Origin of the sequence: Streptomyces rectiverticillatus (assembly GCF_013394065.1) — a bacterium.
Taxonomy (GTDB): domain Bacteria; phylum Actinomycetota; class Actinomycetes; order Streptomycetales; family Streptomycetaceae; genus Streptomyces; species Streptomyces rectiverticillatus.
This window is the reverse complement of record NZ_CP040752.1, coordinates 5,359,420-5,474,762: the sequence shown is the minus strand read 5'-3', so window position 1 is coordinate 5,474,762 and position 115,343 is coordinate 5,359,420. Positions and strand designations below refer to the sequence as shown.

At 71.6% G+C, this 115,343-nt stretch carries 85 protein-coding genes, 1 tRNA gene and 3 rRNA genes (1 of these 89 running past the window's edge); 26 read left to right on the top strand and 63 right to left on the bottom strand.

The window, feature by feature from the left end; all coding sequences use genetic code 11:
- On the bottom strand, positions 1 to 516 hold the 5' portion of the coding sequence (locus FGW37_RS24035; RefSeq protein WP_179082937.1) for a response regulator transcription factor. The gene continues 192 nt to the left of window position 1, outside the view; the window shows 516 of its 708 coding nt (coding positions 1-516); the start codon lies at positions 514 to 516; the stop codon falls past the left edge of the window.
- Between the two features lie 269 nt (positions 517 to 785).
- Here FGW37_RS24035 and FGW37_RS24030 point away from each other — a divergent pair, with 269 nt between their 5' ends.
- From FGW37_RS24030 to FGW37_RS24000, 8 genes are all read left to right on the top strand, one after another.
- The gene (locus FGW37_RS24030; RefSeq protein WP_058047253.1) at positions 786 to 1,562 is read left to right on the top strand and encodes an amino acid ABC transporter ATP-binding protein; all 777 of its coding nucleotides are present in this window, start codon (positions 786 to 788) and stop codon (positions 1,560 to 1,562) included.
- Positions 1,563 to 1,660: 98 nt separating this feature from the next.
- A complete protein-coding gene (locus FGW37_RS24025) occupies positions 1,661 to 2,584 on the top strand; it encodes a glutamate ABC transporter substrate-binding protein (RefSeq protein ID WP_179082936.1) in 924 nt (307 codons plus the stop codon).
- Between the two features lie 40 nt (positions 2,585 to 2,624).
- Positions 2,625 to 3,275: an amino acid ABC transporter permease gene (locus FGW37_RS24020; RefSeq protein WP_179082935.1), complete on the top strand. Its 651-nt coding sequence runs from the start codon at positions 2,625 to 2,627 to the stop codon at positions 3,273 to 3,275.
- Positions 3,272 to 4,180: an amino acid ABC transporter permease gene (locus FGW37_RS24015; RefSeq protein WP_179082934.1), complete on the top strand. Its 909-nt coding sequence runs from the start codon at positions 3,272 to 3,274 to the stop codon at positions 4,178 to 4,180. Before FGW37_RS24020 ends, FGW37_RS24015 begins: the two co-directional genes overlap by 4 nt.
- A 232-nt stretch (positions 4,181 to 4,412) precedes the next feature.
- Positions 4,413 to 6,179 (top strand): FAD-dependent monooxygenase, encoded by a 1,767-nt coding sequence (locus FGW37_RS24010; RefSeq protein WP_179082933.1) that lies wholly within the window; start codon positions 4,413 to 4,415, stop codon positions 6,177 to 6,179.
- A 32-nt stretch (positions 6,180 to 6,211) separates the two neighbouring features.
- Positions 6,212 to 6,298 (top strand): putative leader peptide, encoded by an 87-nt coding sequence (locus FGW37_RS34195; RefSeq protein WP_356287137.1) that lies wholly within the window; start codon positions 6,212 to 6,214, stop codon positions 6,296 to 6,298.
- An 84-nt stretch (positions 6,299 to 6,382) separates the two neighbouring features.
- Positions 6,383 to 6,937: a cupin domain-containing protein gene (locus tag FGW37_RS24005; RefSeq protein ID WP_425506585.1), complete on the top strand. Its 555-nt coding sequence runs from the start codon at positions 6,383 to 6,385 to the stop codon at positions 6,935 to 6,937.
- Positions 6,934 to 7,332 carry a rhodanese-like domain-containing protein gene (locus FGW37_RS24000; protein WP_179082931.1) on the top strand — a complete coding sequence of 133 codons (399 nt, stop codon included), beginning with the start codon at positions 6,934 to 6,936 and terminating at the stop codon, positions 7,330 to 7,332. The genes FGW37_RS24005 and FGW37_RS24000 overlap by 4 nt, the downstream gene beginning before the upstream one ends.
- Before the next feature lie 71 nt (positions 7,333 to 7,403).
- Here FGW37_RS24000 and recX read toward each other — a convergent pair whose 3' ends face one another.
- From recX to FGW37_RS23980, 4 genes are all read right to left on the bottom strand, one after another.
- Positions 7,404 to 8,033, bottom strand: a complete 630-nt coding sequence (gene recX / locus FGW37_RS23995; protein ID WP_179082930.1) for a recombination regulator RecX — start codon at positions 8,031 to 8,033, stop codon at positions 7,404 to 7,406.
- 3 nt (positions 8,034 to 8,036) lie between these two features.
- Entirely contained in the window at positions 8,037 to 9,164 is a 1,128-nt protein-coding gene (gene recA, locus FGW37_RS23990) for a recombinase RecA (RefSeq protein WP_179082929.1), read from the bottom strand.
- A 186-nt stretch (positions 9,165 to 9,350) separates the two neighbouring features.
- Complete coding sequence (locus FGW37_RS23985) at positions 9,351 to 10,400, bottom strand: AI-2E family transporter (protein ID WP_179084879.1); 1,050 nt, start codon at positions 10,398 to 10,400, stop codon at positions 9,351 to 9,353.
- 115 nt (positions 10,401 to 10,515) lie between these two features.
- Positions 10,516 to 10,710, bottom strand: a complete 195-nt coding sequence (locus tag FGW37_RS23980; protein WP_058047245.1) for a DUF3046 domain-containing protein — start codon at positions 10,708 to 10,710, stop codon at positions 10,516 to 10,518.
- A gap of 80 nt (positions 10,711 to 10,790) precedes the next feature.
- On the opposite strand from FGW37_RS23980, the gene FGW37_RS23975 reads away from it, so the two are divergent.
- From FGW37_RS23975 to FGW37_RS23965, 3 genes are all read left to right on the top strand, one after another.
- A complete protein-coding gene (locus tag FGW37_RS23975) occupies positions 10,791 to 11,711 on the top strand; it encodes a hypothetical protein (RefSeq protein WP_179082928.1) in 921 nt (306 codons plus the stop codon).
- Positions 11,712 to 11,849: 138 nt separating this feature from the next.
- Positions 11,850 to 16,601 (top strand): ATP-dependent helicase, encoded by a 4,752-nt coding sequence (locus FGW37_RS23970; protein ID WP_218650598.1) that lies wholly within the window; start codon positions 11,850 to 11,852, stop codon positions 16,599 to 16,601.
- A gap of 61 nt (positions 16,602 to 16,662) precedes the next feature.
- Positions 16,663 to 17,469: a DNA-formamidopyrimidine glycosylase family protein gene (locus tag FGW37_RS23965; RefSeq protein WP_179082926.1), complete on the top strand. Its 807-nt coding sequence runs from the start codon at positions 16,663 to 16,665 to the stop codon at positions 17,467 to 17,469.
- A gap of 119 nt (positions 17,470 to 17,588) precedes the next feature.
- On the opposite strand, the gene FGW37_RS23960 is transcribed toward FGW37_RS23965, so the two are convergent.
- The 11 genes from FGW37_RS23960 to FGW37_RS23910 form a co-directional block, all read right to left on the bottom strand.
- Positions 17,589 to 17,888, bottom strand: coding sequence for a hypothetical protein (locus FGW37_RS23960; protein ID WP_179082925.1), 300 nt, complete (start codon positions 17,886 to 17,888; stop codon positions 17,589 to 17,591).
- A gap of 109 nt (positions 17,889 to 17,997) precedes the next feature.
- Positions 17,998 to 18,210: a hypothetical protein gene (locus tag FGW37_RS23955; protein ID WP_168091932.1), complete on the bottom strand. Its 213-nt coding sequence runs from the start codon at positions 18,208 to 18,210 to the stop codon at positions 17,998 to 18,000.
- Between the two features lie 209 nt (positions 18,211 to 18,419).
- Positions 18,420 to 18,890 carry a Dps family protein gene (locus FGW37_RS23950; protein WP_179082924.1) on the bottom strand — a complete coding sequence of 157 codons (471 nt, stop codon included), beginning with the start codon at positions 18,888 to 18,890 and terminating at the stop codon, positions 18,420 to 18,422.
- A 175-nt stretch (positions 18,891 to 19,065) separates the two neighbouring features.
- Positions 19,066 to 19,440 carry a helix-turn-helix domain-containing protein gene (locus FGW37_RS23945; protein WP_179082923.1) on the bottom strand — a complete coding sequence of 125 codons (375 nt, stop codon included), beginning with the start codon at positions 19,438 to 19,440 and terminating at the stop codon, positions 19,066 to 19,068.
- Between the two features lie 94 nt (positions 19,441 to 19,534).
- Entirely contained in the window at positions 19,535 to 20,083 is a 549-nt protein-coding gene (locus FGW37_RS23940; protein WP_179082922.1) for a CinA family protein, read from the bottom strand.
- Positions 20,080 to 20,727 carry a CDP-diacylglycerol--glycerol-3-phosphate 3-phosphatidyltransferase gene (gene pgsA, locus FGW37_RS23935; protein ID WP_179082921.1) on the bottom strand — a complete coding sequence of 216 codons (648 nt, stop codon included), beginning with the start codon at positions 20,725 to 20,727 and terminating at the stop codon, positions 20,080 to 20,082. Before pgsA ends, FGW37_RS23940 begins: the two co-directional genes overlap by 4 nt.
- On the bottom strand, positions 20,724 to 22,199 hold the full coding sequence (rimO, locus tag FGW37_RS23930; protein WP_179082920.1) for a 30S ribosomal protein S12 methylthiotransferase RimO: 1,476 nt from the start codon (positions 22,197 to 22,199) through the stop codon (positions 20,724 to 20,726). The genes pgsA and rimO overlap by 4 nt, the downstream gene beginning before the upstream one ends.
- 128 nt (positions 22,200 to 22,327) lie before the next feature.
- Positions 22,328 to 23,149, bottom strand: a complete 822-nt coding sequence (locus FGW37_RS23925) for a helix-turn-helix domain-containing protein (RefSeq protein ID WP_179082919.1) — start codon at positions 23,147 to 23,149, stop codon at positions 22,328 to 22,330.
- Positions 23,150 to 23,347: 198 nt separating this feature from the next.
- On the bottom strand, positions 23,348 to 26,128 hold the full coding sequence (locus FGW37_RS23920) for a DNA translocase FtsK (protein WP_179082918.1): 2,781 nt from the start codon (positions 26,126 to 26,128) through the stop codon (positions 23,348 to 23,350).
- 104 nt (positions 26,129 to 26,232) lie between these two features.
- Positions 26,233 to 26,919 (bottom strand): response regulator, encoded by a 687-nt coding sequence (locus tag FGW37_RS23915; protein WP_058047234.1) that lies wholly within the window; start codon positions 26,917 to 26,919, stop codon positions 26,233 to 26,235.
- Positions 26,920 to 27,174: 255 nt separating this feature from the next.
- On the bottom strand, positions 27,175 to 32,685 hold the full coding sequence (locus FGW37_RS23910) for a HAMP domain-containing protein (RefSeq protein WP_179082917.1): 5,511 nt from the start codon (positions 32,683 to 32,685) through the stop codon (positions 27,175 to 27,177).
- A gap of 214 nt (positions 32,686 to 32,899) precedes the next feature.
- On the opposite strand from FGW37_RS23910, the gene FGW37_RS23905 reads away from it, so the two are divergent.
- On the top strand, positions 32,900 to 35,554 hold the full coding sequence (locus tag FGW37_RS23905) for a SpoIIE family protein phosphatase (RefSeq protein ID WP_179082916.1): 2,655 nt from the start codon (positions 32,900 to 32,902) through the stop codon (positions 35,552 to 35,554).
- A 59-nt stretch (positions 35,555 to 35,613) separates the two neighbouring features.
- Here the strand turns inward: FGW37_RS23905 and FGW37_RS23900 are convergent.
- The 8 genes from FGW37_RS23900 to thyX form a co-directional block, all read right to left on the bottom strand.
- Positions 35,614 to 35,689 (bottom strand) — tRNA-Thr (locus FGW37_RS23900).
- Between the two features lie 77 nt (positions 35,690 to 35,766).
- A complete protein-coding gene (locus FGW37_RS23895; protein ID WP_179082915.1) occupies positions 35,767 to 36,468 on the bottom strand; it encodes a DegT/DnrJ/EryC1/StrS family aminotransferase in 702 nt (233 codons plus the stop codon).
- Between the two features lie 116 nt (positions 36,469 to 36,584).
- A 5S ribosomal RNA gene (gene rrf / locus FGW37_RS23890) occupies positions 36,585 to 36,701 on the bottom strand.
- Between the two features lie 74 nt (positions 36,702 to 36,775).
- Positions 36,776 to 39,899, bottom strand: a 23S ribosomal RNA gene (locus tag FGW37_RS23885).
- Between the two features lie 276 nt (positions 39,900 to 40,175).
- Positions 40,176 to 41,699 (bottom strand): 16S ribosomal RNA (locus FGW37_RS23880).
- Together the 16S, 23S and 5S rRNA genes form the textbook arrangement of a ribosomal RNA operon.
- 573 nt (positions 41,700 to 42,272) lie before the next feature.
- Entirely contained in the window at positions 42,273 to 43,958 is a 1,686-nt protein-coding gene (locus FGW37_RS23875; protein WP_179082914.1) for a ribonuclease J, read from the bottom strand.
- 186 nt (positions 43,959 to 44,144) lie between these two features.
- Positions 44,145 to 45,047 (bottom strand): 4-hydroxy-tetrahydrodipicolinate synthase, encoded by a 903-nt coding sequence (gene dapA, locus FGW37_RS23870; RefSeq protein ID WP_179082913.1) that lies wholly within the window; start codon positions 45,045 to 45,047, stop codon positions 44,145 to 44,147.
- A 216-nt stretch (positions 45,048 to 45,263) separates the two neighbouring features.
- Positions 45,264 to 46,004, bottom strand: coding sequence for an FAD-dependent thymidylate synthase (gene thyX / locus FGW37_RS23865; protein ID WP_179082912.1), 741 nt, complete (start codon positions 46,002 to 46,004; stop codon positions 45,264 to 45,266).
- A gap of 213 nt (positions 46,005 to 46,217) precedes the next feature.
- On the opposite strand from thyX, the gene FGW37_RS23860 reads away from it, so the two are divergent.
- Positions 46,218 to 46,460, top strand: a complete 243-nt coding sequence (locus FGW37_RS23860) for a hypothetical protein (protein ID WP_179082911.1) — start codon at positions 46,218 to 46,220, stop codon at positions 46,458 to 46,460.
- Positions 46,461 to 46,584: 124 nt separating this feature from the next.
- Positions 46,585 to 47,148, top strand: coding sequence for a hypothetical protein (locus tag FGW37_RS23855; RefSeq protein ID WP_179082910.1), 564 nt, complete (start codon positions 46,585 to 46,587; stop codon positions 47,146 to 47,148).
- Between the two features lie 159 nt (positions 47,149 to 47,307).
- Here the strand turns inward: FGW37_RS23855 and FGW37_RS23850 are convergent, their stop codons facing one another.
- The 6 genes from FGW37_RS23850 to eccD all read right to left on the bottom strand — a co-directional run bounded on the left by FGW37_RS23850 (position 47,308) and on the right by eccD (position 54,734).
- Positions 47,308 to 47,769 carry a hypothetical protein gene (locus tag FGW37_RS23850; protein WP_179082909.1) on the bottom strand — a complete coding sequence of 154 codons (462 nt, stop codon included), beginning with the start codon at positions 47,767 to 47,769 and terminating at the stop codon, positions 47,308 to 47,310.
- Positions 47,770 to 47,774: 5 nt separating this feature from the next.
- Positions 47,775 to 48,527, bottom strand: coding sequence for a 4-hydroxy-tetrahydrodipicolinate reductase (dapB, locus tag FGW37_RS23845; protein WP_179082908.1), 753 nt, complete (start codon positions 48,525 to 48,527; stop codon positions 47,775 to 47,777).
- A gap of 45 nt (positions 48,528 to 48,572) precedes the next feature.
- On the bottom strand, positions 48,573 to 49,952 hold the full coding sequence (locus tag FGW37_RS23840; RefSeq protein WP_179082907.1) for a M16 family metallopeptidase: 1,380 nt from the start codon (positions 49,950 to 49,952) through the stop codon (positions 48,573 to 48,575).
- Entirely contained in the window at positions 49,949 to 52,174 is a 2,226-nt protein-coding gene (locus tag FGW37_RS23835; RefSeq protein WP_168094147.1) for a polyribonucleotide nucleotidyltransferase, read from the bottom strand. The genes FGW37_RS23840 and FGW37_RS23835 overlap by 4 nt, the downstream gene beginning before the upstream one ends.
- Before the next feature lie 265 nt (positions 52,175 to 52,439).
- Positions 52,440 to 52,727: a 30S ribosomal protein S15 gene (gene rpsO / locus FGW37_RS23830; protein ID WP_045934183.1), complete on the bottom strand. Its 288-nt coding sequence runs from the start codon at positions 52,725 to 52,727 to the stop codon at positions 52,440 to 52,442.
- Between the two features lie 540 nt (positions 52,728 to 53,267).
- Complete coding sequence (gene eccD, locus FGW37_RS23825) at positions 53,268 to 54,734, bottom strand: type VII secretion integral membrane protein EccD (RefSeq protein ID WP_179082906.1); 1,467 nt, start codon at positions 54,732 to 54,734, stop codon at positions 53,268 to 53,270.
- Between the two features lie 211 nt (positions 54,735 to 54,945).
- On the opposite strand from eccD, the gene eccCa reads away from it, so the two are divergent.
- Together eccCa and FGW37_RS23815 are read left to right on the top strand one after the other, a co-directional pair.
- A complete protein-coding gene (gene eccCa / locus FGW37_RS23820; RefSeq protein WP_179082905.1) occupies positions 54,946 to 58,902 on the top strand; it encodes a type VII secretion protein EccCa in 3,957 nt (1,318 codons plus the stop codon).
- Positions 58,903 to 59,102: 200 nt separating this feature from the next.
- Positions 59,103 to 59,333, top strand: coding sequence for a DUF397 domain-containing protein (locus tag FGW37_RS23815; protein ID WP_168093490.1), 231 nt, complete (start codon positions 59,103 to 59,105; stop codon positions 59,331 to 59,333).
- Between the two features lie 147 nt (positions 59,334 to 59,480).
- Here FGW37_RS23815 and FGW37_RS23810 read toward each other — a convergent pair whose 3' ends face one another.
- The 4 genes from FGW37_RS23810 to eccB all read right to left on the bottom strand — a co-directional run bounded on the left by FGW37_RS23810 (position 59,481) and on the right by eccB (position 63,724).
- The gene (locus tag FGW37_RS23810; RefSeq protein WP_179082904.1) at positions 59,481 to 59,789 is read right to left on the bottom strand and encodes a WXG100 family type VII secretion target; all 309 of its coding nucleotides are present in this window, start codon (positions 59,787 to 59,789) and stop codon (positions 59,481 to 59,483) included.
- A 108-nt stretch (positions 59,790 to 59,897) separates the two neighbouring features.
- Positions 59,898 to 60,296 (bottom strand): WXG100 family type VII secretion target, encoded by a 399-nt coding sequence (locus FGW37_RS23805; protein WP_179082903.1) that lies wholly within the window; start codon positions 60,294 to 60,296, stop codon positions 59,898 to 59,900.
- Between the two features lie 118 nt (positions 60,297 to 60,414).
- The gene (mycP, locus tag FGW37_RS23800) at positions 60,415 to 61,893 is read right to left on the bottom strand and encodes a type VII secretion-associated serine protease mycosin (RefSeq protein WP_246430523.1); all 1,479 of its coding nucleotides are present in this window, start codon (positions 61,891 to 61,893) and stop codon (positions 60,415 to 60,417) included.
- A 208-nt stretch (positions 61,894 to 62,101) separates the two neighbouring features.
- Positions 62,102 to 63,724: a type VII secretion protein EccB gene (eccB, locus tag FGW37_RS23795; protein ID WP_179082901.1), complete on the bottom strand. Its 1,623-nt coding sequence runs from the start codon at positions 63,722 to 63,724 to the stop codon at positions 62,102 to 62,104.
- Between the two features lie 181 nt (positions 63,725 to 63,905).
- Between eccB and eccE the strand changes: the two genes are divergently transcribed.
- The 3 genes from eccE to FGW37_RS23780 all read left to right on the top strand — a co-directional run bounded on the left by eccE (position 63,906) and on the right by FGW37_RS23780 (position 69,433).
- The gene (gene eccE / locus FGW37_RS23790) at positions 63,906 to 65,186 is read left to right on the top strand and encodes a type VII secretion protein EccE (protein ID WP_179082900.1); all 1,281 of its coding nucleotides are present in this window, start codon (positions 63,906 to 63,908) and stop codon (positions 65,184 to 65,186) included.
- Complete coding sequence (locus FGW37_RS23785; RefSeq protein WP_179082899.1) at positions 65,183 to 65,947, top strand: hypothetical protein; 765 nt, start codon at positions 65,183 to 65,185, stop codon at positions 65,945 to 65,947. The genes eccE and FGW37_RS23785 overlap by 4 nt, the downstream gene beginning before the upstream one ends.
- 279 nt (positions 65,948 to 66,226) lie before the next feature.
- Entirely contained in the window at positions 66,227 to 69,433 is a 3,207-nt protein-coding gene (locus tag FGW37_RS23780) for an SCO5717 family growth-regulating ATPase (RefSeq protein WP_246430522.1), read from the top strand.
- A 122-nt stretch (positions 69,434 to 69,555) separates the two neighbouring features.
- Here FGW37_RS23780 and FGW37_RS23775 read toward each other — a convergent pair whose 3' ends face one another.
- From FGW37_RS23775 to rimP, 9 genes are all read right to left on the bottom strand, one after another.
- On the bottom strand, positions 69,556 to 70,515 hold the full coding sequence (locus FGW37_RS23775) for a bifunctional riboflavin kinase/FAD synthetase (RefSeq protein ID WP_179082898.1): 960 nt from the start codon (positions 70,513 to 70,515) through the stop codon (positions 69,556 to 69,558).
- Between the two features lie 51 nt (positions 70,516 to 70,566).
- Positions 70,567 to 74,808 carry a S1 family serine peptidase gene (locus FGW37_RS23770; RefSeq protein ID WP_179082897.1) on the bottom strand — a complete coding sequence of 1,414 codons (4,242 nt, stop codon included), beginning with the start codon at positions 74,806 to 74,808 and terminating at the stop codon, positions 70,567 to 70,569.
- A 523-nt stretch (positions 74,809 to 75,331) separates the two neighbouring features.
- Positions 75,332 to 76,234, bottom strand: coding sequence for a tRNA pseudouridine(55) synthase TruB (truB, locus tag FGW37_RS23765; RefSeq protein WP_058046534.1), 903 nt, complete (start codon positions 76,232 to 76,234; stop codon positions 75,332 to 75,334).
- Positions 76,231 to 76,686: a 30S ribosome-binding factor RbfA gene (rbfA, locus tag FGW37_RS23760; protein WP_179082896.1), complete on the bottom strand. Its 456-nt coding sequence runs from the start codon at positions 76,684 to 76,686 to the stop codon at positions 76,231 to 76,233. The genes truB and rbfA overlap by 4 nt, the downstream gene beginning before the upstream one ends.
- A 51-nt stretch (positions 76,687 to 76,737) precedes the next feature.
- Positions 76,738 to 77,034 carry a DUF503 domain-containing protein gene (locus FGW37_RS23755; protein ID WP_179082895.1) on the bottom strand — a complete coding sequence of 99 codons (297 nt, stop codon included), beginning with the start codon at positions 77,032 to 77,034 and terminating at the stop codon, positions 76,738 to 76,740.
- A gap of 136 nt (positions 77,035 to 77,170) precedes the next feature.
- Positions 77,171 to 80,224: a translation initiation factor IF-2 gene (infB, locus tag FGW37_RS23750; RefSeq protein ID WP_179082894.1), complete on the bottom strand. Its 3,054-nt coding sequence runs from the start codon at positions 80,222 to 80,224 to the stop codon at positions 77,171 to 77,173.
- Between the two features lie 183 nt (positions 80,225 to 80,407).
- On the bottom strand, positions 80,408 to 80,689 hold the full coding sequence (locus FGW37_RS23745; RefSeq protein ID WP_179082893.1) for a YlxR family protein: 282 nt from the start codon (positions 80,687 to 80,689) through the stop codon (positions 80,408 to 80,410).
- A 116-nt stretch (positions 80,690 to 80,805) separates the two neighbouring features.
- Entirely contained in the window at positions 80,806 to 81,807 is a 1,002-nt protein-coding gene (nusA, locus tag FGW37_RS23740) for a transcription termination factor NusA (RefSeq protein ID WP_179082892.1), read from the bottom strand.
- Positions 81,808 to 81,809: 2 nt separating this feature from the next.
- The gene (gene rimP / locus FGW37_RS23735; protein ID WP_179082891.1) at positions 81,810 to 82,355 is read right to left on the bottom strand and encodes a ribosome maturation factor RimP; all 546 of its coding nucleotides are present in this window, start codon (positions 82,353 to 82,355) and stop codon (positions 81,810 to 81,812) included.
- Positions 82,356 to 82,524: 169 nt separating this feature from the next.
- Between rimP and FGW37_RS23730 the strand changes: the two genes are divergently transcribed.
- Genes FGW37_RS23730 through FGW37_RS23720 form a run of 3 tightly spaced genes read left to right on the top strand, consistent with a single transcriptional unit; the run spans position 82,525 to position 84,693 of the window.
- Positions 82,525 to 83,232, top strand: coding sequence for a hypothetical protein (locus tag FGW37_RS23730; RefSeq protein WP_179082890.1), 708 nt, complete (start codon positions 82,525 to 82,527; stop codon positions 83,230 to 83,232).
- Positions 83,229 to 83,726, top strand: coding sequence for a ferritin-like domain-containing protein (locus FGW37_RS23725; protein WP_179082889.1), 498 nt, complete (start codon positions 83,229 to 83,231; stop codon positions 83,724 to 83,726). The genes FGW37_RS23730 and FGW37_RS23725 overlap by 4 nt, the downstream gene beginning before the upstream one ends.
- Positions 83,727 to 83,757: 31 nt before the next feature.
- The gene (locus FGW37_RS23720) at positions 83,758 to 84,693 is read left to right on the top strand and encodes an aminoglycoside phosphotransferase family protein (RefSeq protein ID WP_179082888.1); all 936 of its coding nucleotides are present in this window, start codon (positions 83,758 to 83,760) and stop codon (positions 84,691 to 84,693) included.
- A 218-nt stretch (positions 84,694 to 84,911) separates the two neighbouring features.
- On the opposite strand, the gene FGW37_RS23715 is transcribed toward FGW37_RS23720, so the two are convergent.
- The 11 genes from FGW37_RS23715 to FGW37_RS23665 all read right to left on the bottom strand — a co-directional run bounded on the left by FGW37_RS23715 (position 84,912) and on the right by FGW37_RS23665 (position 101,784).
- The gene (locus tag FGW37_RS23715) at positions 84,912 to 86,609 is read right to left on the bottom strand and encodes a proline--tRNA ligase (protein WP_179082887.1); all 1,698 of its coding nucleotides are present in this window, start codon (positions 86,607 to 86,609) and stop codon (positions 84,912 to 84,914) included.
- Between the two features lie 117 nt (positions 86,610 to 86,726).
- A complete protein-coding gene (locus FGW37_RS23710) occupies positions 86,727 to 87,260 on the bottom strand; it encodes a GNAT family N-acetyltransferase (protein WP_179082886.1) in 534 nt (177 codons plus the stop codon).
- Between the two features lie 45 nt (positions 87,261 to 87,305).
- Positions 87,306 to 88,151 (bottom strand): GNAT family N-acetyltransferase, encoded by an 846-nt coding sequence (locus FGW37_RS23705; RefSeq protein WP_179082885.1) that lies wholly within the window; start codon positions 88,149 to 88,151, stop codon positions 87,306 to 87,308.
- A gap of 197 nt (positions 88,152 to 88,348) precedes the next feature.
- The gene (gene ispG / locus FGW37_RS23700) at positions 88,349 to 89,506 is read right to left on the bottom strand and encodes a flavodoxin-dependent (E)-4-hydroxy-3-methylbut-2-enyl-diphosphate synthase (RefSeq protein WP_179082884.1); all 1,158 of its coding nucleotides are present in this window, start codon (positions 89,504 to 89,506) and stop codon (positions 88,349 to 88,351) included.
- Positions 89,507 to 89,680: 174 nt separating this feature from the next.
- A complete protein-coding gene (locus FGW37_RS23695; RefSeq protein WP_179082883.1) occupies positions 89,681 to 90,982 on the bottom strand; it encodes a M50 family metallopeptidase in 1,302 nt (433 codons plus the stop codon).
- Positions 90,979 to 92,256 carry a 1-deoxy-D-xylulose-5-phosphate reductoisomerase gene (gene dxr, locus FGW37_RS23690; protein WP_179082882.1) on the bottom strand — a complete coding sequence of 426 codons (1,278 nt, stop codon included), beginning with the start codon at positions 92,254 to 92,256 and terminating at the stop codon, positions 90,979 to 90,981. The genes FGW37_RS23695 and dxr overlap by 4 nt, the downstream gene beginning before the upstream one ends.
- Positions 92,257 to 92,635: 379 nt before the next feature.
- Entirely contained in the window at positions 92,636 to 94,570 is a 1,935-nt protein-coding gene (locus FGW37_RS23685; RefSeq protein WP_179082881.1) for an acyl-CoA dehydrogenase family protein, read from the bottom strand.
- Positions 94,571 to 94,793: 223 nt separating this feature from the next.
- Positions 94,794 to 95,753, bottom strand: coding sequence for an NADP-dependent oxidoreductase (locus FGW37_RS23680; protein ID WP_246430521.1), 960 nt, complete (start codon positions 95,751 to 95,753; stop codon positions 94,794 to 94,796).
- Positions 95,754 to 96,096: 343 nt separating this feature from the next.
- Positions 96,097 to 97,542: an aldehyde dehydrogenase family protein gene (locus FGW37_RS23675; RefSeq protein ID WP_179082880.1), complete on the bottom strand. Its 1,446-nt coding sequence runs from the start codon at positions 97,540 to 97,542 to the stop codon at positions 96,097 to 96,099.
- Positions 97,543 to 97,946: 404 nt separating this feature from the next.
- Positions 97,947 to 99,602 (bottom strand): PucR family transcriptional regulator, encoded by a 1,656-nt coding sequence (locus FGW37_RS23670; protein WP_179082879.1) that lies wholly within the window; start codon positions 99,600 to 99,602, stop codon positions 97,947 to 97,949.
- A gap of 100 nt (positions 99,603 to 99,702) precedes the next feature.
- Positions 99,703 to 101,784 carry a type IV secretory system conjugative DNA transfer family protein gene (locus FGW37_RS23665; protein WP_246430520.1) on the bottom strand — a complete coding sequence of 694 codons (2,082 nt, stop codon included), beginning with the start codon at positions 101,782 to 101,784 and terminating at the stop codon, positions 99,703 to 99,705.
- Between the two features lie 462 nt (positions 101,785 to 102,246).
- Here FGW37_RS23665 and gabT point away from each other — a divergent pair, with 462 nt between their 5' ends.
- A complete protein-coding gene (gene gabT, locus FGW37_RS23660; protein WP_179082877.1) occupies positions 102,247 to 103,596 on the top strand; it encodes a 4-aminobutyrate--2-oxoglutarate transaminase in 1,350 nt (449 codons plus the stop codon).
- A 333-nt stretch (positions 103,597 to 103,929) separates the two neighbouring features.
- Positions 103,930 to 104,739 carry a phosphatase PAP2 family protein gene (locus FGW37_RS23655; protein WP_246430519.1) on the top strand — a complete coding sequence of 270 codons (810 nt, stop codon included), beginning with the start codon at positions 103,930 to 103,932 and terminating at the stop codon, positions 104,737 to 104,739.
- Here the strand turns inward: FGW37_RS23655 and FGW37_RS23650 are convergent.
- The 6 genes from FGW37_RS23650 to FGW37_RS23625 form a co-directional block, all read right to left on the bottom strand.
- The gene (locus FGW37_RS23650; protein WP_179082875.1) at positions 104,666 to 105,127 is read right to left on the bottom strand and encodes a bifunctional DNA primase/polymerase; all 462 of its coding nucleotides are present in this window, start codon (positions 105,125 to 105,127) and stop codon (positions 104,666 to 104,668) included. The genes FGW37_RS23655 and FGW37_RS23650 overlap by 74 nt on opposite strands.
- A gap of 240 nt (positions 105,128 to 105,367) precedes the next feature.
- Positions 105,368 to 106,780, bottom strand: coding sequence for an NAD(P)/FAD-dependent oxidoreductase (locus FGW37_RS23645; protein ID WP_246430518.1), 1,413 nt, complete (start codon positions 106,778 to 106,780; stop codon positions 105,368 to 105,370).
- Positions 106,781 to 106,784: 4 nt separating this feature from the next.
- A complete protein-coding gene (locus FGW37_RS23640; protein WP_179082874.1) occupies positions 106,785 to 107,615 on the bottom strand; it encodes an ABC transporter permease in 831 nt (276 codons plus the stop codon).
- Positions 107,615 to 108,538, bottom strand: a complete 924-nt coding sequence (locus FGW37_RS23635; RefSeq protein WP_179082873.1) for an ABC transporter permease — start codon at positions 108,536 to 108,538, stop codon at positions 107,615 to 107,617. Before FGW37_RS23635 ends, FGW37_RS23640 begins: the two co-directional genes overlap by 1 nt.
- The gene (locus FGW37_RS23630) at positions 108,538 to 109,701 is read right to left on the bottom strand and encodes an ABC transporter ATP-binding protein (protein WP_179082872.1); all 1,164 of its coding nucleotides are present in this window, start codon (positions 109,699 to 109,701) and stop codon (positions 108,538 to 108,540) included. Before FGW37_RS23630 ends, FGW37_RS23635 begins: the two co-directional genes overlap by 1 nt.
- 110 nt (positions 109,702 to 109,811) lie before the next feature.
- Complete coding sequence (locus FGW37_RS23625; RefSeq protein WP_179082871.1) at positions 109,812 to 111,008, bottom strand: polyamine ABC transporter substrate-binding protein; 1,197 nt, start codon at positions 111,006 to 111,008, stop codon at positions 109,812 to 109,814.
- Positions 111,009 to 111,243: 235 nt separating this feature from the next.
- Between FGW37_RS23625 and FGW37_RS23620 the strand changes: the two genes are divergently transcribed.
- Positions 111,244 to 111,684, top strand: a complete 441-nt coding sequence (locus FGW37_RS23620) for a phospholipase (RefSeq protein WP_343067174.1) — start codon at positions 111,244 to 111,246, stop codon at positions 111,682 to 111,684.
- A 127-nt stretch (positions 111,685 to 111,811) separates the two neighbouring features.
- On the opposite strand, the gene FGW37_RS23615 is transcribed toward FGW37_RS23620, so the two are convergent.
- Together FGW37_RS23615 and FGW37_RS23610 are read right to left on the bottom strand one after the other, a co-directional pair.
- Positions 111,812 to 113,335, bottom strand: a complete 1,524-nt coding sequence (locus FGW37_RS23615; protein WP_179082870.1) for a gamma-aminobutyraldehyde dehydrogenase — start codon at positions 113,333 to 113,335, stop codon at positions 111,812 to 111,814.
- A gap of 214 nt (positions 113,336 to 113,549) precedes the next feature.
- The gene (locus FGW37_RS23610) at positions 113,550 to 114,056 is read right to left on the bottom strand and encodes a DUF4190 domain-containing protein (RefSeq protein ID WP_179082869.1); all 507 of its coding nucleotides are present in this window, start codon (positions 114,054 to 114,056) and stop codon (positions 113,550 to 113,552) included.
- A gap of 102 nt (positions 114,057 to 114,158) precedes the next feature.
- Here FGW37_RS23610 and ybiA point away from each other — a divergent pair, with 102 nt between their 5' ends.
- On the top strand, positions 114,159 to 114,791 hold the full coding sequence (gene ybiA, locus FGW37_RS23605) for a riboflavin biosynthesis intermediates N-glycosidase (protein ID WP_179082868.1): 633 nt from the start codon (positions 114,159 to 114,161) through the stop codon (positions 114,789 to 114,791).
- On the opposite strand, the gene FGW37_RS23600 is transcribed toward ybiA, so the two are convergent.
- Positions 114,743 to 115,324: a DUF4190 domain-containing protein gene (locus FGW37_RS23600; RefSeq protein WP_179082867.1), complete on the bottom strand. Its 582-nt coding sequence runs from the start codon at positions 115,322 to 115,324 to the stop codon at positions 114,743 to 114,745. The genes ybiA and FGW37_RS23600 overlap by 49 nt on opposite strands.
- Positions 115,325 to 115,343 lie beyond the last annotated feature (19 nt).

Sequence of the window (115,343 nt, the reverse complement as noted above, 5' to 3'; positions counted from 1 at the left end):
GGCCAGCAGGTCGAACTCCTTACGGGTGAGCGGGACGGCCGTACCGGCCACGGAGACCTCGCGGTTGGGGAGTTCGATGGTGAGGCTGCCCAGCCGCAGCGAGCGCGGCGCGGAGAGCTCCTGCGTGTCCTCCGGGCCCTTGCCGGCGGGCGGCTTACGGCGGGCGACCGCATGGATGCGGGCGAGGAGCTCGCCGGTGTCGTAGGGCTTGACCACGTAGTCGTCGGCGCCGAGGTTGAGACCGTGGATCTTGGAGCGGGTGTCGGCGCGGGCGGTGACCATGATGACGGGTATGCCGGTGCGTTTGCGGATCTTGCCGCAGACCTCGAAGCCGTCCTGGTCGGGCAGGCCGAGGTCGAGCAGGACGACGGCGAAGGGCACGCCCGTGTCGGGCAGCAGGGCGCGGAGCGCCTCCTCGCCGCTGCGGGCGTGGGTGACGTCGAAGCCGTGCCGGGACAGCACCGCCGCCAGGGCCGCGGCGACGTGGTCGTCGTCCTCCACGAGCAGCAGTCTCATCCGGCCCCCTCCCTGTGACCGCGGCGTGGGCACCCCCGCATCCACGCTGATGGACGCCCGGTCCGTCAAGGGGGTTCCGGGAGTGAAGGAGCTTCCGTTATCCAGCCGGTACGCCCGCGCGACCGGCGTGCACGCCGTGCGCCCCCTTCACGCAGAGTGTCCCTTTGCGGCCGGATCGTTATGCTCAATTTCAGCTCAGATGTAATGACGCTGGTCGATGCCGCTCATTAGGGTCCTCCCAATCGAGGAGGATGGAGCGAGGAACGCCGATGAGCGAAGTATCGGTGACCGACGAGGCCACTGCCGCCGCGGACCCACTGGTCGTCCTGAAAAGCGTCAACAAGCACTTCGGCGCCCTGCATGTCCTCCAGGACATCGACCTGACGATCGCACGCGGCGAGGTCGTCGTCGTGATCGGCCCGTCGGGTTCGGGCAAGTCGACGCTGTGCCGGACCATCAACCGTCTGGAAACCACGGATTCCGGATCGATCACCATCGACGGCAGACCGCTGCCCCAGGAGGGCAAGGAGCTGGCCAGACTGCGTGCCGACGTCGGCATGGTCTTCCAGTCCTTCAACCTCTTCGCGCACAAGACCGTACTGGAGAACGTGACGCTCGGTCAGATAAAGGTCCGCAGGACGGACCGCCGCAAGGCCGAGGAGAAGGCGCGCGCCCTCCTCGACAGGGTCGGCGTCGGCGCCCAGGCCGACAAGTACCCCGCCCAGCTCTCGGGTGGCCAGCAGCAGCGCGTGGCCATCGCCCGCGCCCTGGCCATGGACCCGAAGGTGATGCTCTTCGACGAGCCGACGTCCGCGCTCGACCCGGAGATGATCAACGAGGTGCTGGAGGTCATGCAGCAGCTCGCCCGGGACGGCATGACGATGGTCGTCGTCACCCACGAGATGGGCTTCGCCCGCTCCGCCGCCAACCGCGTGGTCTTCATGGCCGACGGCCGCATCGTCGAGGAGGCGCGGCCGGACCAGTTCTTCAGCAACCCGCGCAGTGACCGTGCCAAGGACTTCCTCTCGAAGATCCTGCACCACTGACCGCACCGGCGCCCCGCCGCCGGACCGGCCCGTTCGGCCCTCCCGTCACGGCTGCCCGAACCGCTCCGCTCCACCTGCAGACGCAAAGGATGTTCACCATGAAGCTCCGCAAGACCGTCGCAGCCGCCGCCGTGGCACTGGCCCTCACCGCGACCGCCACCGCCTGCGGCAAGTCGGGCAGCCCGGACGACGACAAGGCCGGCAAGCCCGGCGACGGCCAGTCCGCACCGGCCGTGCCGACCTACAAGGTGAACACCTCGGCCGACGTCAAGGGTTCGCCCGTCTTCGACAGGATCAAGGGCAAGACGATCACCATCGGCACCAAGGCCGACCAGCCCGGCCTGGGCTACGAGAACCCCACCTCCAAGAAGCGCTCCGGCTTCGACGTGGAGATCGCCCGGATGATCGCGGCCGACCTCGGCTTCGACGAGGCCCACATCAAGTTCAAGACGGTGCCGTCCGAGGCCCGCGAGACGCAGATCGCCAGTGGCGGGGTCGACTTCTACGTCGGCACCTACACGATCAACGACGAGCGCAAGAAGCAGGTCGACTTCGCCGGCCCGTACTACGTCGCCGGGCAGGACCTGCTGGTGAAGTCCGACAGCAGCATCAAGGGCCCCGAGGACCTCAAGGGCAAGAAGGTCTGCTCGGTGACCGGCTCCACGCCGCTCAAGCGCATCAAGGAGCCCAAGTACGGAGCGGCCGAGGTCAAGGCCCAGCAGGGGTACCAGCTGTGCGTCCAGGAGCTCGTGTCCGGCACGGTCGACGCCGTGACGACCGACGACACGCTCCTCAAGGGTTACGCCGCGGAGAACAAGGGCGCCTTGAAGGTGGTCGGCAAGCCGTTCTCCACGGAGCCCTACGGCGTGGGCGTGAAGAAGGACGACAAGGCGCTGCGCGCGGCCATCAACGACGCCATCGAGGCGCACGAGAAGAACGGCGACTGGAAGAAGGCTTACGACGCCACCATCGGCCTGTCCGGGATTGCCGCGCCGAACCCGCCCGCGGTCGACCGCTACTGATCCGCACGTGATCCGCTACTGATCAGCCGGGAGCGCTGCCTTGAACGTTCTGTCGGACCACTTCGCGGAGTTCCGTGAAGGATTCCTCGGCACCGTGGAGCTCACGGGGCTCAGCGGCCTGCTGGCCCTGGTGCTGGGCATACTGATGGCGGCGTTCCGGGTCTCCCCGGTGCCCGCCCTGCGAATATTCGGCACCACTTGGGTGACGCTGCTGCGCAACACCCCGCTGGTGCTGCTCTTCCTCGCCGTCACCCTGGGCCTGCCCGCCCTCGGACTCAAGGGCTGGGACTCCTTCTGGCTCGCCGTGCTGACGCTCGGGTGCTACACCTCGGCGTTCATCTGCGAGGCCGTCCGGTCCGGCATCAACTCCGTACCGGTGGGCCAGGCGGAGGCCGCCCGCTCGATCGGGATGACCTTCAACCAGACGCTGGGCCAGGTCGTGCTGCCCCAGGCCACCCGCACCGCGGTGCCGCCCATCGGCAGCCTGATGATCGCCCTCACCAAGAACACGGCGATCGCCTCGGGCTTCAACGTGACCCAGCTGGGCTCGGTGCAGAAGTCGCTCAACGCCGACACCGGCTACAACATCTACGTGATCTTCCTCTGGATCGCGATCTGCTACATCATCATCACCCTCGCGGTCAGCGGCCTGTTCCGGCTGCTGGAGAACCGGCTGGCGGTGGCCCGGTGAGCGCGAACGTCCTCTACGACGCACCCGGCCCCAGGGCGCGGGCCCGCAACCGCCTCTACGGGGCGCTGTCCACCGTCGCGATCCTCGCTCTGATCGCCTTCATCATCTACAAGCTGGACGACACCGGCCAGTTCCAGGCCGGCCTGTGGGACGACTACGAGTACAGCGACACCCACCAGCGGATCGTCGACGGCCTGCTGACGACGCTGAAGACGTTCGCGATCGCGGCCGTGCTCTCGCTCGTGCTCGGCGCGGTGCTGGCGGCCGCCCGGCTCTCCGACCACCGGCCGGTGCGCTGGGCCGCCACGGTGGCGGTGGAGTTCTTCCGCTCCATGCCGCTGATGATCATGATCTTCCTGCTGTTCGCGGGGGTCTTCACCAACGATCCGATGTGGGCGCTGGTCATCGGGCTCACGCTCTACAACGGCTCCGTGCAGGCCGAGATCTTCCGGTCCGGGATCAACGCGGTGCCCCGGGGCCAGGGCGAGGCCGCCTACGCGCTCGGGCTGCGCAAGACACAGGTGATGTCGAGCATCCTGATCCCGCAGGGCGTACGGACGATGCTGCCGTCGATCATCAGCCAGCTCGTGGTGACCCTGAAGGACACCTCGCTCGGGTTCATCATCCTCTACGAGGAGCTGCTCTTCGTGGGCAAGGCCTTCGCCGAGCAGACCAAGCCCGTGAACGGCGTCTACGCCTTCATCCCGATGGTGATCATCTTCGGTTCGATCTACATCCTGCTCTGCCTGGCGCTGTCTTCGGTGGCCACCTGGGTCGAACGGCGCACGCAGCGCTCGCGCAAGGGCAGCCCGCCCGCGATGTCGACGGCCGAAGGCGCCGTCACGACCGGGTCCGCCGCGGGCGCGGACGGCGCCTCCGGCGCACACGACTCCCGCACGGGCTGATCCTCCGCAGGTGACGCCCCGTCGGCCGGACCGGTCGGCGGGGCGCGCCGCGTGCGGCGCGCCGCGGCGAGCGCCCTGATCACTTGACGCACGCACCCGCAGTGGGTTGCATACGTTCTGTGATCGAGCACCGCGTTCCCCCCGTCGGATCCCGAACGTCCCGTACGCCCCGTACGTACCGTGGAGCCCCGGGCAGGGATCTCGGCCGCAGCGCGCACCGGGGAGCCGTGCCGTGGACCCGGTGATCGTCGTCGGGGCCGGCCCGGTCGGCCTCATGCTCGCTCTCTGCCTCGCCCGCCACGAGGTGCGCGTCGTCCTCCTCGACGAGGCCTCCGACGGCCCCGCGCCGGACGAGGAGCGCCTGGCCCGCACGGTCGTGCTCGGCCCGGACACCGCGGCCCTGGTGGAGCGGCTGGGGTGCGCCACGCAGGACGGCACCCGCTGGACGGGCTGGCGCACCATGCGCCGCCGCGCGGTCGTCAGCCGGCTGGCGTTCACACGCCCCGGGGAAGCCGCGGAAGCCGGCGCGGCCGAGGGCGCGGTGGCAGCCGGCCCCTCGCCGCTGCACCTGCCGCAGCACGCGCTGACGCGGGAGCTGAAGGCCGCACTCGTCTCGGAGGAGAAGGTGCGGATCGTCCGCGGGGGCCGCCTGGAGAACCTGCGGCAGGACGCCTTCGGGATCTCCGCCCACCTCCGCGGCGACAAAAGCTCCGCCTGGCGGGGCAGTTACCTGGTCGGCTGCGACGGCGCCCGGTCGACCGTGCGCAAGCTGCTCGGCGCGCGCTTCCCCGGGCGCACGGCCGTCGAGCGGTACGCGGTCGCCGCGCTCCGGGCCGAGCTGCCGTGGCCCGGCGAGGCCGTGCTGCACCGGTCGCCCGCACGGGGCGGGGAGGTGACGGCCCGTCCCCTGCCGGACGGCGTGTGGCGGCTCGACTGGCCGCTGCCGCCCGGCGGCGAACTCGTCACGCCCGACGCGCTCCTGGCCCGGGTGCGTGACTCGCTGGCCACCTGGTGCGAAGACGTCCCGTCGTACGAGCTCCTGGACACCGGCGTGCACCTCGTGCACCACCGCCTCACGCGCCGGATGCGCACCGGCCGCGCCTTCCTCGCCGGGGACGCCGCGCACCTGCTGGGCGCGCTCGGCACCCAGGGCCTCGACGAGGGGCTGCGCGACGCCGGGAACCTCGCCTGGAAGCTGGCCCTGGCCTGGCACCACGGCGCCTCGGAGGCCCTGCTCGACAGCTACCAGGCCGAGCGGCGCGGGGCGATCGGGGACCGGCTGCGCGCCGCCGACCGGGCGCTGCCGGCGGTACGGGGCGAGGGAGGGTGGAGCAGCGTGCGCCGCACGCTGGTGCCGGGCGCCCTGCGCGGGCACGACGAGCTGCTCACCGATGGCCACCTCGGGCGCGGGCAGCTCAGCACGCCCCCCTCCTACACCCGTACGCCCCTGGCACCGGCCGCACCGCCCGCCGGCTCCGTCACCGTGGACACCCCGCTGGGAGCCCAGGCGGAGAACGTGCCGGTGACGGCACCGGACGGCACCCTCGTGCCGCTGCAAGACCGGCTCGGCGGCGACCTCCTGGTGATCCTGACGGCGCCGGGCAGCGGGGTGTGGGAGCGGCGACACTGGGCGGACGCCGGGCTCATGCCGCAGCTGGCGGCCGCCGTCAGCGCCCTGCCCGTGCGCGCCGAGCTGCTGGTCACCGACGAGTACCCGGGCGCTCCGGCCCACACCGTGCTGGTGGTGCGCCCGGACGGACACCTGGTCGCGGCGCTCGCCGGGGTGCGGCCTGCGGAGCTGTACGCGTGCGCGGACGCCGTACGGGGCGGCGCGGCCGGCGGCGCGGAGCCCGCGGGCGAGGGACGGAAGGGCGCCGCCGGGGCCGCGGCGGCGGGCCCGGAGCCGAGCGCCGCGGGCATGGCCTCCGGGAGCGGCCAGGGCGCGGGGAGCGCGCAGCCGCCGTCGGAAGCCCCCAGCGAAGCCGCAGCCAACCGTTGACCCGCACCGAACGCCATGGTTGACTACGGACCGTGACTGACACCGGCGCGCACTTCTGGCGGAGGGTCCATCTGGACCTGGTCCGCTACGCGGGCTGCGTCTGTCGTCCGTCCTGCTGATCCGCATCCCCTCCGCGCGGCCTGCGTGGGCGCTCTGTGCGCCGGCCGCCGCGCGCTCCTTCGCGATCACTCAGGACGGTTCCCGTGTTCCTTCCCCTGCCCACGCCCGTGCCCGGCTCCTCCACGGTCTCCCCCGGCTCCCCCGGCGCGCCCTCCGAGGCCGACCTGCTCGCCTTCGCCCGGCGCGCAGCAGCCGACGCACAACTGGTCTCGTCCCTCCCGCTGGATCCCCGGGGCCGCACGTGGATGCGGCTGAACGGGCCGGGTGACAGCGAGGCCTGGCTGATCGGCTGGCCGCCCGGCACCGGCACCGGCTGGCACGACCACGGCGGTTCGCACGGCGCGTTCGCCACCGCCGGCGGCGTGCTGACCGAGCACTCGCTCGCGGCCCGGATGCCCACCGACGGCTGGAGGAGCCTGGAGCTGGCCGACGGCATCGACCGCGAGCGGCGCCTCTCCGAGGGCGAGGGCCGGGCCTTCGGAGCCCACCACGTGCACCAGGTGTTCAACACTTCGGCGGAGCAGCACGCGGTGTCCGTGCACGCGTACTATCCGCCGCTGCCGCTGATGAGGCGGTACAGCCGCAGCGGGCAGATGCTGCGGCTGGAGCAGGTCGAGTGGCCGGAGGAGTGGGCATGAGGGTCGAGGAGCTCCTGGCGGCCGCCCGGGAGGGCCTGGACCGGCTCGGCCCCGCCGAGGCCTCGGCCGCCCAGGCCGGGGGCGCGCTGCTGGTGGACATCCGCTACGCGGCACTGCGGGAGCGCGACGGGCTCGTCCCCGGTGCTCTGGTGGTGGAGCGCAACGAGCTGGAATGGCGGCTCGACCCGCAGTGCGAGCACCGCGCCGCCGAGGCGACCGGGCACGGCCTGAGGGTGGTCGTGATCTGCAACGAGGGCTACGCCTCCAGCCTGGCCGCAGCCTCCTTGCGCCTGCTGGGCCTGCATCGCGCCACGGACCTGGCGGGCGGTTTCCAGGCCTGGCGCGCGGCGGGCCTGCCGGTGGACACCGGGGACGTGACGGTGGCGGGGACGTGACGGTCGCCGGAACGATGTGACGGTCGCCGCGGCGGCATGACGGCGCCCGGCGGGCGGTGCCGCCGCGGGCCCTATACGTCCGGCAGGCAGTGGTCCAGCAGCTCCGGGTCCTCGCCCTCCTCCTCCAGCGCGCGGCGCACCACGCGCAGGGCGAGGCCCTCGGAATAGCCCTTGCGGGCGAGCATCCCGGCGAGGCGGCGCAACCGCTTCTCGCGGTCCAGCCCGCGGGTGGCGCGGAGCTTGCGCTCGACCAGATCGCGGGCGGTGCGCTCCTCCTGCTCGGCGTCGAGCCGCCCCACGGCCTCGTCGATCACGGCGGAGTCCACGCCCTTGGTGCGCAGCTCGCGCGCCAGGGCCCGCCGGGCCAGGCCCCGGCCGTGGTGCCGGGACTCGACCCAGGCCCCGGCGAACGCGGAGTCGTCGATCAGGCCCACGTCCTCGAAGCGGGACAGGACCTCCTCGGCGACCTCGTCCGGGATTCCCCGCTTGGCCAGGGCGTCCGCGAGCTGCTTGCGGGTGCGCGGGGTCCCGGTGAGCAGGCGCAGGCAGATCGCCCGCGCCTGCTCCTCGGGCCGCGGCGGTGCCCCGTCGTCCCCGGCCCTCGACGGGGAGGGGGCGCCACCGCCGGTACGGTCGTCCACGTCCGGTCCCGGCGGGTCTTCCCCGGCGCCCGGCCGGGGGTACTCCCATCGCCGTGTCATGGATCAGCTCTTGGCAGCCGTGGCCTTGGCCGCCTTCGCCGTGGACTTCGCCGGGGCGGGCAGGGACTTGGCCGGCTCGGCGGCCTCGGCGCCCGCGGCATCCGCGCCGGGCTCGCCCTCCTTCTTGTCCCCGGGCTTGACGCCCACGCCCAGCTTCTCCTTGATCTTCTTCTCGATCTCGTTGGCGAGGTCGGGGTTGTCCTTGAGGAAGTTGCGGGCGTTCTCCTTGCCCTGGCCGAGCTGGTCGCCCTCGTAGGTGTACCAAGCGCCGGCCTTGCGGATGAAGCCGTGCTCGACGCCCATGTCGATCAGGCCGCCCTCGCGGCTGATGCCCTGGCCGTAGAGGATGTCGAACTCGGCCTGCTTGAAGGGCGGTGCGACCTTGTTCTTGACGACCTTGCAGCGGGTGCGGTTGCCGACGGCCTCTGTGCCGTCCTTCAGGGTCTCGATGCGGCGGATGTCGATGCGCACCGAGGCGTAGAACTTCAGCGCCCGGCCACCGGTCGTGGTCTCGGGGGAGCCGAACATCACGCCGATCTTCTCGCGGAGCTGGTTGATGAAGATCGCGGTGGTCTTGGACTGGTTGAGCGCGCTGGTGATCTTCCGGAGCGCCTGGCTCATCAGCCGGGCCTGGAGACCCACGTGCGAGTCGCCCATCTCGCCCTCGATCTCCGCGCGCGGCACCAGGGCGGCGACGGAGTCGATGACGATCAGGTCGAGCGCGCCGGAGCGGACCAGCATGTCGACGATCTCGAGGGCCTGCTCGCCGTTGTCCGGCTGGGACAGGATGAGGTTGTCGATGTCGACGCCGAGCTTCTTGGCGTACTCGGGGTCCAGCGCGTGCTCGGCGTCCACGAAGGCCACCGTGCCGCCGGCGCGCTGCGCATTGGCCACGGCGTGCAGGGTCAGGGTCGTCTTACCGGAGGACTCCGGTCCGTAGATCTCCACCACACGGCCGCGCGGGAGCCCGCCGACGCCGAGGGCGACGTCGAGAGCGGTCGACCCGGTGGAGATCACCTCGATCGGCTCGTTCGGCCGCTCTCCGAGGCGCATCACGGCGCCCTTGCCGAATTGCCGTTCAATCTGTGCGAGCGCGGCGTCCAGCGCCTTCTCGCGGTCGGTGCCTGCCATGGGTTCCACCCGGTTTGCTTGAGTCGATCGCTTCACGTCCACGACGCTAACGCCTGCCACTGACAATGCGCCCGGGCGTCGCTCCCGCCTGTGGATAACCCGGCCCGCGAAGGGCCTGGGACACGGTCCCGCGTACGGACTCCACAGCGCCGGGGAACCCATAAGAATGGATGTTCGATTTTGCTGTCAAGCGCGCCACTCCGGGGCCGGCGCGACCTCGTAGCGCCTCACGTACGCGCCGAGGAAGGCCTGCAGCGTCGCCGTCGCCGGGATGGCCACCAGCGCTCCCACGGCCCCGAGCAGCGCGGCGCCCGCCACCACCGACCCGAAGGCGACGGCGGGGTGGATGTCGACGGTCCGCGCGGTGATGCGCGGCTGCAGCACGTAGTTCTCGAACTGCTGATAGACCACGACGAAGCCGAGCACCCAGACCGCGTACCAGGGGTTCACCGTGAAGGCGAGCAGCACGGGCAGGGTGCCCGCCAGGTAGGTGCCGATGGTCGGGATGAACTGGGAGACGAAGCCCACCCAGATCGCGAGGGCCGGTGCGTAGGGCACCCCGAGGATCACCAGCAGCACGTAGTGGGCGATGCCGGAGATCAGCGCCATCAGGCCGCGCGAGTAGATGTAGCCGCCGGTCTTGGCGACGGCGAGCTCCCAGGCACGCAGCACCTCGGCCTGCCGGCGGGGCGGCAGCACGGAGCACAGGGCACGGCGCAGCCGGGGTCCGTCGGCCGCGAAGTAGAACGAGAACAGCAGCACGGTCAGCAGCTGGAACAGCCCGCCCAGGACGGTGGCCGAGATGTCCAGGACGCCGCTGGCGCTGCTCTTCACGTACCGCTGGAGCCATTCCGAGTGCAGCAGGCTCTCCTGGACCGCGACGCGGGACAGGCTCGTGCGGAACACCCGGTTGACCCATTTGATCACCGAGTCGAGGTAGGAGGGGAAGTTCTCCACCATGGTCACGATCTGGTCGGCGAGCATCGAGCCGAGCAGGGCGAAGAAGCCCGCGACGACGACGGTGATGACGAGGAAGACCAGGCCCGTCGCGAGCCCGCGGCGCATGCCGCGGGCGGACAGCCGCGATACGGCCGGCTCGATGGCCAGGGCGAGGAAGAAGGCGATCAGGATGTTGAGCAGCAGGCCGATGAGCTGCTGGAAGGCCCAGACCGCCAGCATGAAGCAGGCGAGCAGGGCGAGCGCGGTCACCATCGCGCGGGGCAGCCAGCGCGGCATGGCGGTGCCGGTGTCGGACGGAGGCGGTGGGGCGGGTTCCGGAACGGGGTCGTCTGCCACGCCGCAAGTGTGGCCTACCGGATGAAACGGAACCCCGCGACAGCCACCCGGTATGTCACCGTCTGTCCTCGGGGACCTCCATCGCCCTGCACACCGCGCGCCACACGTCCTTGGCGTTCCAGCCGGCGTCCAGGGCCTCGTGCACCGTCCTCCCGCCCAGCTCGGACATCACGTGGTCACGTGCGAAGGAGTCGGCGTACGCCGCGCCGAAATGATTCGCCATCCGCTGCCAGAAAACCGTCAACCGCATGCGCCCAGTATCCCGCCCCTGAGGGTGCTGCCCGGCACGAGCCGCTGACCGGGGGCCGTTCCCCGCCCTACGGTCGGTGCATGGCCCGATCCGGAACATCCCCCGCAGTCCGTGCCGAACAGTTCATCTGGCTGACCGCCCGCGTCCTGGAGCAGCGGAGATTCGCCTTTCACTTCCTGGACGGTGACCCCGGCGCCGTGGAGGCCGCCCTGACGGCCTACCTCGGCGAGGACGGCGGGTACGGCTTCGCCCTGGAGCCGGATCTGCGCGGCCCGGTGAGCCAGCCGCTGCACACCGTCTACGCGCTGCGCGTCCTCGACGAGATCGGCCGCTGCGGCGACCGGCGCATGGAGCGCGTCTGCCGCTACCTGACGTCCGTCTCCACCTCCGACGGCGCGCTGCCCGCGCTCCACCCTTCGCTCCGCGGCTATCCGGCGGCCCCGTGGATCCCGGTGGTGGAGGACCCGCCGAGCGACCTGCTGGCCACCGGCCCCGTGGTGGGCCTGCTGCACCGCAACGAGGTCTGGCACGCGTGGCTGTTCCGGGCGACCGACTTCTGCTGGGCCGCGGTCGAGGCCCTCGGGAACGGGACGAGAACTCACCCGTACGAGGTAGAGGCGGCCGTCGCCTTCCTGGACGGGGCACCCGACCGGGCGCGTGCCCGTACCGCGGCCGAGCGCCTCGGCCGGGTCGTGCGGGAGCAGCGGCTGGCGGTCCTGGACCCCGCGCGCGTGGCCGACTACCCCGTCCCGGAGGGGTACGCACCGGGCGAGCACCACTTCCCGCACGACTTCGCCCCCGCCCCGGACTCGCTGGCCCGCCCCTGGTTCACCGATGCCGAGCTGGAGCGCTCGCTGGACTTCCTCGCCGCCTCGCAGCAGGAGGACGGCGGCTGGCCGATCCGCTGGCGCGAGTGGGCCCCCGGCACCCGCCTGGAGAGCCGGCCGATGGTGACCCTCGCCGCGCTGCTGACCCTTCGCGCGTACGCCCGCACCGTGTGACGGCCCGCACCGTGTGACGGCCCGCCCGTATGACGGCCGCCTCCGCCGTCCCTCCCCCGCCGCCCCCGTTCCGCCCGACCACCTGGGCTGACCTGCGGGTCCGGGGCATTGTCAGTGGTGCGGTGCACGATGGGTGGCATGGCGGACGAGACGGCGGCCGGTGCGGCGGCGGATGCGGACGGGGCCCTCGCGGGGTTCTCGCCGGCGACGCGCGCCTGGTTCACGGGAGCCTTCAGCGCGCCCACGGCGGCGCAGGAAGGGGCCTGGAGGGCCATCGGCGAGGGGTCGGACGTCCTGGTGGTCGCGCCGACGGGGTCCGGCAAGACGCTGGCGGCCTTTCTCGCCTCGCTCGACCGGCTGGCGAGCGTCCCGCCGCCGGCCGAGACCAGGAAGCGCTGCCGGGTGCTCTACGTGTCCCCCCTCAAGGCCCTCGCGGTGGATGTGGAGCGCAACCTCCGCAGCCCGCTGACCGGCATCCGGCAGGCGGCCGTCCGCCTGGGGCTGCCCGAGCCGGAGGTGCGCGTCGGGATCCGCTCCGGCGACACCCCGCCCGCCGAGCGCCGGGCCCTCGTCACCCGCCCGCCGGACATCCTGATCACGACCCCCGAGTCGCTCTTCCTGATGCTCACGTCCGCCGCCAGGGACGCACTCAAGGGCGTGGAGACCGTCATCCTCGACGAGGTGCACGCGGTCGCGGGCACCAAGCGGGGCGCCCACCTCGCCCTGTCCCTGGAGCGGCTCGACGCACTGCTGCCCCGCCCCGCGCGGCGCATCGGCCTCTCCGCGACGGTCCGGCCGGTGGACGAGGTGGCCCGCTATCTCTCACCGCAGCGGCGGGTGGAGATCGTCCAGCCGCCGTCCGGCAAGGAGTTCGACCTCTCGGTGGTCGTCCCGGTGCAGGATCTGGGGGAGCTGGGTGCGTCACCGGTCCAGGACGGCGGTGACGGCAAGGACAGGCCGTCCATCTGGCCCCATGTGGAGGAGCGGATCGCCGATCTCGTCCAGGCGCACCGTTCCACCATCGTCTTCGCCAACTCCCGCCGGCTGGCCGAGCGGCTGTGCAACCGGCTGAACGAGATCGCCTACGAGCGCGCCACGGGCGCGCCCCTGCCCGAGCACCACTCCCCCGCCGAGCTGATGGCCGAGTCCGGCGCGGCCAAGGGGGCGCCGCCGGTCCTCGCCCGCGCGCACCACGGCTCGGTCTCCAAGGAGCAGCGGGCCCTGGTCGAGGAAGACCTCAAGGCGGGCCGGCTGCCCGCCGTCGTCGCCACCTCCAGCCTGGAGCTGGGCATCGACATGGGCGCGGTGGACCTGGTCGTCCAGGTCGAGTCGCCGCCGTCGGTCGCCTCGGGGCTGCAGCGGGTAGGCCGCGCGGGCCACCAGGTCGGCGCGGTGTCCACGGGCGTCGTCTTCCCCAAGTACCGGGGAGACCTGGTGCAGGCGGCCGTGGTGACCGAGCGGATGCGCTCGGGGGGCATCGAGTCCCTGCGGGTGCCCGCCAATCCGCTGGACGTCCTGGCCCAGCAGATCGTCGCCATGGTCTCCGTCGACACCTGGGGCGTGGAGGAGCTACTGGCCCTGGTGCGGCGGGCCGCCCCCTTCGCCTCCCTGCCGGAGTCCGCCTACACGGCGGTGCTCGACATGCTCGCGGGCCGCTATCCGTCCGACGCCTTCGCCGAACTGCGGCCGCGCCTGGTGTGGGACCGCGTCGCCGGTACGGTCACGGGACGCCCGGGCGCGCAGCGGCTCGCCGTCACCTCCGGCGGCACCATCCCCGACCGCGGGCTGTTCGGCGTCTTCCTGGCCGGCGCCGAATCCAAGGAGGGCGCCAAGGGCGGGCGCCGGGTCGGCGAGCTGGACGAGGAGATGGTCTACGAGTCGCGCGTGGGCGACGTCTTCACCCTGGGCACCACCTCGTGGCGGATCGAGGACATCACGCGCGACCGCGTCCTCGTCACCCCCGCGCCCGGCGTCCCGGGACGGCTGCCGTTCTGGAAGGGCGACCAGCTGGGGCGCCCCCTCGAGCTGGGCCGCGCCCTGGGCGCCTTCCTGCGCGAGGTCGGTTCCGCGGACGCTGACGCCGCCCGCGAGCGGCTCGCCTCCGCAGGCCTCGACACCTGGGCGGCGGACAACGTCCTGGCCTACCTGAGCGAGCAGCGCCAGGCGTGCGGACACGTCCCGGACGACCGGACCATCGTCGTGGAGCGCTTCCGCGATGAGCTCGGCGACTGGCGCGTCGTCGTCCACTCGCCCTTCGGCGCCCAGGTGCACGCCCCCTGGGCACTGGCCCTGGGCGCCCGCCTCGCCGAGCGGTACGGCATGGACGCCCAGGTGATGCACGCCGACGACGGCATCGTGCTGCGGCTGCCCGACGCCGACCTCATGGGCCTCGACCTGCTGGATACCGACCCCCTCCGCAAGGGCACGGAGTACGACGGCGAGCAGTCGCCCGTCGGCGCCGCGGACGTCACCTTCGACAAGGGCGAGATCGACCAGATCGTCACCGACCAGGTCGGGGGATCGGCCCTGTTCGCCGCCCGCTTCCGCGAGTGCGCCGCCCGGGCCCTGCTGCTTCCCCGGCGCAACCCCGGCAAGCGCACCCCGCTGTGGCAGCAGCGCCAGCGCGCCGCCCAGCTGCTGCAGGTCGCCGGGGAGTTCGGTTCGTTCCCGATCATCCTGGAGGCCGTCCGCGAGTGCCTCCAGGACGTCTTCGACGTCCCCGGTCTCACCGAGCTCATGGGCGACATCGAATCGCGCCGTGTCCGGCTGGTGGAGGTGACCACCCCGGAGCCGTCGCCGTTCGCCCGCTCGCTGCTCTTCGGCTACGTCGCCCAGTTCCTCTACGAGGGCGACTCGCCGCTCGCGGAGCGCCGTGCCGCCGCCCTGTCGCTGGACTCGCGGCTGCTCGCCGAGCTCCTGGGGCAGGCCGAGCTGCGCGAGCTGCTCGACTCGGAGGTGCTGGCCGAGCTGGAGCGCGAGCTGCAGTGGCTGACGGAGGACCGGCGCGCCAAGGACCGCGAAGGCGTCGCCGACCTGCTGCGCCTGCTGGGCCCGCTGACCGACGCCGGCCTCGCCGAGCGCGGCGCCGACCCGGCCTGGGTGCGGGAGCTGGCGGAGTCCCGGCGCGCCGTCCGCGTACGGATCGCCGGGGAGGAGCGCTGGGCGGCCGTCGAGGATGCGGGGCGGCTGCGCGACGCCCTGGGTACGGCCCTGCCCGTCGGCGTCCCCGAGGCGTTCACCGAGCCCGTCAAGGACCCCCTGGGCGATCTCCTCGCCCGGTACGCCCGCACCCACGGCCCCTTCACCTCGGCCGAGGCCGCCGCCCACTTCGGCCTGGGAACGGCCGTGACCGACGGCGCGCTGCAGCGCCTCATGGCCGGCGGCCGCGTCGTCCAGGGCGAGTTCCACCCCTCCGGCATCGGCCAGGAGTGGTGCGACGCGGCGGTCCTGCGCAGGCTGCGCCGCCGTTCCCTCGCGGCACTGCGGCACGAGCTGGAGCCGGTACCGCCCGCCGCGCTGGCCGCGTTCCTCCCCCAGTGGCAGCACGTCGGCACTCACAGCCTGCGCGGCGCCGACGGACTGCTGCGCGCGGTCGAGCAGTTGCAGGGCGCGCCGGTCCCGGCGTCGGCCCTGGAGAAGCTGGTACTCCCCGGCCGCGTGCGCGACTTCTCCCCGGCCATGCTCGACGAACTCACCGCGGCGGGCGAGGTGGTGTGGGCCGGAGCCGGCGCCCTCCCCGGCAAGGACGGCTGGGTGTCCCTGCTGCTCGCCGACGCGGCCCCGCTGCTGCTGCCCGCTCCCCACCCGCTGGAGCTCTCCCCCGTGCACCAGGCGGTGCTCGACGCGCTCTCCGGCGGCTACGGCCTGTTCTTCCGCCAGATCGCCGAGCGCGTGCGCGCCGCCGTCCCCGACGTCACGGAGCCGCAGATCGCCGATGCCCTGTGGGACCTCGCCTGGTCCGGCAGGCTCACCAACGACACCCTCGCCCCGCTGCGCGCCCTCCTCGGCTCGGGGCGGACGGCGGGCTCCACGGCGCACCGCGCCAAGCGCGCGGTGCCTCGCGGCCGTTACGGCTCCTTCACGGCGCGCGGCGGCCTGCCCACCACGCCGACCGCCTCCCGCGGGGGCCCTCCCACGGTCGCGGGCCGCTGGGCCCTGCTGCCCGAGCACGAGCCCGACGCCACGCACCGCGCCCACGCCCTGGCCCGTACGCTCCTCGACCGGCACGGGGTCGTCACCCGCGGGGCGGTGGCCGCCGAGGGCGTGGAGGGCGGCTTCTCCGCCGCGTACCGCGTGCTGTCCGTCTTCGAGGAGAGCGGCCAGGCGCGCCGCGGCTATGTGGTCGAGGGCCTGGGGGCCGCGCAGTTCGCCATGGACGGCGCCGTCGACCGGCTGCGGGCCGCGAGCACGGCCCGCGACCGGGCGGCCGGAGGCACCCCCGCCGCCGCGACCGGCATGCCGTGGGAGGCTCCGTCCGCGGCCCCCCGCCGCACCCGGGCCGTCGTCCTCGCCGCGGCCGACCCCGCCAACGCCTACGGTGCGGCGCTCCCCTGGCCCGAGCCGCCCGCCGGTGCCACCCACAAGCCGGGGCGCAAGGCGGGCTCCCTGGTCGTGCTCCTCGACGGCGCCCTCGCCCTGTACGTGGAGCGTGGCGGCAAGACCCTGCTCGCCTGGCCGCAGCAGGAGGGAGCCGAGACGGCCGACGCGGACGACCCGGGGCTGCGCGAGGCGGCCGAGGCGCTGGCCGGGGCAGCCCGCGCGGGCGCGCTCGGCACCGTCACCGTCGAGCGCATCAACGGCGCAGCCGCGCTGTCCTCCCCCCTGGGCCCCCTGCTGGAGGCGGCGGGCTTCCACGCCACGCCCAAGGGCCTGCGCCTGCGCGCGCCCTGAGGCGGTGAAGGACGAGAACGGACCCGAGAGGGAAGGGCGGAAGGGAAGGACGGAGGAGCGCATGCCCGAAGGAGACACCGTCTGGCGCACCGCGCGGGAGCTCGACCGCGCCCTGGCCGGCGCCCCGCTGGTCCGCTCCGACCTGCGCGTCCCCTCGCTGGCCACCGTCGACCTCACCGGCCGCCGCGTTACCGAGGTCCTCCCCCGCGGCAAGCACCTGCTCACGCGCGTGGAAGGCGGCCTGACCCTGCACTCGCACCTGAGGATGGACGGCGCCTGGCGCGTGTACGCCGCCGGCGAGCGGTGGCGCGGCGGCCCCGGGCACCAGATCCGCGCCGTGCTGGCCACCGCCGACCGCACCGCCGTGGGGTACCGCCTGCCCGTGCTGGAGCTGCTGCGCACCGCCGACGAGAGCTCGGTGGTCGGCCACCTGGGCCCGGATCCCCTGGGCCCCGGCTGGGATGCGGAGGAGGCGCTGCGCCGGCTGCTCGCCGACGCGGGGCGGCCCGTGGGCGAGGCCCTGCTCGACCAGCGCAACCTCGCCGGCATCGGCAATGTCTACAAGTCGGAGCTCTGCTTCCTGCTCCGGATCTCCCCCTGGCTGCCCGTCCGCGACGTCCCCGCCCCCGAGCGCCTGCCCGCCCTCGCCAGAAGGCTCCTGGAGGCCAACAAGGCGCGCACCGCCCGCATCACCACCGGCGATCCGCGCCCCGACCACCGGGTGTGGGTGTACGGCCGCGCCGGGCGGCCCTGCCGCCGCTGCGGCACACCGCTGCGCACGGCGGACCAGGGGGAGCCGGGTCAAGAGCGCGTGACGTACTGGTGCCCCGCCTGCCAGCCCGGCCCCGCGCCCGGGCACACCGGATGATTAAGCCGAACGAGTGAAGCCCTGCACTCCGTCGGGATCCACTCTCATACCCATACCGCCTCATACTCATACCGCCCCCTCACGCCTACCGTCCCCGTCCACGACCATCCCGGCCGTCCTCACGACCGGCCGGCCCCGCCGCGCCGCCGGCACGCCCACGCCACCCGCCCCACCCGTGCGGCCACGGCGCCCAGGAGCCCCTCCCGGGCGTCACGCCGTCTCCAGGGGCCGCAGTGCACCGGCAGCAGGCTCAGACCCCATCCGCCGGCGAGGACGAGCCCGTCTACGGGCCCCGACCGCCCCGGCTGGACGAGCAGCCTCAGCAGAGCCCACCACCACACACCGCCGGCGACGAGCGCCGCCACCCGCCCCAGCAGGGCGTACGGCCGACGGCAGCCCCAGACATCACGCCGGACCATGGCTGCCTCCTTCGGCCGACGCTAGACCGGCTTCCCCTGGCGTGGGAGAGCGCGCCGGAAGCCGGAAGCGGCGCACTGCACGCCCGTTCGCGCCCTGCGACGCTGGCGGTCAGCCGGAGTCCCCGCCCCGCAGCCGCGCCAGCTCCTGCTCCAGCTCCGTGATCCTGCGGTCGCGCTGGTGCAGGTCGACGATCAGCCGCTGCTCGCCCTCGTGGGTGCCCTCCTGGTACACCCGGCGCACGAAGGTGCCGGCCGTGGTCTGGTCGAGGTCCGTGAGCACCATCAGCTCGTTCGTGAAGCGGATCACCGGGTGCTCGTCCATGTCCCCAGGAGAGCGCGGCCGGGCCGCGGGCGCCACCGGAGGCGGACCCGGCGGAACGGAAGCCCACAGGAAGCCCACCGGGACCCGGGCACCGGCACCGGAGCCCCGGGCCGGAGCCCCAGGCCGGAGCCCCGGCACGACGGATCCCCCGGGCTCCGGCGCCCGGGGGATCCCGTCTCCGCTCCGTCGGGGGTCTCTCCCCGGCGTCGTCAGGCGTTCTCCGCCTGGAACATCCAGTGGTGCTTCTCGAGGTCGCCGGTCAGACCGATCAGGAGGTCCTGAGTGACCGGGTCCGGCTCCTCGGTGGCGCGGATGCGCTCCCGCATCCGGGTGATCACCGCGCCGAGCGCGGAAACGAGGGTCTGTACGGCCTCGGTGTCCTTGCACCAGCCACCGCCGACCGGGTCGATGCCGCTGGTCTTGGCGACGGTCTCGGCGCGCCCGTCCGGCGCGACGCCGAGGGCCGAGGCGCGCTCGGCGACGGTGTCGGCGTGCACGCGGGCGCTCGCGACGACTTCGTCCAACTGCAGGTGGACCGAACGGAAGCGGGGGCCCACGACGGTCCAGTGCACCTGCTTGGCCACCAGCGAGAGGTCCACCAGGTCGACCAGGGCGCCCTGGAGGGCGTCCCCCACGGTCTTGCGATCCTGCTCGGACAGCGAGCTCTTGACGACAGACATCCAGGTTCTCCCCATCTCAACGGTTTGGCCCGTTTGTTCCGTGTTGTTCGTCTTTTTATCCGCCTTCCCGTCGGTCCGCCATCGCACACCACCGCAAATCCACCCGGACCGGACGGCTCCGGGAAACACGAAATCCCGGTCGGAGATCCGACCGGGATTTCACGGAAAACGCCTGTCAGGCCGCGACCACGTCCACGGCCTCGGCGGGAGCCTTGATCGTGACTCGCTCGCCCGGCACGCCCGTCACGGACACCGCATTGAACATCGGCCGCATCGGCGCGGGTACCGGCTCGCTCGCCGCTGCCGACTGCGCCAGCTCGGCGAGCGACAATTCATCGCTGACCTCGCGCATGACCTCGGACATCCGTACGTCCAGAGCGTCGCAGATTGCGGAGAGAAGCTCGGAGGACGCCTCTTTCTGCCCCCGCTCGACCTCGGAGAGGTAACCGAGCGAGACCCGGGCGGATGAGGAGACCTCGCGCAGAGTGCGGCCCTGGCGCTGGCGCTGCCGACGCAGCACGTCACCCAGCAGGCGACGGAGCAGAATCATCGGTGGCTCCCTCCTTGGACCGCGAATCCGGATCCTTCACGCCCCACCGTACCGCCTCGGGCTCCGGCCGTGCGGGGAGCTATGTCGTGTTCACTCAGGGCTGCAAACATCCATTCCCCCCGTTGTGTTCCGTATCCTTTGCGCCCACGTTTTCCGTCAGTTCGTTCAGCAGCAGTTCCAGCACCGACCGGACGCTCTCCGACCGGATCCGGGAGCGCTCCCCGTCCAGCGAGAGCTCACGCACCCGGGTGCGGTCCCCCGGCCCTGCGACGGCCACAAAGACCGTCCCGACGGGCTTGCCGTCCTGGGGTTCGGGACCGGCGACACCGGTCGTGGCGAGCCCCCAGTCGGCGCCCAGCAGCGCACGGACGCCGTGGGCCATCTGCCGGGCCACGTCGCCGTCCACGGCGCCGCGCCCGGCGAGCAGTTCCCCGTCCACGCCCAGTACCGCGGCCTTGACCTCGGTGGCGTAGGCCGTGACCGACCCGCGCACCGAGCGGGACGCGCCGGGCGCCGCGGTCAGCTCCGCCGCGACCAGGCCTCCGGTGAGCGACTCGGCGACGGCGACGGTCTCACCGCGCGCCACCAGTGCGGCCAGGACCGCCGACGCCGCCGGGGCGTACGTGCCGCCCGCCGCGCTCATCGGGACGCGGTCCCGCGGTTGCCGGCGCCGGCCGCGGCCCGGCCGGCCCTGCGCAGCACGACGGCCTGCTTCACGTAGTCGAACCCCGTGGCCACCGTCAACACCACGGCCACCGCCATCACCCAGAAGCGAGCGGTGGCCAGTGCCCCGGTCAGCGCCAGGATGTACATCCCGACGGCGACGCCCTGCGCGAGGGTCTTCATCTTGCCGCCGCGGCTGGCCGGGATGACGCCGTGCTTGATCACCCAGAACCGCATCAGCGTGATGCCGATCTCGCGGAAGAGGATCACGCCGGTGACCCACCACCACAGGTCGCCCAGCGCGGACAGGCAGATCAGAGCCGCACCCATGATCGCCTTGTCCGCGATCGGGTCGGCGATCTTGCCGAAGTCCGTGACCAGGTTGTACGTCCGGGCCAGATGACCGTCGAAGAGATCGGTGATCATGGCGATGGCGAAGGCGGCCCAGGCGAAGGAGCGCCAGGCCGGGTCGTAGCCGCCGTTGTGGAGCATCAGCAGCACGAACCCGGGCACGAGCAGCAGCCGCACCATGGTGAGGATGTTGGCGATGTTCCACAGCCCGGCCTGCCGTACGGCTGCCGCCGGGGCATGGCCTCCGGTGGCGGAGGCCGGGACTCCGGTCATCTGCCCGCCTCCTCGGTACACCCTCCGTCGCCGAGCGGTTCGGCGACGAGGTCGACACCCTCGCTCGCCACCACCTTGGCCAGGACCATACGGCCGGGGACGAGGTCCGGGCCGGTGCCGAGCAGGACCTGGCCGTCGGTCTCGGGCGCCTGGTGCGCGGCCCGGCCGATCACGCCGTCCTCCTCGTCCACACGGTCGACCATCACCTCAATGGTCTCTCCGATCCGCTCCTCCGCGCGCTGCGCGGTGAGCTCCTCGGCGAGCCGGGAGATGTGCGCGAGGCGCTCGGCGACCGTCTCCGGGTCGAGCTTGTGGTCGTAGGTGGCCGCTTCGGTGCCGTCCTCGTCGGAGTAGCCGAAGACGCCGATGGCGTCCAGGCGGGCTCCGGTCAGGAAACGTTCCAGCTCAGCGACGTCCTCCTCGGTCTCACCGGGGAAGCCGACGATGAAGTTGGAGCGGGCGCCGGCCTGCGGGGCCTTGGCCCGGATCTGGTCGAGCAGCTCCAGGAAGCGGTCGGTGTCGCCGAAGCGGCGCATGGCGCGCAGCACGCCGGGGGCCGAGTGCTGGAAGGACAGGTCGAAGTAGGGCGCGACCTTCTCGGTGGAGGTCAGCACGTCGATCAGACCCGGCCGCATCTCCGCGGGCTGCAGGTAGCTGACCCGGATGCGCTCCAGGCCGTCGACGGCCGCCAGCTCGGGCAGCAGCGTCTCCAGCAGGCGGATGTCGCCGAGGTCCTTGCCGTAGGAGGTGTTGTTCTCCGAGACCAGCATGATCTCCTTCACGCCCTGCTCCGCGAGCCAGCGCGTCTCGCCCAGCACGTCGGAGGGGCGGCGGGAGATGAAGGAGCCGCGGAAGGAGGGGATCGCGCAGAAGGAGCACCGCCGGTCGCAGCCGGAGGCAAGCTTCACGGACGCGACGGGGCTGGACTCCAGCCGGCGGCGCAGCGGCGCACGCGGCCCGGAGGCCGGGGCCACGCCCTCGGGCAGGTCGTCGGGAGGGGTGTCCTGGGCGTGCCCCGGGAGGGCCACGTCGGCGCTCTGCCGCGCGGCGGGGCTGATCGGCAGCAGCTTGCGGCGGTCGCGCGGGGTGTGGGAGGCGTGGACGCCGCCGGAGAGGATGGTCTGGAGCCGGTCGGAGATGTCGGCGTAGTCGTCGAAGCCGAGCACGCCGTCGGCCTCGGGCAGCGCCTCGGCGAGCTCGTTGCCGTACCGCTCGGCCATGCAGCCGACGGCGACCACGGCCTGGGTGCGCCCGTGGTCCTTGAGGTCGTTGGCCTCCAGGAGGGCGTCGACGGAGTCCTTCTTCGCGGCCTCGACGAAGCCACAGGTGTTGACGACGGCCACATCGGCGTCGGCGGCGTCCTCCACGAGGTCCCAGCCATCCGCCGCCAAGCGGCCTGCCAGCTCCTCCGAGTCCACCTCGTTACGGGCGCAGCCAAGTGTGACAAGAGCGACGGTACGGCGTTCGGGCATAGGGCTCAGCCTACTTTGTCCCGGAGCCCCATCCGCTGCCGAGGCTCCCGGCGGCGCCGGTGGGCCACGAGAGAACGATCACCCGGCGGCGCGTCCCCCAGCCGTCCGCGCCCGCCCTCCGCCGCAGGTCAGCCCGCTACGGGGTCTCCCTTGGTGTAGCTGAGGCGCTGGACTTGGCCCTTGTCTCCGACATTCTTGACCTCCTTGCCGTTCACGAACAGCCGAACGGCCCCGGCGTTGCCGAGAACAAGATCGATCCGGGTGTTGTCGGTGAAGGTCTTGGAATCGCCCTGCTTGAGGACGCCCTCCTCCAGCAGCCGGCCGTTGTGATCCTTGGCGGACATCCAGGTCTGGCCGTTCTCGGCGGCGAGCTTGACGGTGACCTTGTTGGCCGGCGCCCCGGCGATGGCCTTGCCCGAGGGCTCCGCCTTCGGGTCGGCCGGCTTGCCCGAGGGCAGCTTCCGGCTCGGCGAGGCGGAGGGCTTGGCGGAGGGCGAGTCCGCGGCGACGGAGCCGTTGGTGCTCTTGGCGCCGCCGTTGAAGAGCGTGAAGCCGACGAAGCCGACGACGGCCACGATCGCGGCGACCATCGCCGCCGTCCAGTTGGGCCGGCGGGGCTCGGGGCGGATGCGCTCGGCGTCGAAGACGGGTGCCGCGGGGGTCGGCACGGGGCGCCCGCCGCGCTCGGCGTCGTAGCGCGCGAGCAGCTCGGCCGGGTCGAGCCCGACGGTGACCGCCAGGGTGCGGATGTGCCCACGTGCGTAGACGTCTCCGCCGCAGCGCGAGAAGTCGTCCTGTTCGATCGCGTGCAGGATCGGGATGCGCACGCGGGTGGTGGAGCTGACCTCGTCGACGGTCAGTCCGGCGCTGATACGGGCCTGCTGGAGAGCCCGGCCGATCGACGGCCGGTCGTCTGCTTCTGCGTCTGCGGAGGAGTTGCCGATGGACACGTGGGCGCCTTTCGAGCGTGTAGCCACCTGCTGGGAGTTCAGTCTAGGGGGGATACGAAAGCCGCGGGCAAGCGGGAAGCCGGACTTTGTACGCCATCAGATGACTCTGCAGCGCCGACGGTGGAACATCGGACCGCCCCCCTTTCTCAACTCGACACGCCGCCGAGAGAAACGGTTGGGCAGGAATCTTCGGCGCCGTCAGGACCCGCCGTCCCCGCGGATCACTGCGAGCACGGCATCCAGCTCATCGGGCTTGACGAGGACGTCACGGGCCTTGGAGCCCTCGCTCGGGCCCACGATGCCCCGCGACTCCATCAGGTCCATGAGTCTGCCCGCCTTCGCGAATCCCACACGCAGTTTGCGCTGCAGCATCGAGGTCGAGCCGAACTGGGTGGAGACGACCAGCTCCGCGGCCTGGCACAGCAGGTCCAGGTCGTCGCCGATGTCCTCGTCGATCTCCTTCTTCCTGGCCGTGCCCACGGTGACGTCGTCCCGGAAGACCGGCGCCATCTGGTCCTTGCAGTGCTGCACGACGGCCGCGACCTCGGCCTCCGTGACGAAGGCGCCCTGCATGCGGACCGGCTTGCCCGCCCCCATGGGCAGGAAGAGGCCGTCGCCCTTGCCGATCAGCTTCTCGGCGCCCGGCTGGTCGAGGATGACGCGGCTGTCGGCGAGCGAGGAGGTGGCGAAGGCGAGCCGGGACGGCACGTTCGCCTTGATCAGGCCGGTGACCACGTCGACGGACGGGCGCTGGGTGGCCAGCACGAGGTGGATGCCGGCGGCGCGGGCGAGCTGGGTGATCCGCACGATCGAGTCCTCGACGTCGCGCGGGGCGACCATCATCAGGTCCGCCAGCTCGTCGACGATCACCAGCAGATAGGGGTACGGGGAGAGCTCGCGCCCGCTGCCCTCCGGAGGAGTGACCTTGCCCGCCCGGACGGCCGCGTTGAAGTCGTCGATGTGCCGGAAGCCGAAGGCCGCGAGGTCGTCGTAGCGCAGGTCCATCTCGCGGACGACCCACTGCAGGGCCTCGGCCGCGCGCTTGGGGTTGGTGATGATCGGGGTGATCAGGTGCGGGATGCCCTCGTAAGCGGTCAGCTCCACGCGCTTGGGGTCGACGAGCACCATGCGGACCTCGTCGGGCGTGGCCCGCACCATCAGCGAGGTGATGAGGCAGTTGATGCACGAGGACTTGCCGGAGCCGGTGGCGCCGGCGACGAGGATGTGCGGCATCTTCGTCAGGTTGGCCATCACGTAGCCGCCCTCGACGTCCTTGCCGAGCGCGACGAGCATCGGGTGGTCGTCCCCGGCGGCGTCCGCGAGGCGCAGGACGTCACCCAGGTTGACCATCTCCCGGTCGGTGTTGGGGATCTCGATGCCCACGGCGGACTTGCCGGGGATCGGGGAGATGATGCGGACGTCCGGGCTGGCGACGGCGTAGGCGATGTTCTTGGCGAGGGCGGTGATGCGCTCGACCTTGACGGCGGGGCCCAGCTCCACCTCGTAACGCGTGACCGTCGGGCCGCGGGTGAAGCCGGTGACGGCGGCGTCGACCTTGAACTCGGAGAAGACGGTGGTCAGCGCAGCCACTATGGCGTCGTTCGCGGCGCTGCGCGCCTTGCCCGGCCCGCCCCGCTCCAGCAGGTCGAGCGTGGGCAGGGAGTAGGTGATGTCGCCCGAGAGCTGGAGCTGCTCGGCGCGCGCGGGCAGGCCCGGCGCCGCGTCGGGGGCGGGCGCGGCCTTGGTGAGGTCCGGCACGCCGCGGGTGAGGTCGGGAACGCCCTTGGTGCGGTCCTGCACGGCGCCCGGCCCCTGGCCGCGGCCCCGCGCGCCCGGCACGGCGCCCGGCTGCCCGCCGTCGTCCTGCGCGATGCCGCTGCTGAGCCCGGCGACGAGCGGGGTGGGCGGCACGCCGTGCAGGACGGCCCCGTCGAGCGAGGCGGCGGCAGCGGCCGCCATGTCGACCGCGTCGGGCTCGCGGCCGGCCGGGGGCTCCACGGGCTGTCCGGCGGGGCGCCGCGGCTTGCGCCGCTTGTTCAGCGCCTCCTCCTCGGCCTGCTCCGGGCCGGTCGCCCCGGCGGCCCGTCGCGTCGCAGCGCGGCGGGGGCGCGCGGCGGGCTCCTCGCGCCAGTCCTCGGCGTACTCCGCGTAGCCGGCGGCGTCCTCCGCCTCGTACTCCCCGGGCAGCGGCTCGATCAGCCCGAGCCGGATCCCCAGCTGCCGCAGGCGGCGCGGAACGGCATTGACCGGGGTGGCGGTGACGACCAGCAGGCCGAAGACGGTGAGCAGCACCAGCAGCGGCACGGCGAGCACCTCGCCGACCGTGAAGACCAGGGGTTTGGACGCGGCCCAGCCGATCAGGCCGCCCGCGTCCTGCAGGGCTTGCGAGCCGTCGCCCCGCCCGGGCGACCCGCAGGCCACGTGGACCTGTCCGAGGACGCCGACGACCAGCGCGGACAGGCCGATGACGATCCGTCCGTTGGCCTCGGGGCGCTCGGGGTGGCGGAAGAGCCGGACCGCGATGATGCCGAGGAGTATGGGCACGACGAGGTCGAGCCGGCCGAAGGCGCCGGTGACGAGCATGGTCACCAGGTCGCCTACGGGGCCCTCCAGGCTGGACCAGGTGCCCGCCGCCACGATGAGGGCAAGTCCCAGGAGCAGCAGCGCCACGCCGTCCTTGCGGTGGGCCGGATCGAGGCCCCGCGCGCCGCGCCCGACGCCGCGGAAAAGGGCGCCCACGCCGTGGGCCACGCCCCGCCCCACGCGGCGGACGCCGCCAGCAGGAGCGGGCGCACGCTTGGGTGCCCGCTTGGCCGCGGCCTTCTTGGCGGGCGCTTTGCGGGGCGGCGCCTTCTTGGCGGGCGCCCGTCCCGCGGGCCTGGGCGCTGCCTTCTTGGCGGTGCCCCCGGAGCGCCCGGCACGCTGCTTCGAGGTGCCCGCCGCGCTCTGGGAACCCTTGCCGGACGTACGTGAGGCCATGGAGCCGAGATTACCGTTGCCGGGCGCGAGGGACACCCGCGCCCCGGCGTTCACCCGTTCGTGTCGCGGCCCAATATTTTCAAGGGTGACAGGGCGTCAAAGAGTCAGCTGGGAGCGGGCAGCGGGCTCGCTCCGCTGCCGGCCCCGGGCTCCAGGGCGTCCAGCGCGCGCCGCAGGCCGGTGAGTTTGCGCTCGAGGTGGGCGGCGGTGGCGACGGCCGCGGCGTCGGCGGACTCGTCGAGCTGCTTGGTGAGCGCCTCGGCCTGCTCCTCGACGGCGGCGAGCCGGGCGGAGAGCTCGGCGAGCAGCCCCGCGGGCTCCTGGGCGGCCGCAGCGCCCGTACGCCCGGACTGGCCGTTCTCCAGCTGCAGCCGCAACAGGGCCGCCTGCTCGCGCAACTGGCAGTTCTTCATGTACAGCTCGACGAAGACCGAGACCTTGGCGCGCAGCACCCACGGGTCGAACGGCTTGGAGATGTAGTCCACCGCACCCGCCGCGTAGCCCCGGAAGGTGTGGTGCGGGCCGTGGTTGATGGCGGTCAGGAAGATGATGGGGATGTCCCGCGTCCGCTCCCGCCGCTTGATGTGCGCCGCGGTCTCGAATCCATCCATGCCAGGCATCTGGACGTCCAGCAGGATCACTGCGAAATCGTCCGTCAGCAGCGCCTTGAGCGCTTCCTCCCCTGACGATGCCCGTACCAGTGTCTGATCGAGCGCCGAGAGGATGGCCTCCAGCGCCAGCAGATTTTCCGGCCGGTCATCGACCAGGAGGATCTTGGCCTTCTGCACCATGGCCCGTCCTCCTCGCCCCGGCAGTGCACCGGGCGCCGCCCCAGGGGACGACTCCCTTGCGCCGCCCGTCCTTGTGCCGGTCATGGTAGCCGCACCCCGCCGGTCGCCACACCCTGTCACCGCGATGTCACTGTGCACGTAGCAGAAACGTAGTGGGGGACCAGAAGGTTCCCCGAATCCCCGGTCCCCACACGTCCTCGCGCACACTCGGTCAGCAGCCGCCCGCGAAGTCCGGGCGGCCCGTGCGGCTCCTCCTCACTCGGCGCGCATCCATTGCTCCATCACCGTGAGCAGGTGATCGGTGTCGACGGGCTTGGTGACGTAGTCCGACGCCCCGGCGTCGATGCTCTTCTCCCGGTCGCCCTTCATCGCCTTCGCGGTGAGCGCGATGATGGGCAGGCCCGCGAACTGCGGCATCCTGCGGATGGCGGCCGTCGTGGCGTAGCCGTCCATCTCCGGCATCATGATGTCCATCAGGACCACCACGACGTCGTCGTGCTGCTCCAGCACCTCGATCCCCTCGCGGCCGTTCTCCGCGTAGAGCACCGAGAGCCCGTGCTGCTCCAGGACGCTGGTGAGGGCGAAGACGTTGCGGATGTCGTCGTCGACGATCAGCACCTTCTCGCCGTGGAAGCCCCCGCCGAACCCGGACCCGAAGTCCTTGGCCGTCGGTTGCTCTGCGTCACCATGGAGCTCGGTCGGCCACGGCTCGCCCTGGGGGACGGCCGGCGGCTGGGTCCCCGGCGCGGCCGGAGCGGGCCACTGCGCGGCCGCCTGCGCGGCCCGCTGGCGCCGCAGGAGGAGGCCGGCCGCCCCGCGCGCGGGCTCATCCGTCCCCGCGACCGGCAGGCCCGCCTCGACGGCCGTGACGTCCTCGACACCGCCACCCTGCTCGGCGCCGGGCTCGGGCCGACTGCCCGGCGCGAGCTGCGGGTAGCCCTGGGGCGGCAGCTCACCGGCGTTGAGCGGCAGGTAGAGGGTGAAGGTGGAGCCGCGGCCGGGCTCGCTCGCGGCGTGGATCTCGCCGCCGAGCAGCCGGGCGATCTCCCGGCTGATCGACAGCCCGAGGCCGGTGCCGCCGTACTTGCGGCTGGTCGTCCCGTCGGCCTGCTTGAACGCCTCGAAGATCACGCGCATCTTGCTGGCCGCGATGCCGATGCCGGTGTCGGTGACCGAGAAGGCGATCACTTCGCCGTCCGGGTCGCGCAGCGAGCCCGCTTCCAGGAGCTGCTCGCGGATGGTGTCCGGAACGTCCCCGCCGGCCGGCCGGATGACCAGCTCCACCGCGCCGGTGTCGGTGAACTTGACCGCGTTCGACAGGAGGTTGCGCAGCACCTGCAGCAGCCGCTGCTCGTCGGTGTGCAGCGTGGCCGGCAGCTCGGGCGAGACCCGTACGGAGAAGTCGAGCCCCTTCTCCGCCGTCAGCGGCCGGAACGTGGCCTCCACGTAGTCGACCAGCTGGACGAGCGCGATACGGGTCGGGCTGACGTCCATCTTGCCCGCCTCGACCTTGGACAGGTCCAGGATGTCGTTGATCAGCTGCAGCAGGTCCGAGCCCGCACCGTGGATGGTCTCGGCGAACTCCACCTGCTTGGGAGAGAGGTTGCCGTCCGCGTTGTCGGCGAGCAGCTTCGCGAGGATGAGCAGCGAGTTGAGCGGCGTACGCAGCTCGTGCGACATGTTGGCGAGGAACTCGGACTTGTAGCGCATCGAGACCGCGAGCTGCTCGGCGCGCTCCTCCAGCACCTGCCGGGCCTCCTCGATCTCGGTGTTCTTCACCTCGATGTCGCGGTTCTGCCGCGCCAGCCGCTCGGACTTCTCCTCCAGCTCCGCGTTGGAGATCTCCAGCGCCTTCTGCCGGTTCTCCAGCTCGGCCGACCGCTCGCGCAGTTGCTCGGTCAGCTCCTGCGACTGCTTGAGCAGCATCTCCGTCTTGGTGTTGACGCTGATGGTGTTGACGCTGGTGCCGATCATCTCGGCGATCTGGTTGAGGAAGTCCTTCTGGATCTGCGCGAACGGCTGGAACGAGGCCAGCTCGATCACACCGAGCACCTGGCCCTCGAAGAGCACCGGCAGCACGATGACGTGCGCCGGAGGCGCCTCACCCAGACCGGATGCGATCTTCAGGTAGCCCGGCGGGACGTTCTCCACCAGGATGGTCCGCTTCTCCTTCGCGGCGGTGCCGATCAGCGTCTCGCCCGGCCGGAAGGACGTGGGCATGGAGCCCATCGAGTAGCCGTACGAACCGAGCATGCGCAGCTCGTAGGCGTCCCGGCCGTCCTCCGCGCCCTGACCGCCCGGCGAGCCCGTCGGCATGGCCAGGAAGAACGCGCCGTGCTGCGCGGAGACCACCGGCGTCAGCTCGCTCATGATCAGCCCGGCGACGTCGTCCAGGTCCCGGCGGCCCTGCAGGAGGCCGGAGATCCGGGCGACGTTGCCCTTGAGCCAGTCCTGCTCCTTGTTGGCCAGGGTGGTCTCGCGGAGGTTGGCGATCATCGTGTTGATGTTGTCCTGGAGCTCCAGGATCTCGCCGGCCGCATCCACGTCGATCTTGAGGTTGAGATCGCCGCGGGTCACCGCGGTGGCGACCTCGGCGATGGCCCGCACCTGGCGGGTCAGGTTTCCGGCCATCTCGTTGACCGACTCGGTCAGGTCCCGCCAGGTGCCGTCCACGTCCCGCACCCGGGCCTGGCCGCCCAGCTGGCCCTCCGTACCCACCTCGCGGGCCACGCGCGTGACCTGATCGGCGAACGACGACAGCTGGTCGACCATCGTGTTGATGGTCGTCTTCAGCTGGAGGATCTCGCCACGGGCATCGATGTCGATCTTCTTGGTGAGATCGCCCTGGGCGATGGCCGTGGTGACCATCGCGATGTTGCGGACCTGGCCCGTGAGGTTGGAGGCCATGGCGTTCACGGACTCCGTGAGGTCCTTCCAGGTGCCGCTGACGCCCGGCACGCGCGCCTGGCCGCCCAGGATGCCGTCCGTGCCCACCTCGCGCGCCACGCGCGTGACCTCGTCCGCGAAGGACGACAGCGTCGTCACCATGGTGTTGACGGTGTCGGCCAGCTGCGCGACCTCGCCGCGCGCCTCGACCGTCACCTTCTTGGTCAGGTCACCGTTGGCGACCGCCGCCGCGACCTGCGAGATGTTACGGACCTGGCTGGTGAGGTTGTTGGCCATCAGGTTGACGTTGTCGCTGAGGTCCTTCCAGATGCCGGTGACGTCCCGCACCCGCGCCTGGCCGCCCAGCTGCCCCTCGGTGCCCACCTCACGGGCCACCCGCGTCACCTGCTCCGCGAAGTCCGAGAGCTGGTCCACCATCGTGTTCACGGTGGTGACCAGTTCGAGGATCTCGCCCTTCGCATCGACGGTGATCTTCTTCGACAGGTCGCCCTTGGCGACGGCCGTCGTCACCTCGGCGATGTTGCGCACCTGCGAAGTGAGGTTGTTGGCCATGAAGTTGACCGACTGGGTGAGGTCCTTCCAGGTGCCGGACACGCCCTGCACCTCGGCCTGGCCGCCCAGGATGCCCTCGGTGCCCACCTCACGGGCCACGCGCGTGACCTGATCGGCGAACGACGACAGCTGGTCCACCATCGTGTTGAGGGTGTTCTTCAGCTCCAGGATCTCGCCCCGGGCGTCCACGTCGATCTTCTGCGACAGGTCACCGCGCGCGACGGCCGTCGCGACCTGCGCGATGTTGCGCACCTGCGCCGTCAGATTGCCCGCCATGCCGTTGACGGAGTCCGTGAGGTCGCGCCACACGCCGGCCACTCCCGGCACCTGCGCCTGGCCGCCCAGCCGGCCCTCCGTGCCGACGTCCCGGGCGACCCGGGTCACCTGCTCGGCGAAGGCCGAGAGCTGGTCGACCATCGTGTTGATGGTGTTCTTCAGCTCCAGGATCTCGCCGCGCGCGTCCACGTCGATCTTCTGGGAGAGGTCGCCGCGCGCGACCGCCGTGGTCACCTGCGCGATCTGCCGCACCTGGGAGGTGAGGTTGCCCGCCATGAAGTTGACCGAATCGGTCAGCTCCTTCCAGGTGCCGCTGACGCCGTCCACCCGGGCCTGACCGCCCAGCCGACCCTCCGTGCCGACGTCGCGCGCCATGCGCGTGACCTGGTCGGCGAACGAGGAGAGCTGGTCGACCATGGTGTTCACGGTGTTCTTCAGCTGCAGCATCTCGCCGGAGACGTCGACGGTCACCTTCTGCGAGAGATCGCCGTTGGCGACCGCAGTCGTCACCTGGGCGATGTTGCGCACCTGCCCCGTGAGGTTGCGGAAGGCGGTGTTCACCGAGTCGGTGAGGTCCTTCCACGTACCCGCCGCACCCGGCACCGCGGCCTGACCGCCGAGCTCGCCCTCGACACCGATCTCCCGCGCCACGCGCGTGACTTCGGCACCGAAGGCGGACAGCTGGTCCACCATCGTGTTGACCGTGTTCTTCAGCTCCAGCATCTCGCCGGAGACGTCGACGGTCACCTTCTGGCCCAGGTCGCCGTTGGCCACGGCCGTGGTCACCTGGGCGATGTCCCGCACCTGCGTCGTGACGTTACGGAACGCGGTGTTCACCGAATCGGTGAGGTCCTTCCACGTACCCGCCGCACCCGGCACCTGCGCCTGGCCGCCGAGCCGGCCCTCCGCGCCGACCTCGCTGGCCACCCGCGTCACCTCGTCGGCGAAGGTGCGCAGCGTCTCCGTCATCTGGTTGATCGTCTCGGCCAGCTGGGCGATCTCGCCCCGTGCGCTGACCGTCACCTTCTGCGACAGATCGCCGTTGGCGACCGCCGTCGTCACCTGCGCGATGCCCCGCACCTGCGCGGTCAGGTTCCCCGCCATCAGGTTGACCGAGTCCGTGAGGTCCTTCCAGACGCCCGCGACGCCGGGCACCTGCGCCTGGCCCCCCAGCTCGCCCTCGGTGCCCACCTCGCGCGCCACGCGCGTGACCTCGGAGGCGAACGAGGACAGCTGGTCGACCATCGTGTTGACGGTGTTCTTCAGCTCCAGCATCTCCCCGGCCACGTGCACCGTGACCTTGCGGGAGAGGTCGCCCTTGGCGACCGCCGTCGTCACGAGAGCGATGTCACGCACCTGAGCGGTGAGCCTCGACGCCATCGTGTTGACGGAATCCGTCAGGTCCTTCCACGAACCCGACATACCGCGCACCCGGGCCTGGCCGCCCAGCTTGCCCTCGGTGCCCACCTCGCTCGCCACCCGCGTCACCTCGTCGGTGAACGCCGACAGCTGGTCCACGAGGCCGTTGACCGTACGCCCGACCTTCAGGAACTCGCCCCGCAGGGGATGCGCCGACCCGTCCGCCCCCTGCGAGCGCAGGTCCATCCGCTGCTCCAGGTCGCCCTCGGCCACCGCAGACAGCACCCGGCCCACCTCGGACACCGGCCGCACCAGGTCGTCCACCAGGGCGTTCGACGCGTCGATCGCGGCGGCCCAGGCGCCCTCGCAGGCCCCGACCTCCAGCCGCTCCGTGAGCTTGCCCTCACGGCCCACGACCCGGCGCACCCTGGCCAGCTCCCCGGTGAGCTGCAGATTGCGGTCCGCGACCTCGTTGAAGACCGCAGCGATCTCGGCCATCACCCCGTCGCCGGAGACCGTCAGCCGCTTCCGGAAGTTTCCGTCGCGCATGGCGGACAGCGCCGTCAGCAGCCTGGTCAAGGCCGCCGTGTCGACTTCCGTCGTCCCATTGGCCCGGGACCGTCCGCCCTTCGCGCGCGTGCTCACGCCCCGCGCCTCCGCGCCAGACTCCACCGTGTCCCTCCCGCAGGGTCGATCATCCTCGTCGGGCTTCCACTTCAATCTTTCCCAGTGTTTCACCCCGGCCCGGCCAGGCCATAACAGTTCGGCAGCATCGCACACGGTCCGCCGGCACTCCCAAGGTGGAATCCGTTCGCACCGGCCTCCGCCTGTGCGGTGAAGGTAAGTAACCTGGCATCCGGCCAGGGCAATGGAGGGGCGCTGCGACATGGGTGAGCAGATCGCCGAGACCTACACGAGGAGACCTGTGATCACCGCGCGGGCTGCCGCCACCTTCGAGCCGGTCGGACGCTCGGTCGCCTCCGCCCGCGCCTTCGTCCGGGACACTCTCCAGGGCTGGGGCCACCCCGACATCATCGACGACGCCGTCGTCCTGACCAGCGAGCTCGTCACCAACGCCGTCGTCCACGCCGGCACCGCCGCGGACGTCCTGTGCATGCGCACCGCCACCGGCGTGCGCGTCGAGGTCGCCGACCGCTATCCGGAGCGCGAGGTGCCCCTGCAGAGCTCCGCACGGCGCATCGGCGGCGTCGACCGCGAGGGAGGCCGCGGCCTGCTGCTGTGCGCCGCCCTGGCCACGCGCTGGGGCGTCGAGTACACGCCCACCCACAAGCAGGTGTGGTTCCAGCTCGACCTGCCCGACCGCCCCGCCGGCACCCGCTCCGCAGGCCCCGCCCTGCCCACCGAGGCCCTGCCGGTGGCCGAGGCCCGCGTCCGCGTCGCCGTCGTCCAGCTCGACCGCAGCGGCGGCATCACCGCCTGGAACGACGACGCGGACTCCCTCTTCGGCTTCGCCGCCGAGCAGGTCCTCGGCAAGCCGCTCACCGACTTCGCCGCCTGGCCGCACACGCCCGGCACCTCCACCGGCATCGCCGAGGCCCTGCGCCTGTCCCGCTGGGAGGGGTCCTACGGCATAAGGGGCGCCGACGGCCGCATCACGCCGGTCTACGCCTCCCACCTGCGCGTCCGCGACAACGAGGGCGCCCCCTCCACCGTCTGCCTGCTGGTGCGCGAGGAGGAGCGCGCCGTCCTGCAGAGCCTGCAGCGCACGCCCGCGCCCGACAGCGGCACCACCGACCGGGGCACCGCCACCGACCCCTTCGAGGTCTTCATCGGCTCCCCCGCCCCCGACGACCTCGACGGCCTCCTCCAGCGCACCGTCGAGCGCGCCCGCGACATGCTCGACGGCGACGCCGCCTACCTCCTGCTGGCCACCGACGACGAGACCGAGCTGGAGGTCCGCGCCTCCACCGGCCTGCCTTCCGCCCGCCAGCGCTTCGCCCGCGTCCCCGTCGAGGCCGGCACCGGCCGCTACGGCTCCGCCCGGATGCCCGCCGTCCACGAGGACCTCGCCGTCCTCCCCGGCGCCGTCCCCCTCCTCAACGACACCGGCATGCGCTCCGTCGTCACCGTCCCCCTCAAGGTCGAGGGCCGCCTCACCGGCTCCCTGGGCGTCGCCGCAGAGGCCCCGGGCCGCTACAGCAACGAAGAGGCCCTGCGCCTGCAGTTCGCCGCCGACCGCATCGCCCTGGCCGTCGAGCGCGCCCGCCTCAACGAGCTCGAACGCCTGCGCCGCGGCTCCCTGTCCTTCCTCGTCGAGGCCTCCGACCTCCTCGCCGGCACCCTCGACCGCGATCAGACCCTCGCCCTCATGGCACAGATGACGGTGCCCACCCTCGCCACCTGGTGCGCCGTCTACACCGTGGCCGACCCCGCATCCGAACCCGAGCTGTCCTACGTGCTGCACGAGGACGAGGACCGCATCGACGGCCTCAAGACCCTCCTCGGCCGGCTCGCCCCGCCGGACCCCGTCCCCACACCCGGCGCCCGCATCTGGACCGCTCCCTCCGAGGCCGCCCACGCCGCCGCGCTCCGCGGCTCCCTGCGCACCCTCGGCATCGCCGAGAGCGACCGCCACGCGGCCGCTCCCAGCACCTCCCTCGCCACGGCCGCCGCCGTCGGCGGAGAGACCGTCGTCCTGCCGCTCGTCGCCCGCAACCGCGTCATCGGCATGCTCACCCTCGGCAAGCCCACCGACGACCACTTCCGCCAGGAGATCCTCGAACTCGCCGAGGACCTCTCCCGCCGGGCCGCCCTGGCGCTGGACAACGCCCGCCTCTACAGCGAGCGCACCGCCATCAGCCAGTCCCTCCAGCGCAGCCTCCTCCCGCCGGAGCTCCTGCACGTCCCCGGCGTCGAGGTCGACGTCATCTACCGCGCCGCGGGCGAGGGCAACGAAGTCGGCGGCGACTTCTACGACCTCTTCCCCATCCGCGACGGCGCCTACGGCTTCGCCATCGGCGACGTCTGCGGCACGGGGCCCGAGGCCGCGGCGGTCACCGGCCTCGCCCGCCACGCCCTGCGCCTCCTCGCCCGCGAGGGCTACGGCGGCCCGGCCGTCCTGGAGCGCCTCAACGCAGCCATCCTCGACGAGGGCGCACGCAGCCGCTTCCTGACGCTCCTGTACGGCGAGCTGTGGCCGCAGGAGGACGGCAGCGCGATCCTCAAGGTCGTCTGCGCGGGCCACCCCCTGCCGCTGCGCCTGCGCCAGGACGGCACGGTGGAGGCCGCAGCCGATCCGCAGCCGCTGCTGGGCGTCATGGAGGACCTGGAGTTGTACGAGCAGACGGTCACTCTCGAACCGGGCGACGTCCTGCTGTGCGTCACGGACGGCGTGACCGAGCGCCGCGAGGGCACGCGCATGCTGGGCGACGACGGCCTCACCGACCTGCTGACGACCTGTACGGGGCTGACGGCGGGGGCGGTGGCGGCCCGGGTGCTGCGAGCGGTCGAGCGGTTCGCCGCGGAGCCTGCGTCCGACGACATGGCGATTCTGGCGATGCGGGTGCCGGAGCTGCCGTGAAGACGGTCGGGGTGTGAATACGAAGAAGGCCCCCGCCAATTGGCGGGGGCCTTCTTTTGTGGAGCCCCAAAACGGAATCGAACCGTTGACCTTCTCCTTACCATGGAGACGCTCTGCCGACTGAGCTATTGGGGCCGGCAACGAGATAAAGCATACCCCATGTTCGTACGCCCTTTTGACCGCGTGGGCCGGGCGCGCAGGAGCCTCCTTGCTCAGGCAGCCTCGGGAACCAGCCCACCCAGCGCATTACAGACGGCCACGACGCGGTGCAGCTCCCGCTCGGTGGCGGCGGCGTCGACGGGCAGCGCCAGGCACTGGTCGGCGGCCTGCTCGGTCTCGGCCAGCCACAAATCCCGCCGGTAGGAGGGAAGTCGGTGTACGGGCGTCTGTACGGGCACGTGGCACCGTACGCCGCGGGCCCGCAGTGCCCGTGCGAACGCATCGCGGTCCGGTCGGCCGTTGCCCGGCACGCGCACCACGTAGGAGTGGTAACTGTGCTCAACGCCCGGGGTCACGGCGGGCGTCATCACGCCCCGCAGCCTGGCGTTCAGGTAGGCGGCGTTCGCCCACCTCCGCCTGGTGCTCTCGTCCACGGGAGCCGGCGGCTCGTACTGTGCACGCTGCTCGTACTCGACCACGAGCAATCCGCGCCGGTCGGCGACGGCACGCAGACCGGCCAGGTCGGCGCGGCGGCCGAAGAGGTGAACGGGCATCACTGCGGCCGCCCGGAGGGTGAGGGTCGCGGAGACCGAGTCCGGGTCCAGGCAGAGGCTTTCCGGGTCGATGTCCGCGAACACGGGCACGGCTCCGGCCCGACGGACCGCCTCGGCCGCGTCCGCCATCGCGTACGACGGCACGACGACCTCGTCACCTGCACCGATGCCCGCTGCCGTGAGCGTCTCCACTGTCCCCATGCCTGGAGGGTTTCCAGGAGACGTGAACACGACGTGACGCTCGGCGGTTCATTGCGGAAATAAAAAAGCTCCGGTAGCTGAACTGAGTTCAGCTACCGGAGCTTTTTCTAAAATTTGTTCGGCGGCGTCCTACTCTCCCACACGGTCCCCCATGCAGTACCATCGGCGCTGAAAGGCTTAGCTTCCGGGTTCGGAATGTAACCGGGCGTTTCCCTAACGCTATGACCACCGAAACACTATGAAGTTAACCAACCCGGCGTTGACACAGGTCGTTACTTCAGAACCTACACAGTGGACGCGAGCAACTGAGGACAAGCCCTCGGCCTATTAGTACCAGTCAGCTCCAACCGTTACCGGTCTTCCACACCTGGCCTATCAACCCAGTCGTCTACTGGGAGCCTTACCCCATCAAGTGGGTGGGAGTCCTCATCTCGAAGCAGGCTTCCCGCTTAGATGCTTTCAGCGGTTATCCCTCCCGAACGTAGCCAACCAGCCATGCCCTTGGCAGGACAACTGGCACACCAGAGGTTCGTCCGTCCCGGTCCTCTCGTACTAGGGACAGCCCTTCTCAAGACTCCTACGCGCGCAGCGGATAGGGACCGAACTGTCTCACGACGTTCTAAACCCAGCTCGCGTACCGCTTTAATGGGCGAACAGCCCAACCCTTGGGACCGACTCCAGCCCCAGGATGCGACGAGCCGACATCGAGGTGCCAAACCATCCCGTCGATATGGACTCTTGGGGAAGATCAGCCTGTTATCCCCGGGGTACCTTTTATCCGTTGAGCGACGGCGCTTCCACAAGCCACCGCCGGATCACTAGTCCCGACTTTCGTCCCTGCTCGACCCGTCGGTCTCACAGTCAAGCTCCCTTGTGCACTTACACTCAACACCTGATTGCCAACCAGGCTGAGGGAACCTTTGGGCGCCTCCGTTACTCTTTAGGAGGCAACCGCCCCAGTTAAACTACCCACCAGACACTGTCCCTGATCCGGATCACGGACCGAGGTTAGACATCCAGCACGACCAGAGTGGTATTTCAACGACGACTCCACCATGGCTGGCGCCACGGCTTCACAGTCTCCCACCTATCCTACACAAGCCGAACCGAACACCAATATCAAGCTATAGTAAAGGTCCCGGGGTCTTTCCGTCCTGCTGCGCGAAACGAGCATCTTTACTCGTAGTGCAATTTCACCGGGCCTATGGTTGAGACAGTCGAGAAGTCGTTACGCCATTCGTGCAGGTCGGAACTTACCCGACAAGGAATTTCGCTACCTTAGGATGGTTATAGTTACCACCGCCGTTTACTGGCGCTTAAGTTCTCAGCTTCGCCCCACCGAAATGGAGCTAACCGGTCCCCTTAACGTTCCAGCACCGGGCAGGCGTCAGTCCGTATACATCGCCTTACGGCTTCGCACGGACCTGTGTTTTTAGTAAACAGTCGCTTCTCGCTGGTCTCTGCGGCCACCCCCAGCTCAGGAAGTAAATTCCATCACCGGAAATGGCCCCCCTTCTCCCGAAGTTACGGGGGCATTTTGCCGAGTTCCTTAACCATAGTTCACCCGAACGCCTCGGTATTCTCTACCTGACCACCTGAGTCGGTTTAGGGTACGGGCCGCCATGAAACTCGCTAGAGGCTTTTCTCGACAGCATAGGATCATCCACTTCACCACAATCGGCTCGGCATCAGGTCTCAGCCTTAACGTGTGACGGATTTGCCTACCACACGGCCTACACCCTTACCCCGGGACAACCACCGCCCGGGCTGGACTACCTTCCTGCGTCACCCCATCGCTTACCTACTACCACCTTGGGTCAGCGGCTCCACCACTCCCCTTCACCCGAAGGATCCAGGACGGCTTCACGGCCTTAGCATTAATGGATTCGATATTGGGCGTTTCAAAGCGGGTACCGGAATATCAACCGGTTGTCCATCGACTACGCCTGTCGGCCTCGCCTTAGGTCCCGACTTACCCTGGGCAGATCAGCTTGACCCAGGAACCCTTAGTCAATCGGCGCACACGTTTCCCACGTGTGTATCGCTACTCATGCCTGCATTCTCACTCGTGAACCGTCCACAACTCGCTTCCGCGGCTGCTTCACCCGGCACACGACGCTCCCCTACCCATCCCAGCGGGCGTTAGCCCTCATGCTGGAATGACACGACTTCGGCGGTACGCTTGAGCCCCGCTACATTGTCGGCGCGGAATCACTTGACCAGTGAGCTATTACGCACTCTTTCAAGGGTGGCTGCTTCTAAGCCAACCTCCTGGTTGTCTCTGCGACTCCACATCCTTTCCCACTTAGCGTACGCTTAGGGGCCTTAGTCGATGCTCTGGGCTGTTTCCCTCTCGACCATGGAGCTTATCCCCCACAGTCTCACTGCCGCGCTCTCACTTACCGGCATTCGGAGTTTGGCTAAGGTCAGTAACCCGGTAGGGCCCATCGCCTATCCAGTGCTCTACCTCCGGCAAGAAACACACGACGCTGCACCTAAATGCATTTCGGGGAGAACCAGCTATCACGGAGTTTGATTGGCCTTTCACCCCTAACCACAGGTCATCCCCCAGGTTTTCAACCCTGGTGGGTTCGGTCCTCCACGAAGTCTTACCTCCGCTTCAACCTGCCCATGGCTAGATCACTCCGCTTCGGGTCTTGGGCGCGCTACTTAGGTCGCCCTATTCGGACTCGCTTTCGCTACGGCTTCCCCACACGGGTTAACCTCGCAACACACCGCAAACTCGCAGGCTCATTCTTCAAAAGGCACGCAGTCACGACGCACCGAGCAAGCTCGATGCGCGACGCTCCCACGGCTTGTAGGCACACGGTTTCAGGTACTATTTCACTCCGCTCCCGCGGTACTTTTCACCATTCCCTCACGGTACTATCCGCTATCGGTCACCAGGGAATATTTAGGCTTAACGGGTGGTCCCGCCAGATTCACACGGGATTTCTCGGGCCCCGTGCTACTTGGGTGGTTCTCAAGCGAGCCGTATAGATTTCAGCTACGGGGGTCTTACCCTCTACGCCGGACCTTTCGCATGTCCTTCGCCTATCCATACGGTTTCTGACTCGCCGACCAGCCGGCAGACTGATCAAGAGAACTCCCACAACCCCGTATACGCAACCCCTGCCGGGTATCACACGCATACGGTTTGGCCTCATCCGGTTTCGCTCGCCACTACTCCCGGAATCACGGTTGTTTTCTCTTCCTGCGGGTACTGAGATGTTTCACTTCCCCGCGTTCCCTCCACACTGCCTATGTGTTCAGCAGCGGGTGACAGCCCATGACGACTGCCGGGTTTCCCCATTCGGACACCCCCGGATCAAAGCTTGGTTGACAGCTCCCCGGGGCCTATCGTGGCCTCCCACGTCCTTCATCGGTTCCTGGTGCCAAGGCATCCACCGTGCGCCCTTAAAAACTTGGCCACAGATGCTCGCGTCCACTGTGCAGTTCTCAAGCAACGACCAGCCACCCATCACCCCCAACCAAACGGTCAGAGTGCACTGGGGCCGGCATCGCGAAGGACGAGCTCACGCTCGTACCCTCAGATACCCAACAGCGTGCCCGGCCCAGCCCCTCAGGATTCACGTTCCACGCCGAAGCAGTACTAGTGATCCCTCACGACTGTGCCGAATAGTCAACGTTCCACCCATGAGCAACCGTGCGAGTCATTCGCTCGCAGTCGGCCATATGCTCCTTAGAAAGGAGGTGATCCAGCCGCACCTTCCGGTACGGCTACCTTGTTACGACTTCGTCCCAATCGCCAGTCCCACCTTCGACGGCTCCCTCCACAAGGGTTGGGCCACCGGCTTCGGGTGTTACCGACTTTCGTGACGTGACGGGCGGTGTGTACAAGGCCCGGGAACGTATTCACCGCAGCAATGCTGATCTGCGATTACTAGCAACTCCAACTTCATGGGGTCGAGTTGCAGACCCCAATCCGAACTGAGACCGGCTTTTTGAGATTCGCTCCACCTCGCGGTATCGCAGCTCATTGTACCGGCCATTGTAGCACGTGTGCAGCCCAAGACATAAGGGGCATGATGACTTGACGTCGTCCCCACCTTCCTCCGAGTTGACCCCGGCAGTCTCCTGTGAGTCCCCATCACCCCGAAGGGCATGCTGGCAACACAGGACAAGGGTTGCGCTCGTTGCGGGACTTAACCCAACATCTCACGACACGAGCTGACGACAGCCATGCACCACCTGTACACCGACCACAAGGGGGCACCTATCTCTAGGTGTTTCCGGTGTATGTCAAGCCTTGGTAAGGTTCTTCGCGTTGCGTCGAATTAAGCCACATGCTCCGCTGCTTGTGCGGGCCCCCGTCAATTCCTTTGAGTTTTAGCCTTGCGGCCGTACTCCCCAGGCGGGGAACTTAATGCGTTAGCTGCGGCACGGACGACGTGGAATGTCGCCCACACCTAGTTCCCAACGTTTACGGCGTGGACTACCAGGGTATCTAATCCTGTTCGCTCCCCACGCTTTCGCTCCTCAGCGTCAGTATCGGCCCAGAGATCCGCCTTCGCCACCGGTGTTCCTCCTGATATCTGCGCATTTCACCGCTACACCAGGAATTCCGATCTCCCCTACCGAACTCTAGCCTGCCCGTATCGAATGCAGACCCGGGGTTAAGCCCCGGGCTTTCACATCCGACGTGACAAGCCGCCTACGAGCTCTTTACGCCCAATAATTCCGGACAACGCTTGCGCCCTACGTATTACCGCGGCTGCTGGCACGTAGTTAGCCGGCGCTTCTTCTGCAGGTACCGTCACTTTCGCTTCTTCCCTGCTGAAAGAGGTTTACAACCCGAAGGCCGTCATCCCTCACGCGGCGTCGCTGCATCAGGCTTTCGCCCATTGTGCAATATTCCCCACTGCTGCCTCCCGTAGGAGTCTGGGCCGTGTCTCAGTCCCAGTGTGGCCGGTCGCCCTCTCAGGCCGGCTACCCGTCGTCGCCTTGGTAGGCCATTACCCCACCAACAAGCTGATAGGCCGCGGGCTCATCCTGCACCGCCGGAGCTTTCCACCCGCCGAGATGCCTCGGCAGGTCGTATCCGGTATTAGACCCCGTTTCCAGGGCTTGTCCCAGAGTGCAGGGCAGATTGCCCACGTGTTACTCACCCGTTCGCCACTAATCCACCCCGAAGGGCTTCATCGTTCGACTTGCATGTGTTAAGCACGCCGCCAGCGTTCGTCCTGAGCCAGGATCAAACTCTCCGTGAATGTTTACCCGTAATCGGGTGTGACACTCGCGTTGAGCGGAACGACCAGGAGGAATAATCCCGGTCGTTCACAGCGTCCTCGCTGTGTTGCCTGCGCAATCCCGAAGGACCGGCAGGACTTTCAAAGGAACCGCGTCCCGGTCAAAACTGACCGAGGACGGGGTATTTTATAGTCTGGCGTTGACTTTTGGCACGCTGTTGAGTTCTCAAGGAACGGACGCTTCCTTTGTACTCACCCTCTCGGGCTTTCCTCCGGGCGCTTCCCTTCGTTGTTTCCCACCTTACCAGATCCGTTTTCCGGCCCGTTTCCGGTCCGAATTCCGTTTCCGGCCCCCTGTTGGAGCGGGGTTTCGCCTTTCAGCTTTCGCTTTCCGGCGGTGATCCCGACTTTATCAGATCGATCCGGTCGGGATTCCCCACCGCCATCTGAACGATCCTTCACGTTCACGAACGTGTCGGGGTTCCCCTTGCGGTGGAGCCGTAAACCTACTGGACGGCCGCGCCCGGATGCAAATCGGCACCGGGGCGGCCGTCCGTTCGGTTGACGAAGCGTCAGAGACGCCTCGTTCCCGGGTCAGACCTCGACGACCACGGGCAGGATCATCGGGCGCCTGCGGTAGGTGTCGGAGACCCACTTGCCCATCGTCCGGCGGACGAGCTGCTGGAGCTGGTGCGGCTCCACGACGCCGTCGGAGGCGGACTTGGCGATCACTTCCTCGATCCTCGGGACGACCGCCGAGAACGCGGCGTCCTCGATGCCGGAACCGCGTGCCTGGATCTGCGGGCCGCTCACCACCTTGCCCGTCGTGCTGTCGACCACGACGAAGACGGAGATGATGCCCTCGTCGCCGAGGATGCGGCGGTCCTTGAGCGAGGTCTCCGTGACGTCGCCGACCGAGAGGCCGTCCACGTACACGTAGCCCGCCTGGACCTTGCCGACGATCTTCGCCGAGCCGTTCACCAGGTCCACGACGACGCCGTCCTCGGCGATCACGATGTGGTTCTTGGGAACGCCCGTCAGCGCGCCGAGCTCCGCGTTGGCCCGCAGGTGACGCCACTCGCCGTGCACCGGCATGAGGTTCCTGGGCTTGCAGATGTTGTAGAAGTACAGCAGCTCGCCCGCGGAGGCGTGACCGGAGACGTGCACCCGGGCGTTGCCCTTGTGGACGACGTTCGCGCCCCAGCGGGTCAGGCCGTTGATCACGCGGTAGACCGCGTTCTCGTTGCCCGGGATGAGGGACGAGGCCAGGATGACGGTGTCGCCCTGGACGATCCGGATCTGGTGGTCGCGGTTGGCCATCCGGGACAGGGCCGCCATCGGCTCGCCCTGGGAGCCGGTGCACACCAGCACGACCTCGTCGTCCGGCAGGTCGTCGAGCGTCTTGACGTCCACGACGAGACCGGCGGGGATCCGCAGGTAGCCCAGGTCACGGGCGATGCCCATGTTGCGGACCATCGAGCGGCCGACGAAGGCGACGCGGCGCCCGTACTCGTGCGCCGCGTCCAGGATCTGCTGGATGCGGTGCACGTGGCTGGCGAAGCTCGCCACGATGATGCGCTTCTGGGCGCCGGCGAACACCTGGCGCAGGACGTTGGAGATGTCGCGCTCGGGCGGGACGAACCCCGGGACCTCGGCGTTCGTGGAGTCCACGAGCAGCAGGTCGATGCCCTCCTCTCCCAGCTTGGCGAAGGCCGGCAGGTCGGTGAGGCGACGGTCCAGCGGGAGCTGGTCCATCTTGAAGTCACCGGTGTGCACGGCCATGCCGGCGGGGGTGCGGATGGCGACGGCCAGCGCGTCCGGGATGGAGTGGTTGACCGCGATGAACTCGCAGTCGAAGGGGCCGATGCGCTCGCGGTGGCCCTCGACGACCTCGAGGGTGTACGGGCGGATGCGGTGCTCCTGCAGCTTGGCCTCGATGAGGGCCAAGGTCAGCTTGGAGCCGATCAGCGGGATGTCCGGCTTCTCGCGGAGCAGGTAGGGGACGCCGCCGATGTGGTCCTCGTGACCGTGCGTGAGCACGATGCCGTCGATGTCGTCGAGGCGGTCACGGATGGACGAGAAGTCGGGCAGGATCAGGTCGATTCCGGGCTGCTCCTCCTCAGGGAAGAGCACTCCGCAGTCGACGATCAGCAGGCGGCCGCCGTATTCGAAGACCGTCATATTGCGGCCGATCTCCCCCAGGCCACCGAGCGGGGTGACGCGCAGGCCGCCCTCGGGGAGCTTGGGCGGGGGACCGAGTTCAGGATGCGGGTGGCTCAAAAGACTCTCCTCACCACGCACGCCACATGCCCGCAGGACATATGGCGCGCGTGACCTTCGTGCACTTGCAGTTGTTTTGGGATCTTCAGTTGTGGATCTTCAGTTGTGGGTTCCGGCGTTTTCATCCGGTGTATTCAGTTGTGAAGTCCTGGGCGGACCGGACGGTGCCCGGTCCTCGGCGGCGGTTCAGCCGAGCTGGACGCCGCCGGCCGTGAGGTCGCGCCGGAGCTGCTCGGTCTCCTGCTCGGTGAGCTCGACGAGCGGCAGCCGCACGGGGCCGGCGGGCAGTCCCTGCAGGGCCAGGCCGGCCTTGGTGGTCATGACGCCCTGGGTGCGGAAGAGGCCCGTGAAGACGGGGAGCAGCTTCTGGTGGATCTCGGTGGCCTTGCGGACGTCACCGGCCAGGTGGGCCTCGGTCATGGCGCGCAGGTCGGCGGCGACGAAGTGGCCGGCGACCGAGACGAAGCCTGCGGCGCCGACGGCGAGCTGCGGCAGGTTCAGCATGTCGTCGCCGGAGTACCAGGCGAGTCCGGAGCGGGCGATGGCCCAGCTCGTCGCTGCCAGGTCGCCCTTGGCGTCCTTGTTGGCGACGATGCGGGGGTGGTCCGCCAGCCGGACGAGGGTCTCGGTGTCGATGGCGACGCCGCTGCGGCCCGGGATGTCGTAGAGCATCACCGGCAGGCCGGTGGCGTCGGCGACGGCGGTGAAGTGCCGGACCAGGCCCTCCTGCGGGGGCTTGTTGTAGTACGGCGTGACGACGAGGAGGCCGTGGGCGCCCGCCTTCTCGGCGGCGCGGGCCAGCTCGGCGCTGTGGTGCGTGTGGTTGGTTCCGGCTCCGGCGACGACGTGGGCGCGGTCTCCGACCGCCTCGACCACGGCCCGTACGAGCTGGGCTTTCTCCGCATCGCTGGTGGTGGGGGACTCGCCGGTGGTGCCGTTGACGATGAGGCCGTCGTTACCGGCGTCCACGAGGTGGGTGGCGAGCCGCTGAGCGCCGTCGAGGTCGAGGGCACCGTCAGCGGTGAAGGGCGTGACCATGGCGGTCAGGACCCGCCCGAAGGGCGTCTGCGGTGTGGAGGTCGGAGCCATGAGGGTCACGCTACTCGTTGCTCACCGTGAGGTGCCCCCTCGGGGAGTGCCAAAGGGATCCCGGCACTGCCTGCTCGGGGGTTCAAGCAGTGCCGGGTCCGTCTTTTCAGACTAGATTAAAGCCGCGAAAAGCCGCAATACGGACACCGTAGTTACCGGGCCGTACGGCACCCCCGGGAGCCGGTGCCGAGGCCGCCGGGCCCGGGGTCGGCCCGGTCAGGGGGCGATACGGCCGTTCTTGTTGAACGCGGCGTACGTGAGGGGCATGAGCTTCGCCCACTCCGCCTCCATCTTCTCGCCGACCATCTCGATCTCCCGCTGCGGGAAGGACGGCACGGCCGCCTGCTCGTGCTGCGTGCGCAGGCCGAGGAAGTGCATCAGGGAGCGGGCGTTGCACGTGGCGTACATCGAGGAGAACAGGCCGACCGGGAGGACCGAGCGCGCGACCTCGCGGGCCACGCCGGCGGCCAGCATCTCCTGGTAGGCCTCGTAGGCCTCGCGGTAGGTGTCCTCCATGACGCGCGTGGTCAGCTCGTGCTGCGCGTCGGTGCCCTCGACGAAGACGTACTTGCCGGGGCGGCCCTCCTGGACGAGCTTGCGCTCGGCGTCCGGCACGTAGAAGACGGGCTGCAGCTCGCGGTAGCGACCCGACTCCTCGTTGTACGACCAGCCCACGCGGTGGCGCATGAACTCGCGGAAGACGAAGATCGGCGCACTGATGAAGAAGGTCATCGAGTTGTGCTCGAAGGGGCTGCCGTGGCGGTCGCGCATCAGGTAGTTGATCAGCCCCTTGGACCGCTCCGGGTCCTTGGTGATCTCTTCCAGGGACTGCTCGCCGGCGGTGGAGACGCGGGCCGCCCACAGCACATCGGAGTCGGCAGCGCTGTGCTTGACCAGCTCGACGGTCACGTCGCCGCGGAATGTGGGCTTGGCGGTCTCGGTGGGGCTGTCGGTCACCGGCGGGGTCCTTCCAGTTGCGTGGCTCGGGGCGGCGCCCAGCCTACGGGCCGCCACTGACACTCGGCGGCCGACGACCCCGCCGCGACGGGGCAAGCTGCTCACTGGTTGAGATTTTTCACAGAAGTCGGCGAAAACGGGCACCGGCGGCGCGCTTTGATCGTCCTTACGTACGACAACAGATTTTTCGAGGTTCCTAGGAGAGCCCCCATCATGTTCCGCCGGCGAGAGCCCGTGCCGTTCGCCTTCGTCGCCGAGGCAGAGCGCTACCGCAGCAACGTCACGCCGCCGCCCCGAGAACGCGCCAGCCGCTCGCAGATAGCCGGCCGCGTGCTCGTGGGCCTCACGGTGACGACGGGGCTGGTCGGAGCGCTGCTGTTCGGAATGCCGTCGCTGCAGCCGAGCCCGCAGGACACGCACCAGTCGCAGCGTTCCGAGACCTCGGACGGCCGCTGACCTGCGGGTGATCATGACGGGCGGGATCCGGCGCACCGACCCTGGTGTGCTCGGGTCCCGCCCTTTTCTATAGCCTCACCGGGCACAGCCGTTCGAGCGTGCTTGCTGACGAGTGAGGAAATTCGTGCCCCTGCCCTTTCTGACCGCTGACCGCGACGCCGAGGAGCGCGCGCCTGCCGCCGGGGCCGCCGCCCCGCCCGCCTGGGACGAGGACCTCGCCCGCTGGCGCCGTCCCTACCGTCCGGGGCCGTGGCGCGTCGGCGCCACCGCGCTGTTGCTGCTGCTCGCCTCGTACGTGCTGTTCGCCGCCATGATCATTGCCGTGGCCGGTTCCCTGCCCGGGGCGGGCATCTGCGTCGCCGTCGCCGTCCTGGTGATCGCCCTGGCCGTGCGCCTGGTGCGGGCCGGGGCCTGGGTGAGCGAGCACGGGCTGCGCCACGTGGGGCTGCTGTCCGCGAAGACGGTGCCCTGGGCCGAGGTGACGGCCGTGCGCACCGCGCAGCAGCCCGTGCGGTGGCTGGGGCTCCCCCGCACCGTGCAGGGGCAGGCGGTCGTCGTGGAGCGCGCGGGCGGCAGCCCCCTGCCGACCCTGGTCACCGACCACGGGGCGGACTTCCTCGGGCGCCCGCAGGCGTTCGCGATGGCGTGCGACGCGGTCGAGGGCTGGGCGGCGGACTTCCGCCGCTGACGCGGTGCCGCCCGGCGGCGAGCCGGGCGCACGCCGCCCCATGCGGTGCCCCATGCGGAGCCCCATGCGGAGCGGCCCCGTGCACCGCCCCATGCGGTGGCCCGTGCAGCGCGCCCCATGCGGTGGCCCCACGCCGCCTCCGCAGGACGTCGCAGCGCCCTATACGGCGTCCGCCCGCACCGGCTTCCTGTCGTGCAGGGCGATCGCCCGCTGCATGGCCTTGCGGGCGCGGGGGGTGTCCCGGGCGTCGTGGTAGGCGACGGCCAGCCGGAACCAGGTGCGCCAGTCCGACGGGGTGTCCTCCGTCTCGGCCTTGCGCTTGGCGAAGACCGCGTCCGCGGAGTCCCGGTCGATGCGCCCACTGGGGGTGCGCACCAGCTCGTCCACCGGCAGCCCGCCCTCGGCCTCCAGCTCCCGCGCCAGCCGGTTGGCGTCGCGCGCGAACTTGGTGGTCTGGTAGAGGAACCAGGCGCCGATGAACGGCAGGACCAGCACAGCCGCCCCGAAGGCGATGGTGACGGCCGTGCCCTGCTCGATGAGCATCACTCCGCGGCTGCCGACCAGGACGAAGTAGACGACCAGGACGGCGGCCAGGGCGAAGTAGACGATTTTGGCGCGCACGGTGCTCAGCCCAGGTCCAGGAAGTGTTCCAGGCCGAACGTCAGGCCCGGGGTCGTGGTGACGCGCCGTGCGCCGAGCAGGATGCCCGGCATGAAGCAGCTGTGGTGCAGCGAGTCGTGCCGGATGGTGAGCGTCTCGCCGGTGTCGCCGAAGAGCACCTCCTGGTGGGCCAGGAGGCCGCGGAGCCGTACGGCGTGCACGGGCACCCCGTCGACGTCCGCGCCGCGCGCACCCTCCAGGGCGGTCGTGGTGGCGTCGGGCTGCGGGGCACAGCCCGCCTCGCGCCGTGCGGCGGCGATGAGCTGCGCGGTGCGGGTGGCCGTGCCGGAAGGGGCGTCGGCCTTGTTGGGGTGGTGCAGCTCGACGACCTCGACGGACTCGAAGAAGCGGGCCGCCTGGCGGGCGAAGGACATGGTCAGGACGGCCCCGATGGAGAAGTTCGGGGCGATGAGCACACCGGTCGACGGCGAGGCGTCGAGCCAGGAGTTCAGCTGCGCGAGGCGCTCCTCGGTCCAGCCAGTGGTGCCGACGACGCCGTGGATGCCGTTGCGCACGCAGAACTCGAGGTTGTCCATGACCGAGTCGGGGTGCGTCAGCTCGACCGCGACCTGGGCTCCCGCCTCGGTCAAGGCCTCCAGCTTGTCTCCCCGGCCCAGCGCGGCCACCAGCTCCATGTCCTCGGCGGCTTCGACGGCCCGTACGGCCTCGGAGCCGATGCGGCCCTTGGCTCCGATGACCGCGACGCGCAGCTTGCTCATCGTCCCTGCTTCCCTCTACAGCGGTGAACTACTTCCCGCGGTGAACTAAGAAACGGCCTCGTGCAGGCGCGCGGCCTGCTTGTCCTTCAGCGGGCCGATGACGGACAGCGAAGGACGCTGTCCCAGTACATCGCGGGCCACCTCACGGACCTCGTCCGGGGTGACGGCCGAGATGCGGGCCAGCATGTCGTCGACAGACATCTGGTCGCCCCAGCACAGCTCGCTCTTGCCGATGCGGTTCATGAGCGCACCGGTGTCCTCCAGGCCGAGGACGGTGGAGCCCGCGAGCTGCCCCACGGCGCGGCTGATCTCCTCGTCCGGCAGCCCCTCCGACGCGACCTTGTCGAGCTCGTCGCGGCAGATCTTCAGGACGTCGTGGACCTGGCTCGGGCGGCAGCCGGCGTAGACGCCGAAGAGGCCGCAGTCGGCGTAGCCCGAGGTGTAGGAGTAGACCGAGTAGGCCAGGCCGCGCTTCTCCCGGACCTCCTGGAAGAGCCGCGAGCTCATGCCGCCGCCGAGGGCGGTGTTGAGCACGCCGAGCGCCCAGCGGCGGTCGTCCGTGCGCGACAGGCCGGGCATGCCGAGGACGACGTGCGCCTGCTCGGTCTTACGGCCGAGCACCTCCACGCGGCCGGCGGTGCGGATCGTACGGGCGCCGGAGCGCGGGCCGACGGGCGTGGCGTCCGTACGGCCCAGGGCGCCGGCCCGGTCGAAGGCGGCGCGCACCTGGCGGACGACCTTGGCGTGGTCGACGTTGCCCGCGGCGGCCACGACGAGGCGCGTCGGGTCGTAGTGCTTCTTGTAGAAGCGGGCGATCTGGTCGCGCGTGAGGGCGTTGATGGTGTCGACCGTGCCGAGGACGGGGCGGCCCAGGGGCGTGTCGCCCAGCATGGTGTGCGCGAACAGGTCGTGCACGCAGTCGCCGGGGTCGTCCTCCGTCATCGCGATCTCTTCGAGGATCACGCCGCGCTCGGCGTCGACGTCGGCGGCGTCGATCAGCGATCCGGTGAGCATGTCGCAGACGACGTCGATGGCCAGCGGCAGGTCGGTGTCGAGCACGCGCGCGTAGTAGCACGTGTACTCCTTGGCCGTGAACGCGTTCATCTCGCCGCCGACGGCGTCGATGGCCGAGGAGATGTCGAGCGCGCTGCGCTTGGCCGTGCCCTTGAAGAGCAGGTGCTCCAGGTAGTGGGTGGCACCGTTGAGGGCCGGGGTCTCGTCGCGGGAGCCGACGTTGGCCCAGATGCCGAAGGTCGCGGAGCGCACGGACGGCAGCGTCTCGGTGACGATGCGCAGGCCGCCCGGGAGGGTGGTGCGGCGGACCGTGCCGATGCCGTTCTCGCCCTTGAGGAGCGTTTGGGTACGGGCGACGGCCCGCCCCTCCGAGGAGGTGCGGGCCGTCTTCCGTGTACTACGGGACGTCACTTGGCGGACTCGTCCTTGGTCTCGTCGGCCTTGTCGCCGTCCTCGCCCTCGATGACGGGGATGAGGGAGAGCTTGCCGCGCTGGTCGATCTCGGCGATCTCGACCTGGACCTTCTGGCCCACGCCGAGCACGTCCTCGACGTTCTCCACGCGCTTGCCGCCGGCGAGCTTGCGGATCTGCGAGATGTGCAGCAGACCGTCCTTGCCCGGCATGAGGGAGACGAAGGCGCCGAAGGTGGTGGTCTTGACGACCGTACCCAGGTAGCGCTCGCCGACCTCGGGCATGGTCGGGTTGGCGATGCCGTTGATCGTGGCGCGGGCGGCCTCGGCGGCCGGGCCGTCGGCGGCACCGATGTAGATGGTGCCGTCGTCCTCGATCGTGATCTCGGCGCCGGTGTCCTCCTGGATCTGGTTGATCATCTTGCCCTTGGGGCCGATGACCTCACCGATCTTGTCCACGGGGATCTTGACGGTGATGATCCGCGGGGCGTTGGGGGACATCTCGTCCGGCGTGTCGATCGCTTCCATCATCACGTCGAGGATGTGGAGGCGGGCGTCGCGGGCCTGCTTGAGGGCCGCGGCCAGGACGGAGGCCGGGATGCCGTCCAGCTTGGTGTCGAGCTGGAGGGCGGTCACGAACTCCTTGGTGCCGGCGACCTTGAAGTCCATGTCGCCGAAGGCGTCCTCCGCACCGAGGATGTCGGTGAGGGCGACGTAGTGCGTCTTGCCGTCGATCTCCTGGGAGATCAGGCCCATGGCGATACCGGCGACGGGGGCCTTCAGGGGCACACCGGCGTTCAGCAGCGACATGGTGGAGGCGCAGACCGAGCCCATGGACGTCGAGCCGTTGGAGCCCAGCGCCTCGGAGACCTGGCGGATGGCGTAGGGGAACTCCTCGCGCGTCGGCAGCACGGGCACGATGGCCCGCTCGGCCAGGGCGCCGTGGCCGATCTCGCGGCGCTTCGGCGAACCGACGCGGCCGGTCTCGCCGACGGAGTACGGCGGGAAGTTGTAGTTGTGCATGTAGCGCTTGCGGGTCACCGGGGAGAGGGTGTCCAGCTGCTGCTCCATGCGGAGCATGTTGAGGGTGGTGACGCCCAGGATCTGGGTCTCGCCACGCTCGAACAGGGCGGAGCCGTGCACGCGCGGGATGGCCTCGACCTCGGCGGCGAGCGTACGGATGTCCGTCACGCCACGGCCGTCGATGCGCTTCTTCTCCTTGATGACGCGCTCACGGACCAGGGACTTGGTCAGCGAGCGGTACGCGGCGGAGATCTCCTTCTCGCGGCCCTCGAACTCCGGCAGGAGCTTCTCGGCGGCGAGCTCCTTGACGCGGTCGATCTCGGTCTCGCGCTCCTGCTTGCCGGCGATGGTGAGCGCCTGGGCGAGCTCGTCGCGGACGGCCTTGGTCAGGGCGGCCAGGACGTCGTCCTGGTAGTCCAGGAAGACCGGGAACTCACCCTCGGGCTTGGCGGCCTTGGAGGCGAGCTCGGACTGGGCGCGGCACAGCACCTTGATGAAGGGCTTCGCGGCCTCGAGACCGGCGGCGACGACCTCCTCGGTGGGGGCGTCTGCGCCGTCCTTGACCAGCTGGACGGTCTTCTCGGTGGCCTCGGCCTCGACCATCATGATCGCGACGTCGCCGTCCTCCAGGACGCGGCCGGCCACCACCATGTCGAAGACGGCGTCCTCGAGCTCGGTGTGGGTCGGGAACGCGACCCACTGGCCCTTGATCAGAGCGACGCGGGTGGCGCCGATCGGACCGGAGAAGGGCAGGCCCGCGAGCTGCGTGGAGCAGGAGGCGGCGTTGATCGCGACCACGTCGTAGAGGTGGTCGGGGTTGAGCGCCATGACCGTCTCGACGATCTGGATCTCGTTGCGCAGGCCCTTCTTGAAGGAGGGGCGCAGCGGGCGGTCGATCAGGCGGCAGGTGAGGACCGCGTCCTCGGAGGGGCGGCCCTCACGACGGAAGAAGGAGCCGGGGATCTTGCCGGCCGCGTACATGCGCTCCTCGACGTCCACCGTCAGGGGGAAGAAGTCGAGCTGGTCCTTGGGCTTCTTGGAAGCGGAGGTGGCCGACAGCACCATGGTGTCGTCGTCCAGGTACGCCACGGCGGAACCGGCGGCCTGCTTGGCCAGGCGGCCCGTCTCGAAGCGGATGGTGCGGGTACCGAAGGCGCCGTTGTCGATGACGGCCTCGGCGTAGTGGGTCTCGTTCTCCACCAGGGATATCTCCTCGTCTACGTCCCGGCCCGTGTGGCGGGGACGGTGGTGGAGGAGCGTCTGTGCTGGCCGGTCTTCGATCGAAGCACCCGGATTTCCCTGATCCGGGGGCCACTACCGAGGACCGGCGGCGAGCTGAGCGCTCCTCCTCATACGGTTCGGCGTAGGTGCCGTTGTGGAAACCAGACTACAAAGCTTCTGCTTTCCACGAGATACGCAAAGGGAGCGGCCCCCAGATCGTGGGAACCGCTCCCTTCACGGTGTCTTACTTGGCGCCGGCGGCACCGCGGCGGATGCCGAGGCGCTCGACCAGGGCGCGGAAGCGCGTGATGTCCTTCTTGGCCAGGTACTGCAGCAGGCGGCGACGCTGGCCGACCAGAAGCAGCAGGCCACGACGCGAGTGGTGGTCGTGCTTGTGCTGCTTCAGGTGCTCGGTCAGGTCCGAGATGCGGCGGGTGAGCATCGCGACCTGGACCTCGGGGGAGCCGGTGTCGCCCTCCTTGGTGGCGAACTCGGCCATGATCTGCTTCTTCGTAGCGGCGTCGAGCGACACGCGATACTCCTTCTGAGTGTCTTTTGGCCACCGAGTGCCCCTGGTCTCTTACTCAGGAGAGCTTCCGTTACTCGGGAGGCGGGGTCCGCTGGGCGCTGTCCCCAGAGACCCGCGAAGGGCGCTCCGGAGGCGCGTACACAAACGGCCGTTGCACAGAGTACCAGCCCGGACCAGTCCCCCTTGCCGGGAGGGCCGGGCACGGGGCCGGGGCAGGCCCTGAGGGGGCTGGGGCGAGGCCTGGGGCGCGGGGGCCTGGGGCGGGCCTCGGGCGGGGCCTCGGGCGGGCCCTGGGCTCTCCCTGGGCGGCCGCATGGGGCGGGCCTGGAGCGGCCGCATGGGGCGGGCCTGGAGCGGCCGCATGGGGCGGGCCTGGAGCGGCCGCATGGGGCGGGCCTGGAGCGGCCGCATGGGGCGGGCCTGGAGCGGCCGCATGGGGCGGGCCTGGAGCGGCCGCATGGGGCGGGTGCCGCCTCCGGCCGGCCCCGCCCTGCCCGGCCTGCCCGCCCTGCCCGGCCTGCCCGTCTATGCGGGCAACCCGGGCTACCCGGCCGACAGGCTGCGCGCCGCCGAGTACAGATCGAGGACGGCGAGACACAGCGGGACGAGCGCAAGGAGGAGGACGCTCTCGGCGAGATCGGAGAGACGCCCCCAAAAGGGTGACAGACCCCGGGCGGGCACGATCAGCGCCACGGCGGTGAGCAAGGCACCACCGAGGGTGACGGCTGCGGCGAGCCAGAGCGTACGGACGTCGAGGGAGCCGCCTCCCGCGCCCGCGTCGGCGGCCGGCTGGAGGGCGAGGCCGAGGACGAGCAGGGCGAGGGCGGCGAGGCCCGCGCCGAGGACGGAGGCGACCTGAGCGGTGTAGCGGAAGAGGCGGGCGCGCAGCAGCATCGCGAGGCCGGCGGTCAGGGCGAGGAGACGGGGCCAGGGGCCGCCGCCGGAGGCGAAGGCGAGGACGGCGGTGGAGGCCGTCACGAGGACCGCGCAGCCGCCGACGAGGCCGAGCAGCAGCTCGTGGCCGCGGCGGACCCGGGCGGCGATGAGCGCGGCGTCCACGGGCTCCGGCCCCCGGCCGCCGCGGGAGGCCGTACGGTCCCCACGGTCCCCGGTCACCGCGGAGCGGGGCGCGGCGTAGCCGACGGGGAGGCGGGCGACGCGGGCGGACAGGCCGGGCAGGAAGGCGACGGCCCCTATGGCGACGACGGCGCAGACGGCGGCGGCCGCGGCGGGGCCGGCCCCGGTGAAGATCGCGCAGAAGGCGGCCACGGTGCCGGTGGCCGCGGCGGTGAAGGCGGCGACGAAGGGGGCGTCGCCGGTGGGCACGGCGGCGACGAGCACGGCGGAGGCGACGACGACGGCCGCGCAGCCCAGCAGGAACTGCAGCCGGCCGGCGCCCTCGCCCGGTCCGGGGCCGAGGATGCCGGAGCCCGCGATCATCACGTGCGGGAGGCCGGCGAGGCCGAGGGCGACGGCGGAGGCGCGGTCGGCGTAGACCCGGGCCCGTACGCCCGCGAGGGCCGTCAGCAGCACGCCGGCGGCGGCCGCGACGGCGCCGGGCAGGCCGTGCATGTCATGCCGGACGGGGTCGGCGAACCAGAGGGCGAGGCCCATGAGGGCGAGGAGCAGCGCCCCGCCGGCCAGGCCGCAGGCGCGCAGCAGGCTGTCGCTCCACAGCGTGTGGTCGCGAGTGACGGCGGAGGCGATGGCGTCGCTGACGTCGTCGTGCACGGCGGGCGGCAGTGACTCGGAGAAGGGGCGCAGCGCGAGCAGGTCGCCGTCCAGGACGTGCTGGGCGGCGAGCGAGCGGGCGCCGTCGAGGACGGTGCCGTCGCGCCGTACGAGGTGGTAGCCGGTGGGGGTGCCGGCCGGCCGGGTCTGCCCGGTCAGGCGCAGGATCTCCGGGTACACGTCGGCGACGGCGATGTCGTCCGGCAGGGCGACGTCGATCCGGCTGTCGGGCGCGACGACGGTCACTCTGCAGAAGCCGGTCGCAGCGGACGTACTCACCTATCAGGCCCCTTGTTCGACTGTGCACGACTGTGCGGCTTCGCGTACACGACCGTGCGGCTTCACTGTGCACGGATGTGCGGCCACCCTATCGGGGCCGTATGCCCGTACGCCGATAGGATCACCGTTCCGCGCATGGGGCCCGCGCCGTCGGGGCGACAGGGGCGCCGCGCGGAACTGTCCTTGCGGTGCGGAGGGATTGAGGCATCCGGTGAGCCAGATCGTGGTCAGTCGTCCGCCGAGGGCTCTGCCGCCGGAGGTGCCCGGCGAGGCGGTCCGGCTGGAGGCGCCCCCGGAGCTGCCGAGGGACCGTCAGGAGGGGCTGCTGATGCAGCTGCTGCCGACGCTCGGCATGGCCTCGTCGATGGTGTACTTCTTCATGCCGGGTGCCGCCCCGATGATGAAGATCATGGGCGTCCTGATGATGTGTTCGACGCTCGGCATGACCATCGCGATGATCGTGCGGCACCGTCAGGGCACACAGGGGCGGACCGCGGACATGCGCCGCGACTACCTCAAGTACCTCGCGCAGACGCGGCGCACCGTGCAGCGCACCGCCGCGGCGCAGCGCGACGCGCAGTTCTACCTGCACCCCTCCCCCGACCAGCTGTGGTCGGTGGTGGCCGAGGGCACGCGCCTGTGGGAACGGCGCGCGAGCGACGAGGACTTCGCGCAGGTCCGCATCGGGCTGGGCACGCAGCAGCTCGCGACGCCGCTGGAGGCGCCGGAGACGGCCCCGATAGACGAGCTGGAGCCGCTGACGACGGGCGCGATGCAGCAGTTCCTGGCGACGCACGGCGCGCTGGACGGCATGCCGGTGGCTCTGTCGTTGCGCGCCTTCTATCACCTGACGTTGTCGGGCGACCCGGAGACGGTGCACGGCACGGCGCGGGCACTGGTGGCCCAGCTGGTGACGCTGCACTCTCCGGACGACCTCGTCGTGGCCGTGGTCACGGCACGGGGCGCGGCGCCGTCCTGGGAGTGGACGAAGTGGCTGCCGCACGTACAGGTGCCGGGAGCCGTGGACGGCGCCGGCGCGCGGCGTCTGATCGGCGACGACCTGACGGAGCTGGAGGAGCTGCTGCGGCCGCGCCTGGAGGGGCGTACGCGGTTCAGCCGGGACGGCCGGCCGCTGCTGGACCAGCCGCACGTCGTGGTCGTGCTGGACGGTGCCGCGGTGCCGGCGGACTCGGTGTTCGCGGCGCCCGAGGGACTGCAGGGCGTGACCGTCGTCGAGGTGGTGACGGGAGAGCTGGGCGAGCCCCGCGGGGGGCTGTCGGCCGTGGTGGAGCCGGGATCGCTGCGGCTGGAGTCGCAGGTCGCGGTCTACGAGGGGGAGCCGGACACCCTCGCCGTGGAGGCCGCCGAGGCGCTCGCGCGGCAGCTGGCGCCGCTGCGCCTGGGCACCGGCGACGACGGCGACGAGCCGCTGCTGGCGAACTTGGACTTCACCGAACTGCTGGGGCTCGGCGACGCGGGCACGGTGGACGTGGCGCGCACGTGGCGCCCGCGGTCGGCGGCGGAGCGGCTGCGCGTGCCGATCGGCGTCAGCGAGGGCGGCGCTCCGGTGATGCTGGACCTCAAGGAGGCGGCGCAGGACGGCATGGGGCCGCACGGGCTGTGCGTCGGCGCGACGGGCTCCGGCAAGTCCGAGCTGCTGCGCACGCTGGTCCTGGGGCTCGCGGTCACGCACAGCTCCGAGACGCTGAACTTCGTCCTCGCCGACTTCAAGGGCGGCGCGACCTTCGCGGGCATGTCGCAGATGCCGCACGTCGCGGCCGTCATCACCAACCTCGCCGACGACCTGACGCTGGTCGACCGCATGCGCGACTCGATCACCGGCGAACTGCAGCGCAGGCAGGAGCTGCTGAAGGCGGCGGGCAACTACGCCAACATCCACGACTACGAGAAGGCCCGGGCGGCCGGTGCCGCGCTGGAGCCGCTGGCTTCACTCGTCCTGGTGATCGACGAGTTCAGCGAGCTGTTGACGGCCAAGCCCGACTTCATCGACATGTTCATCCAGATCGGCCGCATCGGCCGCTCCCTGGGCGTGCACCTGCTGCTCGCCTCGCAGCGCCTGGAGGAGGGCCGGCTGCGCGGCCTGGAGACGTACCTGTCGTACCGGATCGGCCTGCGCACGTTCTCCGCCGCGGAGTCCCGTACGGCGCTCGGGGTGCCGGACGCGTACCACCTGCCGCCGGTGCCGGGCTCCGGCTACCTGAAGTTCGGCACGGACGAGATGACGCGCTTCAAGGCCGCGTACGTCTCGGGCGCCTACCGGTCGAGCGCGGGCACGGGGCCCGGCACGGGGCCGCTGCCGATCGAGCGCCGGCCGGTGCTGTTCACCGCCGGGCCCGTCCCCGTCACGTACACCGCCCCGGCGCCCGTGACACCGGCCGCGCCCGGCCCGGGCGACGACGCGCTGGCCGACACCGTCCTCGACGTGATCGTGCGGCGGCTCGAGGGCCAGGGCCCGCCGGCCCACCAGGTGTGGCTGGCGCCGCTCGACCGGGCCGCGGCCCTCGACGAGCTCCTGCCGCCGCTCTCGGCCGTGCCGGGCCGCGGCCTCACGGCGCCCGAACATCCGCGCCTCGGCCGGCTCAGCGTCCCGATCGGCCTGGTCGACAAGCCCTTCGAGCAGCGGCGCGACGTCCTCTACCGCGACTTCTCCGGCGCGGCGGGCAACATGCTGGTCGTCGGCGGCCCGCAGTCCGGCAAGTCGACGCTGCTGCGCACGCTGATGTCGGCCTTCGCGCTGACGCACACGCCGGCCGAGGTGCAGTTCTACGGGCTGGACTTCGGCGGCGGCGGCATGAGCGCCGTCGACGGCCTGCCGCACGTGGGCGGAGTGGCGTCCCGGCTCGACCCCGAGCGCGTACGCCGTACGGTCGCCGAGGTGTCGGGCATCCTGGCCCGCCGCGAGGAGTACTTCCGGGCGCACACGATCGACTCCATCGGCACCTACCGGCGGCTGCGGGCGACGGGCGAGATCACGGACCAGCCGTGGGGCGACGTCTTCCTGATCGTCGACGGATGGGCCGGCTTCCGGCAGGAGTACGAGATGCTGGAGGGGGTCGTCGCCGACATCGCGGCGCGCGGCCTGGGCTACGGCATCCACGTCGTGGTGACGGCCTCCCGCACCATGGAGGTGCGCGCCTCCCTCAAGGACCAGCTCCTCAACCGGCTGGAGCTGCGCCTCGGCGACACCATGGACTCGGACTTCGACCGCAAGGTCGCCGCGAACGTCCCGGCCGGGATGCCCGGCCGCGGCCAGCTCCCCGAGAAGCTCCACTTCATGGCCTCGCTGCCGCGCATCGACGCCGGCAGCGACCCCGAGACCCTCACGGACGGCACCGCCGCCATGGTCCGCGCCGTCAGCGAGGCATGGGGCGGGCCCGGCGCCCCCGGCGTGCGGCTCCTGCCGCGCCGGCTGCGCGCCGACGACCTGCCCAAGGGCTTCGAGTACCCGCAGCACGGCGTGGCCTTCGGCATCGACGAGGCCGGCCTCGAACCGGTCTTCGCCGACTTCGAGACGGACCCGTTCTTCCTCGTCTTCGGCGAGAGCGAGTCCGGCAAGACGGCCCTGCTGCGCCTCCTGGCCCGGCAGATCACCGAGCGGTACGGCCCGGACGAGGCGAAGATCGTGGTCGGCGACTACCGCCGTACGCTCCTCGACGCCGTCCCCGGCACGCACCTGCTGGAGTACGCACCGACCGCCTCGGCCCTGACGGTGCACGCCGAGGCCCTCAACCGCCTCATGGAGCGGCGCGCCCCGCAGCCCGACATCACGCCGCAGCAGCTGCGCGAGCGCAGCTGGTGGTCCGGCCCGCGCTTCTTCGTCATCGTCGACGACTACGAGCTCGTCTCCACCGGCAGCGGCAACCCGCTGGCCGTCCTGACCGAGAACCTCCCCTTCGCGCGCGACGTGGGGGTGCGCTTCATCATCGCGCGCAGCTCGGCCGGCGCGTCCCGGTCGATGTACGAGCCCTTCATGCAGCGCGTGAAGGAGCTGGGCGCCCAGGGCGTCCTGCTGTCCGGCGACCCCGGAGAGGGCGACCTGCTCGGCAGCGTGCGGCCGCAGGGGATGCCGCCCGGGCGCGGGTACTTCGTGTCCCGGAAGAGGGGCGTGTCGCTGGTGCAGGTGGGGTGGGTGCCGGAGGAGGTGTGAGGGGGCACGGCCGGGGGGCATTCTCCACACGGCCGGCCTTCCGTACGAGCGCTTTGCGAATCTCCTCTGCCGCGGATCCATCCGGAGTACGCTGCTTGCGAATGCTGTCCCTGCAGGAGTTGTCGTCCCTGCAGGCGTCAACTGGCCTCATGCCACAGCGATCCCACGGAATTGCGCACCCGAAAGGCGGCCCCTGTCCCATGGACGAACGCGAGAAGGACGAGCTGTACGCACGCGACATCTCCGGTCTCGAATGGCTGAGTGCGCCCGAGGCCAAGGATGACGAGGAACGCGTCGAGATCGCCTACTTCTCCGACGGTGCTGTGGCCATGCGGTCTTCGACCGACCCCGGCACCGTGCTGCGCTACACCCCGGCCGAGTGGCGGGCCTTCGTGCTGGGTGCGCGTGACGGCGAGTTCGACCTGAAGTAAGGCGCCGGCGGGCCGGTGGACCAGTGCCGACGGGCCGGTAGACCGGTGCGCCGGTGCGCACGAGCCGGGGGCGGCCGCCGGATTCCCGGTCGGCCGCCCCCGGAGTGCTGTGAAGCCGCTCAGCGGACGCGGATCAGCGGACCGGGATCAGTAACTGATGTCGAACAGCTGCGACGCCTTCTTGTCCGTCGCGTGGAAGTGCTCGCCGCCCTTCATGACCAGGTCCGCGACCTGCTTGAGCGTCTCCTGGATGTGCGCACTCCGCCGCCGGAACTCCGCGTCCACCTGCAGCATCATCTGGTGGGCCTCGCCCTCCCAGCCGGCCGCGACCTTGTTCACGGCGCTGCGCATGACCTCCAGCTCGCGCTCGATCACGCCCGCGGCCTTCTTGATGTCGGCCGCCGTGGTCTGAAGGGAGCTGTAGTTGACTACGAGCTCTCCACCATGATCTGCCATGTGTCCCCACCCTCTGTGGTGCTGTTCAAAGCCGAAAGGCCGGAATGATGTGCCGGAATGGTGTGCCGGAATGAGCCGGAATGCGGCGGGCATGAGTGCCCGGCCGGATCAGTAGTTGTCGATCCCGCTGGAGGGCGCCCCCTGAGCTCCGGCGGCGGATGCGGACGCGGAGGCGGGTGCGGCGCCTCCGCCACCGATGTCGACGCCCTTCATCTGGGCGGCGATCTCCGCGTCGGTCGCGCCGGAGGCGCGGTGCGTCAGGACGACGGCCTCACGCACGCGGTCGATCATGCGGCGCACCCGGTCGTGGTCGTCGTTGAGGTCGCTCTGCGCCTTACGGAAGGCCGAGTGCGCCTCTCCCTTCCACGAGGAGCCGCCGTCCAGGGTGGCGATGACGTTCGCCAGCTGGCGAAGGTTCGCCGAGAAGTGTGAACTGGTCTTGTCGATGGCGTCCGTGAAGGCCTTGAACGCCTCGTCACTGACCTTCTGCCTGCCGTTCTCCGACATGTTCCGCCTTTCCCCCCGAGGGCCGTTGTCTGCCACGCCCGCGAAAGGCGCCGAATGTCACTCTAACCACTCTGAGTGCACGCCCCAACTACGCACACACCCGGGCACTTTGATGCACTCACAAGCCGCGCAACGCCCTCCGGCGGCGGTGCTCCCGCCCCACGACGGCCGCTCCGGCGATCGTCGCGACGAGTACGGCCGCGCCGCCGAGCGCGTACGCAGCGAGCCGTTCCTGCCGCTGCTGCGGCGACTCGCCCACGGCCAGGGGGGCCACGGAGGGGGCCCGGACGCTGCGGGCCTCGGGCCCGGACGGAGTGACGCGGTCGACGGGGTGCGCGTCGTCCGTGAGGGCACGGACCGGGTCGACGACCCCCCAGCCGATGTAGGGGTCGTGGCCCTTGGTGGCGCGCTCCGCCGTCTGCTCGATCTGGGCGACGACCTGGTGCTGCTTCCAGTCGGGGTGCTTGGCGCGGATGAGGGCGGCGACCCCGGCCACGTACGGGGCGGAGAAGCTGGTGCCGTTGTCGACGCACTGGCCGCCCAGCGGGACGGTCGAGACCATCTCGACGCCGGGTGCGGCGACCCCGACGAACTCGCCGGGCTGCGAGAAGGGGGCACGCTCGTTGTTGCGGTCGGAGGCGCCGACGGCGAGGACGCCCTTGTACGCGGCGGGGTAGGTCTCCTTGACGTCGCCACCGAGGCCGTCGTTGCCCGCCGAGGCCACGACGACGACGTCCTTCTCCAGCGCTTCCTTCACGGCCCGTTCGAGGTCGGAGTCGTGCTCCAAGGCCTTCGTCGTGTCCTGGGAGATGTTGATGACGCGCGCTCCCGCGGCGACGGCCAGGCCGATGCCCTGCGCCAGGGTCCGGGACGTGCCCGTGCCCTTCTCGTCGTTCTGGCGGATCGGGATGATGACCGACTCGGGTGCGATGCCGACGAACCCGCTGCCGGGGGACGGGCGGGCCGCGATGATGCCGGCGACCTTGGTGCCGTGTCCCACCAGATCGAGGGTGGGATCGGGCTTCGGCTTCTCCGGCTCCTTCTCCGGTTTCCCCTCCGGCGGCTTGTCGGGGCTCTTCTCCGGACTCTTCGACGGGCTCGGCTCCGCGGACTTCTCCGGCTTCCCGGGCTCGTCCTTCTTCTCCCCGGACGGGGATCCGGACGGCGCACCGGCCTTCGGCGTGCTCTTGCCCCCGGCCTTCTTGCGCTCCTCGTCCGCCTTCCCGCCCTTCCCCCCGTCCGACGGGCCGGGCGACGGCGCGGGGCCGGGTGCGCGGGGCGCGTCCTTGGCGTTCGCTCTCACGCCCGTCCCACTCCTGGCCGCCGCCTCCGTCGCCGCCTCCGCCATGCCCGTGAGCAGGTCGGCGCCGCTCTCGACGTCGACGGCGCCCTTGAGCTGCGGGTTCCGGACGTCGACGCCCGAGTCGATGACGGCGACGCGGACCGGCCGGCCCGCGCTGTCCCGACCCTTGGTGTCCTGCCAGAGGCGGTCGAGGAGGATCCGTTGGAGCGACCAAGGGGTGCCCTTGATGGTCTTGGCGGGGTAGGTGGTGCACTCGCCGCTGCCGTCCAGGTTCACGGCGGCGGATGACGTCATCGGGGCGGAGAGCGCAGGGGCGGGTGAGAGGGCCGGTCCGGGCGCCGCCGACGCCGCCGTAGGCGTAGGCGTAGGCGTGGGCACAGCCCCGGGCGCGGCCGCTGGTGCAGCCGTTACGAGGACCGCCGCCAGGGCGGCGTTGAGCACTGTCGTCGTACGCGGCATCGGCTGCCTCATCGTGCGTGGCATCAGCTGTCTCATGACCGGCTCACGACCCCTGCGGCTGCCGGGCACTGTTGGTGTCCAGGCGGGGGCCGGTCGGCAGGAACTGCGACCAGTTCGCGGGTACGGGCAGGGGGTTCACCTTTCCGTAGCCGAGCCTGGTGCGGGCCTGGTCGGATTCGGCCGGGCCCGCGGCTCCCGGCCCTGTCCCGTCCGCCGCACCGGCCGAGTCGGACGCGCCGTCCGGACCGGCCGAGGGCGTCGCCTTCTCGCCGATCTTCGACTTGCCCGTACCGCTGTCGTTGTTGGACTGCACGGCGTAGCGCAGTCCGGTGTCGGTGACGAGGAAGACCGACCCGCTGTTGGTCTGGCGCCCCGTGACCTGGCGGTAGAGGAGGCCGGAGCCCGGGGTGACGTATGCGCTGGTGGCGCCGTCGGGGATGGTCGCCGGGTAGTCGTCGCCGGCCCAGGTGGCGAGTTCGGGGGTGCCTCCGGCGGACATGCCGCTGAAGATGCTGCACACGGTGTGGTGGGTGTCGTTGGAGGGCCCAATGAAGTTGGCCTGCCGGGGTACCTGGGAGGGCCAGTGGTACTGCCCGTAGAACTCGTCCTCCGCCGGGGTGAAGGCGGCCGCGCTCACCCGCTCGGGTACGCCCGCCTGGTTGAGCGGGGCCAGCTTCCTGCTGTTGAGGAGCAGCTTCGCGACGAGCGGCGGGACGCGCTGGACCTTGCCGCGCAGCACGACGTAGTTCTGCGTGCCGTTGCCGGTGGGCGCTTCGAGGACCGTGCCGACGCGGCCGGCCTTGGCGGGCAGGGTGCCCACACCCGCGTCCGCTCCGATGTCGCCGCCGGTCTCGGGGAAGACGATGGGGGCGCCGTCGTGGAAGGTGTCCAGCCAGTCCTTGGTGACGGGTTGCGGCTTGGCTCCGTCGTTGAAGACGGAGCGGAGCAGCAGGTTGTGCTCGGAAGGGTCGGCGGACTTCCAGTCGGCGCCACCGAGCAGGTATTTGGTGCCCCGGGGGTCGACGAGGTAGCGCGCGCCGTCCGGGCCTTGCACGTAGAGCGCCTGGTCGCCGCGCAGGCGCTGCTCGCCCATGAGCTTCTTCAGCTTGGGGTCGCGTCCGGCGAACAGGAAGACGGCCTTCTGGGTGGTCCTTCCGCCCGCACCGGGCTGTTCGCAGACGGCCCAGTGCTTCTGCTTGCCCGCCTCGCCGGGGCCGGGCATGCGGTCGGGCGCGTAGGGGATGCCGAGCGTCGGGCCGCGCGGGATGCGGCCGTTGTCGAGTTCCGCCTCCTTCACCTTGATGGCGGAGGAGTTCTCGGAGGACTTCTCGGGGGTGAGGAGCAGCTTCGCGGAGGCGAAGTTCAGGACGGGGTGCAGCTGCTTCTTCTTGTCCGTCGTCAGGACGACGTAGCGGGTGGTGGACTGGCTGCCCACGATGACGTGTGCGCCCTCGTCGTCCCAGCCCTTCGGCGCGGTCGGCCTGAACATGCCCCAGGCGCCGAAGCCCGCGATCAGCACCGCCCCGGCGACGAGGCCCGGCAGGACGGCGCGCAGGGGGCGTGGCGCCCCCTCCTCCGTGCCGTGGGGCGAAGGCTGCAGGAAGGCTGCGACCGTTCGCTTCCTCGCGAAGACGTAGGCGTTGAGCTCATCCCGCCGTGATGCCATGTGTAGCCGCTTCTCCCCTGGTCTCGGCGCCGGTCGACAGGTACTGCGCTCGGTCCGGTTGTCGTACCGGACCCCTACTATGCCGGTAGGGATCAACAGGTCCGTCAGGGCCCGGTGCTGATCCGGATTTCCCGCCCGGCCGTGGATGTGGCCGGCGACGGCTGAGGGGGCTGTGACAGGCATGGGTGCCGCAACGCGCGTAGGGGCGCCGGGAAGTGCCGATCCCGGGGCAGGCGTGGCCGCCCCCCGCGCGGCGGCGCGGGGCGGGAGGGTCGGGCCGGTGCGGCTGCAGCAGCTGGTGCTGGCCGAGGTCGCCGTGGCGCTGGTGCTGCTCGCCGGGCCGGCCGGGCCGGTGCTGATGGCGCCCGCCGTCGTGGTGGCCGTGGTGCTGGTGTCGCTCGCGCTGGTCCACCGGGGCCAGCGGCCGTTGGCGGAGTCGCTGGCGGCCTCGGTGGCGCTCCGCGGCCGCGCCCGCCGGACGGCACCGGCGGATGCGGGCACGGATCCGGCGATGGCACCGGTCGCGGAGTGCGAACCGGCTCTGCGGACCGGCACCTTCACGGACCGCGGGCAGCGCGGCGTCGGCCTGGTGGGTGACGGGACGTTCGTGTCGGCGGTCCTGCGCATCGATGCCGTGGACGCCCCGCTGCGCCCCCTGCGGGCCGAGAAGGCGCTGCCGCTGGCCCTCCTGCGGGACGCCTTGGACGTCGACGGCATCCGGTTGGAGTCCGTGCAGGTGGTGCAGAGCACCCTGCCGGCGCCCGCCCCGCACCTGCCCGCCGATGCACTGGCCGCGCGGAACTACGCACCTCTGCAGGCCCTGTCGGGTGCTCCTGCGGTCCGGACGACGTGGGTGGCGCTGAAGCTCGACCCGGAGCTGTGCCCGGAGGCCGTCGAGGCGCGCGGAGGGGGCGAGGAGGGTGCCGGCCGCTGCGTGGTGCGGGCGGCGGACCAGTTGGCGAGCCGGCTGCAGGGGGCCGGGTTCCGGGCGGCGCTGCTGTCCGAGGACGAGCTGACGGCCGCGATATCCACGGCCGCGAACGTCAATCCGGTGGCCTCCGCGCAGGCCGCGCGCACGGCCACGCCCGTGCGGCGGACGCTGGAGGGCGTCCGGGCGCTGCGGTGCGACGACCGCTGGCACACCACGTACTGGGTCGCACGCTGGCCGCAGCTCGGCCCGGGGGCCGTTCCCCTGCCGCAGCTCGCCGCCCTGCTCACCTCGCTGCCGGCGCTGTCGACGACGCTGAGCCTGACGCTGGCACGGGGGCGCCTGCGGAACGGGCGCCATGCGCCGACGCTGACGACGCACGTCCGCGTCACCGGCCGCAGCTCCGACGAACTGGCGGCGACCCGGCGGGAGCTGGAGCGGGCGGCCCGTTCCGTGAAGACCGGTCTGGTACGGCTCGACCACGAGCAGGTCCCCGGCATGCTCGCCACTCTGCCGCTGGGAGGTACGCGATGACGACCACCACCTCGACGCCTTCGCCGGGGCCCGGGAGCGCGCCCGGCTCCGGCGCAGGGCGGCCGCGCTTCGGTCTCGGGCTGTTCGGGCCGCGGCGGGGCCGGCACGAGCTCGCGCCCGAGGAGTACGAGGCGCTGGCGCTCCCCGTCGGTGACGACGGTGTGGTCATCGGCACCGGCCCGCAGGAGGCACCGGCCGTCCTCGGAGTGGCCCGCCCCACGCCGTTCGGCGCCGTCCTGATCGGCGGCGCCTGGACGGCACAGGTCATCGCCCTGCGGACCGTCGGCACGGGCGCACGGGTAGCCGTGGAGACCGGCCGCCGCGGGCTGTGGAGCCCGCTCGCGCAGGCCGCCAACGGCGGGCAGCAGTGCGTGACCCTGCACGACGTCGGACGGGTGCCTCCGCAGGGCCCGTCGGTGCACGCTCCGGTCCTGGTCGTGCGCGACTGCGGCGCCCGGCCGCCCCGCGGCCGGGTCATGACCGCGCCCTGGCAGTCCGTCCTGACCCTGCTGCCCTACCTGGGGCCGGATGCGCCGCGGCTGCTGGGCAGCGCGGATCTCGTCGGCGTCCAGCGGGTCTCGCCGGAGGAGGCACAGCAGCTCGGCCGCCTCCTCGGGCTGCCCCAGGCCGACGTCGAGGCGCTGCCCGCGCTCCCGGAGACGGTGACGTTGTGGTGCGCCGGGCAGTCGTGGACGTACGTCGACGTGCGGGCGACGGATGCCGAGACCCAGCTGCTGGGCGCCCCGCGCCGCATGGACTGACCGGCTGCACGGACGCAACAGCCGGGGTGCACACCCCCGTGGTGCGCGCCCCGGTCCGGTTGCCGCCGCCCGGGCCCCGGGGCGGCGCACGGGGCGGCCGGTGGGGTGGGGGCGGGCCTGCCCCGGCGGTGCGTATGACGATTAGGCTGGGCAGGTGTACGGACGGGGGACCTCATCGGCCTCCCCTGTCGCAAACGGGGGAGACCCGGGCGGTCGGACGACGGGAACGGTCGGGCCCGACAGGCACTTCATGGGCGCTAGACCACACCAGGAGGCAATGTGAGCAGCGATCGGGACGAGATCCGCGCAGGCGGGTCCGCAGCCGGCGGGGACCGGTCCGACGCCGGTCACGATCACGAGCCCGACACCATGGGCGAGTTCACCATCGACTACACGCCACCTGCCTGGTACACGCAGAACGCCTCTTCCGCAGCGGCTGCCCCGGCGGGCCCGGGCGGTGCCGGGGTCGACGCGCAGCAGCCCACCCCTCCCCCGCCTTCGGGTGAACCGCTGGGGATGCCGCCTGCGGTGGCCGAGGCGCGGAGCGACCGGGCGGAGACGGCTTCCGGGGAGACCGCTGCGGCGGGCGGGGTGAAGAGCCCTGCCACGATGCGGTTCTCCGCGGCGGCACTGCAGGACGAGATCACGGCACGTGGCGGCGAGTCCGCCTCCGTGCCGAGTGCGATGACCGCAGACGCGGGGAGCGCAAAGGCCGCCGACGGCGTCGCGGGACAAGGCCCTGCCGGCGGCCCGGGTGACACAGACGCCGCGGCCCGGCATGAGGCCGGCGCCGAGTCGTTCGCGGGCCCGGGGCACGGGGCCGGCACGGGCTCCGATGCAGGGAGCCGCTCCGACGCCGGTACGGGCCGCACGGAGGACGAAAGCGCTTCTCCCGTCGCCGGCGCCTCTGCTGACGACCAGAAGGCCGGACAGGGCCCCGCAGAGGGCTCGTACGCGGCTTCCGAGAACGGCTCCGGGGACGCGCCGGCTTCCGAAGGCGCGGACGCGGCCTCGGATGCCGGGCACACGGCCCCGCGCCCCGAGGGCACCATGCGGTTCTCCGCCGCCGCGCTGCGCGACAGGGTCGCCGGGCGTGCGGACGAGGAGCCGGCGGAAGCGGGGCAGGACGCGCAGGCGGCAGCGTGGGCCCCGCCGCCGGTGCCCCAGGCCGCGCTGCCTCCCCTCCCGCCGAACTTCGCCCCTGCGGCTCCGGTGCCGGACGCGCAGCAGCCTGCCGGCATGCCTGCGCCTCCCCCCATGCCGCCGCAGGGCTTCCCGGCCGCCCCGGGCCCGTACGCCGCGGCCCAGCAGGGTGGTTCCGCCGTGCCCGCCGCTCCTGAGGCACAGCAGGGGCCCGCGGAGCCGCCGTTGCCGGCCCATGGGGCCGCCGGTGCGCCCGTCCCGCCGAACGGCCTCACGCCGACGCCCTACCCGCCGGCGCCGCCCTTCCCGCAGCCCGATGCCCAGGGTGCCCCCGTGCCGCCCGCGCTCACCTCCCCTGCGCCGCAGGGCAGCTACGGGTACCCGCGCCCGGATGCGCATGGGGCGCCCGTGCCGCCGCCTCTCGACGGCTCCCCGCAGCCCGATGCCCCCGCCGCGCCCAACAGCGCCCCTGCCCCGTATGCGGCTGCCCCCGCCCCTGCCCCGCAGGACGGCTACGGATACCCACGGTCCGACGCGCACGGGGCGGCCGTCCCTGCGCCGGCTCCGGCGCCCCATGCCTTCCCGGCGCCCCAGGCGCAGCCGCAGCAGGCTGCTCCCGCCCTTCCCCCGGCGCAGGACGCCGCCGTCCCTTCGCCGCAGGGCCTCACCGGGCCGCAGGAGGCCGCTGCGCCTCATGCACCGAACGCCTCGGCGCCGCAGGGCGGTTACGGCTACCCGCGTCCGGAGGCCCCCGCGCCCCACGCGCCCGTGCCTCCTGCGCCCGTGCCTCCTGCACTCGACGGCGCCCCGCGCCCCGAGATGCACGGTGCCCCGGTGCCGCCGGCCCTCGACGGCCTCCCGCACCCGAGCGCCCAGCAGGCCCCGGCACCGGCCCCCGCGCCCCCGGCTGACCCGCAGCAACCCCCGCACGCCCAGAGCCCCTTCGACGGCTCTCCCGCGCTGCCGCCGGCGGTGCAGGCCCAGCCGGGCCCCACGGGCGCGCACGAGGCGGCTGCAGCACCCGCCCCTGCCCCCGCCCCGTACCCGTACACCCAATCCCCGTACCCCGACGGTGCCCTGCCGCCTGCCGGGGACGGCGGGCAGGGCGGACTGCCCGCCGACCCGCGCGCCGGCGGCTGGCCCACGGTGACGCCGGAGCAGCGGCAGCGGTCCGTGCACGGGGCCCCGCTGGGGTTCACCGCTTCCATGGAGCTGTCCTCGGAGCGGCTGCTGCGCAACAAGCCGAAGCCGAAGAAGCAGCTCGCCAGCCCCCGGTTCAAATTCGGGGGCAAGAAGGAGGAGGCGGAGCGGCAGCGCAAGCTGGAGCTGATCCGTACGCCCGTCCTCTCCTGTTACCGGATCGCCGTCATCAGCCTCAAGGGCGGCGTCGGCAAGACGACCACGACCACCGCCCTCGGTGCGACACTCGCCAGCGAGCGCCAGGACAAGATCCTCGCGATCGACGCCAACCCCGACGCGGGCACGCTGGGCCGCCGCGTGCGGCGCGAGACGGGCGCGACGATCCGTGACCTCGTGTCGGCGATCCCGAGCCTGCACAGCTACATGGACATCCGCCGGTACACCTCGCAGGCGCCCTCCGGACTGGAGATCATCGCCAACGACGTGGACCCGGCGGTCTCCACGACCTTCAACGACGAGGACTACCGGCGCGCGATAGACCTGCTCGGCCGCCAGTACCCGATCATCCTCACGGACTCGGGCACCGGCCTGCTCTACAGCGCCATGCGCGGCGTCCTCGACCTCGCCGACCAACTGATCATCGTCTCGACGCCGTCCGTCGACGGCGCGAGCAGCGCCAGCACCACGCTCGACTGGCTCCATGCGCACGGCTACGCCGAGCTCGTCTCCCGCAGCGTCACCGTCATCTCGGGGGTCCGCGAGACCGGGAAGATGATCAAGGTCGAGGACATCGTGTCCCACTTCGAGCAGCGCTGTCGCGGCGTGGTCGTCGTCCCGTTCGACGAGCACCTGGCGACCGGCGCCGAAGTCGACCTGGAGATGATGCGGCCGAAGACCCGCGAGGCCTACTTCAACCTCTCGGCCATGGTGGCGGAGGACTTCACCCGGGCCCAGCAGCAGCGCGGCGTATGGGGCGGAGAGCCGGCACCGCAGCAGCAGCCGCAGCAGGCGGCCCCGGCCGCACCGATGCCCGCCCAGTACTCCCCCGAGCAGGCCCAGCAGCCGGGCCCGCAGGCCCCCTCGCCGTACCACCCGTACGCCGCCCCGCAGGGCCCGTACGGCGGCGAACCGCCGCAGCAGCCGGGCCCGTACTCCCCGCCCGGACAGCAAGGGCACCCGGGCCGGCCGGACGGCTACAGCTAACCCGCAGCAGTAGTGCGCACGGGGCGCGGAGCGCCCCGGCACCAGTGCACGCGTAAAGGGGGCCCCGTGCGGCGATCGCCGCACGGGGCCCCCTTTGCGTACGTCCGACGCCGCGGCAGCCGTCAGGCCGCCGTCTTCTCGTGTGCGGCCACCAGATCCCGCGCCCGCTTCACATCGCCCGCCATGCACAGCAGCAGCGCCTCGATGGACTCGAACTTCTCCATGCCGCGCAGGTACGCGAGGAAGTCCACGGCCGCGTGGAGCCCGTAGAGATCGAGGTCGGTCCGGTCGATCGCGTACGCCTCGACGGTGCGCTCCGTCGCGTCGAACTGCACATTCGTACCGACGGAGATGGCCGCGGGCATCGACTCGTCGCCGACGGTCAGCCAGCCCGCGTAGACGCCGTCGGCGGGGATCGCGGTGTGCGGCAGGGTCTCCACATTGGCCGTGGGGTAACCCAGTTCGCGGCCGCGCTGTGCGCCGCGGACCACGACGCCCTCGACACGGTGCGGACGGCCGAGGATCTCCATCGCGCCCGCGACGTCGCCCTCGGCGACCAGCCGCCGGGTCAGCGTGGAGGAGAACGGCTGCCCGCCGCCCGCCTCGCCGCTCACGAACAGGTCGACGACCTCGACGCCGTAGTCATACGTGGCACCGAGCTCCGCCAGGAAGTCGACGGTGCCCGCCGCACGGTGCCCGAAGCGGAAGTTGGGGCCCTCCACGACGAGCTTGGCGTGCAGCTTGTCGACGAGCACCTTCACCACGAAGTCGGCGGGCGAGAGCTTCGAGAACTCCGCCGTGAAGGGCAGGATCAGCACGGCGTCGACGCCCAGCCCGGCCATGAGCTCCGCGCGCCGGTGGTGCGGCGCCAGCAGCGGCGGGTGGCTGCCCGGCCGCACGACCTCGCTCGGGTGCGGGTCGAAGGTCACCACGACCGAGGGCACCCCGAGCTCGCGCGCCCGCTCCACGGCCCGCCCGATGATCAGCTGGTGCCCGCGGTGCACACCGTCGTACGAGCCGATGGTGACGACGCTGCGCCCCCAGTCCTGGGGGATGTCCTCCAAGCCACGCCAGCGCTGCACTGTGCCCGCTCCTCGCCCGAACCCGAACTTTTGTCTGTCGATTACGCAGGACTAAGAGTGCCATGCCGGTTCTCGGCGCCCCGCATCGGCCGGTCCGGTGACTGTCAGGTCAGGGGAACCGACCGTACCCGACGGGTCCGCTGCGCCCCCGGGGCCGTCCTGCCCCGCCCAGGCGGTGAGCTTGATGCGCGCTCGCGGACCGACCACGACGGCCCACTGCGCGGGCGCGGAGCGCAGCCAGCGGAGCACCTGCTCCCCGAAGACGGGGATCTCCCGGGACAGCTGCACCATGCGGCGGTCGAAGCAGGCCGCCCCCTCGGGGCTGCGGGCCATGAGCAGACCGGTGCGGTGCACGAGATCCCGGGTGCGGGCCTCGGTGCGCTCCCCCGCGCCGGCCGCCACGGCGCGCAGCAGGGCGTCCAGGACGGTGACATCGCGCTCGAAGGGCCCGTACTGCTCGCGCTCCAGCAGCACTTCCAGCAGCTCCTGGCGCAGTGGCCGCGACAGCGGCGTGCCCGGGAACGCCAGGACCGGGGCCAGGGCACGGCGCACCTGGGGCGGGCGGCTGCTGAGCAGGTGCACGACGAGCGGGAAGAGGACGGAGCGGGCCGAGGGGCCCTCCTCGAGCCGGCGGTCGACGAAAGCCGCGGCGAGCCCGGCACCCTCGGGGTGGTGCTCGACGTACTCCTGGACGAGGGCCGCGGCCCGCCGGGCGAGGGCCGGCGTGGTGACCTCGGCGAGGGTGCGCAGGACGTCCCCGGGCCCGTCACCGCGTACGTACAGCCGCGCGCGGTACGCCGCGAGGACCGGTTCGGGGTGAGTGGTCAGGGCAGGGGCCAGGGCACCGGCCGGCAGGTGCGGGTCGCACGCGGCGAAGAGGGCGAGGGCCCGCTGGAGGTGCTTGGCGCGCGTCTCCTGGTCGCGGACGAGGAGGGCGAGCGCGGTGCCGTGCAGGGCGCCCTCCGCGGGACGGGCCAGCAGGGCGAGCGCCGAGTAGCGCAGCAACTCGCGGTCGGCGGCCGTGGTGACGTGCCGGGCGGCCTTGAGGGCGTACGCGGCGGCCGCCACGTGCCGCTCGATGCGGTCGTCGTGGGCCCACCGGTCCACGGCCCGGCAGATGGCGGACGGCTCGTCCTCGGCGAGCGCGGCGAGGAGCTCGTCGGCCCGCGGGTGCGCGGCGTCCACGAGCGCTTCGGCGAGGTCGTCGACGGCGCGGTGCCGGTGGGTGTGGAGCAGGACCTGGGCGGCGGTGGAGACCGTGAGCCTCAGGTGATCGCCGTACGGGGCGGCCTGCAGGGGGCGCTCGTCGGAGAACCAGCGGCACAGCAGCGCCTGCGCGGCGCAGGGCTCCTCGGCGAGGACGGTCATGACGGCGGGCAGGAAGCGGTCGGTGTGCGGCGGCTGGGGCGCCTGCCGTGCCTGCTCCGGGCCCGGGGAGGAGCTCTCCAGGGCCTGGGCCTGGTACTGCGTCTGGCCGGGGGGCGGCGCGTCGGCAGGGAGCAGCAGGCGCAGCAGGTCCAGCCGCTCGGCGAGCCCGAGGGGCAGCCGGAGCCAGAACCAGGGCCCGAATTCGGCCAGGCCGCCCAGGGAGCCCGTCGCCCCGCTGTCGAAGCCGCCCAGGGCCAGGGAGCGGGCCGTGAGGCGCTCGGCGAGGAGCCGGAGGGCGCCCAGGTAGGGGGTGGCGTCCGGTACACGCAGGAGTGTCTCGCCCAGGAGGTGCGCCGCCCACCAGGCGGGATCGGGCAGCACGGGGCGGCGCTCGTCGTCCGTAGCGCCTGTCCGGTCGGAACCGCCTGTCCGGTCGGACGGAGGGAGCGCGGCGACCGCGTCGACCAGGGCGCCCAGCCGGCGCGCGAGCGCGTCCGGGCCGGAGCGGCGTGCCAGCAGGAGCAGGGCTTGGAGCACGGGGCCGATGCGGTGGCGGGGCACGGGCAGCGGCCTGCGGGCCCGCTGGCGGGCGGCGCGGCGGCTGCGGCGGCGCGCGGCCGTCGAGCGCGGTGCGCGGCTCGATCCGGGGGGCGGCGGCACGTGGCCCTCGATGGCGGGCCCTCCGCCCGGCCGCGACGGCAGGCGGGCGTCGTGCTCACCGGAGCCGCCCTCGGGCTCGTACCAGCGGTGGACGAGGGTGTGCAGAGCGGCGTCGAGGTCGAGGTGAGCACCCTGCAGCCAGTCGGCGAACTCCTCGTGCGCGAAGCGGTAGCCGGTGCCGGCCGGGACGAGCAGGCCCTCGGTGAGGACGGCGGAGGCCCAGCCGTTGCGCCACGGGAAGAGCTCTTCGAAAGCCTCGCGCTCCAGCTCGCCCTGCCCGGGGCCGAGGCACCGCCGGGCCGCCTCGTGCACCTGCCCGGCCACGCGAGCGGCGAGCCTGCGCACCGCCGTGCCGCGCAGCGCGGGGCGGCGCCCGGCCGCCAGCCGTACGGCGATGCGCAGGCAGACCAGGTCCAGGTAGGCGGAGAAGATGTCCCAGCGGTCGGGGGGCCGGGCCCCGTCCTCGCCCGCGCGGCCGCCCGGCGCGGTGCCGTCCGGGAGCGCGGCGCGCACTTCGGAGAGCAGGCGGAGGGCGAGCGGGTGGGCGGCGTCCCCCGGGTGGATGGCGTCCGGCGGAATGCCGAAGAGGGCGCGGGCCCGCTCGGCCTGCAGGGGGCCCAGGTCGGTCAGGCTGACGCAGGGCGGCAGGCTGCGCGGGGTGGCCGAGGAGGTCGACACGTGGAGCGCCGCGCGCGGGAAGAGGTCGCCCGCCGTCTCCCAGTGCTCCGGGCGGCAGGCGACGACGAGCCGGGCGGACGTCTCCTCCAGCCACTCGGCGGTCGCCGCGGTCCAGGCCGGCAGGGCGTGTGCGAGGACCGGGGGGACCTCCTCGGGGCCGTCGAGGACGACGAGGAGAGGCCGCCCCACGCGGTTCCCCAGCGCGGCCACGGCCTCCGGGGTGGCCTCGGCCGGGTCGCCCACCGTGCCGGCCGCCCCGGCGGAGGCGGTGACGATCCGGGCGGCGTCCGCGAGGGCTCGTGCGATCGCGTCCCGCAGGCTGGTGTCGCCCTCCTCCAGGTCGGCACCGCGCAGCCAGAGGGTGGGGGCCGGTTCGGGGCCCCGTGCGCGCCGGGAGGCGAGCGAGAGGAGCTCCGTCGTGCGGCCCGTCCCGGGACCTCCCACGAGGCCGAGGACGGCGGCGGCAGGGCCGTCCTCCGCATCATCCGGGGAAGGCGGGGCGCACGACCCGTCCGGGCCGTGCGGATCCGGCCCCGGGGGCCCGCCGGGATCCGGCGGATCGGCGGGATGGTGCGCACCGGGCAGGTCCCCGATCCAGCGGCCGCCCGGCCCGCCCCCGGGTGTGCCGCGCCAGGCGCGTGCCGGGACGGTCACCACCAGCACGCCCGGGGCCCCCGTACCGCCCGGTGCGGGGCCGGGCTCCGGGACGGGTTCGTCGGGCGGCGGTTCGGGAGCGGGCGGACGGTCGGCGTCGTCCGGCATGCGTTCGCCGGCGTCCCCTGGGGCATCGGCGTCGGCGTCCGCGCAGCCGGCGGGCTCCTCGTCCGGCTCCAGGAAGCGTGTGAACTCCCTGGCGATCTCCGGCCGCTCCACGGGGTCGCGCCAGTCGCGCGCCGTGATGATCGGGCCGAGGGAGGTCGCCGTCAGCTGGAGGGCGCCCGCGAGGTTGAGGTCGGGGCCGAAGGCGGGGACGGTGGCCGCGTTGCGCTCCAGGAGCGCTGCCAGGGAGCCGTCCGGGGAGGCCGCGGCCGCCGCACGGAGCGGGATCGCGAAACCTCCGGAGCGGCGCTCCGCATGGAGCGCGGTACCGAGGACGGCGACGACTGTCCCCGTACGGGCGTCGATGACCGGGCCGCCGGTCGCCTCCTCGCCGAGCCGCAGGCCGTCGCGCTCGCCCAGGGAGAGCTCCACGGCGGCGTCGAGCAGGTGGAAGCGGTCCGTGGCCGTGTAGGTGACGAGGGCCTCGCCGATGACCTGGGCGCGCTGCCAGTGGCCCGCCCGCAGCCGGACGCCCGCCCCGTCCTCGATGCGCTCCGGGGCGGCGACGGGCAAGGGGGCGACGCCGAGGCCCTCGGTGCGCACCAGCGCCAGGTCGCAGCCCGGCAGGGGCGTCACAGCCTCGGCGCCCACCAGGCACGTACGGTCGCCCGGGGCCAGCAGCACCAGGCGCGCCAGGCCGTCGACGGCCTCATGGCTGGTGATCATCGTGCCGCGGTCGTCGGCGATGAAGCCCGTACCGCGCGGCCTCCCGGCGAGGTCTCTGATGCGTACCAGGAACTCGTCCACATCGGTCCGCCGACCGCTCATCCGCCGAACCTCCCCGCCGTGCACTTACCCCGACCGTAGGCAGCGGATGATCGGCAGGACCAGGTCGTCGCAGGAACGCGCCCCCTTCCGCACCCGCTATTCACTCCGAGCGCCTGCCCAATGGAGTGAATTGTGGGTGTGGTGTGGATAGACGACCGGGGGGAGGGGGATCGTGGGGCGGGGAGCGACGGATGACGGCTCCCCGCCCCACGGTGGTGGGGCCTATGCACCGGGTGACCGTGGAGCAGAGCCGTACGCGGCACGGCACCGTCGTCTCATGCCAGGGCAGCACTGCGAGTCACCCAGGACGGCAGCGCAGGTCACCCCAGAAGGCCCCGTGCGGGCGCCCACGGCCCCGCCCAGCGCGCGCAGTCCGCCCCCGCGCCTCTAGCGCCGCAGAAGCCGTCCTGCAGCCGACAACAACCCCTGAGCGGGGTCGGCGCACGCCCCCGCGCCCGGGCGGCCGCAGCCAGGGGCACGGCACCGCGCCGAAGCGCCGGCCGCGCCCCCGCCCGGCCGGCTTCTAGCCGAAGGCCGCCAGGCTCTTCGCCCGGCCGCCCTGGTTCTCCAGCAGGAGCAGGAAGCGCCCGTCCGGACCGAAGGCCGCGATCGGCCCCGTGGTGTCGAAGAGCGGGACGCGTACCCGCACACCGTTGGCGAGCAGGCGCGCCTGCTCCTCCGTGACGTCCCAGCGCTGGAAGGCTGCAGCGGCAGCCTCGGCGACCGGCATGATCGTCAGCTCTTCCTGGAGCTGGTCCAGCGTGCGGGCGTCGCCCAGCCCGTACGGGCCGACGCGCGTCCGCCGCAGGGCGGTGAGGTGGCCCCCCACGCCCGTGTCGGCGCCCAGGTCGCGCGCGAGGGCGCGCACGTACGTCCCGGAGGAGCAGACGACGGAGACCAGCAGGTCCTGCACGGGGGTGCCGTCCGCGGCCTCCGCGGGGGTCACGGCGTGGACGGCGAACGACGAGACGGTCACCGGCCGGGCCGGGATCTCGAAGTCCTCGCCCTCGCGCGCCCGCTTGTACGACCGCTTGCCGTCGATCTTGATCGCGCTGACCTTCGACGGCACCTGCATGATCGCGCCGGTGAGCTTGGCCACGCCCGCGTCGATCGCCTCACGGGTGACCGCGGAGGCGTCGGCCGAGGACGTGATGTCGCCCTCCGCGTCGTCCGTGACGGTGTTCTGCCCCAGGCGGATCGTCGCGACGTACTCCTTCTCGGTCAGCGCGAGGTGGCCGAGAAGTTTCGTCGCCCGCTCGATGCCGAGGACGAGGACGCCCGTCGCCATGGGGTCGAGCGTCCCCGCGTGCCCCACGCGCCGCGTCCGCGCGATGCCGCGCATCTTCGCGACGACGTCGTGCGAGGTGAAGCCGGCCGGCTTGTCGACGATGACGAGGCCGTCCGGCGGGGTCTCCTTGTGCTTCATTCGCCGGCAGCGTCCTTGTCGTCCTCGTCCTCGCCCGGCTTGCGGTACGGGTCGGCCTCGCCGGCGTACGTCGCGCCCGAGGACGCCTGGCGCACCTGGGCGTCGGAGGCCCGGGCACGGTCGAGGAGGTCCTCGATGGTGCGGGCGTTCTCCGGCAGGGCGTCGGCCACGAACGTCAGGGTCGGCGTGAACTTGATGCCGGCCGCACGGCCGACCTCCGAGCGCAGGATGCCCTTGGCGCTCTCCAGGCCCGCGGCCGCGCTGGCGCGGTCCTCGTCATCGCCGTAGACCGTGTAGAAGACCGTAGCCTCCCGCAGGTCGCCGGTGACCCGGGTGTCCGTGATGGTCACATGCGAGCCGAGCCGCGGGTCCTTGATTCCGCGCTGCAGCTTCTGGGCGATCACCTCGCGGATGAGGTCCGCCAGCCTTTTCGCACGCGCGTTGTCGGCCACTGGTCCGTCTCCTTCTTCTTGTCCATTGTGCTTGTGGCGCCGGTGACGCGCTCAGTCGTCGTGGTCGCCGTGGAACCGCCGCCTGACCGAGAGCAGCTCCACTTCGGGACGTGCGGCGACCCAGCGCTCGCAGCGGTCCAGTAGGTCTGTGAGGTGCCCCGCGTCCCCGGAGACCGCCGCCAGGCCGATCGTCGCCCGGCGGTAGAGGTCCTGGTCGCCGACCTCCGCCACGCTCACCGCGTACTTGCGGTGCAGCTCGGCGATGATCGGGCGGACGACGGAGCGCTTCTCCTTCAGCGACCGTACGTCGCCGAGGAGGAGGTCGAAGGACAGAGTCCCTGCATACATGCGTGACGGGTGAAGCCCACCCGGGAGGCGTGAGGTCCAGCTGTGGTGTAGGGCTCTTCGAACCGTACACGCAACGGCCGGGGCCGATCGACGGAAATATGCTCCGCCGACCGGCCCCGGGGTCGAGCTATGCGATTCAGCCGCGCGGCTTCTCGCGCATCTCGTACGTCGCGATGACGTCGTCGATCTTGATGTCGTTGAAGTTTCCGAGGTTGATACCGCCCTCGAAGCCTTCGCGGATCTCGGTGACGTCGTCCTTGAAGCGACGCAGACCGACGATGTTGAGCTCCTCCGCGATGACCTTGCCGTCGCGGATGAGGCGCGCCTTGGTGTTGCGCTTGACCTCGCCGGAGCGGATGAGGACACCCGCGATGTTGCCCAGCTTGGACGAGCGGAAGATCTCGCGGATCTCCGCCGTACCCAGCTCGACCTCTTCGTACTCCGGCTTCAGCATGCCCTTGAGGGCCGCCTCGATCTCCTCGATCGCCTGGTAGATGACCGAGTAGTACCGGACGTCGACGCCCTCGCGCTCGGCCATCTGCGTGGCACGGCCCTCGGCGCGGACGTTGAAGCCGATGACGATCGCGTCGGAGCCGGTCGCCAGGTTGATGTCGGACTCGGTGACCGCACCCACACCACGGTGCAGGATGCGGATCTCGACCTCTTCGCCGACGTCGAGCTGGAGCAGCGAGGACTCGAGAGCCTCCACCGAACCGGACGCGTCGCCCTTGATGATGATGTTGAGGTCCTGCACCAGACCGGCCTTGAGCACCTTGTCGAGGTCCTCGAGGGACACCCGGCGGGTGCGCTTGGCGAAGGCGGCGTTGCGCTCGCGCGCAGCGCGCTTCTCGGCGATCTGGCGTGCCGTGCGGTCCTCGTCGACGACGAGGAAGTTGTCGCCGGCGCCCGGGACGTTGGTGAGACCAAGGACGAGGACGGGGGTCGACGGACCCGCTTCCTCGACGTTCTGGCCCTTGTCGTCGAGCATGGCGCGGACACGGCCGTAGGCGTCACCGGCGACCATCGTGTCACCGACGCGGAGGGTACCGCGCTGGACGAGCACGGTGGCCACGGCGCCGCGGCCACGGTCGAGGTGGGCCTCGATCGCGATGCCCTGCGCGTCCTGCTCCGCGTTGGCGCGCAGGTCGAGCGCGGCGTCGGCGGTGAGGACGACGGCCTCGAGCAGCTTGTCGATGTTCAGACCCTGCTTGGCGGAGATGTCGACGAACATCGTGTCGCCGCCGTACTCCTCGGCCACCAGACCGAACTCGGTGAGCTGACCGCGCACCTTCGTCGGGTCGGCGCCCTCGACGTCGATCTTGTTGACCGCGACCACGATCGGCACGTCGGCCGCCTTGGCGTGGTTCAGGGCCTCGATCGTCTGCGGCATGACACCGTCGTTGGCCGCCACCACGAGGATCGCGATGTCGGTCGACTTGGCACCACGGGCACGCATGGCGGTGAACGCCTCGTGACCCGGGGTGTCGATGAAGGTGATCTTGCGCTCTTCGTCGTTGACGTCGGTGGAGACCTGGTAGGCACCGATGTGCTGGGTGATGCCGCCGGCCTCGCCCGCGACCACGTTGGTCTTGCGGATCGCGTCGAGGAGTCGCGTCTTACCGTGGTCGACGTGACCCATGACGGTCACGACCGGCGGACGCGCGACGAGCATCTCCTCGCCGCCCTCGTTCTCACCGAACTCGATGTCGAAGGACTCGAGCAGCTCGCGGTCCTCCTCCTCGGGGCTGACGATCTGAACGGTGTAGTTCATCTCGCCGCCGAGGAGCTGCAGCGTCTCGTCCGAGACGGACTGCGTGGCCGTGACCATCTCGCCGAGGTTCATCATCACGGCGACGAGCGACGCCGGGTTGGCGCCGATCTTCTCCGCGAAGTCGGTGAGGGAGGCACCGCGCGACAGGCGAATGGTCTCGCCGCCGCCGCGGGGCAGCATCACGCCGCCCACGGACGGGGCCTGCATGGCCTCGTACTCCTGGCGCCGCTGACGCTTGGACTTGCGGCCACGGCGCGCCGGACCGCCGGGACGGCCGAAGGCGCCCTGCGTGCCGCCACGGGCACCCGGACCGCCGGGACGGCCACCGAAACCGGGACGACCGCCGCCGAAGCCACCGCCGCCACCGGGGCCACCGCCACCGGGACGACCGGCGAAGCCGCCGCCACCACCGGGACGACCGCCGCCGCCGGGACCGGCCGGACGACCGGCGAAGCCCGGACGACCGGCACCGCCGCCGGGACGACCGGCACCGCCGCCGCCGGGACCGCGACCGCCGCCACCGGGGCCCGGACGCGGGCCGGCAGCCGGACGCTGCGGCATCATGCCCGGGTTCGGGCGGTTGCCAGAGGGAGCACCACCGGGACGCGGGGCGCCACCGGGGGCACCCTGCGGACGGGGCATGCCGCCCGGGGTCGGACGGGCGCCGCCCGGACCCTGCGGACGGGGAGCACCGCCGGGACCGCCCTGCGGACGCGGAGCGCCCGGGGCACCCTGGCCACCGGGGCGCGGCGCGCCACCGGGACGGGGGGCCTGCGGACGGGCCATGCCCGTGGAGCCACCGGAGGTGAAGGGGTTGTTGCCCGGACGGGGACCGGCCGGACGGGCGCCACCGGGACGCGGGGCACGCTCGCCCGCACCACCGGGACGCGGGGCGCGCTCGGGGCGGCCGCCGTCACGCTGGCCGGCGGGACCCGGACGGGCACCACTGGGGCGCGGGCCGGGGGTGGCGCCGGGGCGCGGCGCGGCCGGACGCTCGGTGGCCGGACGCTCGGTGGCCGGCGCGGAGAACTCCGCAGCGGGCACCGGAGTGACCGGGGCGGGCTTGGCCGGAGCCGCCGGAGCGGGCTTCGGGCCAGGACGCGGGCCGGGCGTCGGCGCGGCCTGGGACGGCTTGGGGGCAGCTGCCTCCGCCGGCTTGGGGGCGGCGGGACGGGGCGCACCCGGAGTGGGGGCACCCGGCTTGGGGGCCGCGGACTTGCGCGGCGCCGCGGGCTTCGCACCGGGCTTGCCGGCGCCGCCGGGTCCCTGCAGTGCGTCAGTCAGTTTGCGGACAACCGGCGCCTCGATCGTCGAGGACGCCGAACGGACGAATTCACCAAGTTCTTGGAGCTTGGCCATGACGACCTTGCTCTCCACTCCGAACTCCTTGGCGAGTTCGTATACCCGGACCTTAGCCACTTCGCTCCTTCTAGGTCCGGGGTGTCCACCGGACCGTCGCTACTTCATGGGCGTACTCATCGCGTACTCATCGAGTGCTCATCGCAATCTCGACCTACTTCCAACTCGCGAGGTACCTGACCGCACGGTTACCCGTGCCGTGCTTCTTACAGTGGGGCCATACCCCGCAGATGCGGGGCCGAACTACTGCTGTTCGATCTGTTCGATGCACCGGCGGAGCTCCGCCGTATCGAGCGGCCCCGGGCTTTTGAAGGCCCTGGGAAACGCCCGGCGGCGGACCGCCAGGTCGAGACAGACCAGTGTCGGGTGCACGGAGGCACCCCGGCCGGGCAGCGTACCGCGACGGTCGGGGACGCAGGCGCCCTCGATCACCACGATCCGCAGCAGATCGCCCTTGGCCGCTCGCTCCCGGCATCCCACACAGGTTCGCTCAGGGCATGCGCGGGCATGCGTCCGGCCAGACACTCTTCAGTCTACCTCCCCGCGCCCACCCCACCCCTGGGGGGCAGTGATCGGGCACGTATGCGTTTCGGCCACGATGCCGGGACCCGCGCAGACGGGCCCCGGTGTCGTGAACGTGATCAGGCTCGGCCGGATTCCCGGTCGGGCTGCTCGGTGTCCGGGCGGATGTCGATGCGCCACCCGGTGAGGCGCGCGGCGAGGCGGGCGTTCTGCCCCTCCTTGCCGATGGCCAGCGACAGCTGGTAGTCGGGCACGGTCACCCGGGCGGAGCGCGCGGCGAGGTCCACGACCTCGACCTTGCTCACCCGCGCGGGCGACAGCGCGTGCGCCACCAGCTCGGCGGGGTCGTCCGACCAGTCGACGATGTCGATCTTCTCGCCGTGCAGCTCGGCCATGACGTTGCGGACCCGGCCGCCCATGGGGCCGATGCAGGCGCCCTTGGCGTTGAGGCCCGACCGCGTGGAGCGGACCGCGATCTTCGTGCGGTGGCCGGCCTCACGGGCGATGGCGGCGATCTCCACCGAACCGTCCGCGATCTCCGGCACCTCCAGGGCGAAGAGCTTCTTGACCAGATTCGGGTGGGTGCGCGAGAGCGTGACGGACGGACCGCGCACGCCCTTCGCCACCCGTACGACGTACGTGCGCAGGCGCGTGCCGTGCTTGTACTCCTCGCCGGGGACCTGCTCCTGCACCGGCAGGATGGCCTCCAGCTTGCCGATGTCCACGAGGACGTTCTTCGGGTCCTTGCCCTGCTGGACGATGCCCGCGACGACGTCGCCCTCGCGGCCCGCGAACTCACCGAAAGTGATCTCGTCCTCGGCGTCGCGCAGACGCTGGAGGATGACCTGCTTGGCGGTGGTCGCGGCGATCCGGCCGAAGCCGGACGGCGTGTCGTCGAACTCGCGGGCCTCCTCGCCCTCCTCCAGGTCCTGCGGGTCCTCCTTGGCCCACACCGTCACGTGGCCGGTGCCGCGGTCCAGCTCCACGCGGGCGCGGCGGCGGCTCCCCTCGGTGCGGTGGTAGGCGATGAGGAGGGCCGACTCGATCGCCTCGACCAGCAGGTCGAAGGAGATCTCCTTCTCTCGCACCAGACCCCGCAGGGCACTCATGTCGATGTCCACGGCTACGCCTCCTCTTGGCTCTCGTCGGTTTCGTCGGCGGCCTCTGCCGCCGCGCCTGCGGTCTTCTCCGCGGCCTTGCGGTTGAACTCGATCTCCACGCGGGCCTTGGCGATCTCGCCGAAGGCCAGTCGCCGGGAGGTGGGCTTGCAGCCCTTGACCCCGGGGACCTCCAGGTCCAGCCCCTCGTCGTCCACGGCGACGATGCGCGCCACGAGCTCGCCGCCCTCGGTGAGCTGCGCCTTGATCAGGCGACCGGTGGCACGCACGTAGTGCCGGTGCTCGGTGAGGGGGCGGTCGGCGCCGGGGGAGGTGACTTCCAGGACGTACGGGGCGCCGCCCATGGCGTCCGTCTCGTCGAGCTTCTCGGAGACGGCGCGGCTGACTTCCGCGCACTCGTCCAGCTCGACGCCCGCATCGGAGTCCACCACGATGCGCAGCACACGCCGCTTGCCCGCCGTGGTCACCTCGATCTCTTCCAGATCCAGCTCCCGCGCGCTCACGAGAGGGGCCAGCAGCTCGCGCAGCCGCTCGCTCTGGGTGGTGCTCATCCGGGTGACTCCTCGGCCGCGTGTGCTGTTGTGGGAAAGTCGCGTGTCAGGTCAAAGCCTATCTGTTCCGGCAGCCGACTGACGATTCGGTGCCTCGTCCGCGGCCGCCGGGTTGCGCGCCGGTACGCTCACGTGCGGTGATCATGACCGGACCGGCGGAAAGAGGATCGTGGCGTTCACGACGACGACGCGGGGCCCGGCCGGCCCGCACCGACGCAGGGTACTGGCAGGGGGCGCCGCGGTTCTGCTGAGCGCCGGCGCCGGGGCGCTGCTCACCGGCTGTTCGGGCGCCTCCGGGGCGCCCTCGGGCCCTTCCGCCGCGGAGCGCCTGCGCGCCGCGGCGGGGCGTGACTCCGCGCAGCTGCTCGCGCGCTACGACGCCACGATCGCGGCGCACGGGGCGCTCGCGGAGCGGCTGCGGCCGCTGCGGGAGGAAGTGGCGCGCCATGCGGAGGCTTTCGGCGCGCCGCGGGGGGCGTCGGGCGTGCCGCATGGGGCGGCGACCCCGGCCCCGTCCGGCTCCCGGGACTCCTCAGCCTCTTCCTCGCCGGCTCCTTCAGCCTCCTCCGAGTCGTCCGAGCCGTCCGAGACATCCGAGTCGTCGGGTCCGCCGGAGTCGTCGGAGTCGTCGCCCTCCGAGTCGTCGTCTCCGGAAGCTCCGGGGGCGTCCGCCTCAGGCGCGTCCGCTTCCGCCCGTACGGACGGCGTACCGGGCGACGAGAAGGCGGCCCTGGCCGCACTGGCCGACGCCGAACGGCGCACCGCGGACAGCCGTACCAAGGCCCTCGGCTCCGCCCCGCCCGAACTGGCCCGGCTGCTCGCCTCCGTGGCCGCCGCGGGCGCGGCCCACGCCTACCTGCTCAGGAGTGACGCATGACGGAGACGGCGAGCCCCAGGGCGCCCAAGGACCCCGCCGTGCGGCAGGCGCTGCAGGCGGCCCAGGCCGCGCTCGGGGCCGAGCACGCCGCGGTGTACGGCTACGGGGTCGTCGGCGCGCGCGTGGTGCAGGAGCGGGCGGCGGAGGCGCGCGAGGCCTACGACGCGCACCGCGCGCGGCGGGACGCGATGAGCCGGGCGGTACGGGACCTGGGCGGCGTGCCCGAGGCGGCGGCCGCCGGGTACGCGCTGCCGTTCCCCGTCACGGATGCGGACGCCGCCGTGCGGCTGGCGGCGGAGCTGGAGGGGCGCGTCGCGGCCGTGTACGCCGATCTCGTGGCCGCCGCCAGCGGTGACCTGCGGCTCGAGGCGGCGGGCGGGCTGCGTGAGGCGGCAGTGCGCGCGGTGCGCTGGCGCGGCGGCGGCGTAGCCTTCCCTGGGCTCACGGAGCGTACGGCTCCGGGGAGACCCAGCGGTTCACCCGAACGCCCCTGACCGGCAAGGACGAAAAGGACAGCACAGGGATATGAGCAACGCCGACGACCGCTTCGCACCACCGGAGCGGCTGGTGCGGACCCTGGGCTCCGGGCCGGCGGACGGGGCGGGGCGCCAGTGGCTCGCTTCGCTCCCGGAGCAGGTGCACGAGTTCGCGGAGCGCTGGGAGCTGACCCCGGAGCGGGTGCACGAACCGGGTGGGCAGGGCAGCGTTGTCATCCTCGCGCGCCGGGCCGACGGCACGGGTGCCGTACTGAAGCTGGAAGTACCGGGTGAGGCTGCCGCACTGGAGCATGCAGCGCTGGCGCATTGGAACGGCCTGGGCGCGGTCCGGGTGCTGCAGGCGGAGCCCGAGGCGGGTGCGCTCCTCCTGGAGCGGCTGCGCGCCGATGTGAGCCTGCGGTCCCTGGCGGAGCCGAAGGCCGTCCTGGAGGCGACGGCGACGCTGCAGCGTCTCTGGGTGCGTCCGGCTGATGACCACCCGTTTACTTCGGTGGCCGACCACACGCTTCGCCTCGCGGGCGCCATGCGGGAGCAGCGCGGGGAGCCGTGGGCGGCGGACGCGCGGGCCGTCGTCGACGAGGCCCTGGAGCTGCGGGAGGCACTGACGGCCGGCGCCGGCGCCGAGGAGCCGGCGTCCCTGCTGCACGGCAGCTACCAGCAGGGCAAGGTGCTCGCCGGTGAGCGGGCGCCGTGGCTGGCCGTCGGCCCCAGGCCCGTGGTGGGTGAGCGGGCCTACGACCTGGCGTGGCTCGCCCGTGACCGGGTCGACACCCTGATGGCCTCCCCCGGGGCTGCAGCCATCGCCCGGCGGCGTGTGGCCAAGCTCGCCGACGCCCTGGACGTCGACCGCGACCGGCTGCGCGGCTGGGCCCTCTTCCGCACGGCGGAGGCGGGCATGCGCGAACTCGCCTCCGGGGCGCGCGCACGGGGCGAACTCCTGCTGGAGTTCGCGGGGATGCTCTGACGGCGTTTCCCGCCCCATGCGGTGCGGGCGGGCCGCCCCATGCGCATCCGGCCTCCGCCCCATGCGGGTGCCGTTGCCGCCCCATGCGGTGCAGGTGGCCCGCCCCGTGCGGTTCCCGTCTTCGCCCCATGCCGTGCAGGTGCGAACGCGCCCCATGCGGCTCTTGCTTCCGCCCCATGCGGCCGGGGCACGGGGCCCCGGCCGTCCCTGGCGGTCCGTCAGCGGCGCGCGCTCAGCCGCTCGATCGCCTCGGCGACCGGCAGCTCCTCACGGGCGCCCGTGCGCCGGTCCTTCAGCTCGACGAGCCCCTGGGGCGCCCCGCGGCCGACCACCAGGATCTCCGGGATGCCGATCAGCTCGGCGTCGGTGAACTTCACGCCCGGGGAGACGCCGGTGCGGTCGTCGACGAGTACCCGGACGCCTGCGGAGCCCAGCTTGTCCGCGAGTTCCAGGGCGAGTTCGATCTGGACCGCCTTGCCGGCGGCGACGATGTGCACGTCCGCGGGGGCGACCTCACGGGGCCAGCACAGGCCGGACTCGTCGTGCGTCTGCTCGGCGAGGGCCGCCACGGCGCGGGAGACGCCGATGCCGTACGAACCCATGGTGACGCGGACCGGCTTGCCGTTCTGCCCGAGGACGTCGAGCCCGAAGGCGTCGGCGTACTTGCGGCCCAGCTGGAAGATGTGGCCGATTTCGATCGCCCGGCCGATCTCCAGTCCCGCGCCGCAGCGGGGGCAGGGGTCGCCCGGCTCGACCACGACCACGTCGAGGTACTGGTCCACCTCGAAGTCCCGTCCGCACACCACGTTGCGGGCGTGCTTGCCGGGCTTGTTGGCGCCGGTGATCCACGCGGTGCCGGGCGCCACGCGCGGGTCGGCGATGTAGCGCAGCTTGAGGCCCTGGGGGCCGACGTAGCCCCGTACGAGGTCGGGCCGGTCCGCGAAGTCCTCGGCGGTGACCAGCTCGACGACGGCGGGCGCCAGGTGCTCCCCCAGCTTGCCGAGGTCGACCTCGCGGTCGCCGGGCACTCCGACGGCGGTGATCTCGCCGTCGACCTTGACGAGGAGGTTCTTCAGCGTCGCGGAGGCCGGCACGCCGAGGTGGGCCGCGAGGGTCTCGATGGTGGGCGTGTCGGGCGTGTCCAGCTCCTCGACGGCCCCGTGGCCCGCGGGGGCGGCGGGGGTCACGGCCACGGTGACGGCTTCCGTGTTGGCCGCGTAGTCGCACCGCGGGCAGTCCACGAAGGTGTCCTCGCCGGCTGCGGCCGGCGCCAGGAACTCCTCGGACGCGGAGCCGCCCATGGCGCCCGAGACGGCGGAGACGACGCGGTAGTCGAGGCCCAGGCGCTCGAAGATGCGGGTGTACGCCTCGCGGTGCAGGCGGTAGGACTCGGCGAGCCCCTCGTCGGTGGTGTCGAAGGAGTAGGAGTCCTTCATCTGGAACTCGCGCCCGCGCAGCACGCCGGAGCGGGGCCGGGCCTCGTCGCGGTACTTGGTCTGGATCTGGTAGAGGATCACGGGCAGGTCCTTGTAGGACGTGCACTGGTCCTTGACCGTGAGGGTGAAGATCTCCTCGTGCGTGGGGCCGAGCAGGTAGTCGGCGCCCTTGCGGTCCTTGAGGCGGAACAGGAGGTCGCCGTACTCCTCCCAGCGCCCGCTCGCCTCGTAGGGCTCCTTGGGCAGCAGGGCGGGCAGCAGGACCTCCTGGCCGCCGATGGCGTCCATCTCCTCCCGCACCACGCGCGAGACGTTCTCCAGCACCTTCTTGCCGAGTGGCAGCCACGTCCAGACACCGGCGGACGAGCGTCGGACGTACCCGGCGCGGACCAGCAGCTTGTGGCTGGCGGTCTCCGCGTCGGCCGGGTCGTCGCGCAGTGTCTTCAGCAGCGTGGTGGACATGCGCTGGACATGGGCCATCGTTGGTCTCCTGGCGGGGCGTAGGGAATGTCAGGAGATTAGCGGCAGCCCGGTGCTCCGCTGAAACGGGTTCTCGCGCCGTACGGCCCGCACGGCGCCTCTCCGCGGCCCCGTGCCTCACCCCAGCAGCGGCAGCGGGGCCCCCATCACCACGTACGGGCTGTGCGCGCTGGGGAAGTGCACGGGGCGCGCCAGGTCGCGGTAGCCGAGCCTGCGGTAAAGGCCGCGGGCGGGGGACTCGGTGTCGATGGCGGAGAGGATCGAGCGCGGCTCTGCGGCGCTGTCGGTGATGGTGGTGATGAGTGCCCGGCCGATGCCCCGTTTCTGGAAGTCGGGGTGGACGTGCAGCTCCGTGATGACGAAGGAGTCGTCGAGCCAGCCTTCGCTGCCCGTGGCACGCAGGTAGGGCTCGACGACGCCCGACCACCAGTGGCTGCGGTCGTTGGGCATCCCGTAGACGAAGCCGACGAGGCGCCCCCCGCGGGTGGTCGCCCCGAGCGCGCGGGCACCGCGGGAGGCGAGGTGGCGCAGCACGATGTGCCGCCGTACGGCGACCTCTTCCGCGGTGAGCCCGAAGGCCAGCGCCTGCACGGCCAGCGCGTCGTCGACCCGCGCGGCGAGGTCGAGCGGCCCGACCACGATGTCATCCATGCGGGGAGGCTACCTGCACGCTCCCCGCGAGCGGGGGCCGGCGGCTCAGAACAGCACGCTCATGAACGCGCCGGTCTCCTCGAAGCCGACGCGCCGGTAGGCGGCCCGGGCGGCGGTGTTGTAGTCGTTCACGTAGAGGCTGACGACGGGCGACACCTCGGTGAGGGCGTAGCGCAGGACGGCCGCCATGCCGGTCACGGACAGGCCGCGGCCGCGGTACTCGGGGGCGACCCAGACGCCCTGGATCTGGCAGGCACGGGGCGTCGCGGCGCCGATCTCGGCCTTGAAGACGACGTGGCCGTCCTCGATGCGGGCGAAGGAGCGGCCGGAGCCCACGAGCTCGGCGACGCGGGCCTGGTAGAGGAGCCCGCCGTCCCCGGCGAGCGGGGAGACGCCGACCTCCTCGGTGAACATGGCGACACAGGCCGGCATGATCACTTCCATCTCGTCCTTGCGGATGCGGCGGACGAGGGGGTCGGGCTCGACGTCGGCGGGCATGGAGCGGGTGACCATGAGGGGCTGGTGGCTGCGGACCTCGCGCGCGGGGCCCCAGTGGGGCTCGAGGAGCGACCAGAGCGCGGACGTGGCCTCCGCGGGGCCCACGATGGAGGAGCAGCGGCGCCCCGCGCGGCGCGCGCGGTCGGCGAAGGCCCGTACGGCCTCGGGGCCCGCGCAGATGGGGACGAGGTTGGCGCCGGCGTAGCAGAGGGACTCGAGACGGCCACCCGAGTACCAGCCCCACATCTCGCCGCCGAGCCGCCAGGGGTCGAGGCCCGCGACCTGGACGCGGGCGGCGACGAAGGCGTTGGCGACGGGGTCGCGGTCGAGGACGCCGAGGGCGGCCTCGATGTCGCCGGGCTCCAGGACCTTGGTGGTGGTCGTCGTCAGCACGTGTGGGTTTGCCTCACCGTCGCGGGGCCCGAGGCCGGAGGAACAGGTCTTGGAACTGTACCTCCCGGCCTCCTGGGCGCACCCCCCTTGCGGCCGCACGGGGCGGGAAGCAGCGGTGCCCCGCCCCGTGCTGGACGGGAGGCGGGGCACTGCGGGCACTACGGCGTGCATGGGCGCATGGGGCGCGGAAGCGAGGGTCAGCCGGCGATGCTGATCTTGGGCTCGCCGGACGCGACGCCGTCCTTCTCCATCTGCTCGGCGATCTTCATGGCTTCCTCGATGAGGGTCTCCACGATCTTCGACTCCGGCACGGTCTTGATGACCTCGCCCTTCACGAAGATCTGCCCCTTGCCATTACCCGAGGCGACACCCAGGTCGGCCTCACGGGCCTCACCCGGACCATTGACGACGCAGCCCATCACCGCGACGCGCAACGGCACCTCCATACCCTCCAGACCAGCACTGACCTGATCCGCAAGCTTGTACACATCCACCTGCGCACGACCACAGGACGGACACGAGACGATCTCCAGACGACGCTGGCGCAGCCCCAGGGACTCCAGGATCTGCATACCCACCTTGATCTCCTCCGCCGGCGGGGCCGACAGCGACACACGGATGGTGTCACCGATGCCCTCCGACAGCAGCGCACCGAACGCCACCGCGGACTTGATCGTCCCCTGGAACGCCGGACCCGCCTCGGTCACACCCAGGTGCAGCGGATAGTCACACTGCGCCGCCAGCTGACGGTACGCATTGACCATCACCACCGGGTCGTTGTGCTTCACCGAGATCTTGATGTCCCGGAACCCGTGCTCCTCGAACAGCGAGGCCTCCCACAACGCCGACTCCACCAGCGCCTCCGGCGTCGCCTTCCCGTACTTCTGCAGCAGCCGCCGGTCCAGCGACCCCGCATTCACACCGATACGGATCGGCGTGCCCGCCTCGGAGGCCGCCTTCGCGATCTCCTTGACCTTGTCGTCGAACTGCTTGATGTTGCCCGGGTTCACACGCACCGCCGCACACCCGGCATCGATCGCCGCGAAGACGTACTTCGGCTGGAAGTGAATGTCCGCGATCACCGGGATCTGCGACTTCTTCGCAATCACCGGCAGCGCGTCCGCGTCATCCTGCGTGGGACAGGCCACCCGCACGATCTGGCAGCCCGACGCCGTCAGCTCCGCGATCTGCTGGAGCGTGGCACCGATGTCCGACGTCCTCGTCGTGGTCATCGACTGCACCGAAACGGGTGCGTCGCCTCCGACGGCCACGGAGCCGACCTGGATCTTGCGGCTGACCCGGCGGTCGGCGAGCTTGATCGGAACGGAAGGCATTCCAAGCGAAATCGCAGTCATGTGGCGAGCAACCCCAAGGTGTGAATCAAGGTCCCGAGATCGGCGGGCTCCGCTTCGAGATTACGGCACCCGATCCGTTCGAAGCACATCCCACTGCGGAGACCCCTCAAACGCAGACGACCGGCCACAGACTGCAGCCGGTCGCCACAAACGGGCGTTTGTCCACACACCGCGCTAGGTGAGCCGAACCGGATTCACCACGTCCGCGATGAGGACGAGAAGAGTGAAGCAGATGAAGATTCCCGCCACCACATAGGCGACCGGCATCAGCTTGGCCACATCGAACGGACCGGGGTCGGGGCGGCGGAACACCTTCGCGAAGGCGCGCCGCACGGACTCCCACAGGGCCCCGGCGATGTGCCCGCCGTCCAGCGGCAGCAGGGGCAGCATGTTGAACAGGAACAGCGAGAGGTTGAAGCCCGCGACCAGGAACAGCATGGTGGCGATCTGCTGCGACGGCGGGATGTCGAGGTTGAACACCTCGCCGCCGACCCGCGCAGCGCCGACGACGCCCATCGGGGAGTCCGCCTTGCGCTCGCCGCCGTCGAAGGCGGCGTTCCACAGGTCGGGGATCTTGCTCGGCAGGGCGATCAGCGACTCGACGCCGGACTGCACCATGTCGCCCATACGGTCGACGGACTGGCCGAAGGTCTGCGGCACGACGCCCGTGGCGGGCGCGAAGCCGAGGAAGCCGGCCGTCACGTACTGCCCCTTGATGGGCGCGCCCTTGCCGTCGTACTTCTGGACCTGGTTGGAGATCAGGTTCGCGTTGAGGGTCTTGCGGACGCCGTCCCGCTCGACGGTGACCGTGGCGGGGCCGGTGGTCTTGCGGATCTCCTTCTGGAGCGTGGCCCAGTCGTCCGTACGGTGCCCGTTGAACGCCACGATCTTGTCGCGCGGCTTGAGGCCGGCGGCCTTGGCCGGGGAGTCCGGATTGCCCTTGCCGCACTTGTCCGTCTGGGCGCTGGCCGCGACGACGCAGTCGGAGACGGTGGAGACGGTCGTCGTCTGTGTGTTGATCCCGAAGGACATCATCACGCCGAGGAAGATCACGACGGCCAGGACGAGGTTCATGAACGGCCCGGCGAACATCACGATGACGCGCTTCCACGGCTTGCGCGTGTAGAAGAGCCGGGAATCGTCGCCGGGCTGGAGCTCCTCGAAGGCGGCCGAGCGTGCGTCCTCGATCATGCCGCGCCACGGCGAGGTGGAGCGAGCGGCGACCCGGCCGTCCGCGCCGGGCGGGAACATTCCGATCATGCGGATGTAGCCGCCGAGCGGGATGGCCTTGATGCCGTACTCGGTCTCGCCCTTCTTCCGCGAGAAGATCGTCGGCCCGAAGCCGACCATGTACTGCGGCACGCGGATGCCGAAGAGCTTCGCGGTCGACAGGTGGCCCAGCTCGTGCCAGGCGATCGAGAAGAGCAGGCCCACCACGAAGACGACTATCCCGAGGACCGTCATCAGTGTCGTCATGCGCGGGCCTCCGAGGTCGCCTTCGCGGTACGGGCCGCCGGGGCCGTCCGCGCTGCCAGTTCACGGGCCCGGGCGCGTGCCCAGGCCTCCGCTTCCAAGACGTCCGCAACGGTGAGGCGGGTTCCCGTGGTGGGCGTGCCGTGTTCCGCCACCACCTCCGCGACCGTATCGACAATCCCGTTGAACGGCAGCCCGCCCGCGAGGAAGGCGTCGACGCACTCTTCGTTGGCCGCGTTGAAGACGGCGGGCGCCGTGCCCCCGAGCTCGCCGACATGCCGGGCGAGGGCCACCGACGGGAAGGCCTCCTCGTCGAGCGGGAAGAACTCCCAGGTGGAGGCCGTGGACCAGTCGAAGGCCGGGGCCGCGTCCGGGATCCTTTCCGGCCAGCCCAGGCCGATGGCGATGGGGCCGCGCATGTCCGGCGGGGTGGCCTGGGCCAGCGTGGAGCCGTCCACGAACTCCACCATCGAGTGGACGTAGGACTGCGGGTGGACGACGACCTCGATGCGCTCGAACGGGATGTCGTACAGCAGGTGCGCCTCGATGACCTCCAGGCCCTTGTTGACCAGGGTCGCGGAGTTGATCGTGATCACCGGCCCCATGGACCAGGTCGGGTGCGCGAGGGCGTCCTCGCGGGTCACGGAGGCCAGCTCGGCCTTCGTACGGCCCCGGAAGGGCCCGCCCGAGGCTGTGACGACCAGCTTGCGGACCTCGGCGCGCGTACCGCCCAGCAGCGCCTGGAAGAGCGCGGCGTGCTCGGAGTCCACGGGGATGATCTGGCCGGGCTTGGCGAGCGCCTTCACCAGCGGGCCGCCCACGATCAGCGACTCCTTGTTGGCCAGCGCGAGCGTCCGGCCGGCCTCCAGGGCCGCCAGGGTCGGCGCCAGGCCGATCGAGCCCGTGATGCCGTTCAGGACGGTGTGGCACGCGCTCCGCGCCAGCTCGGTGGCCGCCTCGGGCCCCGCCAGGATCTCGGGCAGCGGCTCCGCCCCGTACAGCGCCGCCAGCGCCTCACGCAGCGCGGGCACCGTCTCCTCCCGGGCGACGGCGACGGTGCGCACCCGCAGCTGCCGCGCCTGCTCGGCGAGGAGCCCCACGCGGCCGCCGGCGGCCGACAGGCCGGTCACCCGGAACCTGCCGGGGTTGCGGAGCACGAGGTCGATGGCCTGGGTCCCGATCGAGCCGGTGGAACCGAGGATCACGATCTCGCGCGGTCCGCCCGCGGCGGTGGGGGCGGAGTAGCGCAGATGCGGGTCAGCGAGGGAGTCCGTCATGGACTCATTGTTGCGTCTTCCGACCGGAGAGCGGACAGGGAGCCCCCGTCCGCCCTCGGTGGGGCGGCATGGGCGGGGGGTGAGGGGCTTGCCCGCATGGGGCGGAGGCGGGGCCCGCATGGGGCGGATGGCGCGCGCTCGCATGGGGCGGGAGCGGGCCCCTGCGTGGGGCAAGGAGCGGCACTGCGTGGGCAGGGAGGTACCCGCACGGGGCGGAAGCCATTCCCTGCATGGGGCGGAAGCGCCTTCTCCGCCGCATGGGGCGGGAAACACGGGGCGGGAAAGCTGCCCGGCACGGGGCGCGGCGCTCCCCCGCACGGGGCGGAGAGCACCCCGCACGGGGCGGACGGCGCCGCGCGCGGGCGGCGGGCGGCGGGGCTCAGCGGATGGGGCGGTGGACGTTGTCCGTCTTCGCCGGGCCGGGGGTGGCGTCCGCGATCCAGGGGCCGTCGCCGCTGGGGTCGAGGATGCCGGCCTCGAGCCACTCGTACGCCCCGGACATCACTCCGGAGACGACCTTGCGGTCGAGGTCGTCGGTATTCGTCCACAGCCGCCCGAAGAGCTCCTCCGTGCGGATCCTGGCCTGCCGGCAGAAGGCATCAGCGAGCTCGTAAGCCTCCGCACCGTGCTCGCCCTCGGCACGCAGCCGCTCCGCACGGACGCACGCCGCGCTCATCGCGAAGAGTTCCGCACCGATGTCGACGATGCGGCCGAGGAAGCCCTGCTTGGTCTCCATGCGGCCTTGCCAGCGGGACATGGCGTAGAAGGTGGAGCGGGCGAGTTTGCGCGAGGAGCGCTCGACGTAGCGCAGGTGGGCGGCGAGGTCACGGTGGCCCGTGGGGTGGAATTCCGCGTAGGTGCGCGGGAGCTGCCCGGGGCCGGTGACCAGCTTGGGCAGCCAGCGGGCGTAGAAGCCCCCTGCGCGGGCCCCTGCGCGGGCTTTGTCGCCCAGGGACTTGTCCGGGTCGATGAGGTCACCCGCGACCGAGAGGTGGGCGTCCACGGCCTCACGGGCGATCAGCAGGTGCATGATCTCCGTGGAGCCCTCGAAGATGCGGTTGATGCGCGCATCGCGCAGCATCTGCTCGGCGGGGACGGCGCGCTCGCCCCGTGCGGCGAGCGAGGCGGCGCTCTCGTAGCCACGTCCGCCGCGGATCTGCACGAGTTCGTCGGTCATCAGCCAGGCCATCTCGCTGGCGTACAGCTTGGCGAGAGCGGCCTCGATGCGGATGTCGTTGCGGTTCTCGTCGGCCATCTGGCCGGAGAGATCGAGGACGGCCTCCAGGGCGAAGGTGGTCGCCGCGATGAAGGCGATCTTCGAACCGACCGCCTCGTGCTTGGCGATGGACTTGCCCCACTGCTCGCGCGCCGTGGACCACTCGCGGGCGATCTTCAGCGCCCACTTGCCGCCGGCGACGCACATGGCGGGGATGGACAGCCGTCCGGTGTTGAGCGTCGTCAGAGCGATCTTGAGCCCTGAGCCCTCCGGGCCGATGCGGTTGGCGGCGGGGACGCGCACCTGGTGGAGGCGGGTCACGCCGTTCTCGATGCCCCGCAGGCCCATGAAGGCGTTACGGCGCTCGACGGTGACGCCCTCCGCCGCGGCCTCGACGACGAAGGCCGTGATGCCGCCCTTGTGGCCCTCGCTCCTGGGGACGCGCGCCATGACGACCAGCAGGTCCGCGACGACGCCGTTGGTCGTCCAGAGCTTGACCCCGTCGAGAATGTAATCGTCCCCGTCGGGGACCGCGGAGGTGGCTAGGCGCGCGGGGTCCGAGCCGACGTCCGGCTCGGTGAGCAGGAACGCCGAAATGTCGGTGCGGGCACACCGCGGCAGGAAGGTCTCCTTCTGCTGCTGAGTGCCGAAGAGCTTGAGCGGCTGGGGCACGCCGATGGACTGGTGCGCGGAGAGCAGCGCGCCGACGGCTGGACTGACGGAGCCCACGACGGCGAGGGCCTTGTTGTAGTAGACCGACGTGAGCCCGAGGCCCCCGTACTTGGTGTCGATCTTCATGCCGAGGGCGCCGAGCTCCTTGAGCCCGTTCACCGTCTCGTCCGGGATCCTCGCCTCGCGCTCGATCCGGGCGGCATCGATGCGCGTCTCGCAGAAGTCACGGAGCTTCGAAAGAAACTCTTCGCCGCGCCGTACGTCCTCCATGGCGGGCGTCGGATGCGGGTGGATCAGATCGAGGCGGAACCGGCCGAGGAAGAGTTCCTTGGCGAAGCTCGGCTTCTTCCAGTCCTGCTCCCGGGCCGCTTCGGCGACCTGGCGTGCTTCGCGCTCGGAGACCTGTCGTACGGATGGTGCGGTCATGAGGCACCTCGCCGCTTCAGTCGGGGCCGTCCCGGTCGGCTACCGACCGGTACTACTGGACCGTATGTACCCGATCCTCCCGGCATCTACCAGACCTCGCGCAACGTTCCGGCCCCGAGGCTCAGCGGGAGCCCCGTGCGAGGCGCGGGGCGGGGCCCCATGCGGAGGGTGGCACGGGGCCCCATGCGGGGTGTGGGGCAGGGCCGCGGGCGGGGCCTGATGGTCAGTCGCCGACGGTGAGCACGATCTTCCCGGAGGTGCGGCCCGTCTCGCCGAGCTCGTGGGCCTTGCCGGCCTCGGCGAGCGGCAGGACCGCCGCGATCTCGGTGCGCAGCCGCCCGGACTCGACGAGCTCGCTGATGCCCCGCAGGCCCGCCAGGTCGGGCTCGACCATCATCCGCACGGCGCGGACGCCGCGCTCGCGCGCCTCGGCGAGGACCGGGTCCGTCAGGGGTAGCAGCGAGACGAGGGTGCCGCCGGGGCGGAGGGTGCGCAGGGAGCGGGAGGGGTAGTCGCCGCTGATGGCCTCCAGGACGGCGTCGAGGTCGCCGAGCTCCTCGGCGAAGTCCTGCTCGCGGTAGTCGATGAGTTCATCGGCTCCCAGGCCCCGCAGGAAGTCGTGCTTGGCGGCGCTGGCCGTGCCGATGACGTACGCACCACGCGCCTTGGCGATCTGGACGGCCAGGTGGCCCACACCGCCCGCCGCCGCGTGGATCAGCACGCGCTGCCCCTCGGTGACGCGGGCGGTGTCCACGACAGCCTGCCACGCGGTGAGCGCGGCGAGGGGCAGACCGGCGGCCTGTACGTGGTCGAGCCCCTGCGGCTTGGGGGCGAAGTGCCGGGCAGGCGCGGCGACGTACTCGGCGTAGGCGCCCGCCGGGTGCGGGAAGCGCGGCATGCCGTACACCTCGTCGCCCGGGGCGTACAGCGTCACGCCGTCCCCGACCGCTTCGACCACGCCCGAGACGTCGAAGCCGAGGCCGAAGGGCGGGGTGTCCCCCGTGTAGTAGTAACCGCGCGTCCGGGTCTTCCAGTCGACCGGGTTGACCCCTGCCGCCCGTACCCGCACCAGGATCTCGGTGGGCCCGGGCACGGGGCGGTCGGTCTCGACCAGGCGCAGCACCTCGGGGCCGCCGGCGGACTCCTGGCGGATGGCGTGCATGAGGGCGGGTGCTGCGGTCATGGCGGTGCGCTCCTTGGGTCGTGCCGTTTCAATGCCCCCAGACTTCCGGAGATCACGAACGGCGACGAGCGGCCTGACTGCCATGGCTCGCAAGGATCCGGCCAGACGGGAGCGCGAGGGGGCCCGGAGAGGGGCGCTGCCGCTCTCCGCGGCCGATCGCATGGGGCGATGGGGCGCCACACGGGGCACCGCGTGGGGCACCGGCCCCGCGCCCCATGCGGTTCAGCACGCAGCCGGGCGGAGCGCAGGGAGAAACGCCGACGGCCGGGGCGCGCATGGAGCGCACCCCGGCCGTCGGACGGGACTTCTCTGCCTACGGGCAGATGGCTGCAGCCAGTTCCTGCTAGAGCGCCAGGCCCGTCAGGACGAGCACTCGCTCGTAGGTGTAGTCGTCCATCGCGTAGCGCACGCCCTCGCGCCCCACGCCGGACTGCTTGGCGCCGCCGTAGGGCATCTGGTCCGCACGGTAGGACGGCACGTCGCCGATGATGACGCCACCGGTCTCCAGCACACGGTGCGCCCGGAACGCCGTCTGCAGGTCGTGCGTGAAGACACCGGCCTGCAGGCCGTACGGCGAGTCGTTGACGGCGGCGAAAGCGGCCTCCTCGCCCTCGGCCTTGGTGATCGTCAGGACGGGGCCGAAGACCTCCTCGCAGGCGATGGTCACGTCGGCCGGCACGTCCGCGAGCACGGTCGGGGCGTAGGTCGCGCCGTCGCGCTTGCCGCCGGTGAGCAGAGAGGCGCCCTTCTCGACGGCCTCGTCCACCCAGGACTCCACGCGCTTGGCGGCGTCCTCGCTGACCAGCGGGCCGACGTCCGTCGCGGCGTCCGACGGGTCACCGGTGACCTGCGCCTCGACGGCGGCCACGACCTTGGGCACGAGGCGCTCGTACAGCGAGGCGTCGGCGATGACGCGCTGCACCGAGATGCAGGACTGGCCGCCCTGGTAGTTCGAGAACGTCGCGATGCGCTGTGCGGCCCAGTCGAGGTCTTCCTCAGAGGACCAGTCGGCCAGGACGACGGCCGCACCGTTGCCGCCGAGCTCGAGGGTGACGTGCTTGCGGGGGGCGGAGTCGAGGATCGACCAGCCGACCGGCCCGGAGCCGGTGAAGGAGATGACCGGCAGGCGCTCGTCCTGGACGAGGGCGGGCATGCGGTCGTTCGGGACCGGCAGCACGCTCCAGGAGCCCGCCGGCAGGTCCGTCTCGGCCAGGATCTCGCCCAGCACGAGGGAGGAGATCGGGGTCGCCGGCGCGGGCTTGAGGATGATCGGCGCACCGACGGCGATCGCGGGGGCGACCTTGTGGGCGCTCAGGTTCAGCGGGAAGTTGAACGGCGCGATGCCCAGCACGGTGCCGCGCGGGAAGCGGCGGGTCAGCGCCAGGCGGCCGGTGCCGCCCGCGTCGGTGTCGAGGCGCTGCGCGTCGCCGGCGTTGAAGCGGCGAGCCTCCTCGGCGGCCCAGCGGAAGACGGAGACGGCGCGGCCGACCTCGCCGCGGGCCCACTTGATGGGCTTGCCGTTCTCGGCGGAGATGAGCTGGGCGATCTCCTCGGTGCGCTCGGTAAGGCGCTTCGCGACGTGGTCGAGGGCGGCGGTCCGCACGTGCGCGGGCGTCGCCGCGAACTCCTCTCGGACGGCGTGCGCGGCGGCCACGGCCTCCTCGACCTGTGCCTCGGTGGGCACGCTCACGGTGCCGACGAGACGGCCGTCCCAGGAGTTCGTGACGTCGAAGGTCTCCTCGCCGGTGGCCTCGCGGCCGGCCAGCCAGAACGCGTGGGGAGCAGTCACAATCCCGGCCCTTCCCAAGTGGTGTGGATATTGCTCCCCCACGGTAGGCGCGGGGCGGCCGGGCGCCGATTGTCCGCGGTGGAGCAGTACCGGCACGGGGGGCACCGCAATGGCGGAGTGGCGGCGCCTCGTGCGCCTGCAGGGCTCAGGGCTTGTGGGCCTTCGCGACAAGCATGAGGCCGGAGGCGGCGCGCCCCATGCGGCGCGCATGGGGCGCCCGGGGGCGCCGCCCGCGGGCCCCATGCCGCCACGCGCTCGCTCCCCGGCGCGGCGCCGTGCCGGGCCGTCCGGACCTGGCCGGCCCATGCGGCGCCCTCCCTCCGCCACCCGGACCACAGGGCGCTGCAGTTCCCCGGACTTACGGGCCCACTGCCCCGTCCTCCGGTATTTCGAGGGCTCCGGCTCTACTCCTGCCCCGAGGCCGCAGTCGCCTTCAAAGCCAGCCACAGCTCCATGCGGACGTCGGGATCGTCGAGGGAGCGGCCCAGGATTTCCTCCACCCGGCGCATGCGGTAGCGCAGCGTGTGGCGGTGGACACCGAGGTCCGCCGCCGCTGCGTCCCACTGACCATGGCGGGAGAGCCAGGCGCGCAGGGAGGCGACGAGGTCGCCGCGGCCGGTGGCGTCGTGCTCCCGGAGGGCCCGCAGCATGCCGTCCGCGAAGGCACGTACCGCGTCGTCCGCAAGGAGCGGCAGTACCGAGCCGGCGGCGACCTCTTCGTGCTCCACGAGGACCCTGCCGCGGCGGCGTGCGACGGACAGGGCCTGCTCCGCCTGGCGGAAGGCCGCCGCGGCGGCGATGGGCCCCGCGGGGGCGGACAGGCCGATGACGAGATCGCAGGAGGGGGCGGCGGCGCTGCGGTCCCGAGGCCGTGCTTTCGTCCCGCGGCGGGCTTCTATGGCACGGGCGTGTTCCCCGCATGCCGCGGCGACCGCCCCGCCGTCGGGCGCGAGGACGACGAGCCGTTCGCCGTCCGGGACGACCAGCAGCGGCTCCGCCACCCGGCCCGCGGCGGTCTCCAGGGTGTCCGCGAGTACGGCCAGCGGTTCCACGGGGGGCTCGAACTCCCCCTCCGGGCCGACGCTGTCGGCGTCGGCGGGCACTTCCACCGCCTCCGCGACGATCACCCGGAACGGAGCGTCCAGCAGGCCTCCGTAGAGGTCCCCGGCCACGGCCCGTGCATGGTCGGGTTCGCCGGCGAGGAGCATGCGCAGCAGCGCCGCACCCAGCCGCTGCTCCGCCTCCTGCAGGGCCCGGGAGCGCTCGGTGGTGAGGGTGAGCAGCGCGATGGCGGAGTGCACGGCGTAGCGCTCGGCGGTTCCCAGGGGCGCGCCCGTACCGACGGCGAGGACCCCTCGTGCGCGCCGCCCGGAGCCGAGGGACTGCAGCTCGACGCGGTCGGCTCCCTCCTCGGCGGGATCCGTGCCCACGACGGCGGTGGCAGGCGCGGGGCGCTCCCGCAGCCGCTCGACGTCCGCTCCGAGGCGCGCGGCCCGGCGCGCAGCCCATTCGGGCGCCGCCGCGACGACGGAGCCCGAGGCGTCGTACAGCGCCGCCCAGCCGTCGAGGTGCGCGGCGAGCCGCGCGACGAGGGCCGCCGGCCCGTCGGGGCCCAGGGCGGCGCGGGTCAGTTCGCGCTGGGCCTCGAATCCGGCCGTCACCGCCCGGTACTGGTCGGCTGCGATGGCTGCGGACACCGCCTTGGTGATGGCGATGAAGGGCGTACGGCGGGGCACCTCAAGCAGCGGCAGGCCCTCGTCCCCCGCGGCGTCGACCAGAGCCTCCGGCACCCGCTCGTAGTTGACGCCGACCGCGAAGCCGAGGCCGACGACTCCTGCGCGCACGAGGCGGCGGACGTACTGCCGCATGGCCTCGGGATCCTCCGCGTCGATCTTCAGAGCGGTGATCAGCAGCAGCTCGCCGCCGTCCATCCACGGCACGGGGTCGGCCAGCTCGCTGACGTGCGCCCAGCGGACGGGCCTGTCCAGCCGGCCCTCCCCCGCGAGCACGGTGAGTTTCAGCGCGGAGTGGTGGACGAGTGAGGCGAGCGTGAGGGGCATGGCACCTTCGGGAGGGGCGTCGTGGCAAAAGTGCCGTCGCGTATGAACATCTGCCACCGATTCTGCCTCAGTGGAGCAATCACCGGTAACGCGAACCGGTTCACCGCTGCAGATCGACGAGCACCGGCGGCGCGCTGTTCCCCCGCACGGAGGTCACCGACAGCACCGCGTGCCCCGCCGGCACTGCGTGCGCCAGCTCGGAGGCGGACCAGCGCTCCCGCTCCACCTTGCGCACCGTCACCGACTGCGCGGTCACCGCCCGCCCCGTGACCAGCCTGCGCACCACGTGCGTGACGCGGGTCAGCGGCTCGTGGGCGATGACCTGACGGTCGGTGACGTCGCGGGTCTCCACCCACTCCTTGCCCCACACCTCCGCGAAGCGCGCCCCGTCCCAGGTGGTGACGCCGGAGAACGCCATGCGGCAGCCGACGGAGCCCAGCAGCGCGCTGCGCAGGGAGTCGGGTACGTCGTCGAGCGTACGGAGGGTGAGCAGCGCTCCCGCATGCGCCGAGCGGAGCCGCGCCAGGCCCCGTACGGCCTCGGGCGTGACGGTGTGGGTGGCGTCGTCGAGGACGAGGCACGCGAAGAGGGAGCGGTCGCCCCGCGCGACTGCGCACTCCGTGAACTGGGCGAGGACGAGCCGGGCCAGCATCCGTGACGCCTCGGCGTGCCCGCGTTCGGGCAGGTCGATCCGGACGCGCAGGGGGTGCTCCAGTGCGCGCAGGGAGAAGGTGCGCGAAGGGTCGGTGGTGTCGAAGAAGCGGGCGAAGGCCGGGCGGTCGAGCAGCGCGAGGCGGTCGGCGAGCACGGGGCCGGCGTCGCCGGGGCGATGCGCCTGCCGCTCCCGTGCGTCGAGCTCGCGGATGAGGGCCTCCTGCCCGGCGTCCGTGAGGGCGGCGCGCAGGGAGGCCACGGCGGCGGGCGAGCCGTCCAGGAGCTCGCGCAGTTCGGGGACGGACGGGAAGCGGCCGTGAGCGGCCCGGTAAGGGCCGAGGATCTGGGCCAGCACGGTTGCGGCCCGGCGGCCCCCCTCGCCCGGCAGCGTGGTCGTGAGGTCGCCCACGAGGCCCTCGGCGAGGACGGCGGCGGCCTCGTCGGGGTCGTCGGTGCCGCCGTAGAGGTCGAGGTCGTACGCGGAGTCCGGCCGGCCGATGCGCACCACGACGTCGAACGCCTCGTCGGGCGCCAGGCCCGCCCCTGCCGCGCAGACCGCGACGACGGCCGCCCGGCCGGCGAGCGCCTGCAGGCACAGCGACTCCAGCACGGGGCGGATCAGCCGGTCGGTCTTGCCGCTGCCGGGCGGGCCGACGGCGAGCAGGGACGTACCGATCAGGCGGGGGTCCAGGGCGAATCCGGCGCCCCGGTGCACGTACGGGTTGCGCTCGTCGTCCACGGCGGTGCCGATGCGCACCTGCCGGGTGACGAGGTCGTGGCGCGCGGCGCGTACGGGCAGATCGCGCGCACCGGACGGGTGCGCGCAGGCGGCCGCCCCGTGCCGCAGAACGGTTTCGGTGAACGCGGCGAGCCGCCCCGGCTGCACGCGTACGGTCTGCCAGGCCCGCTCGATGCGGGCGTGGTCGACGTCGTTCATCAGCCCGGCGCGTGCTTCCGCGGCGAGCCGTTCCGCCGCCTCGTGCGCGCCCGCGGCGCGCAGCTGGGGCCAGTCGGCCGGGTCCTGGCGGGGGCCGCCTCCCACGGCGGCCGGAAGGGCTCCGCCGTCGTCCCACAGCCGCGCCAGCAGCGGCGCGAAGTACCGCCGCCAGACCTGGGGCCAGCGCCCCAGGCGGCCGAAGACGTAGATGAGCACGCCCAGACAGACGGCGTAATAGGTGTAGATGGTCCACACCGCAGCCATGCCCCTGTGCCACGAGTCGGGGGTCAGGACGGTCAGCGGCCACAGCCAGTAGGAGCCGAGGTAGCCGTTCCACAGCAGGGATCCCAGCAGCCAGCCGCACAGGAGGGCGATGACCGCCCCGCTGAGGAGCTGCCGGCCCGGGATGCGGTCCGGCTCCTCCGGGGGCTTGGGGCGGTAGCCGTAGGCCCAGATGCCGGGGCCCGCGGCGACACGGGGCGTGCGGAGCCAGGTGAGGAACGGGGACCGGCCTTGCGGAGCCGCCCCGGGCGCCGTGCCGGGCTGCTGCGGCACCGCATGGGGCGGCCGGGGCGGCGCCTCCGCAGGCATGACGGGAGGCGCGGCATGGGGCGCCATGGGGGCCGCATGGGGCATGGGCGGAGGTGCGGGCGGGCCTGCCGGCCGCCGGGGCCAGGGCTCGGCGTCGGCTGCCCGGGCTTGCGGTGCGCCGGCCGCCCCGGGCAGCCGGCCCCGTGCGCCCGGTGCGTCGTACGTGCCCTCGTGCTCCATCGCTGCCCCTCGCCCCCCGCCGGCCGGCTTCTGGTTTCTCGTCTGAGTGCGCGCCGCCGCTCAATCTAGTGGTCGGCCGTGGCGAGTTCAGCGTCCCCGGCCATGCCGAGTGCATGATCACCCGGGGAACGTGCTGACGGACCTGTCACGCTCCGCCATGTCCGGTACGGACAACGCGACGCGCCCACTGCTCCCGAACGGAACATGCCCGACCCCCCTTCCCGCACCTAGCCTGCGACTAAAAGTCCGATCGAAGCCCGTTCTCTCCCCCTGGAGCACCTCATGACCGAACTGACCGGAGGCCCGGCCCTCCCCCAGGAGCGCCGCATCGTCACCGCGATCCCCGGCCCGAAGTCGCAGGAGCTGCTGGCCCGGAAGAACGCCGCGGTCGCGGGTGGCGTAGGCCTGACGCTGCCGGTGTTCACCAAGCGCGCCGGAGGTGGCGTGATCGAGGACGTGGACGGCAACTCGCTGATCGACTTCGGCTCCGGCATCGCCGTGACCTCGGTCGGCAACTCCGCCGAGGCCGTCGTGCGCCGCGCCGCCGCACAGCTCGCCGACTTCACCCACACCTGTTTCATGGTGACGCCCTACGAGGGCTACGTGGAGGTCTGCGAGAAGCTCGCCGAGCTGACGCCGGGTGACCACGCCAAGAAGTCCGCGCTGTTCAACTCGGGCGCCGAGGCCGTGGAGAACGCGGTGAAGATCGCCCGCGCGCACACCAAGCGCCAGGCCGTCGTCGTCTTCGACCACGGCTACCACGGCCGTACGAACCTGACGATGGCGCTCACCGCCAAGAACATGCCGTACAAGCACGGCTTCGGCCCGTTCGCCCCCGAGGTCTACCGCGTGCCGGTGGCCTACGGCTACCGCTGGCCCACCGGCCCGGAGAACTGCGCCGAGGAGGCCGCGGCCCAGGCCATCGACGCCATGACCAAGCAGGTCGGCGCCGACAACATCGCCGCGATCATCATCGAGCCGGTGCTGGGCGAGGGCGGCTTCATCGAGCCGGCCAAGGGCTTCCTGCCGCGCATCGCGCAGTTCGCGAAGGACAACGGCATCGTCTTCGTCGCGGACGAGATCCAGTCCGGCTTCTGCCGCACGGGCCAGTGGTTCGCGTGCGAGGACGAGGGCGTCGTCCCCGACCTGATCACCACGGCCAAGGGCATCGCGGGCGGCCTGCCGCTCGCCGCCGTCACCGGCCGCGCCGAGATCATGGACGCGGCACACGCGGGCGGCCTCGGCGGCACCTACGGCGGCAACCCGGTGGCCTGCGCGGCGGCGCTCGGCGCGATCGAGACCATGCGCGAGCTGGACCTCAACGCGAAGGCCAAGCGCATCGAGGAGGTCATGAAGGGCCGCCTCTCCGCCATGCAGGAGAAGTTCGACATCATCGGCGACATCCGCGGCCGCGGCGCCATGATCGCGATCGAGCTGGTGAAGTCCGGCACCAAGGACCCCAACCCGGAGGCCGCCGGCGCGCTCGCCAAGGCCTGCCACGCGGAGGGCCTGCTCGTGCTCACCTGTGGCACGTACGGCAACGTGCTGCGCTTCCTGCCGCCGCTGGTGATCGGCGAGGACCTGCTCAACGAGGGCCTGGACATCATCGAGGCCGCTTTCGCCCGCCTGTAGCCGCCGGTGAGGGGGGATACGGGTGAAGAACCTGTGCGGAGCGGGTGGTGGACGGGTGATCCGGCTGTCCGGACCGCCCGCCCTGCCGTACGGTTTCTGCAGATGAGAGAAACACCTCGTCCGCAGGGGACTGCGGACGGAGCCGAGCCGGTACTTCCCCAGTGCCGACCCGGCCGTGCCTTCGCGCACACCACTGGAGCCTTGCGCTCCGGACATCCTCACCGATCGGATGGCCGCCCGCCCCATACCCCCCGGGGCGCGCGGCACCCCGGTCCTCACGGCGGCCTCGGAACCTCCCCCCCTGTTCCGGGGCCGCCGGCACGGTCCCGCCTCGTGCGCGGGCTCTTCCCGGCGTTCTGTGCGCTGTTCTTCGCTCTGGTCACCTGGCAGGTCGCAGCGCACGGCCCCGTGCGGACGCTCGACGAGGACCTCGGCCGTACGGTGGCGGACTCCTCATTCCCCGGCGCAGTCGCACAATTCCTCGCCGACCTCGGCAACGCGTCGGTCGCGGTGCCCGTTCTGGTCGTGGCCATGGCCGTGTCCGAGCTGCTGCGCCGCGGCGGCCCCAGGCCGTGGCTGCCGCCGCTGTGGGCGGCTCTCGCCCTGGCGGCCGTGCCGGCCGTCGTCGTACCGGTGAAGTCCTGGATCGGCCGCACGGGGCCCCCGGCCATGGCTGCGACCGGAGCGCACGACGGCTTCTTTCCTTCAGGGCATACGGCCACCGCCGCCGTCGCATACGGGGCGGCTGTGCTGCTGCTTCTGGCGCCCCGTGCCGGCTCGTTCCGCACGCCGCCCCATGCCGGTGCCTCCGTGATGCCGCCCCATGCGGAACATGACCGTGCGCTGCCCCGTGCCGCCGCCCACCCCGGCGCGCCGCCCCATGCGGAACGCGCCGGCATGAGGCCCCCCGACCGGCACGCGCGCGCACGCGCGTGGGCAGCGGTGGCGTACGTCCTCCTAAACGCCGGTGTCGCTGTCGGCCTGGTGCGGTGCGGCTATCACTGGCCGCTGGACGTGGTGGGCGCGTGGTGCCTGTCCGGCGTGCTGTTGTGGGGGCTGGCACAGGCCCTCACCCGTCCCGTTCGCCGGCCAGGTCCGCGGCGGCCTCGTGCATCGACAGTTCCAGCAGCGCCGGGTCGGTGAGCGTGCCCTTGCCGTCGGGCGGTACCACCCAGCGCACGCCCGAAGCCGCCCGCCCCGGGTGAGGGACGACGACCCAACTGCCGGCCCCGGCGGCCCGTACACCCGTGGCGAACCACCTCGCGGCAGTGCCCGGGGGGACGAAGAAGCCCATGCGGCAGTCACCGAAGTCGGCCAGCACGGGCCCGACCTGTGCAGTGCAGCGGGTGAGGATCTCCAGCGTGGGGCGGCCCAGCTCGCTGGGGAGGATGAGAACGTCCCAGAGCCTGCCGGCGGGCAGCAGCGCCACCCCGAGGGGGTTGCGCTCCCACTCCCACCGGCAGGTCCCGGGGTCGGGTGCGGCCGTCGCCAGCCACTCCACCGCGCTCCGCTTCCCCGCGTCGTCACTCATGGCGGTGCCTCCGTTCCGTGTTCACTCGTCCTGCGTTCACGGATGGAGAGGCCGCGGAGTGCGGATCATTACGCGGGTTTCGGGTCCGACCGGAGGTGAAGGGTTCACTGTCCGCAGGACGGCGTGCCCCGGTGCGCCCCCGAGGGTGCACCGGGGCAGTGCAGACTCCCGCATGGGGCCCGGAGCGCAGGGCGCGGCATGGGGCCCGGCCGGCGCCAGGCACGAGGCCCCCGCCCGCCCTCAGCTGTCGAACCCGAGGCCCACCTTGTCCATGGCCTTGAGCCACAGGTTGCGGCGGCCGCCGTTCTCGTCGGCCTTCGTCATCGACCACTGGGTGATGCCGATGCCCATGGAGCGCACCGGCTCGGGCGGGAACGGCAGCGGCTTGCTGCGCACCATCTCCAGCTCGGTCCGCTCCGTGCGCTCCCCTGAGAGCAGGTCGAGCATGACGTCGGCACCGAAGCGGGTGGCACCGACGCCCAGACCCGTGTAGCCGAGGGCGTAGGCGACCTTGCCGCCGTGCGCCGTGCCGAAGAAGGCAGAGAAGCGCGAGCAGGTGTCGATGGCACCGCCCCAGGTGTGGGTGAAGCGCACTCCTTCGAGCTGGGGGAAGCAGCGGAAGAAGTGCTCGGCGAGCTTCTGGTACGTGGCCGGGTGGTGGTCGTATTCCGCCCGGACGCCGCCACCGTAGTGGTGGACGATGTCGTAACCGCCCCACAGGATGCGGTGGTCGGGCGTGATGCGGAAGTAGTGGAAGTGGTTGGCGGCGTCTCCCAGTCCCTGCCGTCCCTTCCAGCCGACGGCGTCGAGCTGTTCGGCGTTCAGGGGCTCCGTCATGAGCGCGTAGTCGTAGACAGGGGCGATGTACGGGCGGACGCGCTTGACGAGTGAGGGGAAGGCGTTGGTGCCCAGCGCGGCATGCCGGGCGTAGACGCGCCCGTAGGGGGTGCGTACGGCGATGCCGGCGGCGCGGGAGGACAGCTCGGTGCCCGGCGTGTGCTCGTAGATGCGCACGCCGAGCTCCGTGCAGGCGCGCTTGAGGCCCCATGCGAGCCTGGCGGGGTGCAGCATCGCCACCCCGTCGCGGTCCCAGAGTCCGGCAAGGAAGGTCGGGGAGTGGACCTCGGCGCGCAGGCCCTCCCGGTCGAGGTATTCGTACCCTGTGATGCCGAGGGCCTCGAGCTCCTCCGCGGCCTCCTGCAACTCGTGCACCTGGTGCGGGGCTGTGGCGATGTCGATCTCGCCGGTGCGCTCGAAGTCGCAGTCGATGCCGTGGCGGGTGAGGGTGGCCTCGATGTCGTCGAGGTTCTGCAGGCCGAGCTTGTGCAGCGTGCTGAGCTCGTCCGGCCAGCGTGCCGCGCCGTTGGCCCAGCCGTGGGTGAGGGAGGCGGAGCAGAAGCCGCCGTTGCGGCCGGAGGCGGCCCAGCCGGTCTCCTGGGCCTCGATGAGGACGACGTCCCGGCCGGGGTCGCGCTCCTTGGCGAGGAGCGCGGTCCACAGTCCGGAGTATCCGCCGCCGACGACGAGCAGGTCGCAGTGCTCGTCGCCGACGAGCGCGGGGAGCGCCTCCGGCCGGGAGGGGTCGTCGAGCCAGTAGGGCCGGGGAGCGGCGTCGGAAAGTGCTTGGACAGGGTTCATGGCACGAGCGGCCATGCTCTCAGCTCCTTTTTCGGCGCCCGCCGATCAGCTGACCGACGAGGACGCACAGCACGGCGATGGCGAACATCGCCGTTCCGATGACATTGATTTGAACGGGTGTGCCCCGTTGTGCGGATCCCCAGACGAACATGGGGAAGGTCACAGTCGAGCCGGCGTTGAAGTTGGTGATGATGAAGTCGTCGAAGGAGAGGGCGAAGGAGAGCAGGGCGCCCGCCGCGATGCCGGGGGCGGCGATCGGGAGGGTGACCCGCAGGAAGGTCTGCAGCGGGGTGGCGTAGAGGTCCTGGGCGGCTTGTTCGAGCCGGGGGTCCATGGACATCACCCGGGCCTTGACGGCCGTCACCACGAAGCTCAGGCAGAACGTGATGTGGGCGATCAGGATGGTCCAGAAGCCGAAGGTGACGCCCATGTTGAGGAAGAGGGTGGCCAGCGAGGCGGCCATGACGACCTCGGGCATGGCCATCGGCAGGAAGATCAGGGTGCTGACGGAGGACCGGGCGCGGAAGCGGTAGCGGGCGAGCGCGAAGGCGAGCGCCGTGCCCAGGACGGTGGCGCCCACGGTCGCCCAGACCGCGATCTGCAGGCTGAGCGAGAGGGAGCCGCACAGGTCGGCGACGCCGCACGGGTCGGCCCAGGCGTCGGTGGAGAAGCGCTGCCACTCGTAGTTGAAGCGGCCGTTGGGCTTGTTGAACGAGAAGACGGTGACGACGACGTTGGGCAGCACGAGGTAGGCCAGTGTGGCCAGCCCCGCGAGCACGACGAGGTTGCGACGGAGCCACCGCACGGGGCGGCTGGAGAGAACGGCCTGGAGGGCGGGCGTAGCGGTCATCAGACCAGGTCCTCCGTCCCGGACTTGCGGATGTAGACGGTGACCATGGCGAGGATGGCGGCCATGAGGATGAAGGACAGGGCGGCGGCGGTCGGGTAGTCCAGGACGCGCAGGAACTGGGACTGGATGACGTTGCCGATCATCTTCTGGTCGGTGGAGCCGAGCAGCTCGGCGTTGATGTAGTCGCCCGTGGCGGGGATGAAGGTGAGCAGTGTGCCGGCGACGACGCCGGGCATGGACAGCGGGAAGGTCACCTTGCGGAAGGTCGTCAGCGGGCGCGCGTAGAGGTCGCCGGCCGCCTCGTGCAGCCGTGCGTCGATGCGCTCCAGGGACGTGTACAGCGGCAGGATCATGAACGGCAGGAAGTTGTAGGTCAGGCCGCAGACGACGGCGAGGGGCGTGGCGAGCACCCGGTGACCCTCGGTGACCCCGAGGGCGTTGGTGACGTCGAGGACGTGCAGGCTCGCGAGGGCGGAGACGACGGGGCCGCCGTCGGAGAGGATCGTCTTCCAGGCGAGGGTGCGGATCAGGAAGCTGGTGAAGAACGGCGCGATGACGAGGATCATCAGGACGTTGCGCCACCGGCCGGCTTTGAAGGCGATGAGGTAGGCCAGCGGGTAGCCGAGGGCGAGGCAGAGCGCTGTGGCGGTCGCGGCGTAGGCGACGGAGCGCAGGAACTGGGGGTAGTACTCGGTCAGCGCGTCCCAGTACGTGGCGAAGTGCCAGGTGACGTCGAAGCCCTCTTCGAGCGATCCGGTCTGTACCGAGGTGGAGGCCTGGTAGACGAGCGGGGCGGCGAAGAAGACGAGCAGCCACAGGATGCCGGGGAGCAGGAGCCAGTACGGGGTGAGCTTCCGGCCCCGTGCGGCCGTGCGGAGGGGCGGCGCGGGGGCCGCAGGGGGCTGGTCGGCGACGAGTGCCATCAGGTGCCCTCCCCCGCGTCCGTGCCCGCCTCGATGCTCTGGGCGGCGTCCAGGCCGAAGCTGTGCCCGGGGTTCCAGTGCAGGACGACCTCGGCGCCCGGGGCGAGGCGGCTGTCGCGCTCGATGTTCTGCTCGTAGACGGACAGGCTCGTGGCCACGGGGCTGTCGACGAGGTACTGGGTGGAGACTCCGATGAAGCTGGACGCGGTGATGCGTCCGTGGACGCGGTTACGCCCCTTGGGGATGGTGCCGGCGTCGTCGGCGTGCGTGAGGGTGATCTTCTCCGGCCGTATCCCGACGAGGAGCTTCCCGCCCGCACGGGGGGCGGTGGTACATCGCGCACGGGGCAGGGCGAGTTTGGTATCCGCGGCGCGCAGGACGAGGGTCTCGGCGGAGGCGTCGAGAACCTCGGCGGTGATGAGGTTCGAGGTGCCGAGGAAGTTGGCGACGAAGGTGGTGCGGGGTGTCTCGTAGAGGTCGGCGGGGGCGCCGAGCTGTTCGACCCGTCCGGCGTTCATGACCGCGACCGTGTCGGCCATGGTCATGGCTTCCTCCTGGTCGTGGGTGACGTGGATGAAGGTGATGCCGACCTCGGTCTGGATGCGCTTGAGTTCCAGCTGCATCTGCCGGCGCAGCTTGAGGTCGAGGGCGCCGAGGGGCTCGTCGAGCAGCAGTACCTGGGGGTGGTTGATCAGGGCGCGGGCGACGGCGACGCGCTGCTGCTGGCCGCCGGAGAGCTGGTGGGGCTTGCGGCGGGCGTAGTCGCCGAGCTGGACAAGCTCGAGCATGTCGCCGACCTGCTTCTTGACGGACTTGATGCCGCGGCGGCGCAGGCCGAAGGCGACGTTCTCGTATATGTCGAGGTGCGGGAAGAGCGCGTAGCTCTGGAAGACGGTGTTGACGGGGCGCTTGTGCGGGGGGAGGGCGGTGACGTCCTGGCCGGCGAGCTCGACGGTGCCGGTGGTGGGCTGCTCCAGGCCGGCGATCATGCGCAGGGTGGTGGTCTTGCCGCAGCCTGAGGCGCCGAGCAGGGCGAAGAAGGAGCCGGCGGGGACGCTCAGGTCGAGCGGGTGGACGGCGCTGAAGGCGCCGTAGCTCTTGCTGATAGCGGTGAGGCGGACGTCCGTGCCGCTGCTGCTGTCGGTCGGGGCGGTTGTTGTCATGGGTCTTGGGTCCAGGGGTCTCGGGGGCGTGAGCACGTACGGCACGTACAGCCGCGTACGTTCTCATATGTCCGGGGCCGGGCGCCGCGCCGGTGGCCCGTTTCGGCGGGTCAGGCGCCGGTGAGCTCGGAGAAGGCGGCCTCGAACGCCTTCTCCTCGGCGGCGGTCAGGGAGCGGAAGGCATGGGCCTTCGCCAGCATCGCCTCGCTGGGGATGATCAGGCTGTTCTCGGCCAGCTTCTTGTCGATCTTCGCGAGCTCGTCCCGCAGCCCGGCGACCGGGCTGACGTAGTTGATGGCGGCGGCGAGCCGCGCGGCGACCTTGGGCTGGTAGTAGTAATCGATGAGGCGCTCGGCGTTCCTCTGGTGGCGGGCGGTGCGGGGGACCAGAAGATTGTCGCTGGAAAGCATGTAGCCCGCGTCCGGGATCGCGTACCGGATGTCGCTGTTGCCGGCCTGGAGCTGGACGAGGTCTCCCGCCCAGGCGATGCAGGCGGCGATGTCGCCCTTGTTGAGGTCGCCCGTGTAGTCGTTGCCGGTGAAGCGGCGGATCTGTCCGCGGTCGCGTGCCCGGCGCAGGCGGGCGACGGCGGCGTCGTATTCCTCGGCGGTGACCTCTTCGGGCCTTCTTCCCATGTCGAGAAGCGTGAGGCCGACCGTGTCGCGCATTTCGGAGAGGAGTCCGACACGGCCCTTGAGCCGCGGATCGTCCAGGAGCTGGGAGACGGAATCGACCTTGCGGCCGCCGGTGGCCCTGCGGTTGTAGGCGATGACGGCGGGAATGCCGGTCCACGGATAGGAGTGGACCCGCCCGGGGTCCCAGTCGGGGGCGCGGAATCCCGGGGCGAGATTGGCGTACGCGTTGGGCAGGTGAGCCGTATCGAGCCGCCGGGCCCAGCCGAGCCTGATCATGCGGCCGGCCATCCAGTCGGTGACGCAGATCAGGTCCCGGCCTATGTCCTGGCCTGCGGCGAGCTGTTTACCGGCCTTGCCGAAGAATTCGACGTTGTCGTTGATGTCCTCGGTGTACTTCACCGCGACGCCGGTCGAGCGCTTGAAGTCGTCGAGCGTGGGGCGGCTCGTACCGTCCGGGCCGGTGTCGATGTACTCGGTCCAGTTGGAGAAGGCGAGGGTCCGCTCGTGCGCGGAGCGGTCCTCGGAGGCGCCCAGAGCGCCCTCCGGGCGCCCCGCGGGCGGGATGCCGCAGCCGGCCAGGGACGCGAGCGCGCCGCAGGCGAGAGCACCTGCTCCGCCGGCTCGCAGCAGAGTCCGCCGGTTCACGGTGGTCCGTGGCTGGTAGCGCTCCATGCAAGGTGCCCTTTCCGTAGCTCCAACGGACTTTGAGCGAGGATCCTGGCAGAGCAATGCGGGCTGAACAAGGGATTCCGTTGTTGCCTTTTGGTTACGCAACAGTGCCACGATCCCCATGGATCACTCAGGCATGAACCTGCCAACCTGATGCCTGCTCACAGAGGGAGCGAGCGGGCAGCACGAATCCGCTCGTGGCACGGAACGGGGAAAACCATTGGGTTACAGAAAAAGAGTGACAGCCGTCGCGGCACTGGGCGCCGCACTGCTCATGGGGGCCGCGGCCGAACCGGCAATCGCCCAACCGTCACCGAATCCTCCACTTCAGACCTACACCGACAAGCTGCTCTTCAACCATTCGATGGACCGGTTCCAGTCCGTACGCAACGACAAGAGCCACAGCGACAAGCTCGACTGGTCGTCGGACGGCTGTTCCCAGGCGCCCAACCGGCCCATGGGCTTCAACTTCCTGCCGTCCTGCCAGCGGCACGACTTCGGGTACCGGAACTACAAGGAGCAGGGCCGGTTCGACCGCACCACGCGTCTCGCCGTGGACAAAAATTTCAAGGCGGACCTGTACGCCTACTGCCGCACCCAGTCCAAGGCGAAAACCGGCAGCTGCGAATACTGGGCCCGGGTCTACTACGGTGAGGTCCGCAAACACGGCGGCCCGTGATTCCCACCGGTACGAGAACCGGCTTGAGAACGCGCTTGAGAACCGGAACAAGAACCGGCAGGAGAACCGGCGCGGGAGGCAGGACATCAGCCCGGGAGAAACAGGACATCAGCCCGGGAGAAAGGCGTCAGGCCAGAGAGAATACGGTCCGATGCCAGGGCTTGCGGGCCACCGCGGTGTTGTCGGACATGACATGTTTGATCTGGGTGTATTCCTCGAAGGAATACCCGGACATGTCCTTTCCATAGCCTGATGCCCGGTAACCGCCGTGCGGCATCTCGCTGATGATCGGAATGTGGTCGTTGACCCACACGCAGCCCGCCTTGATCTCCCTGGCGGCCCGCCCCGTGCGGTAGACGTCCCGGCTCCATGCGGAGGCCGCCAGCCCGTAGGGCGTGTCGTTGGCGAGCGCGATGCCCTCGTCATCGCTGTCGAAGGGCAGCACGACGAGCACGGGGCCGAAGATCTCGTCCTGGACGATCTCGCTGGACTGGGCGGCTCCTGTGACGAGCGTGGGGCGGTAGTACGCGCCCTTGGCGAGCTCCCCCGCGGGCGCCGTGCCGCCGGTGACCACGGTGGCGTACGAGCGCGCCCGGTCCACGAAGCCGGCGACGCGGTCCCGCTGGGCGTACGAGACGAGCGGGCCGAGGTCGGTGGCGGGGTCGAAGGGGTCGCCGAGGCGCACGGACGCCATCAGGTCTGCGACCCCGGAGACGAACGCGTCGTACAGGGGGCGCTGGACGTAGGCGCGGGTGGCGGCGGTGCAGTCCTGCCCGGTGTTGATGAGGGCGCCGGCGACCGCCCCGTGTACGGCCGCTTCGAGGTCGGCGTCGTCGAAGACGACGAACGGGGCCTTGCCGCCGAGTTCGAGGTGGAGCCGCTTGACCGTCCGTGTGGCGATCTCGGCGACGCGCCTGCCGACCGCCGTCGATCCGGTGAACGACGTCATGGCGACGTCCGGATGGCCCACGAGGCGCTCCCCCGCGTCCGCACCGGCGCCGCAGATCACGTTCACGACGCCGTCGGGGATGCCGGCCTCGGTGGCGGCCTGGGCGAACATCAACGACGTCAGGGGCGTCAGCTCGGCGGGTTTGAGCACGATCGTGTTACCTGCCGCGATCGCCGGGAGGACCTTCCACGCGGCCATCTGCAGGGGGTAGTTCCAGGGCGCGATGGAGCCCACCACACCGATCGGCTCGCGGCGCACGTAGGAGGTGTGGTCGCCGCTGTACTCGCCGGCGGACCGGCCCTCCAAGTGGCGCGCGGCGCCCGCGAAGAAGGCGGTGTTGTCCACGGTGCCCGGCACGTCGAACTCGGTGGTGAGGCGGATCGGCTTGCCGCACTGGGCGGACTCCGCACGGGCGAACTCTTCCGCGCGGTCCGCAAGCACACCCGCGAACCGGTGCAGTGCGCCGGAGCGCTCCCCCGGGGTCGCTCCCGCCCACGCGGGAAGGGCCCCCGCAGCGGCCGTGACGGCGGCGTCCACGTCCTCCGGACCGGCCAGCTCGTACCGGAGGACCTCTTCGCCCGTGGCGGGGTCCACGACCGCGTACATGCGGCCCGAGGCGCCGGGGCGCAATCGGCCACCGATGTACTGGGCTCCGCCGGCGAACCGCCCCGCCGCATCGAACCGTTGATCCGTCGCGCCCATCAACACACTCCTCCGGCCGGCTGCGCCCTCCTCTGCACTGCACCACGCAGGGGCGCCGAAGCCGATCCTGGCAGAGGAGACCGCAACCAACAAGGGATTCCGTCGCAGCCCGCGTGCCCTGCGACGGAATCAGTTAGAGGCAAGCCTCCGAATGCCGCACGGGGCCCTTGCAAACGTGCGGCAGCGGACCGAGTCCCGGGCGGGTTCGGTCCGGCTACAAGCCGGCACCGATGCCGAGAAGGCTCGCGAAGAAGGCGAACCACAGGACGGGGAGCACCAGGGCCACGATGCCGAGGACGATGCCGGTGGTCGCGGCGCCCCGGTTGGTCGCCTCGCCCTTCGTGACCTTGGAGCGGCCGACCGCACCGAAGATGATGCCGAGGATGCCCAGGATCAGCCCGAAGAACCACAGGAAGACCAGGAGGCTGCAGACGGCGCCGATGATGCCGCAGACGAGGCCGGCGGTGCCCATGCCGTTGCTGGGCTGTACCCCACCCGCGTAGCCGGCTACGGGGTAGGGCTGGACCGGCGGTGCGGAGGGGTAGCCGCTCTGCGCCGGGTAGGCGCTCTGAGCCTGTGCGGGATACCCGCTCTGCCCGGGGTAGCCGCTCTGCGCCGGCTGTGCCTGGTTCGGGTAGCCGTAGCCGGGCTGCTGGGGCGCCGCCGGCGGCTGGGGCGGCGGCTGGGGCGCCCCATAAGGATTCTGGTTGTAGTCAGACATAAAGAATGTCCCCTCCGTTGAACTGCGTCGGGCAATGCTATGGGGAACGGTCATGCCCGGTCAGCCCAGTTCCGCTGCCGGGGCGGATGCGAGAATCCCGACATGAAGATCAACGGGGACCAGCACGGATTCACACATGCGCGGCAGCGTGCGGACGGCCCGCGTTCGGTGGCGGAGCTGACGGCCGCCGTCACCCGCGGCGAGCATTTCAAGTACGTCTATTTCTGGGGCCACCAGCCACGTCGGGACGGCACCATCGGGGCGGGCTGCTTCAGCCAGTGGTGGCCTTCGCCGTTTACGGTGAACGGCATCGTCTACGCCACGGCCGAGCACTGGATGATGGCCGGCAAGGCACGGCTGTTCGGCGACGCGGAAGCCGAGGCCGAGGCGATCGCCGCCTCGCACCCCAAGCAGGCGAAGGACGCGGGCCGCAAGGTGCGCGGCTTCGACGAGGAGACGTGGCGGCAGCACCGCTTCGAGCTCGTGGTGGAGGGCAGCGTCCACAAGTTCGCGCAGGACTCGGCGCTGGGCACCTACCTGCTCGGCACCGGGGAGCGGGTGCTGGTCGAAGCCAGCCCGCTCGACCGGATCTGGGGCATCGGCCTGGCCGCCGACGACGAGCGCTCCCAGGACCCCGCTCGCTGGCAGGGCGACAACCTCCTCGGCTTCGCGCTGATGGAGGCGCGTCAGCGGCTGGCGTCGCGGTCCACGAACAACACCGGCGCCGACAAGTAGGCGCCGTACGTCGCACCGGGCTCCTCGTCGGGCACGGGGCCGTCGCTGTCGTCGACATCGATGTTGATGTAGACGATGACCATCAGGATGGTGGCGACGAGCGCCGCGCAACCGAGGATCAGCCCGGCGAGGGCCTGTCCGGGGTTCGTGGCCTCGCCGCCGCGCACCTTGGCGCGGCCCACGGCGCCGAAGATGACGGCGAGGATGCCGAGCACCGCCCCGAGGACGACGGTGGGCGAGAACACGGTGCCGACGATGCCCAGCACCAGGGCCGCCAGCCCCAGGCCGTTGCTGGGGGCGGGCTGCTGCGCATAGAGCAGTGACGCCGGATAGCCGTACGCGCCCGGCTGGTAGGAGCCCGGCCCGTAGGGGCTTTGACCGTAGGGGCCCTGACCGTACGGCGTCTGCAAGCTGTAGGGGGCGGCCGAGCCCGGGGACGCGGAGGGGCCGCCGGGCACTCCGTACGGCGCCTGGTCGTACGGGCTGCCCCGGTACGCGCTGGGAGTGCCGGGGCCGGTCGGCGCAAGAGGCACGGGCGGGACGGCGCCCGGG

Bases quoted from the DNA above. Each gene is read 5' to 3' on its own strand.
- ispG (WP_179082884.1), bottom strand. From the start codon at position 89,506: ATGACTGCGATTTCGCTTGGAATGCCTTCCGTTCCGATCAAGCTCGCC.
- FGW37_RS23950 (WP_179082924.1), bottom strand. From the start codon at position 18,890: ATGTCTGTCGTCAAGAGCTCGCTGTCCGAGCAGGATCGCAAGACCGTG.
- FGW37_RS23615 (WP_179082870.1), bottom strand. From the start codon at position 113,335: ATGGGCGCGACGGATCAACGGTTCGATGCGGCGGGGCGGTTCGCCGGC.
- rimO (WP_179082920.1), bottom strand. From the start codon at position 22,199: ATGCCCGAACGCCGTACCGTCGCTCTTGTCACACTTGGCTGCGCCCGT.
- FGW37_RS23610 (WP_179082869.1), bottom strand. From the start codon at position 114,056: ATGTCTGACTACAACCAGAATCCTTATGGGGCGCCCCAGCCGCCGCCC.
- recA (WP_179082929.1), bottom strand. From the start codon at position 9,164: ATGGCAGGCACCGACCGCGAGAAGGCGCTGGACGCCGCGCTCGCACAG.
- FGW37_RS23960 (WP_179082925.1), bottom strand. From the start codon at position 17,888: ATGGTCCGGCGTGATGTCTGGGGCTGCCGTCGGCCGTACGCCCTGCTG.
- FGW37_RS23665 (WP_246430520.1), bottom strand. From the start codon at position 101,784: ATGCCTGCGGAGGCGCCGCCCCGGCCGCCCCATGCGGTGCCGCAGCAG.
- FGW37_RS23860 (WP_179082911.1), top strand. From the start codon at position 46,218: ATGTTCCGCCGGCGAGAGCCCGTGCCGTTCGCCTTCGTCGCCGAGGCA.
- FGW37_RS23755 (WP_179082895.1), bottom strand. From the start codon at position 77,034: ATGTATGCAGGGACTCTGTCCTTCGACCTCCTCCTCGGCGACGTACGG.
- FGW37_RS24030 (WP_058047253.1), top strand. From the start codon at position 786: ATGAGCGAAGTATCGGTGACCGACGAGGCCACTGCCGCCGCGGACCCA.
- FGW37_RS23710 (WP_179082886.1), bottom strand. From the start codon at position 87,260: ATGGATGACATCGTGGTCGGGCCGCTCGACCTCGCCGCGCGGGTCGAC.
- FGW37_RS23970 (WP_218650598.1), top strand. From the start codon at position 11,850: ATGGCGGACGAGACGGCGGCCGGTGCGGCGGCGGATGCGGACGGGGCC.
- FGW37_RS23645 (WP_246430518.1), bottom strand. From the start codon at position 106,780: ATGGCCGCTCGTGCCATGAACCCTGTCCAAGCACTTTCCGACGCCGCT.
- FGW37_RS23650 (WP_179082875.1), bottom strand. From the start codon at position 105,127: ATGAGTGACGACGCGGGGAAGCGGAGCGCGGTGGAGTGGCTGGCGACG.
- dapB (WP_179082908.1), bottom strand. From the start codon at position 48,527: ATGAGCAAGCTGCGCGTCGCGGTCATCGGAGCCAAGGGCCGCATCGGC.
- FGW37_RS23805 (WP_179082903.1), bottom strand. From the start codon at position 60,296: ATGTCGGAGAACGGCAGGCAGAAGGTCAGTGACGAGGCGTTCAAGGCC.
- FGW37_RS23695 (WP_179082883.1), bottom strand. From the start codon at position 90,982: ATGACGACACTGATGACGGTCCTCGGGATAGTCGTCTTCGTGGTGGGC.
- FGW37_RS23685 (WP_179082881.1), bottom strand. From the start codon at position 94,570: ATGACCGCACCATCCGTACGACAGGTCTCCGAGCGCGAAGCACGCCAG.
- FGW37_RS23680 (WP_246430521.1), bottom strand. From the start codon at position 95,753: ATGACCGCAGCACCCGCCCTCATGCACGCCATCCGCCAGGAGTCCGCC.
- FGW37_RS23965 (WP_179082926.1), top strand. From the start codon at position 16,663: ATGCCCGAAGGAGACACCGTCTGGCGCACCGCGCGGGAGCTCGACCGC.
- FGW37_RS23955 (WP_168091932.1), bottom strand. From the start codon at position 18,210: ATGGACGAGCACCCGGTGATCCGCTTCACGAACGAGCTGATGGTGCTC.
- FGW37_RS23725 (WP_179082889.1), top strand. From the start codon at position 83,229: ATGACGGAGACGGCGAGCCCCAGGGCGCCCAAGGACCCCGCCGTGCGG.
- FGW37_RS23640 (WP_179082874.1), bottom strand. From the start codon at position 107,615: ATGACCGCTACGCCCGCCCTCCAGGCCGTTCTCTCCAGCCGCCCCGTG.
- recX (WP_179082930.1), bottom strand. From the start codon at position 8,033: ATGACACGGCGATGGGAGTACCCCCGGCCGGGCGCCGGGGAAGACCCG.
- eccB (WP_179082901.1), bottom strand. From the start codon at position 63,724: ATGGCATCACGGCGGGATGAGCTCAACGCCTACGTCTTCGCGAGGAAG.
- FGW37_RS23920 (WP_179082918.1), bottom strand. From the start codon at position 26,128: ATGGCCTCACGTACGTCCGGCAAGGGTTCCCAGAGCGCGGCGGGCACC.
- FGW37_RS23985 (WP_179084879.1), bottom strand. From the start codon at position 10,400: ATGCCGCGCTGGCTGCCCCGCGCGATGGTGACCGCGCTCGCCCTGCTC.
- rimP (WP_179082891.1), bottom strand. From the start codon at position 82,355: ATGAGCACCACCCAGAGCGAGCGGCTGCGCGAGCTGCTGGCCCCTCTC.
- FGW37_RS23720 (WP_179082888.1), top strand. From the start codon at position 83,758: ATGAGCAACGCCGACGACCGCTTCGCACCACCGGAGCGGCTGGTGCGG.
- FGW37_RS23915 (WP_058047234.1), bottom strand. From the start codon at position 26,919: ATGGTGCAGAAGGCCAAGATCCTCCTGGTCGATGACCGGCCGGAAAAT.
- FGW37_RS23630 (WP_179082872.1), bottom strand. From the start codon at position 109,701: ATGACAACAACCGCCCCGACCGACAGCAGCAGCGGCACGGACGTCCGC.
- FGW37_RS23980 (WP_058047245.1), bottom strand. From the start codon at position 10,710: ATGCGGTTGACGGTTTTCTGGCAGCGGATGGCGAATCATTTCGGCGCG.
- eccE (WP_179082900.1), top strand. From the start codon at position 63,906: ATGGGTGCCGCAACGCGCGTAGGGGCGCCGGGAAGTGCCGATCCCGGG.
- dapA (WP_179082913.1), bottom strand. From the start codon at position 45,047: ATGGCTCCGACCTCCACACCGCAGACGCCCTTCGGGCGGGTCCTGACC.
- gabT (WP_179082877.1), top strand. From the start codon at position 102,247: ATGACCGAACTGACCGGAGGCCCGGCCCTCCCCCAGGAGCGCCGCATC.
- FGW37_RS24025 (WP_179082936.1), top strand. From the start codon at position 1,661: ATGAAGCTCCGCAAGACCGTCGCAGCCGCCGCCGTGGCACTGGCCCTC.
- ybiA (WP_179082868.1), top strand. From the start codon at position 114,159: ATGAAGATCAACGGGGACCAGCACGGATTCACACATGCGCGGCAGCGT.
- FGW37_RS23945 (WP_179082923.1), bottom strand. From the start codon at position 19,440: ATGATTCTGCTCCGTCGCCTGCTGGGTGACGTGCTGCGTCGGCAGCGC.
- FGW37_RS23815 (WP_168093490.1), top strand. From the start codon at position 59,103: ATGGACGAACGCGAGAAGGACGAGCTGTACGCACGCGACATCTCCGGT.
- FGW37_RS23895 (WP_179082915.1), bottom strand. From the start codon at position 36,468: ATGGGGACAGTGGAGACGCTCACGGCAGCGGGCATCGGTGCAGGTGAC.
- FGW37_RS23905 (WP_179082916.1), top strand. From the start codon at position 32,900: ATGGGTGAGCAGATCGCCGAGACCTACACGAGGAGACCTGTGATCACC.
- FGW37_RS23635 (WP_179082873.1), bottom strand. From the start codon at position 108,538: ATGGCACTCGTCGCCGACCAGCCCCCTGCGGCCCCCGCGCCGCCCCTC.
- FGW37_RS23940 (WP_179082922.1), bottom strand. From the start codon at position 20,083: ATGAGCGCGGCGGGCGGCACGTACGCCCCGGCGGCGTCGGCGGTCCTG.
- FGW37_RS23785 (WP_179082899.1), top strand. From the start codon at position 65,183: ATGACGACCACCACCTCGACGCCTTCGCCGGGGCCCGGGAGCGCGCCC.
- FGW37_RS23770 (WP_179082897.1), bottom strand. From the start codon at position 74,808: ATGAGCGGTCGGCGGACCGATGTGGACGAGTTCCTGGTACGCATCAGA.
- FGW37_RS23670 (WP_179082879.1), bottom strand. From the start codon at position 99,602: ATGCCCCTCACGCTCGCCTCACTCGTCCACCACTCCGCGCTGAAACTC.
- dxr (WP_179082882.1), bottom strand. From the start codon at position 92,256: ATGACGGACTCCCTCGCTGACCCGCATCTGCGCTACTCCGCCCCCACC.
- pgsA (WP_179082921.1), bottom strand. From the start codon at position 20,727: ATGACCGGAGTCCCGGCCTCCGCCACCGGAGGCCATGCCCCGGCGGCA.
- mycP (WP_246430523.1), bottom strand. From the start codon at position 61,893: ATGACGTCATCCGCCGCCGTGAACCTGGACGGCAGCGGCGAGTGCACC.
- FGW37_RS23625 (WP_179082871.1), bottom strand. From the start codon at position 111,008: ATGGAGCGCTACCAGCCACGGACCACCGTGAACCGGCGGACTCTGCTG.
- FGW37_RS23810 (WP_179082904.1), bottom strand. From the start codon at position 59,789: ATGGCAGATCATGGTGGAGAGCTCGTAGTCAACTACAGCTCCCTTCAG.
- FGW37_RS23715 (WP_179082887.1), bottom strand. From the start codon at position 86,609: ATGGCCCATGTCCAGCGCATGTCCACCACGCTGCTGAAGACACTGCGC.
- FGW37_RS23975 (WP_179082928.1), top strand. From the start codon at position 10,791: ATGGCCCGATCCGGAACATCCCCCGCAGTCCGTGCCGAACAGTTCATC.
- FGW37_RS24000 (WP_179082931.1), top strand. From the start codon at position 6,934: ATGAGGGTCGAGGAGCTCCTGGCGGCCGCCCGGGAGGGCCTGGACCGG.
- truB (WP_058046534.1), bottom strand. From the start codon at position 76,234: ATGAAGCACAAGGAGACCCCGCCGGACGGCCTCGTCATCGTCGACAAG.